Origin of the sequence: Mesorhizobium sp. M0761, assembly GCF_040320205.1 — a bacterium.
Taxonomy (GTDB): Bacteria; Pseudomonadota; Alphaproteobacteria; order Rhizobiales; family Rhizobiaceae; genus Mesorhizobium.
On record NZ_JAMYPF010000005.1, the window covers coordinates 228620 to 343962 of the forward strand.

Here is a 115343-nt window from a genome sequence, read left to right on the forward strand (position 1 = left end):
GCGTAGAGGGAGCACAAGCCGCCGTCGAGGCCGGTCGTCCCCTGCTTTTCGGGCCGCCGGCATTAAACCCCGCACCCACATCTGCTAGCGTGCGGGCATGAACATGCACACTTCAGCAGAAACCGACGCCCCCGAGGTGACACCGCCTGCGCCCGTCGGCAGCGTCACGCCGATGATGGAGCAATATATCGAGATCAAGGCGGCGAACCCGGATTCTCTGCTGTTCTACCGCATGGGCGATTTCTACGAGCTGTTCTTCGACGACGCCGAAAAGGCGAGCAAGGCGCTGGGCATCGTCCTGACCAAGCGCGGCAAGCACCAGGGTAACGACATTCCGATGTGCGGCGTGCCGGTGCATGCGGCCGACGAATATCTGCAAAAGCTGATCGGCCAAGGTTTTCGCGTTGCCGTCTGCGAGCAGATCGAGGACCCGGCGGAAGCCAGGAAGCGCGGCGGCAAATCGGTGGTGCGCCGCGACGTCGTGCGGCTGGTGACGCCCGGCACCATCACCGAGGATAAATTGCTGGCGCCGTCGGAATCGAGCTTCCTGATGGCGCTAGGGCGGGTGAAGGGCGGCAACAGCGGTGACGCCTTCGCCATGGCCTGGATCGAGATCTCGACCGGCGTCTTCCGCGTCGCCGAAACCACGGCCGACCGCCTGCTGGCCGATGTCTTCCGCGTCGACCCGCGCGAGCTGATCGTCGCCGAGCCGGTGTTTTACGATCCCGAGCTGAAGCCGGTGTTCGACGTCATCGGCCGCGTCGCCAGCCCGCAGCCGCCGTCGCTTTTCGATTCGGCTTCGGCAGCGGGGCGGATCGCGCGCTTCTTCGAAGTGGCGACGCCTGACAGTTTCGGTGCCTTCTCGCGCGCCGAATTGTCGGCGATCTCGGGCGCCATCGCCTACGTCGAAAAGACGCAGAAGGCCGAGCGGCCGCCTTTGTCGCGTCCCGAACGCGAGGAGCAGGGCTCGACGCTGTTCATCGATCCTGCGACACGCGGCAATCTGGAACTGTTGCGCACGCTGTCGGGCAGCCGCGACGGCTCGCTGTTCAAGGCTATAGACCGCACGGTCACCGGCGGCGGCGCCAGGCTGCTCGCCGACCGGCTGATGGCGCCGCTGACCGATCCGGCGGCGATTGCCGCCCGGCTTGATTCGGTATCGTTCTTCCGCGCCGAGACGCGGCTCTGCCAGGCGGTGCGGTCAAGCCTGAAGAGCGTCGCCGACATGCCGCGAGCGCTGTCGCGGTTGGCGCTCAACCGCGGCGGCCCGCGCGACCTCGGCGCGCTGCGTGCCGGCTTCGAAGCGGCGGCCACCATTGCCGAACTGTTCGGAACGACCGTCCTGCCCGCTGAGCTGACCGCGGCACTTGCCGCGATAAAGGCGCTGCCGCGCGCGCTGGCCGAGCATCTGACCCAGGCTCTTGGCGAGGAACTGCCGCTGCTGAGGCGCGACGGCGGCTTCGTGCGCGGCGGCTACCATGCCGAACTCGACGAAATGCGGGCGCTGCGCGACGAATCGCGCAAGGTGATCGCCGGACTGGAGCGCTCGCTGATCGAGGAGACCGGCATCCGCTCGCTGAAAATCCGGCACAACAATGTGCTGGGCTATTACATCGAGGTGACGGCCAACCACCATTCAATCATGACCGGAAGCGACGGCGCCAAGGCGCGCTTCATCCACCGCCAGACCATGGCCAATGCCATGCGTTTCACCACGACCGAACTTGCCGAACTCGAGACCAAGATCGCCAATGCCGCCGACCGGGCGCTGAGCATCGAGCTTGCCGCTTTCGATACGCTGACGGCTGAGGCGGTCGGCGAGGCGCAGAAGATCCGCGCCGGCGCCGATGCGCTCGCCGTGCTCGACGTGTCGGCGGCGCTCGCGCTGTTGTCGGAGAGCGAAGCCTGGTGCCGGCCGCTGGTCGATTCCAGCCTTGCCTTCGACATTTCGGGCGGGCGCCATCCTGTGGTGGAACAGGCGCTGCGGCGTTCGGGCGAAGGGCCGTTCGTCGCCAATGATTGCGATCTGTCGCCGCAAGACGGGGCCAAGGCCGGCGCGATCTGGCTGCTCACCGGTCCGAATATGGGCGGTAAGTCGACCTTCCTGCGGCAAAACGCACTGATCGCCATCCTCGCCCAAACCGGTTCCTTCGTGCCGGCGACATCGGCCCATATCGGCGTCGTCGACCGGTTGTTCTCGCGCGTCGGCGCCTCGGACGATCTGGCGCGTGGCCGCTCCACCTTTATGGTCGAGATGGTCGAGACGGCGGCGATCCTCAACCAGGCCGGTGAGCGGGCGCTGGTGATCCTCGACGAAATCGGCCGCGGCACCGCCACTTTCGATGGCCTGTCGATCGCCTGGGCGGCGGTCGAGTACCTGCACGAGAAGAACCGCTGCCGGGCGATCTTTGCCACCCATTTCCACGAGATGACGGCGCTGTCCGGCAAACTGCCGCGCCTTTCCAACGTCACCATGCGGGTCAAGGAATGGGAAGGCGACGTCGTCTTCCTGCACGAGGTCGGCAAGGGTGCCGCCGATCGCTCCTATGGCGTTCAGGTCGCTCGCCTTGCCGGTCTGCCGGAAGCGGTGGTCGGCCGCGCCAAAGAGGTGCTGCATCAGCTCGAGGAAGGCGATGTCTCCGGCAAGGCCAACCGACTGGTCGACGATCTGCCGCTGTTTTCGGTGGCAATGAAGCGGGAAGCGGCAAAGCCTGCGAAGAGCGACGCATTGGGCGCAGCGCTGGGTGAGATCAATCCAGACGAGATGACGCCGCGCGAGGCGCTGGAAGCGCTCTACCGGCTGAAGGGGCTGGCGGGGAAAACCTAGCCCGATTTCGGCCTTGACCAATTGTACCGATTGGTACAATGCTCGCCATCGCCTTTGCCGATGGGAGAATGACATGAGCCGTCCGCCGCTGCCGCCCTTCACCGCCGAGACCGCCGCGCAGAAGGCTCGGCTTGCCGAAGACGCCTGGAACAGCCGCGATCCCGAACGGGTTTCGCTCGCCTATACGCAAGACAGCACCTGGCGCAACCGCGCCGAGTTCGTCTCGGGCAGAAATGAGATCGTCTCCTTCCTCACGCGCAAATGGGCTCGCGAGCTCGACTACCGCCTGATCAAGGAGGTCTGGACCTGGAACGACAACCGCATCGCGGTGCGCTTTGCCTATGAATGGCGCGACGACAGTGGCCACTGGTTCCGCTCCTACGGCAATGAGAATTGGGAATTCGACGCGGCCGGGCTGATGCGTAGGCGCGTCGCCAGCATCAACGACCTGCCGATCGCCGAGGGTGAGCGCAAATATCACTGGCCGCTCGGCCGCCGACCGGACGACCATCCCGGCCTGTCCGAACTCGGATTTTAGAATATGATCCCTAGAGCTGTGTCGCGGTTTTCGGCAAAGATCATGCTCAAGCGGAAAAACTAGCGCATGCGCAGGATCGCGCCCGATCGCGCCGATTTGCTCTCCATCATCGGCGAGGTTTTCCGCGAACACGGCTATGAAGGGGCGAGCCTGGCGCGGATCGGTGCGGCGACCGGCCTAGGCAAAGGCAGCCTTTACCACTTCTTCCCCGGCGGCAAGGAAGAGATGGCGGCGGCTGTCATTGCCCATATAAATGGCTGGTTCGAGGAGAATGTCTTCGTGCCGTTGCAGGACAGGGCCTACCCTCGCACGGGTATCGATCGGATGTTCGAAGCGACCGACAGCTATTTCCGCTCGGGACGCCGGGTGTGCCTGATCGGCGCCTTCGCGCTGGACGAATCCCGCGACCTCTTCGCCATTGCGATCAAAAGCTATTTCGGCCGCTGGGTGGCGCATCTTGCCGAAGCGCTGACCCGAAGCGGGCACAGCGCTGCCAGGGCGGACGAACTCGCCGAAGAAACGGTCGGCGCCATCCAGGGCGCGCTCACGCTGGCGCGCGCCTTCGACGACACCGCAGTGTTTTCGCGCGCGTTGCGACGGGCGCGGGCGGCGCTCGGCTAGAGTGCTACAAGGGCTCGAAGCGGAAAGCCGTCTCGGTTCGAAAAACCCGGCCGACGCCGGGCGAATCAAGATGCGCGCCGGCGACGTAGCAGTCGTGTTGGCCGCAAGCGCCAGCATTTGCAACCGGCTTGCCCTCGCCTGCTGCTGGTCTGCGTCGAATTCCCACGTGATCTCGGGTCGATCGAATTGAAGCGACGGCACATGTACGATGTCGCCCCAGATCAACAGTGTTTCGCCTGCGCTCACAACGCGAAAGCAAGTGTGGCCGGCTTCATGGCCAGCGGAGCCGATCGTATCGATGTCAGCGCTGACGCGCTGTCCAGCATCGAGAGGCTGGGCGCGATCGTGGAAGCGTTCCAGCCTCGCCACGTCGCGAAACATGCCGAGCTCAGCGCGCGGGACAAGCAGCCGAGAGAGCTGCGGGAAGCCGTCGCCACCATCGGAAAGGATGAGCCCGTGTATATGGTCGAGATGGGTGTGGGTGAAAGCAACAGTCCGAATCCGCTCGGTGGCGATCTTCGCCTCGCGCAGCGCCTCGGGCAGGTGCCCCATTGTCGGGTGCCAGGCGTTCGAAGCCCCTGTGTCGATCAGCGTGATGTCGTCGCCGTCATCGATGGCGAAGGCGTTGACCGACAGCCTGAGCGCACCGTCGACGAGCGGTACATGCGAGGGCAGGTTGTCACCGAATGTCCGGTCTCCGGGCTGGCGCAGCCGCCTGATTGGCATGTCGACGTAACCGTCGCGCAGCGACGTGACCGTCATGGCTCCGACTCTATACGCCGTATGATGATACCCGGTCGAAACCCGTTCCAATCTAGATCATCTCCAGGCCGCGTTTGCGCGTCGGCGGTGGAAAGGCGCGGTCGAGTTCGGCGAGGTCTTCGGCCGTCAGCCTGATATCGTGCGCGGCGACATTCTGGCGGACGTGCTCCTGGCTGCTCGCCTTCGGGATGGCGATGACACCGGGCTGCGCCATCACCCAGGCCAGGGCGATCTGTGCCGGCGTTGCGTTGTGGCGGGCGGCGATGGTTTCCAGCCTGGAATTGCGCGCCAGCGCGCCCTGCTCGACCGGCGAATAGGCCATCAGCGGGATGCCGCGCTGCCGGCTCCATGGCGCGAGATCGAATTCGGGGCCGCGCCGCGACAGATTGTAGAGTACCTGGTTGGTCTGGACATGATCTCCAGACGACAGGCCGGTCAGCTCCTCCATTTCGTCGGTGTCGAAATTGCTGACGCCCCAGTGACGGATCTTGCCGGCCTTCTTCAACGCCTCGAAAGCCTCGACCGTTTCGCCTAGAGGCACACTGCCCGGCCAATGCAGGAGATAGAGATCGATGCGGTCGGTGCGCAGGCGCTTCAAGCTGTTTTCGCAGGCCCGCGCCACGCCGGTGCGCGAGGCATTGGACGGCAATACCTTGGAGACGAGAAAGAGTTCGTCGCGGCGCCCGGCAATGGCTTCCGCCACCACCTCCTCGGCGCCGCCGCTGGCATACATTTCAGCGGTGTCGATCAACGTGATGCCGAGGTCCAGCCCGAGCTTCAGGGCATTGACCTCCCCGGCGCGGCGGCGGGAATCCTCGCCCATCTTCCATGTGCCCTGTCCCAGCACCTGGACGGCCTCGCCCGAAGGCAACGTGGTGGTTCTTATGGTCGTGGGCATGGAGGCTCCTCGTATGGCGGTCAATGCGCATGGCATCACAAGCACAGGGAGAAATCCAGAATAGATCCCGCATTCTTCTCCGCAGTCGTTGCTGCGCTATTTGACCGGATGGGCGGCGAGCCAGGCCTGCATCTTGGTGATCTCCGCTTCCTGCGCGGCGATGACATCTTCGGCCAGCTTGCGGATTTCGGGATCCTTGCCGTTGGCGAGTTCCACCTTGGCCATGTCGATCGCGCCCCGATGATGCGGGATCATGCCGCGCACGAAGTCGACATCGGCATTGCCGGAATATTCGATCATCATGTCGGTGTGCATCTTGTCCATCGCCGCCTTGTAGCCGTCGGTCGAAGGACCTTGCGCGCCCATCGCGCCCATGTCGTGTTTCATCTCTTCGGATTGCGCCGGGACGCTTTCGAGGAAAACGGCAAGCAGCATTCCCGCCGCCATCATCAAAAGCACGATCTTCTTAGCCAAGGTCATCCATGATCTCCTGTTGATTGATATTCGTATCTGGGGGCTTTGCTCAGAGTTTCAACGTCCGCAGCCGCAATGCGTTGGCGATGACCGAAACCGAAGACAGGCTCATGGCCGCCGCCGCCAGCATCGGCGACAAAAGCGTGCCGGTGAGCGGATAGAGCACGCCGGCGGCAACCGGCACGCCAAGCACATTGTAGAGGAAGGCGAAAAACAGATTCTGGCGGATGTTGCGGATCGTCCCCTGGGCGAGCGTTCGGGCCCTGACGATGCCGTTGAGATCGCCCTTGACCAGCGTAATGCCGGCGCTCTCGACAGCGACATCGGCGCCGGTGCCCATGGCGATGCCGACATCGGCGCTGGCCAGGGCCGGCGCATCGTTGACGCCGTCGCCGGCCATGGCTACGCCGGCACCTTTCGCACGCAACTCCTCGACAAGGGCTGCCTTTTGTTCCGGCAGCAGGCCGGCGCGCACCTCGTCGATGCCAAGGCTTTTGGCGATGGCGCGCGCCGTGCATTCATTGTCGCCGGTCGCCATGATGATCCGCAAGCCTCTGTCGTGCAGCGCCCTGATCGCCTCGGCTGTCGTTGCCTTGACCGGATCGGCGACCGCGACAATGCCGGCCAGTCTTTTGTCCACCGCAACGAACATCGCCGTCTTGCCCTCGGCCTGCAGCGCCTCAGCTTTCGCCGAAAGGGAAGCGGTGTCCATGCCCACGTCGGCCATCATGGCGGCGTTGCCGAGAGAAACCTTCCTGCCAGACACCGTGCCGGATACGCCCTTGCCGGTGACGGCGTCGAAGCCGCTGGCCTCGATGAGCGTCAGCCCGCGTTCGCCGGCGCCGCCGACAATGGCCTCGGCCAGCGGATGCTCCGAGCCTTTTTCCAGCCCGGCGGCGAGCGCCAGCAACTCATTCTCGGACAGGCCTTCGGCAGCGACGACATCGGTCAAGCGAGGCTTGCCTTCGGTCAAGGTGCCGGTCTTGTCGACGATCAACGTGTCGACCGAAGCGAAGCGCTCGAGCGCGGCCGCGTCCTTGATCAGCACGCCCGCGTGCGCCCCGCGCCCGGTGGCGGTCATGATCGACATCGGCGTCGCCAGGCCGAGCGCGCAGGGGCAGGCGATGATCAGCACCGAGACCGCCGAGACGATGGCAAAGATCAAGCTGGGTTCGGGACCGAAGATCGCCCAGGCGGCAAAGGCCATGAGCGCGACCAGCACGACGGCCGGCACGAAGTAGAAGGAGACGCGATCGGCCAGACCTTGAATCGGCGCGCGCGAACGCTGCGCCTTTGCGACCAGCTCGACGATGCGCGAAAGCGTCGTTTCGGAGCCGACCTTTTCGGCGCGCATGATCAGCGAACCGTTCTTGTTGAGCGTGCCGCCGGTCAAGGCATCGCCTTTCGTTTTTTCGACCGGCAGCGGCTCGCCCGAGATCATCGATTCGTCGATGGAGGAACGGCCTTCCGTTACGATGCCGTCGACCGGCACGGCGTCGCCTGGACGGAGGCGCAGGTGGTCGCCGGTCTTGACCGCATCGAGCGGCACGTCGGTGTCGGAGCCGTCCTCCCCGATCAGCCGTGCCGTCTTCGGCGCCAGGTCGAGCAGCGCACGGATGGCCGAGCCGGTCTTTTCGCGCGCCCGCAATTCGAGCACCTGACCGAGGAATACCAGCGCGACGATGACGGAAGCTGCCTCGAAATAGACCGGGACGGTGCCGCCATGGCCACGGAACTGATGCGGAAAGATGTCCGGAAACAGTGCGGCGACGACGCTGTAGAGGTAGGCCGCACCCACACCCAGCGAAATCAGCGTCCACATGTTGGGGCTGCGGTTGACCAGCGACTCCCAGCCGCGGTGGAAGAAGGGGAAGGCCGCCCACAGCACCACCGGGCTGGCCAGCGCCAATTCCAGCCAGACCATCGTGCGCTCGTCGACAAACGCCTGGAACGTCAGGCCGAGCATCGGCGCCATGGCAACGATCAGCAGCGGCACGGACAGCACCGCACTGACCCAGAACCGTCTGGTGAAGTCTACCAGTTCGGGGTTCGGGCCCTCATCGCCAGTGGGAACGCCCATCGGCTCAAGCGCCATGCCGCAGATCGGGCAGGAGCCGGGCTTGTCTCTTATCACTTCGGGGTGCATCGGGCAGGTGTATTGAGTGCCTTTCGGCACTGGCGACGGCGTCGGCCTATCGCCGAGATAGTTTTGCGGCTCGGCCTCGAACTTCGCCCGGCAGCCGGCCGAGCAGAAATAGAAACCCTGGCCTTCGTGGCGGAAAAAATGCCTGGCGGTAGCGCGGTCGACACTCATGCCACAGACGGGGTCGGTGGCGGTCAGGTATTTTTCGGGCCCGGCGACGAATTTCGTACGGCAACCCTCGCTGCAGAAGTGAAAGAGACGGCCGCCATGCTCGGCCGTCGGCTTGCCCGCGGCCGGATCGACGCTCATGCCGCACACCGGATCGCGCACCACGGCTTCGGCGGCCGGCTCAGCAGCCTTTGCCGCACAACAGCTGCCATCGGCCGCGTGGTGGTGATGCTCGGAATGCGCCATCGAAAAATGCCTTATATCTGTCTGGGTGAGGAGGTAGTGCTTCCAGTAACTGGAAGGTCAAGGGGCGATTTCGACTTTTCGATCATGGCCGTCATCGCGCACATCAAAGGGAAAATCGCTTACGCGACTTTGTTCCCATGCTATGGACGCGCGTCCCACTGCATCGATCCCACCCAAATGAAATGCCTGATTATCAATCTCGATCGGTCCCGCGATCGCCTCGCCCATGTAACGGCGGAGTTCGCGCGCATCGGCACCGCCTTCGAGCGGGTCGCCGCCATCGATGCGCGAGATCGGCCGGATCTGGCCGAAATGCCGCAGGGCAAGAAGCATTTGCGTCTGGCCGACGCCGAGATTGCATGCCTGCTCAGCCACCAACAGTGTTGGTCGATGATCGCTGCAGGTGAGGATGCTTACGCGGCGATTTTCGAGGACGATGTCGTTTTCCCGGACAAAGCCGGTGCTTTGCTTGCCGATGCGGGCTGGATTCCCGCCGATGCGGACATCGTCAAGCTTGAAACGTTCTTCAACCGGACCGTCATTTCACGCAGGCAAGTCGCCTGCGGCCACGGTTTTTCTGCGAGCAGACTGCACGGGCTCCATATCGGTACGGCCGGATACATCCTGTCCAGACAGGCCGCGCGGGACCTTCTTGCGGCAACGAATGAGATCAGCATTCCCGTCGATCACCTCATCTTCAATCCGCGTTTTGCGACCTCGTCCGACAAGGTCATTTACCAACTCGTCCCAGCATTGTGCCTGCAGGCACAATTCCTCGGCGACAGTCCGGTGAGATTGCCAAGCCTGCTCAAGCAGGAGCGAACAGAGGAATGGGTGGCAAGCGGGATAGGTAAACGGCGCCCCAGGCCAATCACCGCCAAGGTAAGGATCGAGACCAGGCGGTTGACGCGGCAGATCGCCGATCTCTTCCGGCTCCGGCGCGAGATGATCATCCCTTTCTGGTATCGCGGCCGACGCGTCCGTCCGCCCCATACACAGCGCCGTGAAAACGCGCTATAGACGCCGCGCAAAGGCGAGGCCCACCGGCAATCCATGGCAAAAATCTCCCTCAAGCTCGACGCGCTGATCGACAGCGAGGCTTTGCGCCGCGACATGACGGCGCTGATCTCGGCGGCCAGCGGCATCGAGCCCGGCGCGCGCGTCGGTGCGCTCCGGCTGCTGAAGGATCGGCTGACCGAGGGCCGCAAGGTTGCCGAGCGCATGCTGATGGACGATGGCAGCGGCACGGCCTGCGCCGCCCGGCTGTCGCATCTGATGGACGAGATCATCCGCGCCCTCTACGAGTTCGCCGCGACCCACGTCTACCGGGTGAAAAGCCCCTCGACCGCAGAGCGCATGGCGGTCGTTGCCGTCGGCGGCTATGGCCGCGGCACGCTGGCGCCGGGCTCCGACATCGACCTGTTGTTCCTGCTGCCCTACAAGCAGACGCCGTGGGGCGAACAGATCGTCGAATATATGCTCTATATGCTGTGGGACCTCGGGTTGAAGGTTGGCCACGCCACCCGCAACATCGACGAGTGTCTCAGGCTGTCGCGCAGCGATATCACCATCCGCACCACGATCCTGGAAGCGCGGTTCCTGTGGGGCGAACAGAAGCTCTTCGACGAATTGCTCACCCGCTTCGACCATGAAGTGGTGCGCACCACCGGACCGGAATATGTGCAGGCCAAGCTCGCCGAACGCGACGATCGCCATGCCAAGGCCGGCGAAAGCCGCTATCTGGTCGAGCCCAACGTCAAGGACGGCAAGGGCGGCCTGCGCGATTTGCAGACGCTGTTCTGGATCGCCAAGTATTTTTATCGCGTGCGCACCGGCGAGGAATTGGTCGAGAAAGGTGTCTTCACCGAGGCCGAGTACCGCGAATTCCAGAAGGCCGAAGACTTCCTGTGGGCGGTGCGCTGCCACATGCATTTCCTCACCGGCAAGCCAGAGGAACGGCTGCATTTCGATATCCAGCGCGAGATTGCCGAACGTCTCGGCTACACCACGCATCCCGGTCTGTCGGCGGTCGAGCGCTTCATGAAGCACTACTTCCTCGTCGCCAAGGATGTCGGCGACCTCACCCGCATCTTCTGCGCCGCGCTCGAGGAAGAGCAGGCCAAGCATGTGCCCGGCTTCAACCGCATCTTCCTCACCTTCCAGCGCCGCAAGCGCAAGCTGGCAGGCACGTCGGACTTCATTGTCGACAATCACCGCATCAACGTCGCCGACGACAGCGTGTTCGAGCGCGACCCGGTCAATCTGCTCAGGCTGTTCTGGTTCGCCGACAAGCACGGGCTGGAGTTCCATCCCGATGCGCTGAAGCTGCTCACCCGCTCGCTCGGTCTGGTCAACAAGTCGCTGCGGCGCGACGAGGAGGCCAACCGGCTGTTCCTCGACATCCTGACCTCGGACCGCAATGCCGAGCTTAATTTGCGGCGCATGAACGAGGCCGGCCTGCTCGGCAGGCTGATCCCCGATTTCGGCAGAATAGTCGCCATGATGCAGTTCTCGATGTACCACCACTATACGGTGGACGAGCACCTGATCCGCTGCATCGGCGTCTTGGCCGAGATCGAGCGCGGCGACGGCGAAAAGGTGCATCCGCTCTCGCACACGCTGATGCCGGGGCTAGAGAAGAGCCGCGAGGCGCTCTATGTCGCGGTGCTGCTGCACGACATCGCCAAGGGCCGGCCGGAGGATCACTCAGAGGCCGGCGCCCGGATCGCGCGCCGCATCTGCCCGCATATGGGGCTGTCGGCGGCCGACACCGAGACAGTCGCCTGGCTGGTCGAGAACCATCTGGTGATGTCGATGACGGCGCAGACGCGCGACCTCAACGACCGCAAGACGATCGAGGATTTCGCCTCGATCGTGCAATCGGTTGAGCGGCTAAAAATGCTATTGATCCTGACCGTCTGCGACATCAGGGGTGTCGGGCCGGGCGTGTGGAACGGCTGGAAGGGCCAGCTCCTGCGCACGCTCTACTACGAGACCGAACTGCTTTTGACCGGCGGCTTCTCGGAAGTGTCGCGCGCCAAGCGGACGGCGGCGGCGCGCGAGCGGCTGGCCGAGGCGCTGGCCGATTGGCCGGACAAGGCCCGCAAGCGCTATGTCGGCCTGCATTACGAGAACTATCTGCTGACGGTCGACCTCCCCGATCAGCTGCGCCATGCCGAATTCATTCGCGAAGCCGACGCGGCAGGCAAGAAGCTCGCCACCGTGGTCAGGACTCACCAATTCGAGGCGGTGACCGAGATCACCGTGCTGGCGCAGGACCATCCGCGCCTGCTTTCGGTTATTGCCGGCGCCTGTGCCGGCGCCGGCGGCAACATCGTCGACGCGCAGATCTTCACCACGTCCGACGGCCGCGCGCTGGACATCATCCTGATCTCACGGGAATTCGACCGCGATGAGGATGAGCGCCGTCGCGCCGAGCGCGTCGGCCGGCTGATCGAGGACGTGCTGTCGGGCAAGAGCTGGCTGCCGGAGATGATCGAGAAGCGCACCCGGCCGCGGCGCGGCGCCAAGGTGTTCAAGATTCCGCCGCGCGCCGAAATCCGCAACACGCTGTCGAACCGGTTTTCGGTGATCGAGGTCGAGGGACTGGACCGGCCTGGGCTGTTGTCGGAAATCACCAGTGCGTTGTCCGATCTCTCGCTCGACATCGCCTCGGCTCACATCACCACCTTCGGCGAGAAGGTGATCGACACTTTCTATGTCACCGACCTTACGGGGCAGAAGATCGACAACCCGGCACGCACCGCCACCATCCACGCCAGGCTGATCGCGGCGCTTGAAGGCGTTGTCCCAGAGCGCGGCGGCAAGGCCAAGGCGGCGGCCGAGTGACCATCACTTTGTCCCAATCACCCCCTTTGTCCCAATCATCCAGGCAATCTCCCCGCGCATGAGCCTCGTCAAGAAATTCGCCACGGTTGCGTCCGGCACGCTGATGAGCCGCGCCCTTGGCTTTGGCCGCGAAATGCTGATGGCGGCCGCACTCGGCACCGGGCCGGTGGCGGACGCCTTCAACGCCGCCTTTCAGTTTCCCAACACGTTTCGCCGGCTGTTTGCCGAAGGCGCCTTCAACGCCGCTTTCGTGCCGCTGTTTGCCAAGGAGATCGAGACTCACGGCACCGACGGCGCCAAGCGCTTTTCGGAGGAAGTGTTCGGCGTCCTGTTCACCGCACTTCTGGCGCTGACCATCGTCATGGAATTGGCGATGCCGCTGATCGTGCGCTATCTCGTGGCGCCGGGCTTTGCCGACACGCCGGGCAAATTCGAGACGACCGTCCTGCTGGCGACGATCATGTTCCCGTATCTCATCTGCATGTCGCTCGCAGCCATGATGGCCGGCATGCTGAATTCGCTGCGCCGCTATTTCGCGGCTGCCGTGGCGCCCGCATTCCTCAACATCATCCTGATTAGCGTGCTCGGCTACGCCTGGTACCACGGCATGGATGCCCGTGAGGTTGGTTTCAGCCTGTCCTGGGGCGTGCTGGCGGCGGGGCTGGTACAGCTCGCCATTGTCTGGGTGGCTGTGCGCAATGCCGGCATCGCCATCGGTTTTCGCCGGCCGAAGATGACGCCCAACGTCAAGCGCCTGCTGATCCTGGCGCTGCCGGCGGCGATCACCGGCGGCATCACCCAGATCAACCAGCTGATCGGCACGGCGATCGCGTCGGCGCAGGACAGCGCCGTGTCGTCGCTTGCTTACGCCGACCGCATCTACCAGCTGCCGCTCGGCGTCGTCGGCGTCGCGGTGGCCATCGTGCTGTTGCCGGAGCTGTCGCGGGCGCTGAAATCGGGCAATCTGGTCGAGGCAGCCAATCTGCAGAACCGCTCGGTCGAGTTCACCCTGTTCATGACCTTGCCGGCGGCGGCGGCCCTTTGGGTAATGGCGGAGCCGATCGTGCGGCTGGTCTATGAGCGCGGCGCCTTCGCCGCCAACGGCTCGACGCCGACCGTGGCCGCGATCCTGGCGATTTTCGGCCTCGGCCTGCCGGCCTTCGTGCTGATCAAGGCCTTCACTCCCGGCTATTTCGCCCGCGAGGACACGCGCACGCCGATGATGTTCGCCGCCATCTCGGTCGGCGTGAACGTGATCACCGCGCTGACGCTGTTCCCGAAAATGGGCGCGCCCGGCATTGCGGTGGCCTCGGCCGTCGCCGGCTGGGTCAACGCGGTGATGCTGCTTGCGGTGCTGATCCGACGTGGCCATTGGGGCCGCGACGTGCCATTGCTGAAGCGCATTCCGCGCCTGGTGCTGTCGGCTGCGGTGATGGCGGTGGCGCTCTATTTCGCCGAGCACTGGCTGGCCGTCAGGCTCGGCCCCGGCTCGCCACTGGTGATCAAGGCAACGACGCTGCTGGCGCTGGTAGCCGGCGGCGCTCTGCTCTACTTCATCACGGCCTTTGCCACCGGCGGCGCCGATTTCGGCATGATCCGGCGCAATGTGAAACGCGGCTCGGGCAAGGCAGCGGCGCCAGCGCCAAACGCCGATCTGGACGAATAGTCCGGGCGAGCTAACAGCAACACCGGTCTTGATCCTCTCCGCCCCTTCGTCCATAAGCGCGCCGTCGCAAGACTTTCGCCGCGCGTGGTTTCCAGCCGCGTGATTGGCTCCGAAAAGTCTGCAACTTTTCGGAATCACGCTTATACGGCCCTCCACAAGCCATGAGGACATCATGACCGCCTTCAAACAGCTCGTCTTTTCCGGGGTACAGCCGACCGGCAATCTGCATCTCGGCAACTATCTCGGCGCCATCAAGAAATTCGTCGCCCTGCAGGACACGTCAGACTGCATCTATTGCGTCGTCGACCTGCATTCGCTGACGGCACAGCTCGTCCATGACGACCTCGCCGACCAGACCCGCTCGATCACCGCGGCCTTCCTTGCCTCCGGCATCGACCCGAAGAAGCACATCGTCTTCAACCAGTCGCGGGTGATGCAGCATGCCGAGCTTGCCTGGATCTTCAACTGCGTGGCGCGCATCGGCTGGATGAACAAGATGACGCAGTTCAAGGACAAGGCCGGCAAGGACCGCGAAAATGCCTCGCTGGGCCTGCTAGCCTATCCCTCACTGATGGCGGCCGACATCCTGCTCTACCGCGCCACCCATGTGCCGGTGGGCGAGGATCAAAAGCAACATCTGGAGCTGACCCGCGACATCGCGCAAAAGTTCAACAATGACTTTTCGAGCCGCATCGCCAGCCTTGGCGTCGGCGTCGAGATGCAGGTCGGCGAGGAGACGGTAAACGGGTTCTTCCCGATAACCGAACCGGTGATCGGCGGGCCGGCGGCGCGCATCATGAGCCTGCGCGACGGTTCGAAGAAAATGTCGAAGTCGGACCCGTCCGACCTGTCGCGTATCAATTTGACCGACGATGCCGACACCATCTCGAAGAAGATCCGCAAGGCCAAGACCGACCCGGAAGCGTTGCCAAGCGAAGTCGACGGCCTGGAAAGCCGCCCGGAAGCGGAAAACCTGGTCGGCATCTATGCCGGGCTGGCCGAGATGTCGAAGGCGGACGTGCTGAAGGAGTTCGGCGGCCAGCAGTTTTCCGTGTTCAAGCCGGCGCTTGCCGACCTTGCCGTGGAAAAACTGGCGCCGATCGCCGGCGAGATGCGCCGCATCGAAGGCGACCGCGCCCATGTCGACGCGGTGCTGAGAGACGGCGGCGAACGCGCCGGCGCGCTGGCTGAGACCACGATGAAGACGGTACGCGACATTATAGGCCTGTTGCAGGGCTGATCCTACCGTCAGTGCACCGCACCATTCTGGCCCAAGGCCGGCGGCTTGCCGCCGGTCTGTCGCGGTGGCAGATTGCGGCCGAAAACATCGAGTAGATAGACATGGTCTCCAAACGCCTCAGTCGCGAAGCCGGCCATCGCAGGAAATTCCTGACGATCATCGACGACACGCCGGAGTGCGAGCGCGCCGTCGCGTACGCCTCCAAGCGGGCGCAGAGCACCAGCGGCACGCTGGTGCTGCTCTACATCATCACACCGGACGACTTTCAGCACTGGCTGGGCGTCGAGAAGATCATGCGCGAGGAAGCCAACGCCACGGCGCGCGCGGCACTCGACGGCTACGCCAACAAGGTGCGCCAGAAGCTCGGCATCGAGCCCGAGATGGTGGTGCGCGAAGGCAAGCCGACCGAGGAGATCCACAAGCTGATCGAGGAAGACCAGGACATCGCCATCCTGGTGCTGGCGGCAGGTGCCGGCAAGGAAGGACCCGGGCCGCTGGTCGGGGCTGTTGCCGGCAAGGGCGCCGCCTTCCCTATTCCCGTCACAGTGGTGCCGCAGAACCTTTCCGACGAGGAGATCGACAGCCTGGCATAGAGAGTGATGCCGGAAAGTGTGAAGCGGTTCGGATAACATCACGATCCTGGATTTATAGCCCGCGCGGGATTCATCCCCAGCCAGTAAAAACATTCCGCCAGCCAGCCATTTTGAGCGATGCGTTTCGCTTGAATGTCCAGCAGATTGAGCCTATTTAGAACTATTCCAAACTAGCTGCCCGACTGGGGCACGGAGACGGCCATGTTCATCCAGACCGAATCGACGCCGAACCCGGCAACGCTGAAGTTCCTGCCCGGCAAGGAAGTGCTTGTCGAAGGCACCGCCGATTTCCGCGACGCCGACAGTGCAGCCAGCGCCTCGCCGCTGGCCGGCCGCCTGTTCGAGATCCCCGGCGTGACCGGCGTCTTCTTCGGCTATGACTTCATCACCGTGACCAAGGACGGCCCGGACTGGCAGCACCTGAAGCCGGCCATCCTCGGCGCCATCATGGAGCATTTCATGTCGGGCGCGCCCGTCATGGTCAACGCCGGCCCCGCTGCCGAGACCAGCCAGACCGGCGAATTCTACGACAAGGCCGATGAGCAACTGGTCATCACCATCAAGGAATTGCTCGACACCAGGGTGCGCCCGGCGGTTGCCCAGGATGGCGGCGACATCACCTTCCGCGGCTTCGAGAACGGCACCGTGTTCCTGCACATGAAGGGCGCCTGCGCCGGCTGCCCGTCCTCGACGGCGACGCTGAAGCACGGCATCCAGAACCTGCTCCGCCACTTCGTGCCGGAAGTACAGCAGGTCGAGCAGGTCTCCTAAGACCCCTTCACGCATTCGAGCGAGCAACAAAAAACCGGGCCAGATTGCCCGGTTTTCTGTTTTGGACGTCCGTTGTTGCCTAGACGGTCCGCGTACGAAGGGTAACGCCTATCTTGACCTTGATCTTCCCGAAAACCGGTTCCACTTTTCGCTTTCGTGGACCTCGGTTCCGGATCAAGGTCCTACATCACGATGACCTTGGCACCGACCGAAGTGCGGTCGTAGAGGTCGATGATGTCCTGGTTCATCAGCCGGATGCAACCTGACGACATCGCTTTGCCGATCGAATTCCATTCCGGACTGCCGTGCAGGCGGTAGCCCATGTCGCCGCCCTTGTTGAACAGATACATGGCGCGCGCGCCGAGCGGGTTCTTCAAGCCCGGCTCCATGCCGCTCGCGAACTTCGCTAGCTCCGGCTGGCGCTGGATCATCTGCCGCGGCGGCGTCCAGGTCGGCCATTCGCGCTTCAGCGCGATATGGGCGGTGCCGTGCCATTCAAAGCCTTCGCGGCCGACGCCGATGCCGTAGCGGATCGCCCGGCCGTCGCCTTCGACGAAGTAGAGAAACTTGTTCTGGGTATCGACGACGATGGTGCCCGGCTTTTCCGAGGTGTCGTAGTTCACCTCTTGCCGGTGGTACTTCAGCGGCACCCTCTCGATCGGGATGCGCGGCAGTTGGTAGCCTGCATCGTTCACCGAACCGTAGTTGTTGGTGAACAGTTGCGAGCCGATCGTGCTGCAACCCGAGATCGCGGCCGACAACGCAAGTGCGGCGACGATTGCAAATGACTTCATGCGCATGAAATGGTCCGATGCCCCGCCAAGATGTCGCGACACGTTACGGCCGCTTTTCCTGAAATCATTCATGCTGGCATTTGCTTTGCTTGCCAAGCGCGCGATGCCTATATGCAGGAGCTTACGTGCCGGTAAGCCGTCAACTATGGCATTTCGGCAACAGGACTCACGGGATTGTGAAGGAAAAACAATGGGCGGCCCTGTCGGATAGCCTAGAAACAGGGAACCACATCGAGGAATCACAATGAATGTAGGCGATGCCGCGGCGCGGTCCGGCCTGCCGGCCAAGACCATCCGCTACTATGAAGAGATCGGCCTGATCGCGCCGGCGCGCGCCGGCAATGGCTATCGCGATTATTCCAGCGACGACATCCATCGGCTGGCCTTCCTGCGCCGTGCCCGCAACCTCGGCTTTTCAATCGACGATTGCCGCCAGCTGATGGCGCTCTACCGGGACCGCAGCCGCGCCAGCCACGATGTGCGCGAGATCGCCGCCGCCCATGTCAGCGCCATCGAGGAAAAGGTGCGCGAGCTGCAGTCGATGCGCACGACCTTGCAGACGCTGATCCAGGCCTGCCATGGTGACGACCGGCCGGATTGCCCGATTTTGGATGACATTGCGGGATCGGCGCTCGCTGGAGACAGGCGGGCCACGGTTTGAAGCACGGGCGCCGGGATAGACTGGGCGCCGGACGCGCAAGAAAATCCTCCAAAGGTCTATATCTCATTTGGCTAAAATTACGGAACGTCCAATGGACAAGAACGGAACCAAAGCGGTTACATCAGACCTTTGTCCTCACGGCGCAAGACTTTAGTCCTGCCGACTTATAGCTAAGAACGGAAGTTGATTAGCACGACATAGGGCCGCTACGGATCAGTACCCAGACTGCACCCAGACGAATATGGTGCGATCGCGGAAGGCGCTCGGATCTACCGCCGCCCTTGGGTTGTCAACGATAGAATCGCCTTCCAAGATGAGATTGTCTGGTTGGCGAACTTCAAACCCGAGAGACCGCTAAGGGCGTCCAATGAGCGAGAATGTCGGCCTCATTATTATCCGGTACCCAGCCTAGTCGCGACCCTGCTTAACCGGGAGCGAACAAAGGGCAGTCCTTTGACAGAGGAAGAAGTGATCCAAATCCGCGACACCTGCCCGGCGATCGCGATGCCTCCCGACGTTGCTCGACAGGTGGATGAGTCACGAGGCTATCTCGATATTGATCCAGAAAATTGCTGGGAAGAATGGCAACGAGTTCGGAAGGAGCTGGCCGAAAGTTAAGGCATTATGGAGCATAACTCACCAAATATGATGATGTTTGCCACCGTTGGCGGCGGATTCATTGTGCTGGATCCGCGCCGTCACTGATTAACGTTGAAGGCGCTCTGCTGATTATCTCGCCTTCAAGCGCCTGATAAAACGGGAATTTGATATCAATGTATGGCGTCGGAACTCCATTCTTGCCCGCATATTGGACCAGTCTTCCCGTGCCACGGCTCTTCCGCGCTGAACGCCCGAAAAGGTCACTATATCGGCGCGGCGTCACTCCGAAGAAATGTTCAAATATGACAGAGGGGTAGTCTCGATATTTGCCACGATCGCCGCCCTCCACCAGAAGCGCATCAGCATGTAGATCAAAAGCTAGGCTCTTTGGGTACGGCTCCAAAAACACAACCCGCTCTATCCCGCTTGCTATGATGTGCTTTGCGCACATATGGCATGGGAAAGTAGTGCAATGGAGTGTGCCGCCTTTAACGGCAACACCAAGCCGAGCAGCGTCAGAAATTGCAGACATTTCAGCGTGGACGATACGACCGTATTCGAGTGCATCCATGAACTGACTGTCTTCAATTTTGGGATCAGAAAGCAGAGCATCGATGTCTGCGTCGGGCTGGATTACGCGGATTATCTCACTCAGAATTTCACGTTTCCTTTGGTCATTTGAGTCCACTCCACGCACGTACTCACGGTCATCGAATGCCTCGTCGCACCAATATGTTCCCCCTGTGGCCTTGGGAACTTCGTTGGACCCGAGCGACACGACCTCACCTGTTTTGGAAAATATTGCGGCTCCAACTTGCCTGGAGAGGTCCAAAGTTCGAAGCGCAGCCGCCTTGGCTAAAAACATGCCGTATTCCATATGTGTCGGTGAGATAATGTTTGAGCCAAAGATAAGCTCACACATTCTCTCCACCTGGTCCTTGACCGTCTGCGGCGAATCCAAATTGATAATCAGGTCGGCGTCATGAAATATCTTGGCTACCCTCTGTCCATGCGCTTGCCCGACCTCGTTTTCATCATCTTGTATTATTTTTTCGGCGAGGTCACGGTAGCGATAAGGTCCAGATTCGTTCTTACTGTGAGCAAAATCCCTTGAAAGAAAATCTACCCGTGATCCCCTGCGAGAATATATAGAGACTTGAAAGAATAATCGTCCATATGCAGATCGGAGGAGGTCAATTTCCTCTTTTCGTTTAAATTGATGCAGAAGGTATACAGTTCGAGAGAACTTGTCGTCTTTTTGAATGCGAATGCGCTGGCGAACTATCCTAGCTATTGCTGAAACCGCCAGAACGTCATCGGTAAATTCTGCCCTAAGTTGATTTCCGTACGCAATGTATGAGCGGAAGCGTTTGAACCTATCTCTTCGTTCTAGTTCGATGCCAGGAGTTATGTAATTCTGCATTATATCAAATATATCGGTGACTTTGATTTCAACAACACGATAGTTTCGCTGCTCGAAATAGGTCCTAAACTCCTTTACAGCGGGTATATGGTCAGCGCCAATTGGCGCGACAAATCCGAAGAACATTTCCGGGAATTCGATTCGTGAAATAGCAGTGGATGTACTCATTTTGTTCTCCCCTCCCACGCTTTTTTATGGTATGGTATAGATCAACGCTAGATTGATGGTGATTCGTTATGAAGCGACCGACGCGACATTCACGGCACGATCTCGCAATCTCTAGCCAGGCGCTTTTGATTCGCCATCAGGCTCATCTTGATGGTTGGCGCAACGAAAGATCACTTTCGCGCGCCGAGGAATATCATATCTCTGATGACGAAACTGCGCCTGCCCCCGGCGCAACGACTCGTGTATTATGCGAGCCTCCGTCAGAATAGTCGAGCTACGCCTCCAGACTGACTTGCCGGACGCCGATCACATCCATGCACATCATAAAGAACGCGGCGGTGAAGCTGCCACGGTTTATCTTGTTTGCCAAGTTGCGGTCGCTGTCATGCGCGCCGCGATCCTTCAGCTTTTCCGCCAGAACGGCATACGTTTACAATCCATTTCCAAAAACAGGTTCAAACCGTGAACAAAATCTGGCATGGTGCCGGCCATGCCGATCATTTCCCCGATTCCCCTCAATCCCCTGATCGACGGCCGCCAGTCTGACCGCGCCATGCTGGTGCGGCGGGGCGTGCAGCGGCTGCTTATGCAAATGGGCATGCATGTGCTGCCCGAACTGTCGCTGGCCACCGGGCGGCGCGCCGACCTTGTGGCGCTGACCAGGCAGGGCGACATCTGGATCATCGAGGTCAAATCCTCGATCGAGGATTTCCGCGTCGACCGCAAATGGCCTGACTACCGGCTGCACTCCGACCGCTTCTTCTTCGCCACCCATCCGGGCGTGCCATCGGAGATCTTCCCCGACGAATGCGGCTTCATCCTCTCCGACGGCTACGGCGCCGAGATTCTGCGCGATGCGCCCGAGCACCGGATGGCGGCGGCAACGCGCAAGGCGCTGATGCTGCGCATCGCACGGGCGGGTGCGGCGCGGCTGCTGGCGGCGGAACTGGCGGGTGTGGCGGTGCCGGCGCTGGCGGGAGAGAGCGAGTAGACGAAGCTCAAGTTCCTCGCCCCGCTTTGCGGGGGCGAGGAACCCAAGAACACCTACTCCACCACCTCCTCCACCCCTGCCGCCGGCGCCATCAGCAACACGGCGGCACCCAGCAGCGCTGCAACGAAGGACCCCGCCAGGATGCCGACCTTGACGGCGTCCTGCAGCGCCATGTCGTTGGCGAAGGCAAGCAGGCCGATGAACAGGCTCATGGTGAAGCCGATGCCGCAGAGCAGCGAAATGCCGACCATGTGCAGCCAGCCGGCATTGACCGGCAGGTCGGCGAAACCGAGCCGGATCGCCAGCGCCGAGGAGCCGAAGACGCCGGCCAGCTTGCCCAGCACCAGGCCGGCGGCAACGCCGAGCGTCAGCGGCTCGACCAGGGCAGAGGCGCTGAGGCCGGCCAGCGACACGCCGGCATTGGCAAAGCCGAAAATCGGGATGACGAAGAAGGGCACGATCTTGTGCAGGCCGTGTTCGAGCCGGTGCAACGGCGAATGGTCGAGATCGTGGCCGCTACCGTCAGAGATTTTCAGCGGAATGGTGAGCGCCAGCGCGACGCCGGCCAGCGTGGCATGCACGCCCGATTTCAGCACCAGCACCCACAGCACGGCGCCGAGCACTAGGTAGGGCGTCAGCCTCATCACCCGCATGCGGTTGAGCACGATGAGCACCGCGATGACGGCGAAGGCCGCACCGAGATAGGCCAGCGACAGGCCGCTGGTGTAGAAGATGGCGATGATGATGACGGCGCCGAGATCGTCGATGATGGCGAGCGCGGTGAGAAAGATCTTGAGCGACGCCGGCACGCGGTTGCCGAGCAGCGACAGTACGCCGAGCGCAAAGGCGATGTCGGTGGCGGTCGGGATCGCCCAGCCGGAGAGCGCGGCGGCGTTGTTGCGGTTGATGGCGACATAGACCAGCGCGGGAACCAGCATGCCGCCGGCGGCGGCGACGCCCGGCAGCACGCGGCGCGGCCAGGTCGAGAGCTGACCGTCGAGCATCTCGCGCTTGATCTCGAGGCCGACCAGCAGGAAGAACACCGCCATCAGCCCATCGTTGATCCAGTGCGACACGCTGAGCGGGCCGAGATAGGCGTGGAGAGCGGCGAAATAGGTTTCGGCCAATGGTGAATTGGCGACGATCAGCGCAAGGGCTGCCGCAACCATCAGGATGATGCCGCCCGCCGCCTCGCCGTCGAGGAATTCGCGAAGGATGGATTTCGGCTGCTTGTCGCGCATCTGTGCTCCGTTGCCGGGTTTTCCGGCGGCGTTATTGCCGATGATGGGCAAAGGTCGATGGCACGGCAAGCACAACTGTTTCCAGCGTTGGCGCCGCCCCTCATTGTCCTGCCGGACGTTCGTCATTCGAAAAGCCAAGCAGTTGGCTTTTCGTCCGCTTCGCGGACCATTCCTCAACTCCCCGCATAGCGACGGGGAGAAAGAGGCAGCTTCAGCCTCGCCGTCGTCTCCTGCAACGCCGGCGATTGGCGAAACCGGCGATGAGAGCGCCCCTCTCACGGTCTCTATACGGGGAGAGGATGCCGGCAGGCAGGCGAGGGGCAGCGCTGAGGTTAGGCAATTGGCGGCCGGCGCCGCCGGCGCGTGAACCTCAGCGTGGTGCGCGCTTGGCCAGTATGCGCTGCAGCGTGCGCCGGTGCATGTTCAGCCGGCGCGCGGTTTCCGACACGTTGCGGTCGCACATTTCGTAGACGCGCTGGATGTGTTCCCAGCGCACCCGGTCGGCCGACATCGGGTTTTCCGGCGGTGCGGCGCGTTCGCCGGCGGTGCGGGTGAGCGCTGCAAACACGTCGTCGGCGTCAGCCGGCTTCGACAGATAGTCGATGGCGCCGAGCTTCACCGCGGTCACCGCGGTGGCGATGTTGCCGTAGCCGGTGAGGATGACGGTGCGGGCATCGTCGCGCTTCTCGCGGATGGCGGCGACGACGTCGAGGCCGTTGCCGTCGCCAAGCCGCATGTCGACCACTGCATAGGCCGGCGGGTGGGCGCGCGCCTTGGCCACTGCCTCCTCGACGCTCTCGGCCGTCTCTACCACGAAACCCCTGGTTTCCATGGCGCGGGCCAGCCGCGTCAGGAACGGCTTGTCGTCGTCGACGATGAGCAGCGAGGTGTCCTCGCCTTCGACCATTGCGCCAATTGCTTCTTCGCCAGTCATTATCTTAAAAAATCCTGCTGCCTTAATTTTACGCAGATATAGTTCCTGAACGCCATTGTCCAATTTTGCCGCCTCCGCCAAGGCTTTTACGCGGTGTCGAACATCGAGATCCCCACCGATTCCGGGTTGAGGAAGACCGTGCGCGGCCACGATATCTGCACGATCGCGCCTTCGCCCAGTCCGCTCGAATTGCGGAAATCGAGCGTGGCGCCGGAGCGTTCGAGCAAGGTCTTGGCGATGAACAGCCCGAGACCCAGGCCACCGCCAGCTTCGTTGCCCTGGCGCGTCGACATATAGGGCTCGCCGATGCGGTCTATGATTTCGGGCGGAAAGCCCGGCCCGTCGTCGATGATCGAGAAGGTGACGTCGAGCTCGTCCCAGCTCCAGCGCACGGTGACGGTCTTGCGGGCGAAGTCGACGGCGTTCTCGACGAGATTGCCGAGGCCGTAGATGACGCCGGGGTTGCGTCGTCCCACCGGTTCGGGGCCGACGCGCTCGCCCGGCCGAAGCTTGATCGAGATGCCGAAATCGCGGTGCGGCGCGGTCACCTCCTCGACCAGCGAGGTCAGCGGCAGACGCGACAGATGCGCCTCGCCCTCGGAGGACAGGCTGGTCAGCCGCTTCAGGATCTCGCGGCAGCGCTCGCTCTGCGACCGCAGAAGTTTGACGTCCTCACCGTATTTTGGATCGTTACCCAGCGCCTTCTCCATTTCCTTGGAGACAAGGGCGATGGTGGCGAGCGGCGTGCCGAGTTCGTGCGCGGCGGCGGCGGCGAGGCCATCGAGCGCCGACAGATGCTGCTCGCGCTGCAACACCAGTTCGGTGGCGGCAAGCGCATTGGCGAGCAGGCGGGCTTCCTCGGCGACGCGGAAGGCATAGATGGCGGTGAAGGCGATCGAGGAAAACACCGCCATCCATATGCCGGCGACATAGATGAATGGCATGGGCAGCGGCGCGCCCTCATACCATGGCAGCGGCTGGTGGAAGAAGACCAGCAACGTGGCCGCCGCCATGACCAGCGCGCCGAGCACCGCAGTTAGCCGCAGCGGCAGCGACGCCGCCGAGATGACGACGGGCACGGTCATCAGCACCGAGAACGGGTTGGTGAGGCCGCCAGTCAGAAAGAGCAGGCCGGCAAGCTGCAGGCTGTCGAAGGTCAGGATGAAAAAGGCTGAGAACGGGGTCAGCCGGTGCGCTGCCGGATAGCGGAAGGTCAGCACCAGGTTAAGCCAGGCCGAGCAGGCGACCAGCGCGAAGCAGAGGCTGACCGGCAGCGGGAATTTGAGCCCATAGGCGACGACCAGCACCGCCAGGCTCTGGCCCACGATGGCCAGCCAGCGCAGCCGGATCAGCGTGTTGAGGCGCAGCCGCTGGCTTTGCTGGAAGTCTGGCGCGTGCACGATGTTGATCATCGCCAAGGATTATAGCCGGGAAAGGACGAGCGCTAGGTCCCTCGCGGTTTGGCGCGGGCGGTGGCCGCAGCGAGCAGCGGATTTTCCGGCCAGACATGGCGGGGATAGCGGCCGCGCATATCGGTGCGCACATCGGCCCAGGAGCCGCGCCAGAAGCCGGGCAGGTCGCGCGTCGTCTGGATCGGCCGGTGCGCCGGCGACAACAGCTCGAGCGTCAGCGGCACGGTGCCGTTGGCGATTGCTGGATGGCGGTCAAGGCCGAACAGCTCCTGCACGCGGATCGCCAGCACCGGCCATTCGCCGTCATAGCGGATCGGCACATGGCTGCCGGACGGCGCGTCGAAATGGGTCGGCGCCAGTGTGCCGATCTTGCGCTGCAAATCATGCGGCACCAGCGCCATCAGGCCCGACGACAGCGTGCCGGGATCGATGGCGGCGAAGGACGCCTTGCCCGACAGGAACGGCAGCAGCCAGTCGTCGAGGCGTTCGAGCAGGGCGGCTTCCGAAACATCGGGCCAAGGCGCGCCTAGGCCGCGATGCAGCCAGCCAAGCCGTTGGCGCAGCGTCTCGCCGTCCTTGCTCCATTCCAGCAGCGACAGGCCGTGCTCGCGCAAGGCATCCAGGATGGCGCGGTCGGCGTCTGTTCCAGTTGGTGCGGGCAGCATGCGCTCCGACAAAGTGATGGCGCCGAGCCTGGCGGTCTCGCGCACGCGCACCGCGCGCCGCTCGCGGTCGAAGCTTGTCTCGCGGCGCGTCTCGATCCTGTCGGCGAGAGCGGCACGGATGTCGGTCTCGTGGACCGCGGCCGCGGCGGTTATACGGGCGTTTTGCGCCTTGCCTTGCAGATCGGCGATGACCAGCCAGGTCTCGCCGGCCAGCGGATCGGCGGCATCGAGCATGGCGCCGGAGCCGTTGGCGAGCACGAAACGCCCGCGCTCGCCGCGCGCTCTGGCGACACGGTCCGGCCAGGCGTGGATGAGGAGAAGACCGGCAGAAGCGGTTTCGCTGCTCTTGGCGCCGCCCGCCTGCTTCGCCAATCGCCCGGCAAGCTGCCTTGCCGCAACGGCGCGCGGTGACTTTTCCGTGCGGAAGCGCATCAGGCGCCGTTCGAGGTCGGCGCCGTCGCCGCCAAGGCCACGCTCGGTGAGCAGGACGGCTAGCATCGCAGCTTCGAGCGCGTGGCCGCCGCCAGCGGCTTCAGCGACCATGTGTGCGAGCCGCACGGGCAGCGCCAGCTTGCGCATCGCGCCGCCTGCCTCCGTCAGCCGTCCGGCCGCGTCGATGGCGTGCAGCGCCGTGAGCAGCGCCCGCGCCTCGTTAAGCGCGGGAATGGGCGGCGGATCGAGGAAGGAGAGACTTGCGGGATCGGCGACGCCGAAGGCGGCGCAATCGAGCAGCAGGCCGGACAGGTCGGCTTCCAGAATCTCGGGCGGGGTGAACGCGGGAAGGGCCGCCGTCTGCTCGGCCCGCCAGAGGCGGATGGTGACGCCTGGCTGCGTGCGCCCGGCGCGGCCGGCGCGCTGGTCGGCGGACGCCCTGGAAACGCGCACCGTCTCCAGCCGGGTCAGGCCGCTCGCCGGTTCGTAGCGCGGCAGCCGCGACAGGCCGGAATCGATGACGACGCGCACGCCGTCGATGGTGATCGAGGTCTCGGCGATCGACGTCGCCAGCACCACCTTGCGGCGGCCGGGCGGCGCCGGTTTGATGGCGGCATCCTGCGCCCTGTTGTCGAGCTGGCCGTAGAGCGGCACGATGTCGGTGTCGGCGCCGAGCCGGCCCTGCAGCCGCTCGGCGGTGCGCTCGATCTCGCGCTGTCCCGGCAGGAAGGCGAGCACGCTGCCGCTCTCGCCGGCAAGAGCGGAGCGGATCGCCTTGGCCATGGCGTCTTCGATGGGAACGCCGGCTGGCCGCTCGTCGTATCTGACATCTACGGGGAACGCACGGCCTTGGCTTTCGATCACCGGGGCGCCGGACAGGAGTTTCGCGACGCGCGCGCCATCGAGCGTTGCCGACATCACCAGCAGCCGCAAATCCGGCCGCAGCGCGCCCTGCACGTCGAGCGCCAGCGCCAGGCCGAAATCGCCGTCGAGCGAGCGCTCGTGGAATTCGTCGAAAATCACCGCCGAGACGCCGGGCAGCTCGGGATCGTCTAGGATCATGCGCGCCAGGACGCCTTCGGTGACGACGAGGATTTTTGTCCGGGCCGATGTGCGGTTTTCCATGCGCATGGCATAGCCGACAGTGGCGCCGGGCTCTTCATCAAGCAATTCGGCCATGCGGCGGGCGGCGGCGCGGGCGGCGAGCCGGCGCGGTTCGAGCAGGACGATCTTGCCGGCGACCAGCCAGGGCGCATCGAGCAGCGCCAGCGGCACCAGCGTCGTCTTGCCGGCGCCAGGCGGCGCCACCAGGACGGCGCTGTTGCCGGAGCCGAGCGCCTCGCTCAGGGCCGGCAGCACGGCGGATACCGGAAGCTCCGGCAAGGATCTCGTCGTCATTGCGTCCGCATATCAGCGGTCACTATGGCCATGCAACCGGATCAAAGCCTCGTGCGCGCAAACGGGTTCCAGCGCACCGTGCCCAGCCGCACCTCCTCGCGCACCATGGTGAGCAGGCCGGACGCGCCAACGACGGCCAAGCCGACCAGCGATATCCAGTCCGGATACTCCTGGAAGAACAACGCACCGAGGATCACCGCCCAGACGATCTGCGAATAATGCGTCGGCGCGATGCGGTTGGCCGGTGCGTGTTTGGCGGCCAGCAGCTGCAGCAATTGGCCGCCGGCGGTAAAGGCGCCGCCCAGCACCAGCCACAGCAGCTGCATGGCGTTGGGGAGGGTGAACGATGTGGCGATGGTGCCGGCCCCGTTGAACAGCAGCCCCTAACCGATGAGCACGCCGAGCATGGTGGTGCGCTTTTCCTGCTGGGCGAGCGACCGCATCAGGATGACGCTCGCCGCGGCAAGGAAGGCCACCGTGAAGGCGGCAAGGTGTCCGAGATGCAACTCGCGAAAACCTGGCCGCACCACCAGCATGACACCTGCAAAGCCGGCAACCACCGCCAGCCAGCGCCATGGACCGACCTTTTCTTTCAGGATGACGGTCGAGAGAATGGTAACGCAAAGCGGCGCCAGGAAGATCAGTGCATAGGTCTCGGCCAGCGGAATGGTGGTGAAGGCGTAGACGCTGAGCACGCCCGAGGCGATGCCGGCCCAGGCGCGGGCCTGCACCGCCCATGGCCGCCCGGTGCGCCAGAAGTCGCGCCAGCGCTCATCGACTGGGCGGCTGAAAAACAGGAAGCAGCCGGCAAACAGCGTGATGAAGAAGCCGATCTCGAAGACGGTGAACTGTCCGCCAAGGCTCTTGATAACGGCATCGCTGCACGAATAGCTTGCATAGGCGATGAGGGCGAGCAGGATTCCGTTCGTCACGTTTTTCCATTTCCGGGGAGAGTGCAGTGAAGGTATTGGCGCTCGGCGCGCATCCCGACGACATCGAGATATTCATGTTCGGTACGCTGGCTGCCTATGCCACGCAAGGCGCAGAACTGACTTTTGCCGTGGCCACGGATGGCGCCAGGGGCGGCATGGGCGACCCGAGCGTTTTGGCTCGTGTCCGCCGCGACGAGGCGGCGGCCGCTGCGGCGCTGCTCGGCGCAACCCTTCGCTTTCTCGACTTTCCCGACGGCGAACTGGTGGCTGATGCGGCACTGATCGCTTCGCTGAAAGCGCTGATACGCGAGACCGCGGCGGATCTGGTTATCACGCATGCCCCCAACGACTATCACGCCGACCATCGTGCTTTGTCGGACGGCGTGCGCATCGCGGCCTCGTTCGGCGTCCCCGTGCTGCATGCCGACACGATGGGCGGCACCGGCTTTGCGCCGACGCATTACGTCGACATTTCCGCCTACGGCGATATCAAGACGCAGGCGATCCGAGCGCACCAGTCGCAGTGGCCGGAGCAATATGTCGACAGAGCGCGCGTCCAGAATGAGTTTCGCGCCGGGCAATGCAACAGCGTTCCCGGCTCCCTGGCCGAGGCCTTCCGATTCGAGCCGACATTTCCCTTCGCCGACATCCGCGCGCTGCTGCCGCCCGCGCCCCCTGTTCGGCCGGTGACGCCGCAGACGAAAATTATAGGCGACCCCGGCTAAGCAACTTCCGGGCGAGCCGTCCGGCAATCATTTCCCAACGATTTCAATCGCCGTTTCGCCATGTTGCGGCGCAGCGACGAATTCGCTTGCCTTGTTTAGTAAAAATTGCATCACTAAACAAATTACTAAACATCTGCGACGCACCGCGCCGCCCTGGCGACGCATAGCGCGCCGTGTTTAGCCCCTCGGAGGAGCGAGGGTTGAGGGGTTCTTGAAACGGCCATCCGGGCGCGTTTCGCAAATGGGAGGAAGGCATGAAATCGAGCTTGAAACTGGCGTTGGGACTGACCTCGGCGATTACCGCGTCGACAGCCGTCTCGAACGTTGCGCACGCTGAAGACCTGACGCTTTGCTGGGCCGCCTGGGATCCGGCAAACGCGCTGGTCGAACTGTCCAAGGATTTTACCAAGGAAACCGGCATCGGCATGAAATTCGAATTCGTGCCGTGGACCAACTATGCCGACCGCTTCCTCAACGAGCTCAACTCGCACGGCAAACTGTGCGACCTGATCATCGGCGACAGCCAGTGGATCGGCGGCTCGGCCGAGAACGGCCACTACGTCAAGCTGAACGACTTCTTCGACAAGGAGAAGATCAGCATGGACGACTTTGTGCCGGCAACAGTCGTCGGCTATTCCGAATGGCCGAAGAACACGCCGAATTACTGGGCGCTGCCGGCCATGGGCGACGTCGTCGGCTGGACCTACCGCAAGGATTGGTTCTCCAAGCCGGAGCTGCAAAAGGAATTCAAGGAAAAATATGGCTGGGATCTCGGCCCGCCGACCACCTTCGACCAACTGAAGCAGGTCGCCGAGTTCTTCCAGAAGCGCGAGATCGACGGCAAGACCGTCTATGGCGCTTCGATCTACACCGAGCGTGGCTCGGAAGGCATCACCATGGGCGCCATGGACGTGCTCTACAGCTACGGCTTCCAGTATGAAAACCCCAAGAAGCCCTACGAGATGGAAGGCTTCGTCAATTCGCCAGACGCGGTCAAAGGCCTGGAGTTCTACAAGTCGCTCTACGATTGCTGCACGCCTCCGGGTGCCTCGAACAGCTATATGGGCGAAGGCGTCGACGCCTTCAAATCCGGTCAGGTGGCCATGCACATGAACTTCGCCTTCACCTGGCCCGGCCTGCAGAAGGACGAGAATGTCGGCGGCGACAAGATCGGCTACTTCGTCAATCCGAAGGGTCCCGGTGGCGCCCAGTTTGCGCAGCTTGGCGGCCAGGGCATTTCGGTGGTGTCCTATTCAGACAAGCAGGAATCGGCGCTGAAATACATCAAGTGGTTCGCCGACAAGGATGTGCAGGCCAAATGGTGGTCGCTCGGCGGCTATTCCTGCCTGAACGCGGTGGTCAAGGACCCGGCCTTCCCGTCCAGCCAGCCTTATGCGCAGACCTTCCTCGACTCGATGGCGATCGTGAAGGACTTCTGGGCCGAGCCGAGCTACGCACCGCTGCTGCAGGCGTCGCAGAAGCGCTTCCACGACTATGTCGTTGCCGGCCAGGGTTCGGCCAAGGACGCGCTTGACGGCCTGGTCAAGGACTGGACGCAAGTGTTCCAGGACGACGGCAAGATGTAACCGGACCAACGGCTCCTCCCGAGCCTGACCCCAGAGGCGGATGATTTTCAGGCCGAATCGACCAGAAATCATCCGCCTCGGGCTAAAAAGAGAGAGAGCATGATGTCGTCCGAAAACCGCTTCACACTTTTCGGCTTCATGCTCTTGGTCCCGTGCCGCCCTTGGCACGGGACGCAGTTCAGATAAATTCCAGTGTCGAGACTTGACGTGACCGAAGCAGGGCTCACCATGCTCAATCGGACTGCGGAGAACGTTGCCCGGGCGACCCCGGAGCCGTTGGCCCGCAAGGTCCGTGGCATCAGCGACAAGGGCCTCGCCTGGCTGTTCATCTCGCCGACGATCCTGTTGCTCTTGGCCATCAACATCTTCCCGCTGTTCTGGGCGATCTACCTGTCCTTCACCAACTTCCGCGCGAACCGCCCGAACGAGGTGGTGAAAAACCTCGGCTTCGCCAACTACCAGCGCATCCTCGGCGACCAGGACATCTGGATCGCCATGCAGACGACGGCGCATTTCGTGTTCTGGACGATCTTGCTGCAGACGCTGATCGGTTTCACGCTGGCATGGCTGATCGACAGGAAGTTTCGCGGCCACGCCTTCTGGACGACCATCATCCTGGTGCCGATGATGCTGTCGCCGGCGGTGGTCGGCAATTTCTGGCGTTTCCTCTACGAGCCGCAGATCGGCCTGTTCGCCTACGCCATCTCGTTCGTCACCCGGATACCACCGACCGACATCCAGATGCTGTCCAACGTGTCGCTGGCGCCGTGGTCGATCATCATCGTCGACACCTGGATGTGGACGCCCTATGTCATGCTGATCTGTCTCGCCGGCCTGCGCTCGATCCCCGAATACATCTATGAGGCGGCCGAGGTCGACCGCGCATCCAACTGGCGGCAGTTCTGGTCGATCACGCTGCCGATGGCGCTGCCCTTCATCATGCTGGCGGTGCTGTTTCGCGGCATCGAGAACTTCAAGATGTTCGACATGGTCAACCTGCTGACCGGTGGCGGGCCGGGCTCGACCACCGAGGTCGCTTCCATCACGCTGAAACGGCAAGCGTTCGAGAGCTGGCGCACCGGATATTCCTCGGCCTTCGCCATCATCCTGTTCGTCGCGGTGTTTGGGCTGGCCAACATCTACGTCAAGGCGCTGAACAAGGTGAAGCAGAGATGAGCCTGACCACCGCCCACTCCGTCGTCGCCCCCTCGGCCAATTCGAAGCGGATCGCCGGCACGATCATCGTGCTCTACGCGCTGATCTCGATCGTGCCGCTGCTGTGGATCTTCGCCACCAGCTTCAAGACGCCGCCGGATTCGATCGCCTATCCGCCCAAGATTCTGTTCCAGCCGAGCATCGAGGGCTATTGCAACCTGTTCACGACGCGCACCAGGCAAACGCCCGAGTACATCAACTCGCTCGGACCCGCGACCGGTTTCTGCGACGAGACCTCGCGCAAGCGCAACATGGTGATTGCCGGCCCGTCCAATTTCCTGCCGCGCTTCGTCAATTCGCTGATAATCGCCTTCGGCTCGACCTTCTGCGCGGTCTTCCTCGGCACGCTGTCTGCCTATGGTTTCTCGCGCTTCAAGGTGCCGCTGGCCGATGACCTTCTGTTCTTCATCCTGTCGACGCGCTTCATGCCGCCGATCGCGGTCGCGATTCCCATCTACCTGATGTACCGCGAGCTCGGCCTGTCCGACACCGCGCTGGGCATGATCCTGCTCTACACGGCGGTAAACGTGTCGCTGGCGGTGTGGCTGCTGAAAGGCTTCATCGACGAGATCCCGCGCGAGTATGAGGAAGCGGCGATGATCGACGGCTACACCAGGCTGCAGGCCTTCTGGCGCACCGTGCTGCCGCAAGCCACCACCGGCATCGCCGCGACCGCCATCTTCTGCCTGATCTTCGCCTGGAACGAATATGCCTTCGCGGCACTGCTCACCTCCGGCACGGCGCAAACCGCACCGCCCTTCATCCCGACTATCATCGGCGAAGGCGGCCAGGACTGGCCGGCGGTGGCGGCGGGCACGACGATCTTCCTGGTGCCGATCCTGGTCTTCACCATCCTGCTACGCAAGCAGTTGCTGCGCGGCATCACTTTCGGCGCGGTTCGCAAATGAGTGGTGTGCCAGGTCGCCCCCCACTCCGTCGCGCTTCGCCCGACACCTCTCCCCCCATCGACGGGGTAGAGGAAGGACGCGCACTTCATTCAGGCAGGCTGCCTTCCTCTCCCTCCGGAGGGGGGAGAGGTGACGCTGCGAAGCAGCGACGGAGTGGGGGAACCACCTGGCAACCGTCTCGCCCCGTTGCCGGGCAGAAGGAAGGCAGCTACGCATGACGCGCCCAGCCATCTCCAAAAAGTCATCCTGGCCTCGCTGGGCCCGGCGCGGCCTCATGGAAAACATTGCGACGGCGCTCATCGCCGTCGGCTTCCTGATGCTGTTCCAGCCTTTCGCGCTCGCGCTCTACACCTACTCCTTCATCACCATGCTCGCCGGCACAGTGATGTTCATCATCGTCTCGAAATTCCCGGAATAATCATGGCCGAAATCCGCGTCCAACATTTGAGAAAGGCCTTCGGCGATTTCGTCGCCGTGCAGGATTCCAGCTTCATCGTCGAGGATGGCGAGTTCTTCGTCATGCTTGGCCCGTCGGGCTGCGGCAAGACGACGACGCTGCGCATGATCGCCGGGCTGGAACTGCCGACGGGCGGCCAGATCCTGCTCGGCGGCGAGGATGTCACCATGCGCCGGGCGCGCGAACGCGACATCGCCTTCGTCTTCCAGCTTTTCGCGCTCTATCCGCATATGAATGTGCGCAAGAACATCGGCTTCCCGCTTCTCGCGCAAGGCATGCCGTCGGCCGAGATTCGAAGCCGTGTCGAGGAAACGGCGAAGCTGCTGCGCATCGACCACCTGCTCAACAAATCGGTCTCAGGGCTTGCCGGCGGCGACCGCCAGCGGGTCGCGCTCGGCCGCGCCATCGTGCGACGGCCAAAGTGTTTTCTGATGGACGAGCCGCTCGGCACGCTCGACACCGAATTCCGCGATCTGATGGTGCATGAGCTGCGCGAGCTGCACAACCGCATCCACGCCACCACCGTCTATGTCACGCACGACCAGATGGAAGCGATGTCGATGGCCGACAAGATCGCCGTCATGAACCATGGCGTCATCGAACAGTTCGGCAGCCCGCGCGAAATCTACGACCGCCCGGCAACCATGTTCGTCGCCGACTTCATCGGCTCGCCGCCGATGAATTTCCTGGGCTTCGGTGGCGGGCTGGCGAAGGGGGCGAAGGAAATCGTCGTCCAGGGCGCCAAGGTGGCGGTGCCGGAAGTGCGCGAGGAAATTGCGCCCGCCGACATGGCGCTCGGCATCCGTCCCGAGCACATCCGTTTCGACGATGCGTCGAAACTGCGCGGCGCCATCTACGGCACCGAATATCTCGGCACGACGCAGATCGTGGCGGTGGAGACGGCGGACGGCATCATCAAGGCGCGGGTGCCGGCCGAAATCCGGCTCGCTGCCGGCGATCATGTCGGGCTGACGTTGAACAGCGCGCGGCTGTCGCTGTTCGACAAGGGCTCGGGTCGGGCGGTGCGCACCGCGATCCACGATACCGCCTCTCAAGGGAGAGCGCAGCATGGCTGACGTGCACATCAAGGGCGTGACCAAAAGCTTCGGCGATCATGTCGCCGTCAATGGCCTCGACCTCAACATCGCCGATGGCGAATTCGTCGTGCTGCTCGGCCCGACCGGCGCCGGCAAGACGACGACGCTGAGATTGATCGCCGGACTGGAGCGGCCGGATGGCGGCAGGATCGATATTGGCGGCCACGATGCGACGACGCTGTCGCCGGCCGAGCGCGACACCGCTTTCGTCTTCCAGCAATATTCGCTCTACCCGCATCTGTCAGTCTACGACAACCTCGCCTTCCCGCTGCGCTCGCCGGCGCGGAAAGTACCGGAGGACCAGATTCGCCGCCGCGTCGAAGAGGTGGCAAAGATGGTGCGCATCCACCACAAGCTCGCCAACCGCTCGACCAAGCTGTCGGGCGGCGAGATGCAGCGCGTCGCCATCGGCCGAGCGTTGGTGCGCAAACCGTCGATCTATCTGATGGACGAACCGCTGTCGTCGCTGGATGCCAAATTGCGCGCCGATCTCAGGCTCGAACTCAAGCGCATCCAGGCCGAACTCGGCGCCACCATGCTCTATGTCACGCACGACCAGATCGAGGCGATGACCATGGCCGATCGCATCGGCATCCTCAATGACGGCGTGCTGGTGCAGATCGGCACGCCGCGCACAATCTATTCGGAGCCGGCCAACCTTCATGTCGCGGCCCGCCTCGGCCAGCCGGCGATCAACCTGCTGCCGGCCGGGCTGCTGCCTGATGGTGGGGCGCCGACCGGAACCAAGACCATCGGCGCGCGCACCGAGCATCTGTCGATCGAGAAGACCGCAAGCGGCCATGCCGACGGCGTCGTCGACTGGGTCGAACATCTCGGGGACCAGAACCATCTGCATGTTACGGTCGGCCCGAAGAAACTGGTGACGCTCACCGACCCCGATACGGATCTGGCCGAGGGCGACAAAGTGGTGATCCGCTACCGCTCGCCACTTTATTTCGGCGCCGACGGACAAAGACTGATGTGAGGTTTTCGGTGTCTCGCCAAGGGCACGGCACCGGCTTCTGATTGACGAATACAGGACGAATTCGATGAAGCACTTTTTCAACCGCAGGGAAACGATCGTCACCGAGGCGCTGGACGGGCTGTTGCGGACTATCGGTTCCGGCGATCTCGCCCGCCTCGACGGCTATCCCGAGATCAAGGTCGTGCTGCGCGCCGACTGGGACAAGGCAAAGGTTGCCGTCGTCTCCGGCGGCGGTGCCGGGCACGAGCCGTCGCATGCCGGGTTTGTCGGCAAGGGCATGCTGACGGCGGCGGTCTCGGGCGAGATATTTGCCTCGCCCAGCGTCGAGGCGGTCCTGGCGGCCATTCGCGCGGTGACCGGCCCGGCTGGCTGCCTGCTGATCGTCAAGAACTACACCGGCGACCGCCTCAATTTCGGCCTCGCGGCCGAGAAGGCGCGCGCCGAGGGGTTTTGCGTCGAGATGGCGATCGTCGCCGACGACATTGCCTTGCCCGATATCAACCAGCCGCGCGGCGTCGCCGGCACCTTGTTCGTGCACAAGATATCAGGCCATTTGTCGGAGAGGGGAAGCGGTCTGACAGCGATCGCGACAGCGGCTCGCGCGGCGGCGAAGGACATCATCTCGCTCGGCATGTCGCTGTCGTCCTGCTCGATCCCCGGCCAGCCACATGAAGAGCGGTTCGGCGAAAATGACGGCGAACTCGGCCTCGGCATCCATGGCGAGCCGGGCGTCGAGCGCATCGCCGTGCAGAGCGCCGACAGACTTGTGGCGATCATGGCGGAGCGGCTGGCCGCGCGGCTCGACCCGAACGCCAGCCACGCGTTGCTCATCAACAATCTCGGCTCGGTGCCGCCGCTCGAAATGTCGCTGGTCGCCAATGCCGTGCTGGCCTCGCCGCTGGCCAAGACCGTGAAGCTTGCGATCGGCCCCGGACCGCTGATGACGGCGCTCAACATGAACGGTTTTTCGCTGTCGCTGATCAAGCTCGATGCGGCGCGCGAGGCAGGCTTGCTGGCGCCTGTCGGCCCACATGCCTGGATGCCGGCCAAAACCGTCGTCGCGCCGGCTATCGTGCCTATGGCGAAAGCGGCTGGAAACAGCGCAGCCCAAAGGGCCAGCCAGGATTCCGGCACCAGGCGTTTGATCATCACGGTCTGCGAACGGCTGATCGCGCTCGAAGAGACACTGAACGGGCTCGACGCCAAGGCGGGCGATGGCGATACCGGTTCGACGGTTGCGACCGGCGCGCGCAGCGTGCTGGAACGGCTCGATGCGCTGCCGCTGGCCGACCCTGCCGCCACACTTGCGGCTATAGGCGATAGTCTGGGCGTCGCAATGGGCGGCTCCTCAGGCGTCTTGCTGTCGATCTTCTTCACGGCGGCGGCTCAGGCTTCGAACGGCGGAGCAACCCTGTCCAAGGCGCTGCTTGCCGGGCTTGACCGGATGACCTTCTATGGCGGCGCCAGGGTCGGCGACCGCACCATGGTCGATGCCTTGGAGCCGGGGCTGAAGGCGCTCGATGCCAAGGGGCTGGATGCCGCGGCTACAGCGGCACGGCACGGCGCCGAGGCGACCGCGGCCATGGAGAAGGCGAAGGCCGGGCGCTCCGCCTATGTCGGCACCAAATTGCAGGGCGTAGTCGACCCTGGCGCCCATGCCGTGGCCGAAGTGTTCGCGGCCGCCGCCGCGCTGCATGCAACGGCCTGACGGCATGCTTAGATTGTCGAATGAAAACTCTTGCGATACTGCCGGCAGGATCGAAACCGGGAATCTGGACATGGCAGCGTTCGACCTTGCCAGGCTGATCACCGCCGCCGCGGACACGATCGCCGCTCACTCGGAAGAGTTGACCGCGCTCGACCAGGCGATCGGCGACGGTGACCATGGGCTGAACATGAAGCGCGGCTTCGAGGCTGTGCGCGCCGATGCAGGGGCGTTCGCTGCAAAGCCGCTGCCCGAGGCGCTGAAGGCGATCGGCACCAAGCTGGTGATGACGGTCGGCGGCGCGTCCGGGCCGCTGTTCGGCACATTGTTCCTGGCGCTGGGCAAGGAGATTTCAGGAGAGCCGGATCGCCCCAAGCTGACGGCTGCTTTCGGCGAGGCAATCGAGGCGGTGGCCGCCAGAGGCAAATCGCAGGTCGGCCAGAAGACGATGCTCGATGTGCTGTATCCGGTGCATGACGCGCTCGCGAATGGAAAGACAGGCTCGGAAATCGCTGATATTGCCGACGCGGCTGCCGAAGCGACCGTGCCGATGAAGGCAACACGCGGTCGCGCCTCATTCCTCGGCGACCGCTCAATCGGTCATATGGATGCCGGCGGACGCTCTGTGGCGCTGCTGGTGCGGACCGTCGCCGAAACCGTCGAGGGCCAAGCATGAGCAATGTCGGCATCGTCATCGTCTCGCATTCGCCGCTGGTTGCCGAAGGCACGGCCGACATGGTGCGGCAGATGGTGGGCGACGAAGTGCCGCTTGCATGGTGCGGCGGAAACGGCCATGGCGGGCTCGGCACCAGCGTCGAAGCGATCATGGGCGCCATCGACAAGGCGTGGTCGGAGGCGGGCGTCGCCATACTGGTCGATCTCGGCGGCGCCGAGACCAATTCGGAAATGGCGGTGGAAATGATCGGCGAGCCGCGGGCGCAGAAGATCGTCGTCTGCAACGCGCCGATCGTCGAAGGCGCGGTGATGGCTGCGACGGAGGCGTCCGGCGGGGCCTCGCTGAAGGAAGTGGTGGCGACGGCGCATGAATTGTCGCCGTCGTGAGCGAACGGGAATTTTGACCTGATGTCCGCATTTGCCGAGGCCACCGTCCTGATCACCCACGAGGTAGGTCTGCACGCGCGCCCTTCGGTGAAGTTCACCAAGCTTGCCAAGAGCTTTGCCGCCGAGGTGGAGATTGCGCTTGCCGCCAACGGCCCATGGTTCGACGCCAAGAGCATCGTCAAGGTGATGGCGGCCAGGGCGCCGAAAGGCACCATGCTGCACATCCGGGCCACAGGCGACGGCGCCGACGATGCCGTGAGAGCGCTGGCCGAGTTGGTGCGACGCGGTTTCGACGAGGATGCGGGCCATGCCCGAACCGCTTAGGCTGCAAGGCATTTCGGCGTCGGCCGGCTATGCCGAGGGGCCGTTGTTCAACCTCGACAACGGCACCGCGCACTACACGGGCAAGGCAAGCGCCGCGGACGAGAAAGCCGCGCTGGAAGCAGCAATCGGCAACGCGGTGGAGCGGCTCGCGACCCTGATCGAAACCGCCGATGAGGAGGCGGTCGGTATCCTCGAGTTTCAGATCGCCATGCTGGAGGACGATGCACTGACCGGGCCGGCATTTGCGGCGCTCGCGTCCGGCATGCCGGCCGACATGGCCTGGCGGCAGGCGCTGGACGCCGAGATCGCCGGCTATGAGACATCAGACCAGGACTATTTCCGGGCGCGCGCCGCCGATATCAGCGACATCAGGGACCGGGTGTTGCGGGCGCTGGCCGAGGAACAGGAGAGCGCGGCACCGGCCGGCGCCATCCTCTACGGCGAGGACATCGCGCCGACGCGCTTTCTCGAGACCGACTGGAGCGCCGGCGGCGGCATCGCGCTGAAGGCCGGCAGCACCGCCAGCCACGTCGCCATGCTGGCGCGCTCGCGCGGCATACCGATGATCGTGGGGCTCGGTTCTTCGCCGGATGATCCCAGTGGCGCGGCGCTGCTGGATGCCGAGCATGGCGGCATCGTGCTTTCGCCAACGAAGGCCGAAATCGAGGCGTTCCATCGATCGTCGTCGTCCTTCGAGGCGCGCCGCGACAGGGCCGAAGCCTATCTGGCGAAGCCGGCTGTGACCAAGGCCGGCACGACAATTCGGGTGCAGGTCAACATCGCCGATCCGTCCGAGGTCGACGGCATCGACATTTCGACCTGCGACGGGGTCGGGCTGATGCGCACCGAATTCCTGTTCGGCAAGGCGCCGCCGGACGAGGAGACGCAATACCAGGCCTATCGCAAGGTGCTGGAATGGGCAGGCGACAAGCCGGTAACCATCCGTACCGTCGACGCCGGCGGCGACAAGCCGGTGCCGGGCTTCACCGTCGAGGAGAGCAACCCGTTCCTCGGGCTGCGTGGCATCAGGCTGTCGCTGGCAAGGCCGGAGGTGTTTCGCGTACAGATCCGGGCGCTGCTGCGCGCGGCGGTGCACGGCAATCTGAAGGTGATGTTTCCGATGATCGCCGTCGCGGAGGAATACCAACGCGCCGCCGCTCTGTTCGTGGAGGAGCAGGCCGGGCTTGCCGCGCGCGGCATCGCGCAAAAAATGCCGCCGCTCGGCATCATGGTCGAGGTGCCTTCGGTGGCGATCGCGCCGGAGGCGTTTGCCGATGTCGCCTTCTTCTCGATCGGTTCGAACGATCTGACCCAATATGTAATGGCGGCTGCCCGCGATAACGCAGCCGTGGCGCATCTTAATTCTGTCCGCCATCCCGCCGTGTTGCGGCTGATCGGCTCGGTTGCCGCTTTTGGCCTGCGCGCGAAAATCCCAGTCAGCCTGTGCGGCGATGCCGGCGGCGATCCGGCATCGATCCCGGCACTGCTCGAGGCCGGCCTGCGGGATCTCTCGGTGGCTCCCGCCCAACTCGCCATGGCCAAGGCGGCCATCTCGGATGCATCGGTCTAGGATGACTGAGATGGCCGACAAGACACCAGAAGCCGGCTCCGAAGAGGCGATCCGCGCCTACAAGACGATCCTGTCGCAGGTCATCGACCAGCGACCGTCGGGTATGCGACAACGCCTTGCCGACGCGCTTGGCAAGCACCGCAGCTTCGTCACCCAGATTTCCAGCGCGGCCTATTCGACCCCGATCCCGTCAAAACATCTGCCGGCTATTTTTTCGGTCTGCCATTTCAGTCCGGCCGAGCGCGATCAGTTTCTGGCTGCCTATCATCTGGCGCATCCCGGCAAGATGTCGGTTGCGGCAGGCATGCGCAAGACCCGGCATGTCTCGCTGATCGTGCCCGATTTCGGCGACGACAAGCAGAATGCAGCGCTCGACAAGGCGATCAACGAATTCATCCAGAAGATCACCAGCATCACCGGCAGGAGTGGCGGCTGATCGTGTTGTGTCGGGAGGACACATGAAGAAGTTTATGAATTCCGTCGACACGGTGCTGACCGAAAGCCTCAACGGCTTCGTTGCAGCTCATGCCGACATCCTGGTGCTGGGCGAGGAGCACAAATTCATTCGCCGCAAGGTGATGAAGCCGGGGAAGGTGGCGCTGATCTCGGGCGGCGGTTCCGGCCACGAGCCGTTGCATGCCGGCTTTGTCGGTCACGGCATGCTGGACGCCGCCTGCCCCGGCCAGGTCTTCACCTCGCCAACGCCGGACCAGATACTGGCGGCGGCCGCCGCCGTCGATACCGGCGCCGGCTGCCTGTTCATCGTCAAGAACTATGAAGGCGACGTGATGAATTTCGACATGGCCGGCGAAATGGCCGACGGCGTCCTGCAGGTGGTGATCAATGATGACGTCGCCGTCGAGAATTCGTCCTTTACGACCGGCCGGCGCGGCGTCGCCGGCACGCTGGTGGTGGAGAAGATCGTCGGCGCCGCCGCCGAGCAAGGCATGGCGCTGGCGGATCTCAAGGCGCTCGGCGGTCGCATCAACAGCGCGACGCGTTCGATGGGCGTGGCGCTGACCAGTTGCACGGTGCCGGCGGCCGGCAGGCCGACCTTCGAGATTGGTGATGGCGAGATGGAATTCGGCGTCGGCATTCATGGCGAGCCCGGCCGGCGTCGCGACACGTTGAAAAGCGCCGATGCGATCGCCGAAGAGATTTGCGCCGCGATCCTGGGCGATCTCGGCGACAGGGCGAAAGGCCCGGCACTGTTGTTCATCAACGGCTTTGGCGGCACGCCGCTGATGGAGCTCTATCTGATGTACAACAGCGCCCGAAGCATCTTCGAAAAACAGGGCGTGACGGTGACCCGCTCGCTGGTCGGGTCCTACGTGACATCGCTCGACATGGCCGGCTGCTCGATCACGCTGACCATGCTGGATGACGAGGTAACGTCAATGTGGGACGCGCCGGTGCACACAGCCGCGCTGCGCTGGGGACTGTAACGGAGGGGCCTTGCCCATATCCCGAACAGGCGGCTTATGAACTTGCCTTAGCCTGCGGGACCGGACGGACCGTTACCCGCAGTCACGCCGACAGATTGCCCGCCTGCAGCGCGGCTTGCCTTGCGGCCGACCGCTCCGGCTTCATCCAAACCGAAGCCGTAGAAGTCTTATCGCGGTATCGGCAGCGACGGCCCGGCCACCACGCTGGACAACTTTCCTGCCTTGCGCAGCACGGGCGCTTCATACTTTTTCTTGGCCATTCCAAACACCCTTTTCAGTCAAGTGCAAAAGAATGGACCGAAACCGTGGAAAGTCAATTCATGAGCTGGTTCTGCCACCACACGCTGGCTTCATGCATGCTTTTCTGCAACATACGCTCCTCTGAGTTGGTTGTTTGACGCAATTCCGGACGGGAATTGCTGATGTGGGCGAACGCAATCCGGGTTTGATGCTGCCATCTCTTGCGCCTGCCGATGAAAAACTGCTGCTGACCTTCGCCGACCCGGAGGCGACGGTTGCCATTGGCCGTGACGTTGCTGCCGAAAGCTTGCTGGCACTGCTCGCCAATGCCGAGTTCCACGGCGTGCTGCCGATCATGCTGCGCAAGCTCAGCGAGATCGGCGACGCCCAACTGCCTGCGGACGCAGCCTTGCGGCAAAAGCTGTCGGAACTGCGTGATCGCTCGACGCTGGCGACCGGCCAATCGATGCTGCTGCAATATCATGGCGACCGCATCATGAAGGCATTGGCGGCGAAAAATGTTCCGGCCCGCATCGTCAAGGGTCCGGTCTTCGCACGCAAACTTTACCGCCACGCCGCTGACCGGCCGTTCACCGACATCGACATTCTGGTCGAGCCGGCCAGCATCATTGAAGCCAACACGGTGATTGCCGGATGCGGCTTCGAGCTCTGGAGCGGCGAGGCGCAGTCGCAGGATCTGCAGGAGTTCAAGTGGCTGGAGAAGGAGAATACCAGCCTGCTGATCGAACTGCACGGCAACCTGGTGCATGATTCCGGCATGCGGCGGCGGCTGTCGCTGGGCTTTCGCGAATTGCAGATCATCGACGGCAGCGAGGCCGACACGCCGGCCGCGCTGCTGACCATCGCCATTGTCCACGCCGCCGGCGGGCACAAGTTCCACCGGCTGCAGCTTTGCGTCGATGTGCTGCAGGGCGTGCGCGCGCTGCGGTCGCCCGCGGATGAAGACCGGCTTTTCGAGGCGGCGCGCATCAGCGGCATCGAGCTCGAACTGGCGACGGTTCTCAATGTGACGGGGCGGCTGTTTGATGCACCGCGCGCGATCGAACTGGCCGACCGCATCAAGCCCGACCTCTCGATATTTTTGGCCAAATGGCTGATCACCGGCGATACGCTGCTCGGCGTCAATTCCAGGGACAAGATGCATTCGCGCCTGCGCCGCGACGCCTTCCGCTGGATCCAGCGCCTCGCCAGGCCAAAGCCGCATTCTGCCTGAAGTGTGCTTTAGTCCCGCGCCGCCAGCGCCGAGCGGATCAGCGGGGCCGCCTCGGCCGGGTTCGCGCCAACTTCCAGGGTAAAGGTCGGGACGGCTTTGACCAGCGTTGCGATGGTTGCCATGCGGCGCCTCTGCGCCGGCAAAAGGCCGGTCATGCCGGTCCTGACATTGTCGGTGGCAAGCGCCACCATGGCGTCTGTCCTGGTCATGAGGACGAGCCGGGTTTGCGCGTCCGCCGAGCGGGCGAGATGAACCAGTGCCGCAACCGGTCTGCCGACAGTCTCCTCGATGCGGATGATCTCGGCGAGACGTTCCAGCGAGACGGCCTGCTCGCCATTGGCGTCCCATTTGTCGCCAAGGCAAGGCGCCACGAAGGGCAGCATTGCCGCCGTGTGGCGGTGGACCTTCACCTTGCGCGGCAAGCCCCAGGCCGTGATGCCGCCACCGGCCAAAACCTTGAGGATCATGGCGTCATCCGAGCACAGGCCGAAGCCTTGCGACGCCAGCGCCAGCGACGTCGTCGACTTGCCGGTGCCGCTCGGCGCATGGATCAGCACCAGCGCCTCTTGGCCAGGCAATGTCAGGCCGGCGGTGTGCAGCATGTGCTGGTCGCCGGCATCAAGTGCTGCATCCAGCACCATCATCAGCATCGTCCATTTGACCTTGGCATCGGGATGGACTCGTATCTCGGCCCAGCCTCCATCGGCATTGATCGAGACGGTCTGCAGGCCGGGAAAGACCAGGTGAACGGTGCCGCCACCGTCGATCAGCCGGCAATGGCCGTCCTCCGGTACCTCGCCGTCGAAAGCGAGTTTTCCGGCAGGCAACTCCTGTAACTCTCGCGTCTCGACGATGTCGACGCGGAAATCGGGCTCGACCGGCCCGCTCACGCGCAACGTGCCGAGTAAGAGGTCGAAGCTCGGCCAGAGATCGGCCCGCGAGGCCGATATGCTGATGACCTGGCCCTGGAGATCGTAGCAGAAGGTGGTCGCCGGACCGGTCAAGCAGCGTGCGCCTTTCCGGCATCGGCGTGATGACGATAGATCTGCACCATGCCGGGGAGGCTGTCCGAGACCACCGGGCGGCCATCGAGACAGACCCAGCAATGGGCAGACATACGCGGCGCCTGCATCGACTTCGGATCGACGCCGAAGCGCAGATCCGGATCGAAGCCGGCAAAGCGCAGGAAGCGGTGGGCGAGCAGGCCCTCGCGCAGGCATCTGCGGTCGCGCATCAGCCAGGGGTGCCGGACGGTCCGGTTGACGGCAGCGACGATGTAGGCTGACGACAGGCCGCGATAAGGGGTGGGTGCGCTGAGCGGCGCCCATTTCAGCACCGATTCGAAGCTGCGGCGGCCGATCAGGGTCGGCATCAGCCGCGCGCTTGCCCATAAATGGACACGAAACAAAGCGCGCAGGAGAACGCCGTCCACCATCAGGGAGCCGGGTCGGCGAGAATGCCTTCGCTCACCAGTTCGGCGGCCAGCGCCGCCATGTCCTGGTCGAGCGTGCCCTTGTCGACCTCGAACTCGTCAGACAACAGGACGACGATCTGGTCAAGGCTGCGGGCGCCGTCCACCTTGTCGAGAAAGGCTTCGGTGGTGCCGTTGCAGGTGTAAAGCTGGCCGCTGCGTGCCAAGAGCACGACGGCGCCATCGCCGACATGCTGGACCGAGGCGTCGTCCGCCAGCCGCAGAACCATTTCAGAACCGATTTGGGCCATGGAGCCCCTCCACCATTTTCCTGGAGAGCAGATAGCGCGGCGATGCGGGTCTGTCCATTGCGCGGACGAGAGGGAGAACAGGCCGGCCTGACCGTTCTGTGGCAATCCGGCAACGCCACCATCCTCACGACACAGGCAACCGAAGCCTAATGGAGACATCCAATTTCAGATTGTGGTAACTTCCACATCATTCAGAGCCTGAGAACAGGGAAGCACCCCAGAAATAGTCGGTGATTGCAGCTGGGAATCACCGCCGCAAACGGTCAAGCCAGCTATCTCGCAGGGTCAAGGTCTTGCTTTTCTTACCTAAAGTAAGCTATGGAGTCGCGGGGTTTTGGGAGAGCATTGGGTATGCGTTACAACTGGGAGCGGGCTCCGACCGCGTTCGAACGTCATCGAAAAGCATTGGCAGCCGCCATATTGATCGCGGGTGGCGTCGGGCTGATGCTGGCGGCCTTGCCGCTTTAAGACCTGATATCCGACACGAACGCCCTGCTTTCTCCGGGCGCATGAGCTTTTTCTGCCTGCCACAAGACGGGCCGCGGCTTAGCGTGCATGGCCGGTTACGGCGATGAAGCGGCGGTCGCGTCCTTCGAAGCCCTGGCTGAAGCGCTGCACCAGCACCGCCACTACCGCCGGCCTGCCGGGCGGGGTGTATTCGTAGGATTCCGACAGGCTGTAGGAAGTCGGGCAGTTGCGCGAGCCCGGCACGGCCTTGTCCTCGTGCAGCACCTTGAACGGCTTGCCGTCCTGCCCCTGCAGCGACAGGCGGAAGCCGCGCGCCTTGCCCGTCTTGGCGCCTTGAAGTTTCTTTTCGCCCTGAAGTGTCTTGTCGCTCGGAAGAGCCTGGTCGCTTGGCTTGGCGTCATCAAAGCTTGCCGAGCAGTCCGTCTTGCTGTCGGCCAAAATCTCATCGAGCTGGATGGTCGAAATCTGTGTTTCGCCATAGAACGGCGACAGCCATTTCTGCGCGGCCTGCTCGAGGCGGGAAATGTCGTTGTACTCGACCGTGTCATCCGGGAAGGTGAACCTGTCGGAGGCCGTGCGCGTGCCGCGCTCGGCGATGCCGTATTTGGCCAGGATTGGCGCGGCCTGCTTTGCGGCCTGCGCCCGTGCCTGCTCCACCGTCGTGGTCGCCTCTTCCGATTCGTCGAGGACAAGGATCGGCTTGCCGCCGACGAACTCGTCTGTGCTTGTTTCGATGATGTCGATCTGCGACCAGCCGGAAACGGCAGCGTCGAGCTCGCCATATTGCTCGAAGGCGAAATATTTGCCGTCGGGGGAAAAGCCGATGATGCGCCGCGCGGCGGCATCGCCGGCCTGGGCGGCGGAAACGATCGTCAACAGCAGCGCTGCTCCAACGGCAGATCCAACCCCGTATCGTACCGTCATTGCGCGCCCTGCCCCGATTTCAAACCCGGCCATGGTGCCTGCAATTTATGGCCAAGGCGAGATCGGCCAAGCCCCAAATTTCGGGAAAGACATGGCATTTGGGGAAAGACGTGGCCGGGAAAACCCGCATAGGCTATTGCAAGATAGAGAGTTTTCCCGAGGAGGGATGAATGGCGTCACGCTACCACGAGGTCTATGACGGCTGGAAACGCGACCCGGAACAATTCTGGGCCGCTGCCGCCGAGGCGATCGACTGGTATTCGCCGTGGACCAGCGTCTTCGATGCCAAGGCGGGCGTTTACGGGCGCTGGTTCAACGGCGCCAGCTGCAACACCTGCTTCAACGCTCTCGATCGCCATGTCGCAAGCGGCCGCGCCGACCAGATCGCACTTATCTACGACAGCGCGATCACCGGCACGGTCAAGAAATTCACCTATGCCGAATTGAAGCGCGAAGTGGTAGCGCTGACTTCGGTGCTCAAGAACCGCGGCATTCACAAAGGCGACCGCGTCATCATCTACATGCCGATGGTGGCCGAAGCGGCGGTCGCGATGCTTGCCTGTGCCCGCATCGGCGCGGTGCATTCGGTGGTGTTCGGCGGCTTTGCCTCGCACGAGCTCGCCATCCGCATCGACGACGCCAAGCCGAAGCTGGTCATCTCCGCGTCCTGCGGCCTGGAGCCTGGACGTGTCGTGGCCTACAAGCCGCTGCTCGACAAGGCGATCGAAATGTCCCGCCACAAGCCGGACGCCTGCCTGATCCTGCAGCGCGACCAGCTGCGCTGCGATCTGAGGGAGCATTACGATATCGATTTTGCCGACGCCGTTGCCCGCGAGCGCGCCGCGGGCGCCAACGTCGATTGCGTTCCGGTGCTCGCCACCGACCCGCTCTACATCATCTACACCTCCGGCACGACCGGCCAGCCTAAGGGCATCGTGCGCGACAATGGCGGCCACATGGTCGCGCTCAAATGGACGATGGAAAACGAGTTCGGCGTCAGACCGGGCGAAGTATTCTGGGCGGCCTCCGATGTCGGCTGGGTGGTCGGCCATTCCTACATCGTTTACGGACCGCTGCTGCATGGTGCGACAAGCGTGCTGTTCGAGGGCAAGCCGATCGGCACACCCGACGCCGGCACCTATTGGCGGGTGATCGCAGAACACGGCGTGGTCGCGCTGTTCACCGCGCCGACGGCCTTCCGCGCCATCAAGGGGCAGGACCCCAAGGGCGAATTCGTGCCGAAATACGATCTGTCGAAATTCCGCACTCTGTTCCTGGCCGGCGAACGCGCAGACCCGGAAACCATCAAATGGGCGGAGCAGAAACTCAACGTGCCGGTGGTCGATCATTGGTGGCAGACCGAGACCGGCTCGCCGATGACCATCAACCCGGCGGGCCTCGGCCTGCTGCCGGTGAAATACGGCTCGCCCGGCGTGCCGATGCCGGGCTACGACATTCGCGTGCTCGACGATGCCGGCCATGAAGTGCCGCGCGGCACGCTTGGCAATGTGGTGGTGAAACTGCCGCTGCCGGCCGGCTGCCTGCCGACGCTGTGGAATGCCGACGAGCGTTTCCGGCGAGCCTATCTCGAGGAATTTCCCGGCTTCTACAAGACGGCCGATGCCGGCATGATCGACGAGGACGGCTACCTCTATGTCATGGCGCGCACAGACGACATCATCAATGTCGCCGGACACCGGCTGTCGACCGGGGCCATGGAGGAGGTGCTTTCAGCGCATCCCGATGTCGCCGAATGCGCCGTCATCGGCATCGCCGATCAGATGAAGGGCCAGATACCGCTCGGCTTCGTCGTGCTTAACGCCGGCGTCGCCCGCGATATCGATGCCATCGAAGCCGAGGTCGTGGGGCTGGTGCGCGAACGGATCGGCCCGGTCGCCGCCTTCAAGACCGTGGTGACGATCAAGCGCCTGCCCAAGACGCGCTCCGGCAAGATCCTGCGCGGCACCATCCAGAAGATCGCCGACAAGGAAGAATGGACGATGCCGGCGACCATCGACGATCCCGCCATTCTTGACGAGATCACCGCGGCGCTCAAAGCCCGCGGCATCGGGGTCTGACGGCCCCAGTGGCGTTGTTTCAGCGGTCCAGACCTCCCCGGCCGGCGCCGCGCGAGCGCCTGGAAATGGATATGGACGACACCGTCGTCTACGCGATCGGCGACGTGCATGGCTGCTACAAGGAATTGCTGTCGCTGGAGCAGAAGATCCAGCTCGACGCGCTGCAATTTCGCGGCCGCAAGATTATCGTCATGCTCGGCGACTATATCGATCGCGGGCCGCAATCGGCGCGCGTGCTCGACCATGTCTTGGCGCTACCGCCAACAGGGTTCCTGCGCGTCTGCCTGGCGGGAAACCACGAAGTGGCGATGCTGAACTATCTCGACGGATATCTGTCGCGGGACCGCTGGCTGGCGGTCGGCGGCCGCGAGACGCTGTTTTCCTATGGGGTCGATCCGGCGCGGCTTGCCAGCCTCTATGCCTCGAGCGACGAGGTCGACCGGCGCGTGAAGGAAGTCATTCCGGCCAGCCATATCGACTTTCTGCGCAGCCTGCCGGTGCTGCTCTGTTCGGATAAATTCGTTTTCGTCCATGCCGGCATCAGGCCGGGTATCGACCTGGTCGCACAGGATGAGCAGGACCTGCTCAACATCCGCGACGAGTTCTTCAACGCCGCCCATCTGCTCGACCGCTTTGTGGTGCATGGGCACACGCCGGTCGATATCCCCAAGCTTGACGGGCGAAGGCTCGGCATCGACACCGGCGCCTTTCAAAGCGGCCGGCTGACAGCGCTCAGGATCGCGGGTAAATTCGGCAAGCTGATCTTTTCCTGACCTGCCGTGCTTCTTCGTTTGAGCGTGATCCTTTCCGAAAACCGGATCCGCTTTTCCGGATCACGCTCCTTTTCAGGATCGCGCTCCGTTCAGGCGGCGGTCTTGGCCCGCACGTCCGATTTCTCCAGATAGTAGGTCGAATAGCGGTCGAAGAACTTTTCCGAGCCGCCGAGCGAGCCGTATTTCGGCAGCTTCTTCAGATCGACCTTGTTGAGCACGGCGCCGACGACCTTGCTTGCGACGTAGGGTTCCTGCTCCAGCAGCGAGCGCACCATGGCGCGCGGCGTGCGGCCCCATTCGGCAACCAGCACGAAGCCGTCGACCAGCGGCGCAAACGCCTTGGCGTCGACCACGGGGCCGAGCGGCGGCAGGTCGACGATGATGTACTCGAACGTCTCCTTGGCGTTGTCGATGAAGCGCCGCATGCCGGCCGATGACAGCAGCTCGCTCGTATGCGAGAACTGGCCACGCAGCACGGCCGGGATGATCGCCAGCTTGGTCTGGCGGTCGACCTTGCCGACCGACTGCCAGGTCTGGCCGTTGACCACGGCTTCCATCAATCCCTGCTCGGCCTCCATGCCGAGGTTGCGGCTGAGGCCAGGATTGCGCAGATCTGCATCGATCAAAAGCGTCTTCGAGCCGTTGGCGGCCAGCAATCCGGCGAGATTGGCGGCGACCGTAGACTTGCCCTCGCCGGGCAGGACCGAGACCACGCCTATGACCCGGCTGCCTTGCCCTTCCATGACGACGTCGAAGGCGATCTTGGCGTTGCGCAGCGTTTCGGAGAACATCGATGCCGGCGCATCGACGCTGACCCGCATGCGCGCCCGTTTCTCGGTCGCCGACAATGTGTTGGCGCCTTTGGCATCCGCCGCACCGCCGTCGGCGTCCTTGCCGAGCCTGCCGCCGATCATCGGCAAATAGCCGAGGAATTTGAGGCCGACGCGATCGCGAATGTCCTCGCCGGTCCTGAAGAAGCGCTCGTTGAACTCATTCAGGCCACCGAAGCCGGCGCCAAGCAGCACGCCAAGCACCAGCGACAGCGCCAGCACCCTGGAGGTGCGCGGGCTTGAGGCGGAAAGCGGCGTTGAGGCATCCGAGATGATGCGGACCTTGCCGACCGGGAAGGATTGCTGCTGCGAGGCCTCCTCGTAGCGGCTAAGGAAGGTCTGGTAGAGCGTGGTCAGCGCCTGCGCCTGCTGGTCTAGTTCGCGCAGTTTGACCTGGCTCTGGTTGTCGATGGAGCTCTTGCCGGCCGCGTCGGCGATCTTCTGCCTCAGTGAGGTCTCGCGTGAAAGCGCGACTTCATATTCATTGCGATAGCTTTCGGTCAGTTGCTTCAACTCGCCGAAAATCTGGGTCGACAGATCGGCCTTTTCCTTGGCCAGCGCCACCGCCTGCGGATGGTCGGCGCCGAAATTGGCCGTCACATCCTGCAGCCGCTTGGCCACTGTGAGATAGCGGGTCTTGAGCGTTGCAATGACCGAGCTTGCCGGCTGATCGCTTGAGATGGCGGAATCGTTGAAGGCATTGTCCGAGCCGCTTTCGACGATGGTCTTGTATTGCTGGTAGCGGGCGCTGGCGCGCGCCGTATCGGCCTGCGCGACGATCAGTTGCGCGGTGAGATCGGCAATCTGCTTGTCGCTGATCAGCTGGCCGTCGCTGTTGGCGGCCAGACCATGCTCGGCCCTGAATTTCTCGACCGCCATAGCGGCCGCCTGTGAGTTCTGACGAAGCTCGGTCAGCCGGCCCTGCAGCCAGACCGCAGCGCGCTCGGTAGCGTCGAAGCTGGCATTGAGCTGGTCGGCGAGATAGGCGTCGGCATAGGCCTTGGTGATGGCGGTGGCGAGCGCCGGATTGGTCGACTGGTAACCGATGGCGAGCACATAGGAGCGGCCGTTGCGCTGCGCCAGCACCTCGCTCTGCAGCTTCAGCACGGCATAGTCGTGGCGCGCCGTCTGCATCATGGCCTGGCGTGTCGCCTCATCGACGTTTTCCATGCCGGGAATCTGCTCGGCGGAACTTGAGCGGAAATAGCCGATCACGCCGCGCACGAAGCCGATGCCCTTGACCAGCGCCGATTGCGGCGGGTTCATGAACTCTGCGTTCTGGTCGAGTTTCAGCTTGTCGACCACCACCGAGGCCAGCCGCGCCGAGGTGATGATTTCGATCTGGCTGAGCAGGGCGGCGTCGGTCTGCATGGTGACGGATGCAGCCGAGATGTCGTCGATGACCTTGTTCAGGCCTTCGTCGATCAGCACGCTGGCGACCGACATGTATTGCTTGGGCGTGGTCTGCAGATAGAGCAACCCCAGGAACAGGCCAATGATGGCGCAGACCGCCACCACCTTGACCTGACGCGCCGCCATGCCAAGCAGGCGCTCGACGTCGATGAAGTCTTCACCCTTTTCCTGATCGGGGTTGGGCAATGGCATCCTCTTGTCGAGAGGAAAGCTGGCATAATTCATCTTCGATCCAATTCTAGGTTACAGGCGCCGGAGCGAGACGGGTCAGGTCCCACCTCGTCCGAAGCTGCGGAGATCGGGGGCAAGATATGCAACGCAAGCTTCATGCCATCCGGCGCCGGGCCTGAGCGGCCAGGCGTGCAGGCATGAGCCGCGCCATCGTCCAAACGCATATGCCCTCGAAAGATGGGCATTATGCGGCCACTTCCTGACGCTCATGCGACCGCACGAACGCCTGCAGCATTTCCAGCACAGGTCCCTTCATGTCGTCGCGCGCCAGCGCGAAGGCGATGGTCGCCTCTATGAAGCCTTCCTTGGAGCCGCAGTCGAACATGCGGCCATTGAAAGGCTGGGCAAAGAAAGACTGGCTTTTCGCCAGCCGCACCATGGCATCGGTAAGCTGGATTTCGTTGCCGGCGCCGCGCTGCTGGTTGCCCAGCAGCGAGAAGATCTCGGGCTGCAGGATGTAGCGGCCGTTGATGTAGTAGTTCGACGGCGCATTGGCCGGCGCCGGCTTTTCGACCATGGCCGTCACCTCGAAGCCGCTGCCTGTCTCGGCGCCGCGCCCGACAATGCCGTATTTGCTGGTCTCACTGGGATCACAGCGCTCGACGGCGATCACATTGCCGCCGGTCTGCTGATAGAGATCGACTGTTTCAGCCAGGCAACCTCGGCGGCCGAACGACACCATATCGGGGAGCAGCAGCGCGAAGGGCTCGTCGCCGATGACTTCGCGTGCGCACCACACCGCATGGCCGAGACCATGTGGCGACTGCTGGCGGATGAAGCTGGTGGCGCCGGCCACGGGCAGCATGCTTTCGAGCGCCTCCAGCTGGGTCTTCTTGCCGGTTTGTTCGAGCGTTCCAATCAGTTCGGGGTGCAGGTCGAAGTAGTCCTCGATGACAGCCTTGTTGCGGCCGGTGACGAACACGATGTGCTCGATGCCGGCTTCGAAGGCCTCGTCCACCGCATATTGGACGACCGGCCGGTCGACCACGGGCAGCATCTCCTTCGGAATCGACTTGGTTGCCGGCAGGAACCGTGTTCCAAGCCCCGCCACAGGGATGACTGCCTTCCTGATTTTCTTCATCGCAAATTCCTTCTGAGCAGATCGATTTCAGCCTGTTGCAGGCCACGAACAAACGTCTTCATGTACTCGCCCTCCTTACCTCTCCGCGCCGACGGCAAACTGCGCCGCCACCCTTTTGAGGCGGACGGCGATCGGCATCGACATGTGCCTGACAGCCGCCGGATCACTTAGCGCGGTGCGTATCGCTTTCAACGGCGAACGCGCCTTGATGTGCTGGACCAGCGACAGGAACGATGCCGCCTTGCGCAGGCTGCGGGCGCGTTTGGCGAAGGCGGCCGCAGCAGCAGCGTCCATGGAATTGGTCTCGGCGAAGACCGCGTCGGCCTTGCGCATCGCCTCGATATGGTGAAGCTCGAGCACGCGCGAGATCGAGCCCGTGCGGATGTGGTAGATATAGCCGGTCGTCGGCTCGACGACGCATTTTCCGCTCTTGGCCAGCGCGTTGGCGAGCAGGATGTAATCCTCGCCTATGCTCAGACTTTCATCATAGCGAAGCCCGTTTTCGATCAGGAAACGGCGCTGGAAGATCGGCTTGAGATAGCCAAGGTTGAACGTGGATTCGAAAACGATGTTGCCAGCGATGTAGTCGGCGAGCGTGATTTCACGCAGGCCCTCCAGATATTTGGCGGGAAACATCGTCGCTTCGGCAATGCCGTCCTCGCGCACCACCTGGAGGTTGTCGACGGCGATTACAGCGCCCGCACTTTCGGCTCGCGCGATCATGGCGGCGAGCCGCCCGGGCAGGACGGCATCGTCGGAATCGAGCACCGCGACCCAGCGGCCTGTGGCGAGGTCGAGGCCGGCATTCCTGGCGCCGCCAGGGCCACGATTTGCCGGCAGCGCAACCACTTTGACGACATCTTTTGGATAGGCTCTTGCGACGTCGAGCGTGTTGTCGCGCGACTGGTCATCGGCGACGATGATTTCGACGCTGACATCGCGCTGGGCCATGGCGCTTGCGATCGCCCGGTCGAGCGTGGCCGCGGCATTGTGGGCTGCGATGACAAAGGAGACGTCAGGCTGCACGCTTGGCTCCTTGCTGCGGGGAAGACAGTCCGTATTGGCGAATTTCGCTGATACCGACCAGGCCGCTGACGACGCCGACATGCATGATGCCGCGCAGCACGCTGCGGTTGCGGCGGACCGGGCTAATCGCAGTCAACGCCGCCATGCCGAAGCAATAGGCGGCCTTGGCCGAGGCGAGGCCGACCTCCTTCGCCCGACGGACTGCGCCCGCATTGTGGCCAACAAGGTGGCCATGCGTCTGACCGAAGCGGAAGCGGCGGCGGCGCAGCCAGTCGAAAGCGGCTCGCGAACGCGGCACGACTTCCTCGACCAACGCCTCCGGCGCAAAGGCGATTCGACCGCCTGCCTTGACCATGCGGTCGAAGAATTCGGTGTCTTCGCCGCCGCTCTGGCCGCGCGCCAGGCTGAAACGACGGTCGCGCAAGCTGTCGGCGCTCATCCTCAAAAGGACGTTGCAGGTGTAGCCGGTGCGGATTTCGCCCTGCACCCAGACCGGCAAGGTCGAATGGAAATCGCCCTTGCGCATCCAGTCCGGCGCATCCGGGCGGTAGAGCGCCCGCACCGGACCGAGCACGGCCTCGGCGCCGCTTGTCTCCGCGATAGCAATCAGTTCGGCCAGCCATTGCCGGGAAGCGGTTTCATCGTCGTCGATGAAGGCGAGAAAATCGGCCGTGCTGGCATCAAGACAGGCGTTGCGGGCGACCGAGATGTTGCGCGCCGGGGCGTGCCGGTAGTGGACCAGGAGCTTCAATTCGCTCGCCAGCGCGGTCACCAGCGGCTCGGCGGTCGGCTCGTCGTCATTGTCGGCGACGATGACGCCGATGCCGAAACCGGCAGGCATATCCATGGCAGCGAGCGACCGCAGCGTGTCGGCCAGTTCCGGCCGCCGGAACGTGCAGACGCAGATGTCGATTCGGCGGCTGTCGGCGACCATCATGCCACCCCGCGCTGCGATCGCGAGCCGAGCAGTTGCAGCCAAAACCCGAGCGACCAGCCGAAATGCATGACCATCGCCGAAATGCCCGCCAGCACATTGTTGGGATTGCGCTGGCTGATGGCGGTCACAGCGCCGTAGCCCAGACAGACCGAAGCCCAGACCAGCAGCGGCACCGCCGCCAGCCAGTGGATAAAGGAAAATACCGCGAGAAGGACGACCGGCGCCACCAGCAGCGGGATCATCTGCCGAACTTTCGGGATCATGCGGTGCTTGAGCACATTCTTGGCGCGGCCGCGGCCATAGCCGAGATATTGGAAATACAGGCCCTTCAGCGACGAACGCGGATAGTAGACCATCTGCGTCTTGCCGCTCATCCAGATGCGGTAGCCAGCCTGGCGCAGGCGGTAGTCGAGTTCGGCATCCTCATTGTGGCTGAAGGTCTCGTCATAGCCGCCGACCGCGGTGAAGGCCGAGATCCGGATCAGCGCGTGATGGCCATGGTCCACCCATTCGCCGGCCGAGAAGTGCCGATGCTTGGAGCCGCCGGTGCCGAGCTTGGAATTCTGCGCCGCCGCGACCGCTTTCTGCACCGCGCCGCTGCCGCTGGTCAGCATCGAGACGACGACCGAATCGGCTGAAGTGGCGAGCGCCTCCTCGACCAGCCGGTCGCAATAATCGGCGGGATAGCCGCCATGGGCATCGATGCGGATCAGGTATTCGGCGCCGTCACCGAGGCTGGCGACGGCGAGATTGATCGCCGCGCTCTGGATACGTTTTGGGTTGTGCAGGAGGACGACCTGAGGGTCCTTGGCCGCAACCTCTTCGACAATGGCCAAAGTACCATCGGTGCTGCCGCCATCGGCAACGACGATGCGGGCGCCGAGCCTTAGCGCTGCCGGCCTGAGCTGCTCGAGCAACGCGCCGATATGGGCTGCCTCATTCAGGCACGGAATGACGATCAGGCTTGGCGGCAGCGCTTCGGTTTGCGTCATCGGCGCCTTTCCATGAACTGCACTTTTGTCATTGGTCATCCTTCAGGCCAGTGCCTCGGTGGCGAACGAACCAGGGGCAACCGCAAGGCCGCGCAGCCTGTCGACAAAGGCGCGGCAGTCGCTGCGGTCGTAACTCCAGGTTCGTGGGTTGCGGGCCAGCACACGCGCCTTGGCCTTGCCGAAGTGCTCCTGGTCCATGCGGCCGAGCGCGGTTTCCAGGATTTCGGGCGTGGCATCGGAAAGCAGGATGCCAATGTCCTGCTGGTTGAGAAAGCGCCCCGTCTCGGTAGTGCCCATCGAGATCGGTACGGCGCCGAAGCGGCAGCCCTCATAGAGGCGGTTAGGCAGCAACCATTCCGAATTCTGCCCTTCCTCGAAGAAATCGATCGCCCAGGAAAAATGCACTTCGCCGTAGATCGCGGCCATGTCTTCCGGGTTGCGGTAGGGGCCACGAAAGGAGAGATAGGGTTCGGCCTCGACAAAAGCATGGAAATCCGGGAATTCCGAGAGTGCCGGACGGCCCCGGAGGACGACCTCGAAGCGCCCGCCCTGACGGCGCGTGAAGTCGGCCAGCAGCTCCAGCGAGCGGCGGCAGCGCAGCGCGCCGAACCAGCCGATGCGCCACGGGGGTGCTGCAGGGTTTTCGGCCTTTGACCTGTCATCCAAGGCGATCGGCGCGGTTTCGAAGTATTTGTTTTCGACCAGTTCCACCGGTGCGGCGACCTGCCCGAACGGCTTGAAATAATTGGCGATGAAGGCCGGTGAGCTTGTCACCAGAAGCTTCACGTCGCGGGCGAGATAACGCTCCGCTGTGCGCAGTGCTTTGCCCAGCATGTCATTGCGCAGCACCAGGCGATGGATGTCGAGGCATTCGTAGACGATCGGCACGCCGCCGCGAAAGGCGGCCTTGGCGCGCCTGGCCAGCGCCAGCATTTCCAGATTGCGCGCGATGATGAGGTCGGGCTTCGGCATCGCCGCAAGCTTCGAGCCTATCGACAGCGCCGCCTTGGCGACCGCCGCCAGACGCTGGCCGAATCGGCCGTCACGCGTCGCGCCGAGGTCGACCGGCTGCAGCCCCTCGACGTCGGGAACAGCATTTGTGGTCCGACGGAAGCCGGCCAACGTGACCCGCGCGCCGCCTGCCTTGAGCATTATGATCCGCCGGCGCACCGCCGGGTCGGAAACATCGTGCACAAGGTACAAGACATGCAGCATGAAAACTCGACCGCTGTTGGCCCACCCACGGGAATGCTAACCCAGCTTTTGCTGCATCGCAACATTTTTGGTGCGCCGTAGCATAAGTGCACGTTTTTTGTTGCACTGCAAAATTGATGCGTTACCCTCCGTCGGGCTTGAGCGCCGCTCTGGCTGGTCACCCAGCCCGATGCAGCGATGGATTGTGACGCGAGCCGCATCGGGATCGTCCTGGCGTGGGTATTTTCGGTCACCATGCCCGTCCTAGGCACCGCAGGCCACGCCGCGGAATCTGCTGACGAAATGAGGTATCCCATGAAGATCGTCGTTGAAAACACAGTCTGCCTGAATACCGGGGATGCGGCGATTCTGCTGGCGATCCGCCACATTCTCAAGACGATCGTGCAAGGCGACGTGCGGTTTGCCGTCTTCGACAGCCAGCCCGAGGTTGCGGAACGACTCTATCCGAAGACGGATTATCCCGACCTCGAATTTCATAAGCTGCTGTCGGAATCCCTGTTCCGATACAAGAATGGCAGCGGGCTGAGGGACCGGTTCAAGCCGATCTACAATCGGCTCGTTCTCCAGGCCCTGCGCTGGTTTGGCAGCAGCGCGCTAGGCAATTTTTTCAGCCATCGCGACCGGCGCGGTCTCGATATCTACGCCGACGCGGACATGGTGGTCACCACAGGGGGAACCTATCTCGTCGAGAACTACAATCTCGAACGACGCCTCAATCAGTTCAGGCTCGATGCCGTATTTGGCAAAGATCCGGTCTTCTTCACGCAATCCCTCGGTCCGTTCGACAAAAGTTACAACCGCCAGGAGCTCGGCCCGATCTTTGACCGCAGTCCGCTCATCCTGTTGCGCGACGAACGGTCGCGGACCCATATCCGGGACTTGGTGAAGGATCTCGGAAAGTGCCACGTGGTGGCCGATGCCGTATTCGCCTTGGCCGATACCGACAGGATCCGCAAGCGTCTCGCTTCCAGCCAGCCGCCGGCGTCGACGGGCCGCGTCGCTATTTCGGTCCGCCACTGGAACTACGTCAGCGACGGTGAGGGCGGCATGCGCCGCTATCTGGATTCGGTCCGCGAGATCGCCACAATTCTTGTCAGGGACCTTGGCAAGGAGGTGACCTTCGTCTCCACGTGTCAGGGCGTGCCGGAATATGCCCATGACGATTCCAAGACCGCACAGGCCATCGTTGCCGAGCTCGATCCTGAGATCGCCAGCCACGTGACAGTGGACGCTTCGTTCCACACGCCGGACCAGTTGATGGCGCTGGTGAAGGGCTTCGACTTCGTCGTCGCGACGCGCATGCATATGATGATCATGTCGCTTTGCGTCGGCACGCCGGTGCTGCCGATCGCCTACGAGTTCAAAACCAAGGAAGTGGCCAAGCGAATCGGTGTCGACGATGTGCTGCTCGACATCGACACCGTGACGCCCGAAGAGGCGCGCGAAAAGCTCGGCCGATTTGCGGGAAATCTCGACCGCTATCGCAAGACAAGCCTTCAGGCCGTGCTCGAAGAACATGCTTCGGCAATGTCGGCCACAAACCTGCTGGCGCCGCTGATCGCCGGCCGCTCAGCGGATATTGCGCGCGGCGTTGGACAGGGTGGTGAACAAAGCGCGTCGCGACTGCGGGACGGCAAGCATGAAAACGAGACCGATGCCGTAGTTGAGGGCAAGCGCCAAAAAGACCGCGAGCAGGTCTGACTGGCCCGTTAGAGACGCCGGCAACCACAGGTACAGGAACCAGGCAAGCAGGGACGAGGCGATGAAAAGCCCCTGCATGAGCAGGAAGTCGGCGGCGGTCACCGGACCGACGCGATGGACCAGTAGCGCCAGCACGGGAACGCGCAGCACGTAACCGCTGATGGCATAGGCCGCGGCAACGCCGACGGCGCCCCAGTGCAGGCCGACGACGAAGGCAGCGACGGTCGTCAGCGACGAATAGATGCCCCAATGGAACATGGTCTTCGTCTTGCCCTGACAGATGAATATCCATCCCGTCGTGCTTGAAACGGACTGGACCAGGCTGGCGATGCCCAGCCAGGCAAAGATCGGTGCGACCGGTGCCCAGCCCGCGCCGAAGAGAAGTCCGACGATCTGATTAGAGGTCAGCGTCAGCGCCGCGATGCCCGGCATGGTAACGGCCGCCAGCATCCAGTTGGTGCGCACATAGATATCGCGAAAGCGGGCCTTGTCATCGTGAATGCGGCTGAGCAGCGGCACCATGACCCGTGTCAGCGGCTGGTTGATGTTCTGCAGCGGGAACAACAGGAGCTTGTAGGCGCGGTCGTAATAGCCGAGTTCGATCGCACCGGAATATTTTCCGATGAGAATGTTGTCGAGATTGCGCGAGAAGAAGTTGGCGAGGTTGAAGCCGGTCAGGTTGGCGCCGAACGACAATATATCGGCATCGACCTTCAGGTCCGGCCGCAAAGGCGTCCAACGCGCCACCAGCCAGGCGGCAGCCAGGGCGATAGCTGCCGAAACCGCCGGGCCGATGACCAGCGACCAGTAGCCCAACCCCGCATAGGCCGCGATCGCGGCGGCCAGCAGTCCGGCGGCGGCGCTTATCACATCGTTCAGTGCGAGCTGGCCGAACTGCAGGTGCCGGTTCATCAACGCCAGCGGCACTGCGGCCAGACTGCCGAGAAGCAGCGGCAGGGCAGAGCCAAGGGTGATGCCGGACATACGTTGATCGCCATAGAACGCGGCGATGGCAGGCGCCAGGCCGGCCACTACCACGGCACTACCCAGCCCGACGAGCGCGCTGATCCAGAACACCTGGTTGAGCTGCTGGTTGCTGATGTCCTTGCGCTGAACCACAGCCTGCTGCAGGCCCAGATTCTGAAGCAGCCCGACGAAGGCGACGATCGGCCCGACGGAAGCCACCAGACCGAAATCCTCGGGGACGAGCAGACGGGCCAGCACGATGACGGAGAGAAACTGGATCGCCATCTTGAAGCCCTGGGCGCCGATGGTTACCAGCCCGCCGCGCAGGGCGACACGACCGAACTGGGGGGGCGGATTGGCGTTCATGCAAGCGACCTCGTTTCGCCAAGCCGCATGGCGATTTCCACGAAATGTTGGTTCAGCAGATCGGAGTTGAACTCGGCCTCGATCTTCTTGCGCGCCGCGAGAGCGATCTCTTCACACGGCTTCGGATTCTCGGCGATCCAGGCAAGCTTTCCGGTCAGCGCCGCAACGTCCCGCTCAGCCACGAGAAAACCCGTCTTGTGATCGTCGATCAGTTCAGGGATCCCGGAATGATATGTGCTGACCACCGTCAGGCCGGCGGCCATCGCTTCCATCAGCGAAACCGGAATGCCTTCCAGATCGCCATCGCGGGCGCCGACGCTGGGCAGCAGGAATACATGCGCATCGCGCAGACGCTGTTTGACTTCGCTGTGCGGCCGGGGCCCAAGAAAATTCACCCTGTCGGCAATGCCGAGCTCTGCGGCGATCCCCTTCAGCTGCTCGAGAAGTTCTCCGCCGCCGATCACCGAGTAGATCCAGTCTCGCCGCGGCAGGCCAGCAAGCGCGCGAAGCGCATATTCGATGCCCTTCTTTTCAGTCAGGCGGCAGACCGAGATGAAAGAGAGCGTAGCCTGCTCCCATGAACGCCACCGATAGTCGATGTCACTCGGCCGCACCCCCATATGGTGAACCACAACCTGCTCCGGCGATGCACCGACCTCAATCAAGGCATCGCGGAAAAACGCATTCACCGGCAGTTGAAGAACGCCCTTTTCGAACACAATCTTGTAGCGCGCGAGCGTATTGTCATGCAGCGGTTCGCCGACATCACGGCCGTGAAATATCGTCACCAGGGGAGCGGAAATCCTCCCGCGCTTGATGGCGCGGGCCACGCGCATGCCGTTGTTGCCGAAATGGGCAACGATGACGTCGGCGCCCTGCAGTTTTCGGGCATGAGCAATGTCGATGGCGGTCGAGAGCTTGTCCCAGAACCTGCCGGACCACTTCCTGAGCAGCGGGCGATAGCGACCCAGGCCACCCCACCAGCATATGACCTTTCCTGGCAGCGCCTGCCAGCGCGGATCATCGATGTTGCTGTCCCTGCCGAAGGACGTCTCGTTGCAGACGACGCCGACTTCCATGCCGCGCTCAAGGCATCCGGCTATCTGGTCGAGAACAAAGGTTTCGGACAATGAGGGGAACTTGTCGACTACGAAGCAAATCTTCATCGGCAGGATGCGCTCGTGCGGAGAGCCGGTGTGCCCTTGACAAAAGCCGGGCCGAAAACAGGGTGCCGGAGGCACAAGACATGCAGCATGGAACTCTACCGCTGTTGGCCCACCCGCAGGGACGTTAGTATAGGTCTTGCTGCACTGCAACATTTTTGGTGCACTGTAGCAAGATTTCCCTCGGCTTGGCGTGTCTGCCGATCAAACGCAGAGCAGCAGTGTCAGCCGGCAGAGGAAGGATCCGCCAGGCCCTCGGAAACCCCGACATGACCGGCAGGTTCATGCGCAGGGCTCGATGTGGCCAGTTGGGTAACGATCTGCGCAAAACGTTCATTCAGAACATCTGCGTTGAAGTCGTCCTCGACTTTGCGGCGTGCGGCAAGCGCGATACGCTCGCATTCGGTCGGGTGCTCCCCGGCCCAGGCAAGCTTGCCGGCAAGCGCTGAAATATCTCGCTCGGGCGTAAGCAACCCCGTCTCCCCATCCTTGATGAGCTCCGGGATTCCCGAATGATACGTGCTGACCGCAATCAATCCGGCGGCCATGGCCTCCATGAGCGCGACCGGAATGCCTTCCATATCCCCGTCGCTGGCAGTGATACTTGGCAGCAAAAAGAGATGCGCCATGCGAAGCCGTCTTTTCACCTCTGCGTGAGGGAGGCTGCCGAGGAATGTTACGCGACCAGCCAAGCCCAGCTCTACGGCCAGCCTCTCCAGATTCATCCGCAGAGGACCGTCGCCAACAATGTCGTAACGCCAGTCTAGCTGCGGCTGGGAGGCCTTGAGGGAGGCCAGGGCTCGCAAGGCGAACTCGACGCCTTTCTTTTCGACCAGGCGGCAAACCGTCGTCACGACCAGTTGGGTGCCTTCCCACGATTCCCAGCGATAGCCGATTTCGCGGGTGTCAATTCCCATATGGTGGACCGTCGTGCTCGCCTGGGACAGGCCGGCTTCCAGCAGCATCGTGCGGAAGTAATCGTTGACGGGCAGGTTCAGGGTCCCATGCTTGGTCAGCCCGGCATATTGTGTCGCGAGCACTGCCTGCCGCGCCGGGATCGCCACGTCCGCGCCGTGAAAGATGGTTATGATCGGTGGTTTGAGCACCTTCCATTTCTTCAGTGCGGCTGCTCTCTCGCCGTTCTGTCCGAAGTGGGCGACAATCACGTCGCAGCGGTTCAGGCGGCGTGCAAAGGCGATGTCGAGAACGGTCGAGGCCTTGTATCGCAGACGCGGCGGCAGACGCTGTACAAATTTGCTGATTACAGCGGCCCATCGCCACCAATGTCGGGTTCTGGCGAGCAGCGTCGCCATCGGCTCGCTTTGCCGGTCAATTCGGTGGTCACCTTGCATCTTTTCGCAGACCACTTCGACCTGAAAGCCCCGCGCCAGCAGCCCAGCCATCTGGTCCACGACGAAGGTTTCCGAAAGCAGAGGGAATTCGCCGACGACAAAGCCCACGCGCATGACCCGCCCATAAGGTTGGGGCTTGCTCGGACCAAGCGGTCCATATCGCACAAGCCCTAATGTAGACAGGCAGAATACACGTTGATTGCTGCAGTGCCACAAGATATTGCACTGCAGCAATTAAAAGTGATCCGGACGGGCGCACGACGCCTGGACTTGGCTAACGGGAACTTTGCGCGACCACGGTCGTGCAGCGTCTCAGCTGAACTGCAACACGACGCGTTTAGGCTGCGCGCTCCAAACCGACACGTCTTGCGCGGTCGAGAACGCCCATGAACGTTGCGAACTGGCTGTCGGGGTTCATTTGCCGCCGCTCCGAAAACTGACGTGCTGTCGCTGATAGCCGCTTGTACTCGGCCTCGTCGCTCCACAGCCGCCTGACCGTTGCGACCCAGTCGGCGAGCGGGGCGTCGTAGTCCAGTACCACGCCGCCGGCGCCGATCGCTTCCGGCAGACCGCCGCGCCGCGAGCCGACCACGGGAATGCCACTACAATGCGCTTCCGAGGCCACCCGGCCCCAGGCTTCTTCCCATTTGCTGGGCGCAAGCAGGATTTTCGTGCGGCCGTAGACCGTCTTCATGTCGCTGGTGCGGCTTTCCAGCTTGACGTTCTGGAGGGGAGAGATTGTTGCTTCGATCCGGGCTCGATGATCGTCGTCGAGCTTCCAGCTTTCGACGAACAGGAACGGGATCTCGGGACAGGCGGCGGCAATGCGCACCGCAAGATCGAAGCCTTTTTCCTCATATGGATTGATGAGCGTGACAAATTCACCGGTCGTCGGTGTGCAGTAGAACGCGGGATTGATGGTCGGCGGAATAACCGTCGAATCGATATCGAATTTTGCCTTATAGGCGCGCGCGGTGAACTCGGAGTTGGCGATATAGACCGCCGAATGGAGCTCACGCAGATCGCCGGCCAATTCGTCGAATTCGACATTCCTCAGATAGACGGTCAGCGGCACGCCAAGCCTCTGCAACTCTCTGCCGATCGGCACCGAATTGTGGCACTGCACGACCGCGACATCCGGCCTCAACTTTTTGACGGCGAAGTCGGCCGCTTCCCAGGGGAACCACGCCCGTACAACCGGATAGCCCGGGAAATTGTCGATGACCGCGCGCTGACGAAGGAGCTTCATCTTGGCGCGCGCCCTGAAGCCGAACATGCCGTCGCCGAACAGGGCTGCCAGAACGGATGCCTCGTGACCGTTTTCGCGCAATTGCTCGACCAGGTGGTGGGTGCTCGACTGGACGCCCCCGCTGAATTGCGGCGTGTAGCCGGTGCCGCCTGCAAACAGAACTTTCATGAACCTGGCTCCGCGTTGTGCCGCCCTGCCTTCACGCCGCCATCCTGCCGATCGAGAAATACTCGATGCCGTGACGGGCGATGACCTTGGGATCATAGAGGTTGCGGCCATCGAAGATGACCGGCGTGGTCAGGGCATCCTTCACCGCGTCGAAGGACGGGGCGCGGAAACTCTTCCACTCGGTGGCGATCAGCAACGCGTCGGCGCCGCGCAACGCCGCCTCCTTGGTGCCGCACAACAAAAGGTCGTCGCGCAGGCCGTAGATGGCCTGGCATTCCTGCATCGCCTCGGGGTCGTAGGCCTGCACATTGGCGCCGGCCTGCCACAGCGCCTCCATCAGGACGCGCGCCGGCGCCTCGCGCATGTCGTCGGTGTTGGGCTTGAAGGCGAGGCCCCAGAGCGCGAAGGTCTTGCCCTTGAGACTGCCCTTGAAATAACGGTGCACCTTGTCGAACAGCACCGACTTCTGGGCATTGTTGCGCTCCTCCACGGCGCGCAGCAGCTTGGCGTCGAACTTGACGCCTTCGGCTGTCTTGATCAGCGCGCGGACATCCTTGGGAAAGCACGAACCGCCATAGCCGAGGCCGGGATAGATGAAGTGATAGCCGATGCGCGGATCCGAGCCGATGCCCTTGCGCACCTCCTCGATGTCGGCGCCGAGTTGCTCGGCCAGATTGGCCATCTCGTTCATGAAGGAGATCTTGGTCGCCAGCATGCAGTTGGCGGCGTATTTCGTGAATTCGGCGCTGCGCACGTCCATCACGATCATCTTCTCGTGGTTGCGGTTGAACGGCGCGTAGAGCTCGCGCATCACCGCCTCGGTGTCCTCGCTGTTGGTGCCGACGATAATGCGGTCGGGCTTCATGCAGTCGGCGACGGCGGAACCTTCCTTGAGGAACTCAGGATTGGAAGCGACGTCGAAAGCCAGGTCCTGGCGCCCGCGCGCCTTCAGCGTCTCGGCGATTTTGGCCTTCACCTTTTCGCAGGTGCCGACCGGCACGGTCGACTTGCCGACGACGATCTTGGGACTGTCCATCTCGCGGCCGATGGTCTCGGCCACCGCCAGCACATATTTGAGGTCGGCCGAACCGTCCTCGCCGGGTGGCGTGCCGACCGCAATCATCTGGATCTCGCCATGCTTGACGCCGGCGGCGGCATCGGTGGTGAACTTGATCCGGCCGGCTGCGTGGTTCTCCTTGACCAGGGCCTCCAGTCCCGGTTCGAAAATCGGCACCAGGCCCTGGTTGAGCCGCTCGACCTTCTTTTCATCGACATCGACGCACACCACCTGGTGCCCGACCTCAGCCAGCACCGCAGCCTGCACGAGACCGACATAGCCAATTCCAAAGACCGTCAAATTCATTCGGGTTAATTCCTGTTCACGCCCTTTGGCCTTATATGGCCGGGCCGGTTCAGATTACTTTATGCTGCTTACACTGCATGCCAGCGATTCCGGAAACTGGCACGGCTGGCCGAGCGCGGTGAAGGCCACGCGCTGCACCTGCATCGTCACCTGGCGGCCGGGGTCCGAAAAGGCGCCCATCCAGTTTTTCAGCGTGTCGCTGCCCCAGAGGCTGAAGAATATCTTCTGCGAGTGGGTCGGCAATTGCTCGGGATTGGTCACTTCCTGGACCAGCTTGCCGTTGACGTACCAGCGCAGCCGGTCCTTTTCCCAGATAAAGGCATAGTCGTTGAAGCCCTTGTCGGCGCCGCCTTCGACCTCGGCCAGCTTCTCGTTCTTGGGCTTGCCGGCGATGTAGCTGTTGACCTGCACCTTGGATGTATCCTTGGTCAGCACCTCGAAGTCGATCTCATACCAGGGCTGTTTGTCGGCAGGGCCGATATAGGTGAAGAAAGCGGCGTTGAGACCGGATCCGGTGTCGGTCTTCATCCGTGCTTCATAGGTCCCATATCCGAAGCGCTGCTTGGTCTGGATCTCGGCGCAGGCGAACTCGCGGTCCTTCAGTTTGCGCTTTTCGAAGCCGAGCGTCAGCATGTTGTCGGAAAATTTTACCAGGCTTTTCGACCAGGTGCAGTTCTGGTGATTGCCGTTCGACCAACCGTCGGAGACATACCAGCGCGAACGATCGAAACTCTTGAAATCGTCGACGAAGGACGGTGCGCTTTGCATCTCCGGGGAGGCGTCCTGGGCGCGGGAGGGGTGGGCGGCGCCGAGCAGAGCTGCGGCTGCCGCCAACAGAAGCGCACCAACGGATAGAAGACGCGTTGGGTTTACAAGACGCATTGGCCGATTTGGCCGCGTTGAAATCATGGCATCGATTGCCGCCATGGGCGTCGTCTTCGGATCTGCGTTCATATCAATTCACCTTTGTGCTGTTCCGCCCCAACCCAAAGTCACCGATTGGCCCACATTGCTAACGGGCCGATCCCGATCCTCCGTCCCCGAACTTTCTCTTCTGTGTCTCGTGTGACCGTGTTCAGCCGAAGCGACCTGCGGGTTTGACATATTCCCCGTGCGAATCAGAACTCTGGCCATCCTCGCCGACGATCGCGTCGAGTGAATGACGCAGTTCCTTCATCCGGCTCGTCTGGCGCACCAGCTCGGCGATGCGCTGTTCGCAGTTCAGGATGGACTTCGTCAGCTCGCCGACTTCCGACAGCTTGCTTGCCGACGCCGAGCCGTTCTCCATCGACTCGACCAGGAAGGCCGCGTTGGTGGACTTCGACCGGTAGCGGGCCTCCAACCCGGTCTTCTCGGCCGCAATCTCGGCCGTGATCTGATCCAACAGCTTTGCCAGACGGTCGAAACGCGCCAGATCGGTCTGCTTGTCGCGCGCTGGGTCCCTGGACCTGAAGCCGAAAATTGAAGCCATCCGGTTGGCCTTCCAAAATTGCTGCACCGCAACATACAGTGCCATCGTCGGGGCGTGTAGGCAACCTCCGAGTTTCAGAAAGGCAATTTTTTCAGCCTTGCGGCCGCCGTCCCGGACCTGGCGGAGCCTACTTTTGCGCCGCCGTGCTGGTACCGGCCATGAGGAAGCGCAAGGGCGGCACCGGCTGCTGCCGCGGGGGCAGACCGGCGTGGCGAAACAACGCATCGAGCTTGTCGGCGGCCACGCCGACAACGATGGGAATGAGATTCGACTGGCTGGCCAGCGCGTAGGCGGCGGCAGACGCCATGCCGCGCTCGGCCTTCACATCGAGAAAATTGCGCAGCCGGTATTTGTCACGCACATGCCGCTCGTGCTTGCGCAGCAGGGCCTTGGAGCCTTCCGGCAGGCTGTCGATCTTGAGCAGTGCCAGATCCGCATCGGCGAGGCGCTTCAGATCCTGTGTCTTGTGGCGCCCGCTCAGCGAATCGGCGCGCACGATCGCGCCATAGCCGCAGGAACGGATGACCTTGAAGCGTGCGCCAAGGGCAAAGGCGCGGGCGTACAGTTCATAATCTTCGCCGAGACGCAGGTTCTCGTCGTAACGCAGCCCATGCCTGTCGAGGAAAGCTCTTGATATCACCGGCTTGAGAAAGCCGAGTTCGCCGCGCTGGACACGCCGTCTGGAGATGTTGCCCTCGATGAACCGCTCGAAGTCGAGGAATTCCGGGTCCGCCGAAAAGGACGGGGCGACGATCTTAGAGACGTCGGTCGCCGTATCGTCACGGATCAGCATGATGTTGTCGGCGGCGAAATCCCAGTCGCTGCCGGCAAACAGCTGGCGAAACCGTCCCTGAAGGAAGAAATCGTCGGCGTCGAGAATGCTGATGAAAGGCGATTTCGACCCGGCAATGGCGGCATTGCGAGCGAAGGACGGGCCGCGATTGACGTCGAGCCGGATGACCGAAAGCCGACCGCTGCCATCGTCGGCAGCGCTGGCCACCTTTGCGGTGTCGTCGGTGGAGGCGTCGTCGACGACAACGACTTCCGCCACCTCCGGCTCGCGCAGCGCCGAGGCGATGGCTGCGGGAATGGTCCGGGCCGCGTTGCGCGCCGCGATGATCACGCAGACCCGGGATTCTGTCATGGACATAGGGTGGCCTTTCGATTGCATAAAGTGTCGCGAGGCCCCTCGCCCTCCCGGCGCGCGGCGCCGGACCCCGATCCATCCCCCGATCCATCCCCAGCGGATCGGGACGGAACGTTATCTGCCTGCTGCATGACGACCCTGATCGTCACCGGCTTTCCCGCTCGAAAATCCGCCGGCTGAGGTCGGCTGACGCGGCCCAGCCGGCCTCGGTCAGGTAGCGGACAGGTTCGCGGCCGCACAATTCCCACAAAACGGTGCGCCGTTGCGGCCATCTGAGCGACGACAGCCACGGCGCGATGACCATGTGGAACAGGTCTTCATTGCCGATGCGTGACAGGATCCTGGTGGCCCGATCCGACAGCAGCGTGCCGGCGCCACCAAGCAGCACATCGGCGGCGCGCAGGCCCAGCAGCAGGGTGTCGGCCAGCCCCTGCTCGGCCGCGTAGTCGAGCACAGTCTGCTGCTCGGCCTCGCTCAGCCGACTGGCAGCGGCCCGGATATCGCAGACATAGCCCGCGCATGGCTCGCGGTTGAACAGCGCCTTTGCGACACTGATGCAGGACAGAAGCAAAGTGTCGGAGGCCGAGATGAACGGCACGCTGGAGCCGGCGATCGCAAGCGCGCGCTTGCGGCGCAGGAACCCTTCCGTATCGCGCGGGCTCGGCGATCCCGGCTGCTGGAGCCGGTAGTGGAGATCGACGGTGGACAATTTCCGACCCTGGCTGCGAACCATGTGCTGCTCGCCCAGAAAGCGCACCCACCAGACGGAGCGGGACTTGCCGGCGACCTCGTAGCCGATCGAGCGCAGCGCATCACGAGCTCTAAAGAAGCCGGCCGGCGACACCAATATGTCGACATCTCCGGACGGCTTCATGAAATGGTCGCCATAGAGCAGTTGCTGCTGGAGGGGGCCCTTCAGGAAGACGAAATCGATGCTACTGCCGCGCAGCGCCTTGTCGATGGCCATCGAATCCATGATGCCGGACGAGTTCATCGCAATCGTGCGCCGGCGATAAGTGTCGAGCCACTCGAGCAATCCCGGCGGCGTCTCGCCCGCCGGTGGCCGCGACAGCGCCCTCAGCATGAAGGTGGCGACCTTGTTCAGCCTGGCGATGTCGCAAACATCGGCAACGGAGATGGCCGGTGCAGGCGCGGTGCTGGGGCTCGTCCCGGAGGCGAAGAACAGCCGCAGGCACGCCTGCACATAGGCCACTTCGTCGGCGCAGCCAGCGGCGCGCAACCTTTCGAAGGTCCCTTCCTGCAAGGCCATATGCTGCAGCATCTCCGCAAAAATTCGCCAGGCGCGTTATATTGCAAGTGCGAAGCAAAGCATCGCCAAATTCATGCGCCGCGTCCAGTTTTTTCCTTGGAGACAATTTTCCTGCAACCTGGACGTCTAACGACACAGTCGTACAACGTGATGCAAGTCGTCGCCTGATCGGAGCCTCTGCCCGACACGTCAGCAACAATCTTGTGGTAACGCGCTGGCGCCCAAATGACGAGCATTCGACTAGAAAATTTAATCTAATAGAATCAGTTGCTTAGTTAAGCACCACGGACACTGCGCTGAAATCGCCTAGGCTGTGAAAATGCAAGCGGTTTTGATCACCATTGAAGGCAACCGCAACCCAGAATTGATTAACGGCGGGTAAATCAGGCTTGACTCATAAATGCTGCCATGCAGCTATTGCGGTGCAGCAATAGCTCGCTGCCGGCAATCGACAGGCCGCTTCCAGTCCACAAGTGGAGAGTAAAATGGAACAGAATGTTGAAAAGCATGAGTACGAAACCCCTAGCCTGACGGTCCACGGCTCGATCGAGACCATCACGCAAGGCGGTAGCGGTACTACGGCACTCGACGCCTCGTTTCCGGCACATACGCCGGTCGGCGAACTCACCTTCTCCTGAGTCTTCTCTCGTTGGGGTGACAAAGTCCGGACTCTGCAAACAGAGCGCACTAAGGAGAGTCGGGGGTCAAACCCCGGCTCTCGCGTCTTTGTCCGGAATTGCCGAAGCGTTGGTGTTGTGAGTGAGGTTTAGGAATGGACTGGAATCCCTCGGACCACGATCGGATGAGCGCGAGCAAGGATGCCGTGGCCTGCGAATTTGGCAACGGCCTGGCGCTGCTCGATATGAGGTCCAACATCTATTACAGCCTGAACAGCGTCGGCGCCTATATCTGGGAGCTGATCCAGGAGCCGCGGCCGATTTCCGAAATCCGCAGCGCCGTGCTGGACCGCTACAATGTCGATCCGGAACGCTGCAAGGCCGATGTCGATGGATTGTTGAAGGGCTTGGCGGACGCCGGGCTTGCGAGGCTCCATGATGAGGAACTTGTCTAGAGCTTTCTCGCTGAGCGGGCCGGAGATGCTCTTTCTCGCCCACTGCCTTGCGGTGGTCGTGGTGGTGCGGCTGGGGCTGACGCTGCTTTCCTATAACAGGATTCGCGGCATGGTGACCCGGTTCGACGCGCGCGAACCGGCCGACATCGGCGATCTCAGGCGTGTCGCCTGGGGCGTGGCTGCGGCTGCCCGCCTGGTGCCTGGCGCAAGCTGTCTGACCCAAGCGCTTTCCGGCCAGTATTTGCTTGCCCGCCAGGGCAACGCCTCAAAAATCCGCATCGGCATCGAGCGCGATACCGGCACCGAGTTGAAGGCGCATGCCTGGCTGGTCAGCGGCGACCACATCGTGCTCGGCGGCTCGCTTGGCGGGTTTAACCATCTCGTCGACCACGGCCAGTGAGCGATGAGCGGCGTCGCCGGAATTCTGCTGAGGCAGGAAGGCAAGCCGGCCGCCGCGGCCGACGTCCAGCGCATGCTTACCCGCATGCAACATCGCGCGCCTGACGGCAGTTCGTGGTGGATGGACGAGGGCGTCGTTCTTGGCCACGCCTGGCTCAACACCACCGATGAAGCCGGCCCCGGCCCGCTGACCATGGCCGGCGGCAAGCTCGCGATCACCGCGGACTGCCGGCTGGACAATCGCGACGAATTGCTGGCCAGGCTCGGCATCCGGGACAATTCGGTTGCCGACGCCGTGCTGTTGATGCGCGCCTATCTGCGCTGGGGCGAAGCCTGCCCCGAGCATCTGCAAGGCGACTTCGCCTTTGCCATCTGGGATGGCGAGCGCCGGCAGCTGTTTTGCGTGCGCGACCATTTCGGCGTCAAACCGTTCTACTATCATTCGAGCGACCGGCGCTTCGTCTTTGCCTCGGAGATCGGGCCGATCCTCGATGCCGGCGGCGTCGACATGCGCATCAGCGAACACCAGATTTCGGGATTCCTGGCCGGGCTGCCCGATAATCCGCAGTCGACAAGCTATGCCGATATCTTCCGCCTGCCGGCGCGCCACAGTCTGACCGTGACCGGCAAACAGGTGGTGCTGCGTCGCTACTGGCAGATCGAACCCTCGCCAAGGCAGATGCGATCGGATACGGTCGAGGAATTCCGGCATTTGTTTTCGCAATCGGTCCGCAACCGTATGCGCGGCACGCCTGCGGTCGGCGCAATGCTGAGCGGAGGGCTCGATTCCTCCTCGATCGCCTGCGTGGCGGGCCTGCAGAATGCCGCGCAGAGAAAGCCGAGGCTGCCGACCTTCTCGCTGGTGTTCGAAAAGGGTTCGCCGATGGACGAGCGGCCTTTCATCGAGGCAGTGCTTGGACAGGAGAAGGTCGACGGCACTTTGATTTCCGTCGGCAACTACGCGCCCTTCTCCGAGTTCGAACGCATTCTGGAAGAGCAGGAGGAAACGTTCCTGGCCCCCGGCCTGTCGCTGACCCGCGACATCTACAGGACCGCCGGCGCCAAGGGCATGAAGGTGCTGCTGGACGGCCATGGCGGCGACGAGGTGGTTTCGCAGGGCCACGGCCATCTGCACGAACTCGCCTATGCCGGCAAATGGATGGAGCTGTGGCGCGAGCTGCGCAGCGCCTCCAACACCTATGGCGATGGCATGCTCGGCCTCTACTACAAGTTCCTTACCCTTTACGGGCCGGCCTGGCGCATCGCGAGAATCAAGCGGTTCGCGAACCGCGTGCTTGGCAAATTGCGGCGCCATCCCACTGGGCGGCCGGCGACGAGCTGGCGCGCCCTGATCAATCCGGACCTGGCGATGCGTACCGACCTCGTCGAGCGGTTCCGCAGGGCCGGCTATATGGCGCCCGCGGTCAGCGCCAGCGAGACCTTGACCCATCGCTGGCTGCTGTCGAACGGCATGGTGCCGCACGCCTTCGAGGTACTCGACAAGGCGGCGGCGAATTTCGGCGTCGAGCCGCGCTACCCCTTCTGGGACAAGCCGCTGGTCGAGTTCTGCCTGGCGCTGCCCGGCGCGGAAAAGCTGAACCAGGGCTTTGGCCGCTCGGTGTTGCGCCGCGCCATGGAAGGAATCCTGCCGCCGGCGGTGCAGTGGCGGCGCGACAAGATCGATTTCACCTCGAACCTGGTCAAAGGCATGCTCGGCAATCACCGTGATCTCCTCGACAAGGTGCTGGTAGCGGATGCGGCGCTGATCGCGCCCTATGTCAATTTGCCCGAAGTGACAGCCGCCTATGGCCGCATCGCGCGGCAACCGGACGAAGCCACCCTGCCCGATGTCCAGTATGTCTGGCGTTCGATCGCGTTGTCGCTGTGGCTAAGGCAGGTGCAACAGCGCGGGAGCCAAGCATGACACTGGCCAACATGCCACTCACCGCCGATGCGATCCGCGATGCCGGCCATCCCAAGGCTCGCGCGCAACGCTTCTACAGGGCTTATGGCCTGACGATCGGTTCGCAGGTCGAATTGCCCGAGCTGGAGCCGAGCGCGCCGGCGGCGGTCGATGTGGTGATTACGGTCGGCCCGATCGACTTGCCAAAACTCTCGCCCGAGACCGGAACTGCTTTCCGCTTCGAGGCGCGGCAGCAATATCTGGCATGGCAGACGGTCGGCGCGTTCCTGATTACCGATGCCTGCCGCATCGAGGTGGAGCCGGCGCCTGATGTCGACGATGCACTGCTGGCGTTTCCGCTGCTCGGTCCGGTCATGGCACTGCTCCTGCACCAGCGCGGCCTGCTCATCCTGCACGCCAGCGCCATTGCCGTCGGCGGCAAGAGCGCTGTTTTCATGGGCGACAAAGGCGCCGGGAAATCCACGACGGCGAGCGCGATGATCCGCGCCGGCCATCGCTTGCTGACCGACGATGTCGTGGCGCTCGATCTCACGGACCGGCCGATGATCGTTCCGGGTTTTCCGCAGCTGAAACTCGCCGCCGATGCGGCCGCCGCGTTTCCCATCCGCCAGGCAGAAATACGCCCGCAGGTGCATGCGGCGATCGACAAGATGCAGCATCGCCTGCACGCCGGATTTGCGGCAGACGCGGTGCCGGCGACCCGGATCTATATCCTCGAGCGCAGCGACAAAGCAGCGATCACGGCGCTGCCAGGCATCGGCGCCCTGCCGGCAATCATCAAATTTTCCTATGTGACGCGTTTCGGCCGTCCAGCCCTGGTCGGCGATTTTGCCACGACACATCTTCGCCAATGCGCCGCCCTGGCCAGCCAGATCGGCGTCTGTCGCCTCGAAGTGCCCACCGGGCTCGACCGTATCGGCGAAGCTGTCGCCCTGATCGAAAACGATCTGGCGGCCGACAAAGGGCCGCGGTGACTGACATGTCCGCATCGCAGATCCTGCGCTTTTCGTTTTACCGCGATGTCGCCGGCTTCGGCGCCGCCATGGCCCGGATCGGCGGGCGCAGGACCTTCACGGCATTGCTGTTCCTGATCCTGGGAAGCCTGACCGAAGGCATCTCGATCCTGCTTCTGGTGCCGCTGCTGCATCTGGTCGGGCGACCCGAGCAGAATTTCGCGGTCAGGTTGCCTGACCGCGACTGGGTGCGCTGGCTGGCTCCGGACGGAACGCTGCAATTGACCACGGTGCTTTGCCTGCTGGTCGGGCTTGTCGCGCTGCAGGCAGCGTTCAACCGCTATAAATCCGTCTACATGGCGCGGCTGCTGCTCGACTTCATCAATCGCCTGCGCATGAACCTGTTCGAGAGCATCGGCAAAGCGCGGTGGGGGATATTCGCGCGCATGCGCAGCTCGGATCTCGACCATGCGCTGACCGGCGATATCGACCGCGTGCAGTCGGCGGCGTTCTCGCTGCTGATGCTGGTGCAGATCGCCGTGCTTCTGGCGGGTTATCTCGTTGTCTCGCTGTTCATTTCGCCAGTGATGACGGCGTTTGCCATTGTCGTCGGCATCGTCACCTTCCTGGCGCTGCAGCCGTTTCGGGCACGAGCCAGCGCCTTCGGCCGGGTTTTGACCAGCAATCGCCAGGAGCAGTACCGAACGGTCTCGGAGTTCCTCGGCGGCATCAAGGTGGCCAAGAGTCTGAATGTCGAGGCGACCTATTACGCGCAGCTTCGCGCGACGCTGGAGAAGATGAAGGCCGACAACATCAACTATGTCCGCAACAGCACCATCGGCACCGCTCTGTTCCAGGTCGCCAGCGTCATTGGTCTGAGCCTGTTCATCTATGTCGCTTTGGTCCGCTTCAACCTCTCGCTGGCCGAGATCGTTGTCCTGCTTCTGGTGTTCATGCGCATCGCGCCGCGTTTCATGGACATGCAAATGCAGGCGCAGCAGGTGCTGATCAACCTGCCGGCCTATGCCTCGATGCGCGACATGCAGGCGCGTTTCGATGCCGAACGCGAGCCGGCAAACCTCGAATCGGATGCCAAGCTGTCGCTCGATGTCGGGCTCAACATCCGCAACGTCTCCTTTGCCTATGAGGCCGGCGGCAAGCCGGTGGTGAGCGATGTGACCTTTGGCCTTCCCGCCGGCAAGGTAACGGCGCTGATCGGTCCGTCAGGATCGGGCAAGAGCACGCTTGCCGACATGCTGCTTGGCCTGCTCGAACCGAGCGAGGGCAAGATCCTGGCCGATGGCGTCGAGATCGGCGCCGCCAATCGCCGGCGCTGGCGCGACCAGGTGGCGTATGTGCCGCAAGACGTGTTCCTGCTGCACGATACGATCGCCGCCAATCTGCGCCTTGCCGCGCCGCAAGCCACTGACGCGGAGCTGTGGACTGCACTGCGCGCTGCGCATGGCGCCGACTTCGTCGAGCGGCTGGAGTTGCGGCTCGACACGGTGGTCGGCGACCGCGGCGTCCGGCTCTCGGGCGGCGAACGCCAGCGCATCGCGCTGGCGCGCGCGCTGCTGCGCAAACCTTCGCTGCTCATTCTCGACGAGGCGACCAGCGCGCTCGACTGGCAGAACCAGTCTCTGATCGCCAAATCGATCGACGGCTTGCGCGGATCGATGACGATCCTGACCATTGCGCACAGGCCATCGATGATCGCCTTCGCCGACTGGGTGGTTGCAGTCGAAAACGGACGAATCGTCGAAGTCGGGCAATATCAGAGGTTGAAAGCGAAGGCCGGCAGCCGCCTGTCGAAAATGCTTTCAGGCGAGCAATCGGAACCCGAGCCGGCCGAAGCAGGCTGAGTCCGGCTGCAAGATGATCCGAGGCCGACCTTGTGCCTTCAGACTGTTCAATGCACGCTGCGCCTCGCCGAGAGCTTCTCGCCTTCAACCGCCTTGTCGGCGCCGAGGCTTCTTTCGGCGTCACGAGCCCTGTCGGCCGATGTCGGCGCGCTCCTGGCGATCATCACATACACCAGCAGGAAATAACCGATTTGGATGAGGACAGCGCAGCCGATGACGCGAAGCACCGTTGTGGTGACCGTCGCACCGTCGACATAGGACCACGCGACCACGATCGCGAGGGCGAAAACCATTCCAATGACGAATTTTGGTAATGACATGTTCGGCGGCCCGTCAACCGGCCCGAGCATGCAAAAGCGATGACTTACCCACCCGAGTATCTCCCCATTCGCCATGCGAGCTTATTTAGCTGCTCTTTTTCGGCCGGTTGCTTCCGGCCTTCCCAACCCATCCAGACTCTAACAGGAATAATTTGCGACTCTATTAAGGCGCGAAACTGACGGCAAGGGCAACCAGCAATAATTTTCGGCTTGGCGGCGGCTTGGACTCCGCCATGCTGCGATGCACACGCAGGGGTGGTGACCTAACTCGTCATGCGCTTTATACTACAGTAGAATCTACAATGTTGATTAGTATTTTACTTGATTAATTTAGCAAAGCCAGTGATTCGAAAATCAGTTAAAGCCGTTCCCTCTGCGGCAAAGGACGATTTGCCCAAAACCCGCCGAAAAAAGGCATTACATTTCCTACGGTTGCTGATTATTCGTCACAAAACGGCCATAGTGGGCAAAATTTTGGCAAGAAGCGTTTATTATTTAGTCAAATCCTGACGTGATTATTTCAGCCATATGGGAAATTGTGTGTTGCGCTGCAGCATTTTTTTGGTATCGTGGCATAAACCATCCGTTCAACGTATGGAGCTTTTGCATGAGGGACGTTGCCAAGTCGGCCAATGCGGCATTTTCGCATGTCGGCGTAGATTTTCCGCCACCCATCGGCGGGCTGCTGAAGCGCAGTTTCGATATTTTCGGTTCACTTGTCGGCCTGGTGGCGCTTAGCCCGCTGTTCCTGATGGTGGCCCTTCTGGTCAAGCTTTCCGACGGCGGCTCGATCTTCTACGGCCACAAGCGCATCGGACGCGGTGGGCGGATTTTCCCCTGCCTCAAGTTCCGCACCATGGTCGAAGACGGCGAACGTGTGCTGGCCGCCTATCTCGCGGCCAATCCGGAAGCCAACGCCGAATGGATCGCGACCCGCAAGCTGAAGAACGATCCGCGCGTCACCCGCGTCGGCGCCGTTCTGCGCAAGCTCAGCCTCGACGAGCTGCCGCAGATCATCAACATCCTGCAGGGCGACATGAGCCTTGTCGGGCCTCGCCCGGTGGTGCGTGACGAGCTTGAGATCTACGGCAGCGCCGCGGTCTATTATTTGAAGTCGCGGCCGGGCCTGACCGGGCTCTGGCAGGTCAGCGGACGCAACGATGTCTCCTATGACAGTCGCGTCGCGTTCGACCGTCACTATGTCGAGAACTGGTCGCTGTTCGAAGACGTTCGCATCATCCTCAAGACCGTGCCTGCGGTGTGGATGTCTCGCGGTTCCTACTGACCGACCGCAACTGGTCAGCAATCGGGCCGGCACGGCCCGAAGCCAATCCGGTCCAAAGCTATTCGGCGATGGGCCGGTCTCGCATTGCAGCCATAGTATTCTGCCAGGTTCCGAAGGAGGCACTCGGCAGCAGGCCTATCGGGCGGATGGGGCCAAAACGGATCGGAAACGTCAGTTGAAAACAGACATATCAGCGTATTTTCGCCTTGCCGGCCCGATGCGGCCGGCACGGCTCGTCGCCACGTGCCTCGCACTGTCGCTCGCGGTTCCAGCCATGGCCGAGGAGTACCGGCTTGGCTCGCAGGACAAGCTCAACATCCGCGTCGCCGAGTGGCAGACGGTGGAAGGCACGTTTCGTGACTGGTCGGCGGTAAACGGCGAATATTCGGTCGGCCCCGCCGGCAATTTGTCGGTGCCGTTCGTCGGCGAACTGCCGGCCGCCGGCAAGACCACGTCGGAGGTTGCGGCCGCGATCAGCGTCGCCCTGCAGCGCAAGCTTGCCTTGTCGGACAAGCCGGAAGCCTCGGTGGAAATGGTGCAGTTCCGGCCGTTCTACATCTCGGGCGAGATCCAGACCCCTGGCCAGTTTCCCTATGTGCCGGAGCTGACCGTGCTCAAGGCGATCAGCATCGCCGGCGGCATCCGGCGCAACGCCGATTTCGGCACCCAGCTCGGCAAGGATCTGATCACCGCCAAGGGCAATTTCGACATTTATGACGACCAGCGCGTGCGGTTGATCGTCAAGCGTGCCCGCATCGATGCCGATCTCGCCGGCAAGGAGAGTTTCGAGGCGCCTAAGGAAGTCGAGGGCGACCCGCGCCTGGCGACAATCGTCGCCGACGAAATGCAGATCCTGATCTCCGACCAGAAAGCGTTGAAGCTGAAGCTGCAGGCGCTTGACGATCTGAAAGGGGTCCTGCAGTCCGAAATCGAGGCGCTGCAGAAAAAGATCGTCAACCAGCAAAAGCAGGTCGACCTGGCGCAGCAGCAGGCGGACAGTATCGGTCCGCTGGCGCAAAAGGGCTTGGTCGCCAACGCACGCCTGCTTTCCTCGCAACAGTCGGTCACCGATCTGCAGGGCAAGATCCTGGACTATGAGACGGCGATCCTCACCGCCAAGCAGTCGGTCAGCAAGGCGACGCAGGATGCCATCGATGCCCAGAACACGTTGAACTCGAGACTTGCCGCCGACCGGCAGCAGGTCGAAGCAGACCTCAACGAAGCCGCACTCAGGGTCAACATGCAACAGGGCCTGATGGCCCAGGCATCGGACCCGGCCACGACCGCCGCCATCACAAACCACAATGAAGAGCCGGCGCTCATCTATTCGCTGGTGCGCGTGACGGACGGCAAGACCAGCGAGATCGACGCCAAGGAAGATACGCCGGTGCTGCCGGGCGACGTCATCAAGGTGAAGCTGGCGCCGACGGCCAGCCAGTAACCTGTTTGTTTGGAGCAATTCCGGACGGAAAACCGTTTCCCACTTTTCCCGGAATTGCTCTAGCGCTCGGGCTCGCTCGGCGAGGCCCGCGCGATAGAGGCGGGAGGAACCAGTTCGGCTCGTTCGCGCCAGGGTGCGGGCGGGAACTTCCGTTTTTTGACCGCTTGAAGGCATTCCATGCAGCCCGCCGCACCGCGCCACGTCTACCTCAATCTCGATGCCATCCGCGGCGTCGCGGCGATCAGCGTCATGCTCTACCACTTCTCGCCGTTCCTGGCCGCCGGCAAGGTGCTGCCGTCGAGCTATTTGGCCGTCGACCTGTTCTTCCTGCTCAGCGGCTTCGTCATCGCGCATGCCTATGACCGCAAGATCGAAAACGGCATGGGCTTCGGCACGTTCCTGGCGATCCGCCTGATACGCCTCTACCCGCTCTACCTCGCCGGCACGCTGCTCGGTTTCTTCTATCTCATCGTCAAGAACCGGCTGATTCCGGCGGAATACATGCCGATCTCCGAGATCGGCACCATGCTGACGACCGGCATGTTCTTCATCCCGCTGGTCAGCGATGCCCATCACACGATCTTTCCGCTCAACCCCGCGTCGTGGTCGCTGTTCTTCGAGCTGATCGTCAACATCGCCTATGTCGCCGTCTTCTTCCTGCTGACGAAACGCGTGCTGAGCACGCTCATCGCCGTCAGTCTGGTGTTGCTGGTGGTCGTCTCTATCATTGCCGGCACCCTCGACTTCGGCATGACCGGATCGACTATCATCAGCGGCCTGCCACGCGTCTGTTTCTCGTTCTTCCTGGGCGTGCTGCTTTGCCGGTCCATGACACGCTATCAAAGCGGGCTCGGCTTTCTGCGGCGCGGCTGGTGGATAGAGGCCGCGATCGCACTGACGCTCGTTGTCTTTGCCATCGCGCCGGTCGGCGGCGCGCGCGTCGCCTACGATCTCGCCTGCGTCGTCTTTGTTTTCCCGGCGCTGGTGGTGGTCGGCACTATTGCGCCGACGGCGCCGCGCCTGTCAGGCCTCTATGGCTGGCTGGGGCGGATTTCCTACCCGATCTACATCATCCACACGCCGCTGCTGATGATCATCGCCGGGGCGGGCAAGGCCGCAGCGATCGACCCGTTCGCGCATCATCCCTGGTTCGGCATCGTCATGGCGGTTTCGGTCATCGTCATCGCCGACATCGCCACGCGCGTCTATGACGAGCCGTTGCGCCGCTTCCTGCAGCGGCTGATGCTGCGCAAGCGCGCCGTCGCCTGAGATAAGCAAGTCAGACGCGCGCCGGCATGCGGCCGTTGGCGGTGTTCTCGTCCGGCACCGGAACATAGGCCCGCCTTGCCCTGGCGAGCGGCACCGGGCGCAGCTTGAACAGGCCGTAATAGACGATGAACGAGGCCATGAAATAGGGGCCGAGGATCTCGACCTCGAAGAAGGAGCGGATCAGCATCATGCCGACCGCGCCGGCGAGCACCACCGAATCGGCGCTCCAGTCACCGAACACCACCTTCGAAACATGGCCCCAGAAGGAGCGCAGGATGATCAGCGCCAGCATCGTCACGCCGATGAAGCCGAGCTCGACCAGCGTCTCGATATAGGTGTTGTGGAAATGGAAGCCGGTGCGGGTGGAGATGTAGAACTCGGCCCAGAGCCGTTCCGGATCGGCAAAACCCTGGATCCAGTAGGCGGCATAGCCATAACCGAGCACCGGACGCTGCTGCGCGGCGGCCCAGCCCTGTTCCCAGAGATAGGTGCGGCCGGTCAGCGTCGAATCCTTGCCGAAGATGCCGAGCACGACATCGAGCAGGCCAAGGTTCAGCGCAGCCATCACACCGCTCACCAGCGCCGTAGCGCCGATGACGAACAGCACGCGGCGGTACCGGCGTGACAGAACCTTGCTCATGGCAAGCAAGGCAACGACACCGATCACCGCCGGAAGCGAAGCGACCGACGTCGCCGAGTGGGCGATCGCCAGCATATAGACCGACAGCAGGATGATCGGCGCGGTCCAGACGAAGCTCATCCAGTTGCGCCGGTAGAAGGCCAGAAAAGCGAAGCAGAAGAAGATGCCGAGCGAGGCGAAGAAGCCGATCTGGTTCTTGGACCCGAAGGCGCCGACGAAATTGGTGGTGCCGTCGATAGTGTCGAGCGCATAGGCGCCAACCTTCAGCGAATACAGCAGCACGATGAAGATGCCGATCAGCGAGCCCAGCACCAGCGTGCGCGTGCTGATGGTGCGCGCCGCGATGTAGGCGCACAGCATGTGGGAGAAATATTGCAGCCCCGCCCGCGCGCTGGTGCCGGCCGCTTGCGACCAGAACAGCGACAGGCAGACATAGGCCGCAAACAGCAGCGGCAGCCAGGCGCTGGAGAGATCGCGGGCGAAACGCCGGTAATCGACGAACAGCAGCGGCAGCCATACCAGATAGTAGGCGAGGATCAGGATCTGGCCGAAATTGGTGGAGTAGGCGAAGGCAAAGACCGACACCGCAACGGCGAAGGCGGCATAGGCCTTGTTGTTGTCCGGATCGATCAGAATGGATTTCGGGATCTTCATATCCGTACCGGATTTCTCATGCTGCCGCCTTTCGGCTGGGCTGAAGCGCCCATGGTCGGCTTTTCTGCGTCATGCGCGACCGCCGGAACCCGCCCTTGCCGGACCCCGATCAGCGGGCATCCATTGTGCAGTGCACAATATAACCTCTATCGCCTGTCACTCAATGGTAAATTTGCCGCGAGGGGTAAAGTTGCCGCAGGCAGGGCCAAAACGACCATGCAACCGACAAATGGCGTTAATGCGGCTCGCTCGTTCGAAAATTCAAACTGTGGCCGCTACCACAGCGCTCCGCCGGTGACCTGGATGTTTTCCATGGTGATGCCCTTGGCCAGATCCGAGCACAGGAACACGGCTAGAGCCGCGATTTCCTGCGGCTGCAGCATGCGCTGCTGGGGATTGCCCTTGGCGATCTCGGCCATCGCTTCCTCGGCGGTTCTGCCCTTGCCCTCACGCTCGACGACCTGCGCCACGTTGCGGCGCATCAGTTCGGTCTCGACCCAGGTCGGGCTGATCATGACGCAAGTGACACCGTGCGCGGCGCCTTCCAGCGCCACGCAGCGGGTAAGGCCGAGCAGCCCGGCCTTCGAGGCGCAGTAGGCCGGGTTGTCCTTCCAGCCGACGGAAGCCGCCGTCGAGCCGATGTTGACGATACGGCCCCAGCCGCGCTCGATCATGCCGGGCAGCACGGCTCGGGTGACGCGGAACGCTCCGCTGAGATTGGTGTCGACGATCTTGTCCCACAGCGCGTCGGAATGGCCGCAGACCGGCTGTTCGGCGGTGGTGCCCGCGGCATTGACCAGTATGTCGGCCGGGCCGATGGCGGCCTGCACGTCGGCTGCAAACCGGTTGGTCACCTCGCTGTCGCGGACATCGAGATGGGCGGCACAAACCCTGGTGCCGTGTGCCGACAGGGCCAACCGCACGCCCTCGAGTTCATCGGCGCCGGGATAGTAGGCGGCGTCGGATCTGTCGGCGCCGGCGGGCGCGATGTAGGAGCCGACGGCGACATTGGCGCCGGCTTGCGCCAGGGCCGTAGCAATGGCGAAACCCATGCCGGAAAACCCGCCGGTGACGATGGCGCTGCGGCCGGAAAGGTCTGTCATGGGGCAGTCTCCGATGCGACGTACGATGCGTTTATTCATAGTCCGTCGCCGGCTAGGAGCGCTACCTTGCCGGCGACGCGACCGTAACATCGAGTTTCGCTAAAGCGGTTTGCCCAGCCACTCGCGGTAGAAGCCTTCGAGATCTGGCTCGAAATCATGGACGATCGGGTAGCCCGGCGCCGCCGCTTCCACTTCGTGCATGGTGCCGCATTGTGGACAGATGAATTCGCGAATTTCCATCCATTGCGGATCGGGAATATCGCTGTTGGGATAGATCTCGCGCAGCGCTTCCTCGGTGTTTCGCACGTTGATCGCGGCCTTGAGCTTCCAGTTCTTGCGGTAGTCGCCGAAGGAGTGGCCGCATTCGCAGCGGGTGATCCGTTCATCGCCGCTTTGGCAGATGAAGAGGTGATCCGAGACCGGCAGCAGGATCGGGTCCTTCCATGCGACACGGTCCTGATAGACGGCGAGCATCTTGAAGAAGCGGTCGTCGTCCTTGTAGGCGCTCATGATGCGCTTTGTCTGCGGCCAGGGCAGCTTGCCGGCTGAGAGATCGCCGAGGACTTCCTTGCTGTACGAGGTCATGGCTTTGCTCCCGGCATGAAGATCGATCTGGCGTCGACGGTCCAGAAATCACTGAAATCCCTGGTGAAGCGCGACGATAGCTTGATCGCGCTGGCATACATTTTCTTCACCTCGGGCGCGAAGTCGGCCTTCTCGACACGGCCGCGTTCGGCAGCGATCCAGTCCGAAACCGGGATCGCCTTGGCCAGACGCTCTCTGCGCATGGCGGCACGACGTTCGACGGTGGCGTCGATATCGGCAACCGGATAACCCTCGGCGTCGTCCTTCAGCACGATGCCGAAAATCTGGATCGCCGCCTGGCGGGTGAGAAAACCGTTCTCGACATCCCAGGCGGTCTTGACCGGATCGCGCTCCAGCACCTCGCCGTAGCCGCCGCCACCATTGTAGGAATGGCTGAAGATGTCCCCCGACTTGTGCGGCGAGGTGATGTAGGGGCCTTCGACCACGGCATGGTCGCCGCCGATGTTCTTCTCGTAGTCGGAGACATGCGGATCGATACCTGGGGCATGCGCGAGCGGTTCGCCTTTTGCCGCCAGTTCGTGGATGTTGGAGTTGCGCACCGCGCGATGCTTCTGGCAGGTCGGCGCGGGATAACCGCCGCACATGCCGCCATTGTCGAATACCCGCGAGGAGTGTTCCGAAGTGTGCAGTCGCAGGTGCGAGGTCTTGTTGATCAGCCAGGTCGAGACGAAGGAACAGCCGCCGCGATATTTGCCGGCGCCGCCCGAATTGGGGACGATCGAGCGGCCGATATAGACCATCGGCATCGATTGTTCCCAGACCTCGATGTTGCCCATGTCGGATTCCGGATTCCAGCCGACATAGGCGGTGTCGAGGCCATCGGCGATGGCCAGCGCGCCGGAGCCGGCGGCGGCGCATTCGAAATGCGCCATGCCGAACGGCGTACCGTACTGGCTTTCGCCGCCCATCTCGATCATCGGGCTGTTGACCTGGCCGACGAAGGCTTCCTCGACGAAGCCGCGCGCGACGAAGCCGCGCGACAAAAGGCGTTGGAACACGCCATAGGCCGGCAGCAGCAGCGCCCAGGATGTGGCGGTCGCCACCATCTCATTGTCGGGGTTGGTCCAGGTGCCGTGCGGCAGCTTCAGCTCGGTCGCCATCCAGGCGCCGTCATTGACCAGGCCTTCGAAGTTCATGTGCTGGGTCAAGGTGACGAACATGCCTCCATCCATGCCGGCCGGCGTGCAGTTCATCGAATGGTAGCCCCAGGGCTGCGTGCCCTCGAAGTCCATGGTGATCTTGCCGTCGGTGGTGATCTCCATCTCGATCGGGATGTTGTAGAGCCAGTCGGGATCGCCAAGCAGCTGGAAGCCGGGCTTGCCCGCCGTGACATGGCCGTAGAAGGTGTGGCCGCGATAGATGCCGGGCACGGTGAGCTGGCAGGTGCGGGCGAGCTGGGCGCGACGGCCCTCCTCGATGAACTCCTTCGACACCTTCATCCAGTAGTCGAGGCCGATCTCGGAGATCAGCTGCTTGACGCTTTCGCGCATGTCGATGAAGGAGGCGACCTTGGCCTTCTCGTCGAGCACCCAGTAGATCGGCATGCGCAGATTGCGCTCGCAGCGGATGACGTAGTCGCGGCGGATCTCGTCATTCTCGCCGATCTTTTCGGCGCAGACGAACAGGCCTTCGGTGAAGCGCTCCTGCGCCAGGCAGACGTCGCCGCCGGGCGTGATGCCGCCGGCTTCGAGCTCGTGGCAGACCGCACCGGCCCAGCCGACCAGCGTGCCTTCATGGAAGATCGGCACCACGTCCATGACGTCGGGCACCTGCACGGTGCCGATGAAGGCATCGTTGTTGGCGAAGATGTCGCCTTCGCGGATCTTCGGGTTTTCCTCGTAATTGTTCTTGATCATCCATTTGATGAAGCGGCTCATCGTGTGGACGTGGACCATGATGCCGTTGGACAGCGCGATCGCATCGCCCTCGGGCGTATAGATCGCCACCACCATTTCGCCGACTTCGCGCACGCCGGGCGAGGCCGAGATGCGGCGGGCCATTTCGCGGGCCGAGACGCAATAGGCGCGCAGCTTGGTGTGCAGCGTCTCGAATTTCAGCGGGTCCTGGTTGCGTAGCGTGAGCTCGGTGATGCCGTCATAGCAGCCGGTCTGTTCCATCAGCCGTTCTGAATCGAGCAGCCGTTCGCGAAGGCGCAGAGCCGAGGCAGGTTTGTCCAACATGGCGGTGCCCTTTCAAGAATGGGTGTAATGCAGCAGCGTCCACTCATCGACGTGGACACGGTCCTGCGGGTGAACAACGAGCGTGGTGGCGGGATGTTCGATGATGGCCGGACCGATCACCTCATGGCCGGGCTGCAGTAGGTCCATCTCGTAGAGATTGGCCTTGTGCCAGCGTCCCCCGATATAGGCCTCGCGCGCGCCCTTGTGCGCTGCTGCCGGGGCCGACTTGCCGAGCCGGCGCTTCAAGAGCACCGGCTTGACCTTGTCGGCGGTGGCGATCAATCCGAGCTCGGTGATGGTGAAGCCGGCTTCGCCATAGCGCGAAACGCGATGGTTGACCTTGGCGTAGACCGCCTCGAACTCGTCGATGACCCTACGCATGTCGTCAGCCGAATTGACCTCGGCAAGCGGTGCCATGACCTCGACATCCTCGAGCTGGCCGGTGTAGCGCATCATCAGGAACGGCACGGTCTTGATCTTGTCTCTGATATGGCCGTCGCTGATCATCTCGTCGACCGCCGCCTTGGTGAGATCATTCCAGACGTCGGTGACCTTCTTGCCGAAAGCGAGCAGCTCGTCATCGCTTGCGCGGGCGCCGATGTCGTGCTGCGTCGAGACCGAATGCCGACGCATGAAATCGGCGGTGGTGCAGCCGAAGGCCGAGAAGGCGGCGGCAAACTGGAAGGTGATGATGTCCTTGAAGCCGATGCCCCTGGAGCAGCCGGCCAGATGCAGCGGACCCGAGCCGCCATAGGACAGCAGCGTGAATTCCGAGGGATGGATGCCCTGGCCGGAGATGACCCGGCGCAGCGCGTTGTTGGCATCGTCTTCCAGCATGTCGATCATGCCTTCGGCAGCCTCCTCGACACCGACGCCAAGGATGCTGGAGCATTTTTCCTCAAACGCTTTGCGCGCCTTCTCGACCTGCAAGACGACCTTGCCGCCGAGGAAATAATACGGGTTGAGGCGGCCTAGTATGGCGTCGCAATCGGCGATGGTGGGTTCAGTGCCGCCCTTGGCGAAGCAGATGGGGCCGGGGTCGGAGCCGGCGCTTTCCGGCCCGAGCGAGACTTTCTTGGTCAGCGGGTCGACCTTGAGGATCATGCCGGCGCCGGCGCCGATCGTGTCGAGATGCAGCGTCGGCACGTTGAGCTTGAAACGGTCCATCAGCGGCTCGTTCTCGATCCGCGTCTGGCCGCGCGAGATGACGCCCATGTCGAAGGAGGTGCCGCCCATGTCCGAGCAGATCAGGGAGTCGTTGCCGATGAGCTTGCCGACATAGGCCGCGCCGAGAATACCGCCGATCGGGCCGGAAATCATGGTTTCGTGCAGGCGCGGATGGTTGATTGAGGTCAGGCCGCCAAAGGACAGCAGCGTCTGCACGCCGTATTTGAAGCCGTATTTTTTCGAAACGTCCTCGATACCCCTAAGCTGCTTGCGGCCGCGCGACGTCGCGTAGGCTTCGATCAGCACCGAGTTCAGCCGCGACTGTTCGCGGATGACCGGGCGGACCTCGTGGCTGGTGTAGATGAGGATGTCGGCGCCGGCTTTCAGCACCTCCTCGCGGCATATCTCGGCGATGCGCTTTTCGTGCACCGGATTGACGTGCGAGAAGATGGTCATGATGCAGATCGCCTCGACCTTGTCGGCAATCAGCTTCCTGGCCGCAATCGCGACTTCATGCTCGTAGAGCGGCAGCACGATGTCGCCGAACTGGTCGATGCGCTCGGTGACGCCATGGGTGCGACGACGCGGCACCAGCGGATCGGGATGATGGTGGGTCACCGCATGCAGCCGGTCGGCATAGGAATAGTCGGCCCAGGCCTGCAGGCCGCGACCCATCAGGATCATGTCTTCCAGACCCTTGGTGGTGATCAGGCCAAGCCGGCGCCCGGTGCGCGACAACAGTGTGTTGAGCATGCCGGTGCCGGAATAGAGCACGACGTTGACGCCGGAGAACAGCTGCTCCAGCGAGATGCCCCAGGCGTCGGCCGCGTCTTCGGCCGATGCGAGGAAGCCTTCGGCCTCGTTCTTCGGCGTGGTTGCCGACTTGCCGATCTTGAAGTGGCCGTCCTGGTCGACAAGGATCGTGTCGGTCATGGTGCCGCCGGCGTCGATGCCGATGACGATTGGATTGCCGACGATGGGGCTGGTGAGGTTGGGTTGGGTCACGGTCGCCTCAGGATTGCTGTAGGATGGCTCAAGCTAGATTCCTTGGGCGGCCTTGCGCCATATGCCAAAAGACACAATGTCCGCCGGACCGGGATCGCCGAGAAAAGGGCATGCGCATGGGCAATATCTGGGGGCCGCTCGCCAGGGCGATTGCCGCCACCGGTACGGACAGGCATGTCGACTGCCTGATTGACCTGATCGGCGCCGACATCGAGCACGATCTCGTCACCGTGACCCGATATTCGGCGACGCAGACGCCGGAATTCATCAAGCACCGGCGCTTCTCCGACGAGATGGTCCGGCGCTATCTCGACAATTACTACGTCTTCGACCCGTTCTATGCTTCGTGGCGGCGTGAGCAGAGGCTGGGCATCCTGCCGCTGAAGCGGCTTGCCGATGACGAGGCCAAGCGCGGCCAGTACATAGCCGGCTTCCTGGCGCAGTCGGAAATCTGCGATGAGGTCGGCATCATGCTGGCCGATGGCGGCGACTGGTGCCTCGGCATCTTCCTCGACCGCTCGACCTCCACCTTCAAGGAGAGCGAGATCGCCCTGCTGGACGAGCGGCTGCCGGTGTTCGAGGCCTTGCATGCGCTCGACATCAAGGCGCGCGGCACCGAGTTCTCCCGCACATCGGCGCCGACCGGCCCCGGCGCCTCGCCCCGGCAGGAGCCGACCATCCCGGCGAGCCTGTGGCCGGAGCTGTCGCTGCGCGAGCGGGAATTGGTGCAGTTGATCCTGGCGGGACATCCGACCGCCAACATCGCGGAACGGCTCGGCATCGCCGTCGGCACGGTGAAGAACCACCGCCGCCGCATCTACGAGAAGCTCGACATAACCACCGAACGGGAGCTGTTTTTGCAGTTCTTCCAGCATCGGGCAGACGGTTAGTCCGCCATCGATATTGCGTCAGTCGTGCAGTTGCCTGGAAATCGGCGGGCCGACAGTAAAGCCGGAGAATGTTACCTCAAACCCTTCGCGCTGCGGCGAGCAGCACATCATGCCGACATCGACGGATTTGGAGATCGGGAAATAAGCCAGCCGCACCGGCTTCCACTTGCCATCGGTGGTATCAAGATATTGGATGCGGATCGCCTCGGCATGGCGGGTCAGCCGGATGCGCACGCCGTCGGGGCCGGTGGGAATGCTGAGCAGCGACCAGTCCGAGGTGTCGTTGGTGACCACCACCGAAATGTAAGCCAGCCCGTCGGTGTATTCGATGCCGGCCTTGATCCAGTGCGTTTCACTCAGCCGCAGCATCAGCCCGGCCTGGTCGTAGAGCACCTTGTAGTCGCCCTTGACCGTGACTTCGGCGCTGAAGTCACCCTCGACCGGCCGATACAGGAAATGGCCATTGTCACGCCAGAAACCGTAGAAGGTTTCGCGCCAGAAGTCGGTTTCCCCGGCGGTGCGCACATGCACGATGCCATCGCCGAAGGCATGGTGCGGCGGCGGGTTGAGCCAGGTCAGGTCCTCTTTCGCCGCTGCCATCGGGTCACCCGTCGATCAGCCGGCGAATGTATAGGCTGTCTTCACCGTGGTGTAGAACTCCGCGGCATAGCGGCCCTGCTCGCGCGGGCCGTAGCTCGATCCCTTTCGGCCACCGAACGGGACGTGGAAATCGACGCCGGCGGTCGGCAGATTGACCATCACCATGCCGGCCTCGGAATTGCGCCGGAAATGCGTGGCATGCTTGAGGCTAGAGGTGCATATCCCGGAGGTCAGGCCGAATGGCGTGTCGTTGGCAACCGCAAGCGCCTCGTCATAGTCCTTGACGCGAATGACGTTGGCTACCGGGCCGAAGATTTCTTCCCGCGAAATGCGCATGGCGTTGGTGCTCTCGGTGAACAGCGCCGGCCGGAGGTAGAAGCCGGGCGTTTCGCGATCGAGCCGCTCGCCGCCGAAGGCAAGGTTGGCGCCTTCCTGGCTGCCGATAGCGATGTAATCCTCGTCCTGCTTCAGCTGGCTCGCATCGACGACGGGCCCGATCTGGGTCTTGGCATCGAGCGCATCGCCGATGATGAGTTTTTCCAGACGCTCCTTGAGCGCGGCAACGAAGCGGTCGTGAATACCTTCGGTCACCACCAGGCGCGACGAGGCCGTGCAGCGCTGGCCGGTCGAGAAATAGGCGCCGTTGATGGCGCACTCGACCGCCGTGGCGAGGTCGGCGTCGTCGAGCACGACCATCGGATTCTTGCCGCCCATTTCGAGCTGGAACTTGCGCATGTGCTCGACGCTTGCCGCGGCCACGCGTTTGCCGGTGCCGACCGAGCCGGTGAAGGTGATGGCGTTGAGGTCGGGGCTGTCGAGCATGGCCTGGCCGACCACCGAGCCCTTGCCCATGACCAAATTGAGCACGCCTTTCGGCAGGCCGGCGCGGTGCAAGATGTCGACGATGGTCCAGGCGCTCTCCGGCACCAATTCGGCCGGCTTGAAGACGATGGTGTTGCCGTGGGCGAGCGCCGGCGCGATCTTCCAGGTGGGAATGGCGACGGGGAAATTCCACGGTGTGATGATGCCGACGACACCGACAGCTTCGCGGGTGATCTCGACGCCGACGCCCGGGCGCACGCTGGGCACCAATTCACCCGACAGGCGCAGCGTCTCGCCGGCGAAGAAGTCGAAGATCTGGGCGGCGCGGATGGTCTCGCCAATCCCCTCGGCCAGCGTCTTGCCCTCTTCGCGCGACAGCGCGCGGCCGATCTCGTCCTTGCGCGCCATGATCTCGTCCGAGGCCTTTTTCAGCACGGCGTGGCGCACCAGCGGCGCCGAGCGCGACCAGGCCGGGAAGGCGGCTTTGGCCGCCGCGATGGCCTGCTTTGCCTGCTCGGCGCCGGCCGAGGCATATTCGCCAACGACATCGCCCGTGTTCGAGGGATTGATGTTGCGCGAGCCGGCCTCGCCCACCCACTCGCCATCGATCAGATTTTTACGAAACAGGCTCATGTCGCGGTTTCCTTGTATTGGTTCGCTGGGGGTGCCGTATGCCTGAAGCATTTATCAGACAAATGACGACACTGTGAGGGCTGAAATCTGGCTGCGGACTGGATAGCCGATGGCGCGCGGCTATGAAAGCCGCGGCCTCAAGATGGACAATATGAAGCGGCCCTGTCAGGTCGGAAAAGTCCAGAACAGGCAAGCCAGCGTCGCCGCGGCGAAGATGACGAAGAACAGGCTTCTGAGCAGGATGTTGCGACGCAGCTCGTTCATGGTGAAATGGCAGCCGACGATGGCCGCGGCGAACAGGAAGCGCCAGTTCAGCAGCGCCCACAGCACGCTGCTCTGGCCAAAAGCCCAGCGCGCGACGAGACAGCCGACAATTGTGGCGAACAGGGCAATCACCGCCCAGAACAGCGCATCCGCCGCATGGGTCAAGACGATGCCGGCGGCCCGGATCGGCAGGATCATCATCAGCATAGCGCCGAAGAAGTAGACGGCGGCGAGCGGCAGGAACGAGCCGGCATCGGCAATACCGTCCAGCCGCCGCACGCCGATCGCGCCATAGGGATAGCCGTGCCTGGCCACCGCCAGGCTGAGCGCCATGAGCAATGCGGTGAGCACCGCGACCAATGCGAATGTAATGAGGGCCTTGCTCATGCCGTTCCTTGCTTTGAGGCCCTGTCAGAGCCGAATCACGAGGAATGATTTTAGCGCACGGTCCGCGATTGCGCGTCAGCTTTGCTGAGCGTTGCGCTCTTCACCGATCGCTGTTTTCGAAGGCGCCCATGCCTTGCGCGATCAGATTGGTTGCCATGACAAGCGAAACGATGGCCGCCGAGTTGAAGATCACCACCCACCATTTGCCGCCGGTCAGGAAGCCGTAGCCGTCGGCGACCGCCAGTCCCCAATCGGCTGAGGGAGGCTGGATGCCGAGGCCGAGGAAGCTCAGCGTGGCGATCGAAAAGAAGGCGTAGCCAAGCCTTGTGACCAGCTCGATGAGGATGGTTTCCCTGACATTGGGCAGGATCTCGAGGAACATGATGGCAAGAGCGCTCTCGCCGCCGAGGCGGGCGGCGCTGACATAGTCGCGGTCGCGCTGTTCGCGCACGGCGGCACGCACCGTCCGTGCCACCAGCGGGGCATAGGCGATGCCGATCACCAGGATGACGGTGAGGTTGGACGGCCCGAGCGCGACAAGCGTCATGGTGACGAGAACGATGAAGGGAAAGGCCATCAGCGTGTCGAGCAGCCTGGCACCGATGGCGTCGACCAGCCCGTCGAAATAGCCGAGCACGAGCCCAAGCACGCTGCCGGCGGCAACGCCGAGCAGGGTTGCCGCCGGCGCGACCAGCAGGATGTCGCGCGAGCCGACGACGATGCGCGACAGCACGTCGCGGCCGAGCTGGTCGGTGCCGAACCAGTGCGCGGCGTCGGGCGGTGCCAGCATGACCAGGAAATCCTCGGCATAGGGGTCGTAAGGCACAAACAGGCTGCCGAACACGGCGCAGCCGACCCAGAACAACAGCAGCAACGACCCGACGATGACCGAGGGCGGCAGCTGCGAAACAGTCTCGCGGATGCGACTTGCTGCCCGCCAGCCCAGCGTACGGCGCTCCGGCAATTCCATCAGTTCCATCATGGCGAGACACGGCGGCGCTGCCGCGGATCGAGCAAGGCATTCACGAGATCGCCTGCCGCGGCCGACAGCACGAAGATGGTCGCCATGACCAGCACGCCGGCTTCGAGCATCGGGAAGTCACGCGACTTGGCGGCGTTGAGCACCAGATTGCCGAGACCCTGTATGCCGAACAGCGCTTCGATGACCACCAGCCCGCCAAGCATGTAACCGGTCTGCGTCGCGAGCACGGCGATGGTCGGCGTCAGCGCATTGCGCAGCACGTGCCGGATGAGGATTTCGCGATGCTCGAGGCCTTTCAGGACGGCGGTGCGCGTATAGTCGGCGGCCAGCGCCTCGATCACGCCGGCCCGCGTCATGCGGGTGATGTAGCCGGCAAGGTTCAGCACCAGCGGCAGCGCCGGCAGGATCAGATAATAGCCACTGACCCACAGCCCGGCGCCATCGGGAGCAGCGCCGGTGATCGGGAACCAGTTCAGCCACAGGCCGAAGACGATGAGCAACAGCAGGCCGGAGACGAAGTCCGGGACGATGCCGAAGGACACGCCGGCGAGTACGATCAGGCGGTCGATAAAGCGGCCCTGGTTGAGACCGGCGACGATGCCGGCGCCGATGCCCAGCGGCAGCAGAAAGACGAGGATAATTCCGGCAAGGGCCGCCGAGCGCTTGAGGCTTTCCAGAACGAAGGGCGCCACCGGCAGACGCAGCGACAGGGAGGTGCCGAAATCGCCTGACAGCACGCTGCTGAACCAGTGCCAGTATTGCACGAGCACCGGCTGGTCGGCGCCGAGCTGCCTGTTCAGCGCCGCGACGGCCTCGGCATCGGCGAACGGCCCGAGCATGAGGCGACCGACATCGCCGGGCAGAACCTGCCCGGCGAAGAATACCAGCATGCTGACCAGCCACAGCGTGAGCAGAAGCGAGGCTGCCCGCGCCGACACAGTGCGGCCGGTCAGCATCGGATTTTAGTGCCCGGAGTGGCTGGACGTCTCGCAATCATGCCTGGGCGAACGTCACGCGGTCGAGCAGCAGATGCGAGATCGCCGTGAAGCGGACGCCCTCGACCTTCGACGAGACGATGCGGCTGTATTGCGAGAAGTAGCTGATGATCAGCGGCGTCTCGTCCAGCAGCAAGGTCTGGATCTTGCCCGCGGCAAGGCGTTGCGCCTGAAGGTCGCGGGCCTTGCCGTATTCGAGCAGCAGCCCGTCATAGGCCGGGTTGTTGAAATGCGCGGCGTTCCAGGCGCCCGAACTCTTCAGCGTCGCGTTGAGGAAGATGTCGGGCGTGCCGCGATGTCCGAAATCGGTGATGCCGAGATTGGAATCGAGCCATGGCGACGAGCCGAACTTCGCCGAGCCATAATAGGCGTCCTGCGGCAGCACGTTGAGCTTGATGTCGATGCCGGCCTTCTTGGCGAAGTTCTGGATCAGCACCGCATAATCGGGAATGTCATAGGCGCGCTCGGTGGTCAGCGTCACCGGGAAGCCGTTCGGCACGCCGGCCTCGCCAAGCAGGCGCTTGGCCTCGGCGATGTCCTGCTTGCGCTGCGGTACCGACGGATCGGCCGAGGGGAAGATCGGCGCGAACGGGGTGTCGTTGCCGATGATGGCGCGGCCCTTGAGCAAGCCCTTGACCACCGCCTCGCGGTCGATGGTGAGCGCCAAGGCGCGGCGGATGCGCTTGTCGGTGAACGGCGCCTGGTCGGTCCTCAGATGCACCTCGTCATGCGAACTTGCCTGCACGCTGAGCAGCTTGAAGTTGGGATTGCCCTCGATCGCCAATTCCAGCCGGGTCGTGCTCGGGATGACGTCGAGCTGGCCGGCCTGCAGCGCCAGCACCTGCGCCTGCTCGTCGTCGAAGAACTTGATTTCGACGCGGTCGGGCAGCGCCTTGTCGCCCCAATAGTCAGGGTTGCGCACGAAGCTGGCGCCCTGCTTGGGGCGGAAGGATTCGAGCTTGAACGGGCCGGTGCCGTTGAAATTCTTCTCGAAATCGCCGGCATAGTCGGCCGGCAGGATGACGGCATTGTAGACGTCGGACGAGACATAGAAGGGGAAGTTGCTGTTGGGCCCGTCGAGATCGAAGGCGACTGTCTGGTCGTCGACGACCTTGGCGCCGCCCTTGGACAGGATGCCCTTATAGGCCGACAAAGCGGACGAACCGCTGGCCGGATCGACCAGCCGCTCGAAGCTCGCCACCACATCCTTGGCGGTGACGGTGCGGCCGTCGTGGAATTTTACGCCCGGCCGCAATTTGAAGGTCCAGCGGCTGGCGGTCTCGTCGGCCTCCCACGACAGAGCGAGCTTGGGCTGCAGACCGTCCTTGGGATCGTCGAGGATGAGATATTCGCCGACCTGGCTGATGACGCCGATGCTGGCCGGATCGGTGATGGAGACGGGATCGATCGCCTTGGTCGGCTGTCCGAGCCCAACGCGGACCGTGCCGCCGGCGCCGGCAGCGCGCGCCGTGCCGAAACCAGCAAGTCCCTGCGAGGCGGCAAAGCCGGTGAGGCCGATCAAGGCTGCGTATTTCAGCAGATCGCGGCGCTTGAGGAAGCCGGCCTGGTGCTCATCGACGGCGACGTTCCAGATGTCGCCGGACAGATTGCGAAGCGTATCGATGTCGTTGCGTTTGGTCATTTTGAAACCCCTGTCTGAAATGACTGTTGAATGGCTTAAGCGACTGGTTCGCCGTCGAGATGGATGCGGTCGACGGCTTGCGGGTAAAAGGCGATGAGGCCCCTGATCTTGGGCATTTCGGCAATGGGATCGCGGTAGCTCCAGGCGACATCGGGGCTTACCGAGCCGTCGGCGCGCCGGCCCGACCAGTAGGAGGCGATGCCCTTGTAGGGACAGCGCGTCGTGCTGTCCGAAGCGGTCAGCCGGTCGAGCCTGACATCGTCCGGGTGCAAATAGAAACGCGTCGGCAGATGCGTTTCGAACAGAAGCACCGGGCGATGGCTGTCGGCGATCAGTTCGCCGTCGAACCAGATCTGGACGTGGCTTGAACTCTGCAGCACATCGATGCGTGCGTATGGATCGCGGGCGTGGACGAAGACTTCTTCCTCCTCCTCGAACCATTGGTCGACCGCTTTCCAGGTGAAGGCGATGCGGCCGGCCAGTGGCGACAGGCTTTCATCCGGCGGCGCGACAAGCGACCAGGCCGCATTGGGAGAAGCTTTCGATCCCGTCTCCAGGTCCCAATAGGTGGTTTCGCCGCCGACTGGATGCGGCTGGCGATGCTCGGACGGCTCCAAGAGCGAGCGGTCCACCGAGGAGGCCGGGAAGAAATAGATCGGCAGAAAATGGTTGGAGCGCAGCACCAGGACGTTGCGGCTGTCGGCGATGGTGCGGCCGGCGAATTTGACCCGAATGCGCTTGGGGCTGTGCAGAACATTGATGAGCTGCGGAGCCGTGGCTTCGCGGGGCTGAAGTTTTGGCGCTGCGGTCATATCAGTTGCCCCAAGTCAGGATACGGCGCGCACATTGTCGCGCTGTTCGGCGAAGCGGTTGGCCGGCCGAGCCAGGCCGAAACGGTCACGCAGCGTCCCCGGCGCATATTCGGTGGGGAATACGCCGCGGCGCTGCAGTTCCGGCACGACCTGCTCGGCAAAATTCACCCAATCCTCCGGGAGCAGCGGGAACATCAGGTTGAAGCCGTCGGCGGCACCTGCCTCGAACCAGTCCTGCAGCTGATCGGCGATCTGGTTGGGCGTGCCGACGACGGTCGGCACCGAACCGCTGTTGGCGAGCTTGCGAGCGATCTCGCGCAGAGTGAGGTTCTGCTTCGACCATTCCTTGACGCGATTGAGCGAGGTGCGGCCGCCATTGAAGGTGCTCTCGTCCGGCAGCGGCGGCAGCGGGCCGTCCGGCGGATATACGGAGAGATCGACGCCGCTCCAGCTCGAGAGAAGGTCGATGCCGACCCGATCGGGAAGCAAGCTCTGCAGATACTCCTGCCGCTCGCGTCCCTCCGCTTCGGAAGCTGCGACGATCGGCAGGATGCCCGGCAGAATCTTGAAGCTCTCGGGCTTGCGGCCATAACGGGCGAGGCGCTCGTCGATGTCCTGCCTATATTTGGTGCCGTCTTCCTTGGTGCTGTAGATGGCAAAGTGCGCATCGGCGTGCGCGGTAGCGAAATTCTTGCCGTCTTCGGACGAGCCGGCCTGGACGATCAGCGGATGGCCCTGCGGCGGGCGCGAGACATTGAGCGGTCCGCGCACCTTGAAGTGCGGGCCCTTGTGGTTGATCGCATGGACCTTGTCGGGATCGGCGAAATAGCCCGATGCCTTGTCGATAAGCAGAGCTTCGTCTTCCCAGCTGTCCCACAGTGCCTTGACGATATCGAGGAATTCGGTGGCGCGCTCATAGCGAAAGGCGTGCTCGATATTGCCGTCGCGGCCGAAATTGCGGGCCTCCTCGTCCATGGCCGACGTCACCACATTCCAAGACGCCCTGCCCTTGCTGATATGGTCGAGCGAGGCAAACATGCGGGCGACATTGTAGGGCTCGCTGTAGGAGCTTGAGGCGGTGGTGATGAGGCCGATATGCCTGGTCACGCCGGCAAGCGCCGACAACAGCGTCAGCGGTTCCAAGCGGGCATTGGCGTAATGGGCTACGCCGCTCTGTACGGAATCCCAGATCGCGACATGGTCGGCGACGAAGATCGTATCGATCCTGGCGCGCTCGGCAGACTGGACGAGATCGCGGTAGAAGTCGAAGTCGAGCACTTCGCGGCCCGGCGCGCGCGGATGGCGCCACGACATGCGATGATCGCCCTGCGGATTGAAGAAAAACGCGCTGAGGATCATGTGGTCGCGTGCCATGCCGGTCTCCTTGCAGAACTGCTTCAGGCGACCGTCGCGATGCCTCGACCGGCTGCGACAATCTCTCCTGAGCGGTGAAAGGTAGATTGCGCTCCAGCTTAATTCGAGTAATTTTATAGAGATTGTGCGGCGCGAAAGCGGAAGCGATTGCCCTCGAAGACCGCGCCGAAAGAAAGTGGTTTCAGCAAGACATGTCGTCATCGGTTCTGAACGTCGAGCAGCTCACCGTCGCCTATGATGAACGCCGGGGATCGCATCCGGCCGTCAACGGCGTGTCGCTCACCATCGGCGAAGGCGAAGCGCTCGGCCTTGTCGGCGAGTCCGGCTCGGGCAAAAGCTCGGTGGCACTCGCTATTCTGCGCTATCTGCCGAATAACGCCCGGATCGCCGCGTCGGCGCTCGAGTTCCAGGGCCGCGAGATCCGCAATCTCTCCGGCGAACAGCTGCGCCGGCTAAGGGGCGATCGCATCGCGGCCGTCTACCAGCATCCGGGTGCGGCGCTCAATCCGGCCATGACGATTGGCCGGCAGATCACCGAGACGATCATGCGGCATCGCCCGGTTCGGCAGGACGAAGCACGCACCCGCGCCGCCGAGCTGCTCGGCCGCGTCAGGGTGAGCAATCCGGAGCGGGTGCTCGATCTCTATCCGCACGAATTGTCGGGCGGCATGCAGCAGCGCGCCAACATCGCGATTGCCATTGCGCTCGACCCGTCGCTGCTGGTGCTGGACGAGCCGACGACGGCGCTTGACGCCAGCGTCCAGTCCGAGATCGTCGCCATCCTGCAGGACTTGCGCCGCGATCACCAAACCAGCGTTCTGCTGATCAGCCATGACATCAACATGGTCCGCCGGGCCTGCGATCGGGTGGCCGTGATGCAGTCGGGGACGGTGGTCGAAAGCGGCATCGCCAACGATGTCTTCGAGAACCCTGTTCACGCGTACACCAAGGCGCTGATCGCCTCGATCCCGGCGCTCAACTTCACCAAGCGCGACGGCAGGCTGGCCGAGATGCACACAACCGGCCCGTCGAAGCCTGTCCGCAGCGATCAACCGGAAGCCGCACGTCCGATCGCCGTCGCCTGCAAAGGCATCAGCCACGCCTTCGGCTCCCAGGCCGTCCTGCACGATATCGACCTGGAGATAGCCCAGGGCGAGACGTTCGGGCTGATCGGCGAATCCGGCTCCGGCAAGTCGACATTGGCAAGGATCGTGACTGGCCTCCAGACGCCGGACGCTGGGTCGGTCGAGCTGTTCGGCAGCACTGTCGCGCCGCGCGTCGAGAAAAGAAGCCTGAGCGAACGGCGCGACGTGCAGATGGTGTTCCAGTCACCCGACCGCACGCTCAATCCGCGCCAGCGGATCGGCAGGATCCTCGGCCGTCCGCTGCGGCGGCTCGCCGGCTTTAGCCGCAGCGAGGTGAAGCAGCGTGTCGGCGATCTCCTGGCCTCGGTTCGTCTTGCCGCTACGACCGTCGACCAGAAGCCGAGATCGCTGTCTGGTGGCCAGCGCCAACGGGCGGCGATTGCGCGCGCCTTTGCCGGCGTGCCGAAGCTCGTGGTGTTGGACGAGCCGACCTCTGCGCTCGACGTTTCCGTGCAGGCGACCGTGCTCAATTTGCTCAACGACCTGCAGCGCGACAAGGACACCACCTATCTGTTCATCAGCCACGACCTCAGGGTGGTGCGCTATATGGCCGACAGGATCGGCGTGCTCTATCGCGGCCGGCTGGTCGAGACGGGATCATCCGAGCAGATTTTCCGTGGCCCCAACCACCCCTACACGAAGCTGCTTCTGGCCGCGTCCTCGGATGAGACGGCGCCGAGGGCTCCGGCTCAGCTCCACGCCGCGGCACACGATGCCGAGACCTCCGGATGCTCCTTTGCCGCCCGCTGTCCTGTCGCGCTGCCCGATTGCCGAAAGGCGCAACCACCCGTCAGGCAGGCCGGCGACGGTCATCTGATCGCCTGCTGGAGAGACGCAAGCAGTCTCTGATTGCGAAGCGGGCAACTGACAAGCCTTCCTTCGAGGAGATGTCCCCCGGCCGATGCGGCCGGAGGACAGGCTTGGGAGGCGCCTGACGTCGGCTGGAAATTTCCGGCGATGGTTTTGACCAGCGTCGATTTGCCGGCACCATTGTCGCCCGTCAGGCCGAGAACCTGGCCCTCATTGATGTCGAGCGAGACGTTGTCCAGCGCGCGAACGGCACCGAAATCCTTCACGATGTGTTCGAGACGCGCTAGAACCGGCATCGCATCCTCCCATGCAAATTTGTAAGTTTCTGATACAAATCATCGTTTGAAACTTGGGTCAATGGGCTTGGGATGCTGAATATTTGTTGCAATGCACCCAACCTTGGGTCTTTCAAACCGCCTAGAAATTCTATTAGTATGTCAATCAAACAAATTGTGGAGAACGACGTGCTGGTGTCGACCGATCTTCGGCCGAACGAAACGCGGGCACTTGCGGCGCTGTTTCGTGCCGGCGCGTCGAGCCGAGCGGCGCTCGCACGCGATCTCGGCCTGACCCGGTCGACCACCGGCGCCCTGGTGCTGGGGCTGACGGAAGCCGGTCTGGCGCGCGAGCGGTCGGATGGAGCGGATGACGAGCAGGATAGCGAGGGTCGGGTCGGCCGTCCCGGTATCCTGGTCGTGATCGACGGCAATGGCGGCTTCTTCCTTGGCGCTTATATCGGCGTCAACTGGATCGCAGTCGTAACTGTCGACCTTGCCGGCGCGCGGCGTGCGAGCGCCTCTAGGGCATTTGCCGGCCCCGGTAGCACGCCCGAAGCCGCGGTCGACATCATCGGGGAACTCGTCGCCGAGATCCGCTCACAATTGCCTGCGGGCACGCGCCCCTACGGGCTCAATGTCGCCGTGCCCGGCTTCCCCGCCGCCGACGGGATTTCATACCATGCCACCATCCTTGGCTGGCACGGGGTCAATCTGGCGGAGCTTTTGCGCACTGCCTTTGGCGCGGACTTTCCAATCCTCCTGGAAAACGATGCCAATGCCGTGGCAGTGGCCGAGACATACCGGTCGCGGCCAGGAAAGGACGACGAGGATGCTCTGGTCATCCTGATCGAGAACGGCGTTGGCGGCGGCATCATCAATGCCGGCAGGCTGCATCGCGGCCGGCTCGGCGGCGCCGGCGAAATCGGTCATCTTCGCATTGGCGACGAAGGTTTTGTCTTCGACGCGAAGCGCCCGGGGCGGCTGGAATCCTATGTCGGCAAGGATGCGTTGCTGGCTCGCTATTTGCACATAAGCGGACTGCGCGCCGGCCTGCATGAGTTTGTGGCGGCATTGGCCGATGGCGATCCGGCAGCCGTTGCCACCGCGCGCGACTGGGCGCTCTGGTTCGGTCGCGGGCTGGCGACACTTGCCTGCACCTTGCAGCCGGAGCGCATCATCCTCTCCGGCTCGGTCAATGCTGTCTATCCCTTTGTCGCCAAACAGGTGGAAGCTTTCCTCTCGGACTTCCTGGCTGAAGGTTATCCGGTTCCCACAGTCGAACTGTCGCGCGTCGGCGCCGACGGTCCGGCATTGGGCGCTGCCTGTCTGCTGCATCAGGCAGCTTTGTCGGGCGATCCGCAATTTCAACTTCGCGGCCTCGCCGCGCGCTAATCAGGAGAGATTCCATGCCTCGCAAAGACGAAAAGCGGCTGCGTGTCGGCGTGCTCGGCTGCGGTCCGATTGCCCAGGCGGCGCATTTCGAATCTTGCACCAAGGCACGCAATGCCGATCTCTATGCCATCTGCGATGTCGCCGACGATCTGCGCAACAGGATGGCCGCGACCTACGCGCCTGAAAAATCCTATGCCGACTACGGCCTGATGCTGGCCGATCCCGATCTCGATGCCGTCATCATCGCGACATCGGACATTTTTCACGTCAAGGCCGCGGAACTGGCGCTCGATGCCGGCAAGCATGTGCTTTGCGAAAAGCCGCTGGGCGTTTCGGTCGAGGAGGTCGAAGGCTTGCGGGCCACGCTCGACAAGAGCGGCAAGGTGCTTCAGGTCGGCCATATGAAGCGCTTCGATCCCGGCATCCAGGCGGCCAAGGCTTTCGTCGACGACGAAATGGGCGAGCGGCTGGCGTTCAAGGGCTGGTACTGCGACAGCACCCACCGCTACCCGATGACCGATGCGGTGCAACCGCTGATCATCACCAGCGCCAAGGCGCGCAAGCCTGCCGTCAATCCCAAGGCGGATCTGCGCCAATACTACATGCTGGCGCATGGCAGCCATCTCCTTGATACGGCGCGCCATCTGCACAGGCCGATCGAGGCGGTGGAGGCCCGGCTCACCGAGCGCTATGGCGCCTATTGCTGGTTCATCACCACCATCTTCGCCGACGGCACGATCGGCCATCTCGACCTGACGGTCGCCGTGCGCATGGACTGGCACGAAGGGTTCCAGATCTACGGCGAGAATGGCAGCGTTCTCGCGAAGACCTATAACCCCTGGTACTACAAGAGCAGCGAGGTCGACATTTTCCGCGAGGCCGATGGCAGTTGGCACCGGACGCTTGGCGCGGATGGCCACTTCTATCGCCGGCAGCTCGAAGGCTTTGCCGATGTCGTACTGAATGGCGCGCCGATGATCGGCGCCGGCATCGAGGACGGCATCGCCTCGGTCAGGGGCATGGCGGCCATCGCCCGCTCGGCCGCTGCCGGCGGCCGCGCCGTCCGTCTGGCCGATGTCGACGGGGTCGTGTGATGCAGCTTGGGATTTTCGCCAAGACCTTCGCCACCACCGGCGCCTTGCCGGTGCTGCGCGCGGTCGCGGACGGCGGCTACACGGCGGCGCAGTTCAACATGGCGTGCCTTGGACTGCCGTCGATGCCGGACAGCATTGAGCTCGGCGCGGCCCGGTCCGTCGCTGAGGCGAGCGGCGAGGCCGGCGTTTCGATCGCGGCGGTTTCGGGAACCTACAACATGATCCACCCGGATCGCACGGTTCGCATCCAGGGACTCGCCCGGCTTGAGGTCCTGGCCGCGTCATGCGCCGATATGGGCACCCGTCTGATTACGCTGTGCACCGGCACAAGGGATGCGCAGGATCAGTGGCGCTGGCATCCCGACAATGCAAGCGAGGCGGCATGGAGCGATCTGCGGACGGAGATGGAAGCGGCGATCGCGATTGCCGAGCGCTTCGACATCGAGCTTGGCATCGAACCGGAACTGGCCAATGTCCTCTCCAGCGCCCGGGCCGCACGCCGCCTGCTGGACGAAATGAACAGCACGCGGCTGCGCATCGTGCTCGACCCGGCCAATCTGTTCGAAGTGGCCGACAGCGCGGAGCGTCATCGCCTCATCGGCGAAGCCATCGATCTGCTGGCCGCCGAGATCGGCATGGCCCATGCCAAGGACCGCCATGCCGATGGCAGTTTTGCCGCAGCCGGAAAGGGCGTGGTCGACTTCCCACATTTCATCGGCCGCCTGAAGGCTGCCGGGTTCGACGGCCCCTTGATCACACATGGCCTGACAGAGGCCGAGGCGCCAGGTGTCGGCGCCTTTCTGCGCACCGTACTGGAAGAGAGCGAGCTCGCGTGAAAGAGACCTTCAGCCGCGATGGCGTCGATCTTGCCTACCGGGACGTCGGCGCCGGGCTTCCCGTCATCTTTCAGCACGGCCTAGGCGGCGACGACGCGCAGGTCGCCGACGTGTTTCCCGATCTGCCGGTGACCCGGCGGGTGACGCTCGAATGCCGGGGCCATGGCGGATCCAGCTACGGGCCGGTCGAGCGGCTTTCGGTTGCGACGTTTGCCGAAGACGTCGAAGCGCTGGCCGACGCTCTCGGCATCGGCTCGGCCGTCGTCGGCGGCATCTCGATGGGTGCCGCACTGGCGCTGCGCCTGGCGGTGCACAAGCCGGCTCGTGTGCGGGCGCTGGTGCTCGCCCGACCAGCCTGGGTGTCAGAGCCTGCACCCGCCAATATGAGGCCCTATGCCGTGGTCGGCGATCTCCTGATGCGCCATTCGCCTGACGCCAGGCGTCTGTTCGATGACAGCGCAGTTGCCGCAGAGCTAGCGAGGCTGGCGCCGGACAATCTCGCCAGCCTGCAAGGCTTCTTCAATCGCCCGGACCCGGTTCTGTTCGGTAGGTTGCTGGTGGCGATCGCGGGCGATGGTCCGGGCGTGAGCGAGGCGGACATCCGCGCTATCGCGGTGCCGACTCTTGTCATCGGCCATGACCATGACCTCGTCCATCGACTGGACGACGCACAGACGCTGGCCGGGCTCATCCCGTCGGCCCGGCTTTGCACCATCACAGCCAAATCGCAGGATCGCGCCGCCTACCGGCGGGAATTCCGCGCCTGTCTTTCGGAGTTCCTGGAAGCGCTGGCATGACGCATCAAACGATGGACGACACGATCGCCGTGGTCGAGATCGGCGGCACGTCGGTCAAGGTTGGCTTTGCCGACCACGGCATCCCGGTGGATTTTGCCCGCACCTACCCGACCGCGCAACTGCGCCAGGGCGCGCCTGTGGCGGGGTTGGCCGATGCGGTCACCGCAGCCTGCCGCGATGTCGGGCTCAAACCTGCACGGGTCGTTGCGACGGTGCCTGGGTTCATCGACCGCGACTTCGACACGGTGCTGCACACGGCCAACATTCCCGAGCTGAACGGCATCCGGCTGGGTACGGAACTGGCATCGCGGCTCCGCGTTCCCGTGCGGCTCGAACGCGACGTCGTGCTGCAATTGCTGGGTGAAAGCGTCGCCGGCGCAGTGAAGCGGCAAAAGGAGGTGCTGGCGGTCTATCTCGGCACCGGCATCGGTGCGGCCTATCTCGGCAAGGACGGCATTTTCAGGGGTGGCGGCTGGGCGCTCGAGATCGGCCACATGCCGATCTACCGGCCCGACGAAAGCGGTCCGCCAAACCGGGTCGAGACCTATGCCTCAGGGGCAACGCTCGTCGAACTCGCGACAGACTACGATATCCCGGTGGCCGATCTGTTTTCGGCGGCCGGGCAGCCGCCATCGCTGCGCGAATGGCTCGACGAAATCGTCTGGCAGCAGGCGGTGGCCGTCGCAACCGCAGCCGCCCTGTTTTCCCCGCAGACGATCCTGATCGGCGGCGGTATCGTCGACATGAAGTCCTATCCCCGCCAGACGCTCAAGCAGCGCATCGCGGACAGCCTGCCGCATTCGCTTGTTGTAGAGCCTCTGGACATACGCTGGGCGGCCCTGGGCTGGCAGGCGGCGATCCATGGCGCGGTGCTGCTCGGCGCGGTGTGATCGCCGTGATTGCTGTCGGCGAAGGATTACTTGATCGTCTTGCCGTCCGCCCCAAACCGGTATGTCTTACCCGGCTCGGGCGTTGCATACAGCGTCGCACCGGGCTCGGCGTCGTAGACACCGAAAATGCGCACCGTGATCAGCCCGGCCTTTTCGCAGTCGAGATAGAGGTTGGTGTCGGCGCCGAGATGTTCGGCGTGCACTACCGTTCCCTTCCAGGCACCGGACCTTGGATCCACGGTCAGATGCTCCGGCCGCACGCCGATCGTCTTGGCCGTCTCGCCCAATCTGGCGCCGTCGATGAAATTCATCTTCGGCGAGCCGATAAAGCCGGCGACGAACTCGTTTGCCGGCGAATTGTAAAGCTCCATCGGGCCGCCGATCTGCTCGATCTGGCCGGCGTTGAGCACGACGATCTTGTCGGCCAGCGTCATTGCCTCGACCTGATCATGGGTGACGTAGATCATCGTTGCCTTCAGCCGGCGATGCAGCTGCGCGATCTCCAGTCGCGTGTTGACGCGAAGCGCAGCGTCGAGGTTCGAAAGCGGCTCGTCGAAGAGAAACAGTTTCGGCTCACGCACCACGGCGCGGCCGATGGCGACGCGCTGGCGCTGGCCGCCCGACAGTTCCGCCGGCCGCCGCTCGAGATACGGTTCCAGCGACAGCATCGACGAGGCGACGCCGATGCGGCGTTCGATCTCCGGGGCGGGCGTGCCGGCCTGCTTGAGGCCGAGGCCCATATTGTTCTTCACCGTCAGATGCGGGTAGAGCGCGTACGTCTGGAACACCATGGCAATGCCGCGTTTTGCCGGGGGCGTGGCCGAGACATCGGCGCCGTCGATCACCACGCTGCCGGAGGTCGAATCCTCCAGCCCGGCTATGACCCTGAGCAAGGTTGACTTGCCGCAGCCAGATGGGCCGACGAAGACGACGAATTCGCCGTCGGTCACTTCGAGGTTGATGCCTTTCAGCACCTCGACCGGCCCGAAGGCCTTCTTCACATTCTCGATTACCAGCGAGCCCACGGCTTCGTCCTTGTTCTAGAGTTTGCCCTACTAGAGCTTAACTGGGGCGCCGCTGCGCACGCTCTCATCGGCGGCAAGGCAGACGGCGAGCGATTTCACCGCGTCGTCCATGTGGCGGGTCAGGTCGATGTCTTCCCGGATCGCCTTCAGCACGAAGGCCTGTTCGAGGTCGCAGAGATCCTGGTGGCCGGGTTCGCCGTCCATCGACAGCATCTCATCCGGCCTAGCAAACTTGCCGTCCGCGCCGGTCGCTGCACTATGCAGGCGAATGGTCGAGGTCTTGGTGTGGGTGTCGATGTCGTCGGACTTCACACCCTCTTTCATGACGATCGACACGCAGCCATTGGGCGACATCACGTCCTTCACGAAGAACGCCGTTTCCGAAATCATCGGTCCCCAGGCAGCTTCGTACCAGCCGACCGAACCGTCATCGAACAGCACCTGCAGATGGCCGTAATTGTACATGGTCGGCGCGATTTCCTCGGTCAGCCGCAGCCCCATGCCGCGCACCTCGACCGGCTTGGCGTCGGTGATCTGCAGCATGACGTCGAGATAGTGCACGCCGCAATCGACGATCGGCGACGTCGTCTGCATCAACTGCTTGTGCGTCTGCCAGGTCGGGCCTGACGATTGCTGGTTGAGGTTCATGCGGAACACGTAAGGGCCACCGAGCTTGCGCGCCTCGGCGATCAGCCGGACCCAGGACGGGTGATGGCGCAGGATATAGCCAATCACCAGCTTTCTGCCATTGGCCTTGGCCGCGGCGACGACGCGCTTGGCGTCGGCGACCGTCGTTGCCAGCGGCTTTTCGACAAAGACATGGCAGCCGGCCTCGAATGCCTTCACCGCATAGTCGGCATGGCTGTCGGAATAGGTGGCGATGCAGACGACATCGGGTTTCTCGTCGCGCAACGCCTCGTCGAAGGAGCGCCTGATGCCATAGCCCGACAGCCCGTCCGGTAACGGCACGTCGGAGCGGTTGATCAGGGTCGCGATCTCGAAGCCCGGATTGTTATGATAGGCCAGCGCATGGCTGCGGCCCATATTGCCGAGACCGGCGACGACGACACGAAGGGGCGATTTAGAGGTCACCTAACTACTCCAGATGTTCCAGTTGTTCCTTCTGAGAGGGTGTCACCCCACCCGGCGCTTCGCGCCGACCTCCCCATCGAGGGGAGGTAGGACGTTGGCGCGAACACCTCGCTGCCAAAGAAGCTTCTCCGAAAGTCGCCCCTTGGCGGTTGTGAATGAAGCCACGACCTTTTACCTCCCCTTGATGGGGAGGTCGGCGCGCAGCGCCGGGTGGGGTGAAGGCTCCAGCAGAGATTTGTAGGGCTCCGCTCACTTGACGGCTCCGGATGTGATGCCGCGGATCAGCTGCCGCGAGAAGATGACGTAGAGGGTCAGCACCGGCATGATCGCCAGCGAGAGTGCGGCCAGGATGGCGTTCCAGTTGGTGACGAACTGGCCGAGGAACAACTGCGCGCCGAGCGTCACCGTCTTGGTCTCTTCCGACGGCGCCAGGATCAGCGGGAACCACAGATCGTTCCAGATCGGGATCATGGTGAAGACGGCGACCGTCGCCATCGACGGCCGCACCAGCGGCAGCACCAGCCGAAAGAAGATCGTGTATTCCGACAGCCCGTCGATACGGCCGGCATTCTTCAGATCGTCCGACACCTGCTTCATGAATTCCGACAGGATGAAGACGGCCAGCGGCAGCCCTTGCGCGGTGTAGACCAGGATCAGCGCCGTCAGCGTGTTGACCAGCCCGCTCGCCACCATCAATTGCAGGATGGCGACGGTGCCGAGCCGGATCGGGATCATGATGCCGAGCGCGAGGTAAAGCCCCATCAGCGTGTTGCCGCGGAAGCGGTATTCCGAGAGCGCGAACGCCGCCATCGCGCCGAACAGAAGCACGAAGAACAGCGAGGCGACGGTGACGACGAGGCTGTTCTGAAAATAGTGGATGAAGTCGCCCTGCCCGATCACGGTGGTATAGCCGATCAGGTCGAAGGTCTTTGGCGTCGGCGGCGTCAGCGGTTCGCTGAAGATGCCGGCGCGGGACTTGAACGAATTCATGATGACCAGGATCACCGGAAACAGCGCGATCGCCGTGTAGGTCAGCAGGATCGCGTGGGCGCCGATGGTGCGGGGCAGCGAACGAGTGGCGGTGCTCATTGGAAGGTCTCCTGACGAGCGATGACTGTTGAGGTCGGCACCAAGGCACCCCCCTCTGTCCTGCCGGACATCTCCCCCTCAAGGGGGAAGATTGGCAGCTTGAGGCTCGGCGCCTCTTCTCCAACGCTGGAGATTTGCGAAGCCAATGGTGCCATCCAATCTCCCCCCTTGAGGGGGAGATGGCCGGCAGGCCAGAGGGGGGTGTTTAGCCGTAACATGTCTGCCCTCTAAAACTGGTAGCGACGCAGGCGCGTCTGGACGAGGAACAGGTAGACGCAGACGCCGCCGAGGATGATCAGGAACATCATCGTGGCGATCGCCGCACCCATATTGGGATCGCCGGTCTGCAGCTGGAAGCCGAAGAAGGCGCGGTAGAGGAAAGTGCCCAGAATATCGGTCGAATAGTTCGGGCCGGCCAGCGCCCCTTGCGCGGTGTAGATCAGGTCGAAGGCGTTGAAATTGCCAACGAAGGTCAGGATCGAGATGATGCCGATCGAGGGCAGGATCAGCGGCAGCTTGATCTTCCAGAACTGCGACATGCCGGTGATGCCGTCACACTCGGCCGCCTCGATCACCTCTTCGGGGATCGACAGCAGCGCCGCATAGATCAGCATCATCGGAATGCCGACGAACTGCCAGACCGAGATCAGGCTGAGCGCGGTCAGGGCATATTGTTCTTTGCCGAGCCACGGCGTGAACAGGCTTTTCAGGCCGACCAGATCCATCAGATGCGGCGCCACGCCCCACAACGGCGACAGGATCAGTTTCCAGGCGAAACCGACGATGACGAAGGAGAGGATGGTCGGCACGAAGATCGCGGTGCGATAGAAGGCGGCGAATCTCAGCCTCGGGCTGGACAGCAATGCCGCCAGCATGACACCGATCGGGTTCTGCACCACCATGTGGATGATGAAGAACCAGGTATTGTTCCGCAGCGCGTTCCAGAAGCCGACCGACCAGTTGGGGTCGCCGAACAACGTACGGAAATTAGTGAAACCGACGAACACCTGATGCTGATCGACATTGCGGAACAGCGACAGCTGCAGCGTGCCGGCCAGCGGCAGGATCATGATCGCCGTATAGACCAGCAGCGCCGGCGCCAGAAAGACGCCGATATGCCAGCGGAACGGTCGTTTCGGTCGTGTTTGTGCGGCCATGAGTGCGGTCCCCGCCGATCAGGTTTAGCAATGCCTTCGACGGCAGCGCTGCCCCCTCACCCTTACCCTCTCCCCGTGAAGGACGGGGAGAGGGGGCGCCTGCGTTTCGGCTAATCCTTCTCCCGTCACTATACGGGGAGAAGGTGCCGGCAGGCGGATGAGGGGCGGCGCCGTCGTTCGCAGTCGATGATGCTGTCGAAAAACGCAGGGCCGTCCACTTGGGGCCCTGTCTGTTGTCTGAGCTCTTATTTGCCCGGCTTGTACCAGCTGTCGAGGCCGTCCTGCAGCTTCTTGGCGGCAGCTTCCGGCGTGTCGGTGCCATTGATCACGTTGGCCGATTCAACCCAGGTTTCGTTCTCGAGGTTCGGCGTGCCGCGCGACAGGATCTGGTAGGTCGAGCGGATCGTCGACTTGCACTTGTCGCGCCAGGAGACGAATTCCTGCGCCAGCGGGTCTTCCATCTTCACCGGGGTGGAATTTAGGCTGAAGAAGCCCGGCAGTGCGTTGGCGTAGATGGTGGCGAAGTCCGGCGAGGCGACCCAGGACAGGAAGGTCTTGGCCGCGTCGGCATTCTTCGACGCCGCATTCAGGCCCATGCCGATATCGGTATGGTCGGAGATGTAGCAGGTGTCGCCGGCCTTCTCGACCGGCGGCGGGAAGGCGCCCATCTTGAACTGCGCCTGGGTGTTGAACAGACCGATCTCCCACGATCCCGCCGGGTAGATGGCGGCGCGGCCAAGCGTGAACAGGTTCTGGCTGTCCGGATAGGTCTGGGCCTCGAAGCCGTCGCCGAGATAAGGCTTCCACTTGGCCAGTTCCTCATAGGGAGCAACCCAGTCCTTGTCGGTCAGCTTCTGGTCGCCCTTGATCAACGCTGCGCGGCCCTCTTCGCCCTTCCAGTAGTTCGGACCGATGTTCTGATAGCCCATGGTCGCGGCTTCCCAGAGGTCCTTGGTGCCCATGGCCATCGGGATGTAGGTGCCGTCGGCCTTGATCTTGTCGAGCGCGGCGAAGAACTCGTCACGCGTCGTCGGCACCTTGAGGCCGAGCTTGTCGAAGGCGTCCTTGTTGTAGATGAAGCCGTGAATGACCGAGGCCATCGGCACGCAGAAGCTCGCCTTGCCGTCGTCGGTCTGCCAGGCGGCCTTGGCAACGGGCGAAAAGTTTTCCATGCCGGGCAGCGCCGACAGGTCGGCAAGGTTGCCCTTCTTGAACAGTTCGAGCGACTTGTCGAACGGGCGGCAGGTGATCAGGTCGCCAGCCGAGCCGGCGGCGAGCTTGGCGCCGAGTGCGGCGTCATACTCGGTCGGCGCCGACGGTGCGAACACCACTTTGATGCCCGGGTTCTTGGCCTCAAAAGCCGGGATCAGCTTGTCCTTCCAGATGGCAAGGTCGTCGCCGCGCCAGCTTTCGATATTGAGCGTTACGTCATCGGCGTGAGCCAACCCGGCGGTGCCGAGAATGCTGGTGCCGAGAAGCAGTGCCGTCAGTAATTTCGTTGTCATGCTAGTCTCCCTGTTGACCTTTTTCAGGTTCGGTTTTGAGAACAGGGGCCTTCGCGCCCTTGTTCCCCTCGATCGCGGAAAGGGCTGGCCGCAGCTTCTGGCCGGTCCCTTCCAGTATCTTCTCGGCCGCAACGGCGTTGGCAGCGCCGGCGGCGAGCAGAATGGCTGTCTTGACGACGCCGCCGCTCGCTTCGAGCAGCCGCACGGCGTCTTGCCGGTCGCGGCCGCTGATAGCGGCGACGATGCGAGCCGCGCGGTCGCGCAGCTTGATGTTGTCGGCGGTGAGATTGACCATGTAGCCGTCATGGACATGGCCGAGATGAATGGCGGTAAGCGTCGACAGCATGTTGAGCGCGATCTTCTGGGCAGTGCCGGCGCCCATGCGCGTCGAGCCGGCAATCACCTCCGGTGGCGTCTCGAGCAGGATGGCGACGTCGGCCAGCCTGAGCAGGGGCGTGTCCTTGTTGTTGGCAATGGCGATGGTTGCCGCGCCCCGGCTGCGCGCATCCTTCAGCGCCTGCACCGCATAGGGCGTCGAGCCGCTGGCCGAAATCGTGATCAGGCAGTCGCCCTTGCCGATGCCGGCGCCGGCAATTGCCGTCGAGGCTTCGTCGGTGTCGTCTTCCGGTCCGCCGGCCAGGGTCTTGAAAGCGTCGTCGCCACCGGCGATGAGGATGGCGATGCGTTCGCGCTTGATGCCGAAGGTGCCGGGCAACTCCAGCGCGTCGGCCAGCGCCATCAGGCCGGAGCTGCCGGCCGCAGCATAGGCGAGCTTGCCGCCGCCGTTCAGCCGCCCGGCGATGATTTCGGCTGCGGCGGCGATGGCGGGAATGGCGTCGCGCACAGCCTTGGCGGCCTCGATCTGCGCATTGACCAAAGAAGAAAGGATGGCGTCCGGGGCCTGGATGTCCAGTCCCTCGGCATTGCTGTGAAGCGCTTCGGTGCGCGGTTCGGCCATCCCTGTCCCTCCGATGGAAGAACAATACCAAAAAAATACCACTTGTCCACACGCATTAACGAAATTGCGAACTGGAAAGCCTTGATCCGGCAAAATTCCCGGGTTTTTCAACCTGATACGCCTTAATCTTTTTGAAACGGAAATTAATCCCTTGGCTATTGGTATTTTATTGGTATTATCCGCCCGGAGGAGACATCGCGTGAAATTCGTGCTCGGTATCGACGGCGGCGGCACCAGCTGCAGGGCAGCCCTTGCGACAGGCGATGGCGTTGTCATTGGCCGTGCCAAAAGCGGCGCCGCCAACATCCGCACCGATCTCACCGGCGCTCGCACCCACATCGTCGAGGCTGCTCGTCAGGCCTTCATCGCCGCCGGGCAAGATCCGGACCTGATCCCGCAGACACCAGCCATTCTCGGCCTTGCCGGCGCCAATGTCGGCACCTACCGCCAGCAGCTTGAAGCAATCCTGCCGTTCAGCATCAGCCGCGTCGAGACGGACGCCGAGATCGCGCTCGAAGGGGCAGTCGGCTCTGGTGACGGCGCCATGGCCATCCTCGGCACCGGCACCGCCTATATGGCGCGCAAGGGCGGCAGGTCGCGCGCCATCGGCGGCTGGGGCTTTCAGGTCGGTGATCAAGGCAGCGGCGCCCGGATCGGCCGCGACCTGCTGGAGCAGACGCTGCTCGCCCATGACGGCGTCCGGCCGCGCTCAGCCCTGACCGACAGCATGATGGCCATTTTCCGCAACAATCCCGAAGACGTGGTCGAGTTCACCACCAATGCCAAGCCCGGCGATTTCGGCGGCTTCGCGCCCAAGGTTTTCGAGCATGCCGAGAAGGGCGACAGCGTCGCCAACTGGATCGTGGACAAGTCGGTTGCCGATGTCGAGGCGTCGCTCCACGCGCTCGACCTCTCTGATGACGCCCCGCTCTGCCTGCTCGGCGGGCTGGCGCCGCTCTATGGGCCGCGCCTTTCCCAGCGCTACCAGGCGCTGCTGAAATCGCCGCTCGACGATGCCCTGGGCGGCGCCGTGCAGATGGCGGCCCGCATCTTCGTCAAAGCGGAGGCGACGCGATGAGCGATGCCGCCGACCAGATCTTCGCCACGCTGAGGCAGTCGTCGCAGAGCGGCGCCCCGCTCTACCTGCAGCTCAGGAAAAGCATCGAGGACGCCGTCAATCGCGGCCTGATCGGGCCGGGCGATGCGCTGCCTTCCGAGCGCGACATCGCCACCAAGGCCGACATTTCGCGCGTCACCGTCCGCAAGGCGGTGCAGGACCTAGTCAAGGGCGGCATCCTCGTGCAGCGCCACGGCTCCGGCACCTTCGTGGCGCCGCGCATGGAGCGCGTCGAGCAGTCGCTGTCCAGGCTCACTTCATTCACCGAGGACATGGCAAGGCGCGGCATGGCGGTGCGTTCAGCCTGGCTCGACCGCGACCTCTACCCGCCCTCGCCCGACGAGATGATGGTGCTCGGCCTGTCCTCGAACGAGCTGGTGGCGCGCGTGGCGCGCCTGCGCATCGCAAACGACACGCCGCTGGCCATCGAGCGCGCCTCGTTGTCGGCCAGCGTGCTGCCGGATCCGGCCGGGATAGGCTCGTCACTCTATGCGGCGCTGCAACTGACCGGCAACCGGCCGGTGCGGGCGGTGCAGCGCATTTCCGCCGCCAATCTCGGCGACGCCGATGCGCGTCTGCTCGAAGTGCCATCCGGCATTGCCGGCCTGCACATCGAACGCATTTCCTATCTCGCGAGCGGCAAGGTGATCGAGTTCACCCGCTCCATCTACCGCGGCGACGCCTATGATTTCGTCGCCGAACTGCGCCTGACAGGGCCGAGCGAAGAGGGCCGACCATGATCCCCAAGACCACCCATATGCGGCGCGAGATCGACGAAATTCCGCAAGCCGTCGCGCGTCTGCTCGATGGCTCGGCGGCGGTGCTGACCGAGGCCGGACGCGGCATTCGCGAGCGCGATCCGAGCTTCGTCGTTACCGTCGCGCGCGGTTCGTCCGACCATGCCGCCACCTTCATGAAATATGCCGTCGAACTGACCGCCGGCCTGGCCGTGGCATCGGTCGGTCCGTCGATCGCCTCGATCTACGGCGCCAAGCTCAAGCTCGCCGGTTCCGCTTGCCTCGCCATCTCGCAATCCGGCAAGAGCCCTGACATCGTCACCATGGCCGAGACGGCACGGGCCGGCGGTGCGCTCACCGTCGCCATCACCAACACCGCCGATTCGCCGCTGGCGCGGGCTTCGGATTTTGCCATCGACATTCTGGCCGGCCCCGAGCGCAGCGTCGCGGCGACCAAGACATTCGTCAATTCGGCGGTCGCCGGCCTGGCGCTGATGGCGCATTGCACCGGCGACGACAGACTGCTGGCCGCCCTTGCCCGCCTGCCCGAGCATTTCAGCAAGGCGATCGCCTGCGACTGGATGGCGCTGGCCGGCGCATTGGAGACGCCGCAATCGCTGTTCATCCTCGGCCGTGGCCCGTCGGCAGCGATGGCCGACGAGGCGGCGCTGAAATTCAAGGAGACCTGCGGCATGCATGCCGAGGCCTACAGTGCAGCCGAAGTCATGCACGGCCCGCTGGCGCTGGTCGGGCCAGGCTTCCCGGTGCTGGCGCTCGCCGCCCGCGATGCCTCCGAGCCGTCCGTGGCAGAGGCTGCCGACAACCTTGCCGGCAAGGGTGCAGCAGTTTTTGTAACCTCGGACAAAGCCAAGAGCGCGGCGCGGCTGCCGCATGTCGCCACCGGTCATCCCTTGACCGATCCGCTGACGCTGATCGTCTCCTTCTACGGCTTCGTCGAAGCCTTCGCCCGCCATCGCGGCCTCGATCCGGACGTACCGCGCAATCTGCGCAAGGTGACGGAAACCGTATGAGCGACCGTTTTGCCCTGACTGGCGCCCGAATTTTCGATGGCGACGACTGGCATGATAAGGCCGCCCTTGTCGTGCACGGCGATGTGGTCGAAGGCATTCATCCCGTCGGCGCCATTCCGTCGGGCGTTGCCCGCATCGACGCCGGGGGCGGCATGCTGGTGCCGGGTTTTGTCGACCTGCAGGTCAATGGCGGCGGCGGCGTCATGCTCAACGACCATCCCGATGTCGCCTCGCTGGCAACAATCTGCCGGGCGCATGCGCCGTTCGGCACGACCGCACTGCTGCCGACGCTAATCACAGATACGCCTGACATCACCGCCGCGGCCATTGCCGCCGGCACCGAGGCGGCACGGCAAAAACTGCCGGGGTTTCTCGGCCTGCATCTCGAGGGACCGCATCTCTCCGTCGCCCGCAAGGGCGCGCATGAACCGGCGCTGATCCGGCCGATGACGGATGCGGATGAAGCGGCGCTGGTCGCGGCACGCAAAAACCTGCCGGTGCTGCTGACGACGATCGCGCCCGAATCCGTCGAGCCCGCCCGTGTTGCGGCTTTGGCCAAGGCCGGCATCGTCGTCAGCCTCGGCCATTCCGATACCGGCTATGCCACGGCCAGAGCCTTTGCCGACGCGGGCGCCAGCGTGGTCACACATCTGTTCAACGCCATGAGCCAGATCGGCAACCGTGAGCCGGGGCTGGCGGGTGCGGCCATCGACATAGGCAGTCTGTCGGCCGGGATCATTGCCGACGGCATCCATGTCGATCCCGCCACCATGGCAATCGCGCTGCGCGCCAAGCAGGGGCCGGGCAGGATCGTGCTGGTCACCGACGCCATGGCGACGATCGGCACCGACATGACGTCGTTCACCCTCAACGGCCGCATCATCTATCGCAAGGATGGCAGTCTGCGGCTGGCCGACGGCACGCTGGCCGGCGCCGATCTCGATATGATCTCGGCCGTCCGCTACATGCACAGGATCGTCGGGCTGGACCTGTCGGAAGCGTTGCGCATGGCCTCGCTCTATCCGGCGCAGGCGGTCGGCCAGGCCCACCGGCTCGGCCGCTTCGCCAGTGGCACGGCTGCCGATATCGTCGCTCTGTCGGACAACCTCGACGTCAACGGCGTCTGGATCGGCGGCGACAAGGTTTTTGCAGGCGCGGACAGTCCGCGCTAAAGTCCACTTATGCATGATGTCGACTGCGTTGTCGCCGGAGCCGGTGTTGTCGGCCTCGCCATTGCCCGCGCGCTGGCGCTGTCGAGCCGCGAGGTGCTGGTGGTCGAGAAGGCCGCAGCCATCGGCACCGGCACCAGTTCGCGCAATTCGGAAGTCATCCATGCCGGGCTTCATTATACGCCGGGCAGCCTGAAGGCCCGTCTCTGCGTCAACGGCCGCGAGCGTCTCTATGCCTATTGCCGCGAGCACGACGTCGCCCATCATCGCACCGGCAAACTGATCGTTGCCGTCGAACCCGACCAGTTGGACAAACTGCAGGCGATCCAGATCAACGCGGCGCAATGCGGAGTCGGTGACCTCAAGCTTTTGACGCGCGCAGAGGCCGAAAGCCTGGAACCGGCGCTGAGCTGCGCCGGCGCGCTGCTGTCGCCGTCAACCGGCATCGTCGACAGCCAGGCGCTGATGCTGTCATTGCGTGGAGACGCGGAAGCGGCCGGCGCATCTTTCGCCTTGCTCACCGTTGTCTCAGGCGCGAGCATCGAAGCCGACGGCATCCGGATCGACACGCGCGACGCCGATGGCGAGGGTTTCACCTTGAAGACCGGCGCCTTCATCAACGCCGCCGGCCTCGACGCGCAGGCGCTCGCCGGCCGCATCGAAGGCCTCCCGCAAGACCGTGTTCCGCCGCTGTGGCTGGCGCGCGGCAATTATTTCGCGCTTTCCGGCCGCTCGCCCTTTTCGCGGCTGATCTATCCGGTGCCGGTCCATGGCGGCCTCGGCGTGCATCTGACCCTCGACATGTCGGGGAGCGCGCGCTTTGGCCCGGATGTCGAATGGATCGATCGCGTCGACTATACCGTCGATCCCGCACGAGGCGCTGCCTTCTACGACGAAATCAGGCGCTACTGGTCCGGCCTGGCGGACGGCGCCCTGCAACCGGCCTATGCCGGCGTCAGGCCGAAACTGTCCGGTCCGGGCCAGCCGGCCGCCGACTTCGTCATCCAGGGACCGGCTGACCACGGGGGCGGTCA

General features: G+C 63.3%; 98 protein-coding genes and 4 pseudogenes (1 of these 102 cut by a window edge). 50 read left to right on the forward strand and 52 right to left on the reverse strand.

Annotation, left to right across the window (positions count from 1 at the left end; all coding sequences use genetic code 11):
• The first annotated feature begins 97 nt into the window (after positions 1-97).
• From mutS to NKI32_RS10835, 3 genes are all read left to right on the forward strand, one after another.
• Positions 98-2827 (forward strand): DNA mismatch repair protein MutS, encoded by a 2730-nt coding sequence (mutS, locus tag NKI32_RS10825; RefSeq protein ID WP_023708202.1) that lies wholly within the window; start codon positions 98-100, stop codon positions 2825-2827.
• A gap of 73 nt (positions 2828-2900) precedes the next feature.
• A complete protein-coding gene (locus tag NKI32_RS10830) occupies positions 2901-3365 on the forward strand; it encodes a nuclear transport factor 2 family protein (RefSeq protein WP_023685130.1) in 465 nt (154 codons plus the stop codon).
• A gap of 66 nt (positions 3366-3431) precedes the next feature.
• On the forward strand, positions 3432-3986 hold the full coding sequence (locus NKI32_RS10835) for a TetR/AcrR family transcriptional regulator (protein ID WP_023755661.1): 555 nt from the start codon (positions 3432-3434) through the stop codon (positions 3984-3986).
• A gap of 162 nt (positions 3987-4148) precedes the next feature.
• Here NKI32_RS10835 and NKI32_RS10840 read toward each other — a convergent pair.
• The 4 genes and pseudogenes from NKI32_RS10840 to NKI32_RS10855 form a co-directional block, all read right to left on the reverse strand.
• A pseudogene (locus NKI32_RS10840) lies at positions 4149-4748 on the reverse strand (MBL fold metallo-hydrolase); the annotation flags it as partial.
• A 52-nt stretch (positions 4749-4800) separates the two neighbouring features.
• Entirely contained in the window at positions 4801-5646 is an 846-nt protein-coding gene (locus NKI32_RS10845) for an aldo/keto reductase (RefSeq protein WP_353002598.1), read from the reverse strand.
• A 96-nt stretch (positions 5647-5742) separates the two neighbouring features.
• A complete protein-coding gene (copM, locus tag NKI32_RS10850) occupies positions 5743-6126 on the reverse strand; it encodes a CopM family metallochaperone (RefSeq protein ID WP_023823806.1) in 384 nt (127 codons plus the stop codon).
• A 43-nt stretch (positions 6127-6169) separates the two neighbouring features.
• On the reverse strand, positions 6170-8677 hold the full coding sequence (locus tag NKI32_RS10855) for a heavy metal translocating P-type ATPase (RefSeq protein ID WP_353002599.1): 2508 nt from the start codon (positions 8675-8677) through the stop codon (positions 6170-6172).
• Positions 8678-8761: 84 nt separating this feature from the next.
• Here NKI32_RS10855 and NKI32_RS10860 point away from each other — a divergent pair, with 84 nt between their 5' ends.
• The 6 genes from NKI32_RS10860 (at position 8762) to NKI32_RS10885 (ending at position 16796) form a co-directional block, all read left to right on the forward strand.
• Complete coding sequence (locus NKI32_RS10860) at positions 8762-9697, forward strand: glycosyltransferase family 25 protein (protein ID WP_353002660.1); 936 nt, start codon at positions 8762-8764, stop codon at positions 9695-9697.
• A 33-nt stretch (positions 9698-9730) separates the two neighbouring features.
• Complete coding sequence (locus NKI32_RS10865) at positions 9731-12526, forward strand: [protein-PII] uridylyltransferase (RefSeq protein WP_023690023.1); 2796 nt, start codon at positions 9731-9733, stop codon at positions 12524-12526.
• Between the two features lie 58 nt (positions 12527-12584).
• On the forward strand, positions 12585-14192 hold the full coding sequence (gene murJ, locus NKI32_RS10870) for a murein biosynthesis integral membrane protein MurJ (protein ID WP_023698942.1): 1608 nt from the start codon (positions 12585-12587) through the stop codon (positions 14190-14192).
• Between the two features lie 172 nt (positions 14193-14364).
• Complete coding sequence (trpS, locus tag NKI32_RS10875; RefSeq protein ID WP_023725837.1) at positions 14365-15432, forward strand: tryptophan--tRNA ligase; 1068 nt, start codon at positions 14365-14367, stop codon at positions 15430-15432.
• A 101-nt stretch (positions 15433-15533) separates the two neighbouring features.
• Positions 15534-16025: a universal stress protein gene (locus NKI32_RS10880; protein WP_023672856.1), complete on the forward strand. Its 492-nt coding sequence runs from the start codon at positions 15534-15536 to the stop codon at positions 16023-16025.
• A gap of 201 nt (positions 16026-16226) precedes the next feature.
• On the forward strand, positions 16227-16796 hold the full coding sequence (locus NKI32_RS10885) for a NifU family protein (RefSeq protein WP_023685140.1): 570 nt from the start codon (positions 16227-16229) through the stop codon (positions 16794-16796).
• A 182-nt stretch (positions 16797-16978) separates the two neighbouring features.
• Here the strand turns inward: NKI32_RS10885 and NKI32_RS10890 are convergent, their stop codons facing one another.
• Positions 16979-17596: a L,D-transpeptidase gene (locus tag NKI32_RS10890; RefSeq protein WP_023692663.1), complete on the reverse strand. Its 618-nt coding sequence runs from the start codon at positions 17594-17596 to the stop codon at positions 16979-16981.
• 238 nt (positions 17597-17834) lie between these two features.
• Between NKI32_RS10890 and cueR the strand changes: the two genes are divergently transcribed.
• Entirely contained in the window at positions 17835-18251 is a 417-nt protein-coding gene (cueR, locus tag NKI32_RS10895) for a Cu(I)-responsive transcriptional regulator (RefSeq protein ID WP_353002600.1), read from the forward strand.
• Between the two features lie 676 nt (positions 18252-18927).
• Here the strand turns inward: cueR and NKI32_RS10900 are convergent.
• Together NKI32_RS10900 and NKI32_RS10905 are read right to left on the reverse strand one after the other, a co-directional pair.
• Positions 18928-20442 (reverse strand): anti-phage dCTP deaminase, encoded by a 1515-nt coding sequence (locus NKI32_RS10900; protein ID WP_023725839.1) that lies wholly within the window; start codon positions 20440-20442, stop codon positions 18928-18930.
• A 274-nt stretch (positions 20443-20716) separates the two neighbouring features.
• Positions 20717-20812, reverse strand: a complete 96-nt coding sequence (locus NKI32_RS10905; protein WP_352670799.1) for a DUF6471 domain-containing protein — start codon at positions 20810-20812, stop codon at positions 20717-20719.
• A 120-nt stretch (positions 20813-20932) separates the two neighbouring features.
• Between NKI32_RS10905 and NKI32_RS10910 the strand changes: the two genes are divergently transcribed.
• Positions 20933-21433, forward strand: a complete 501-nt coding sequence (locus tag NKI32_RS10910; protein WP_353002601.1) for an MmcB family DNA repair protein — start codon at positions 20933-20935, stop codon at positions 21431-21433.
• A gap of 53 nt (positions 21434-21486) precedes the next feature.
• Here the strand turns inward: NKI32_RS10910 and nhaA are convergent, their stop codons facing one another.
• The 5 genes and pseudogenes from nhaA to NKI32_RS10935 all read right to left on the reverse strand — a co-directional run bounded on the left by nhaA (position 21487) and on the right by NKI32_RS10935 (position 28447).
• Positions 21487-22674 carry a Na+/H+ antiporter NhaA gene (gene nhaA, locus NKI32_RS10915; RefSeq protein WP_353002602.1) on the reverse strand — a complete coding sequence of 396 codons (1188 nt, stop codon included), beginning with the start codon at positions 22672-22674 and terminating at the stop codon, positions 21487-21489.
• A gap of 370 nt (positions 22675-23044) precedes the next feature.
• On the reverse strand, positions 23045-23608 hold the full coding sequence (locus tag NKI32_RS10920; RefSeq protein ID WP_023672848.1) for an ActR/PrrA/RegA family redox response regulator transcription factor: 564 nt from the start codon (positions 23606-23608) through the stop codon (positions 23045-23047).
• 86 nt (positions 23609-23694) lie between these two features.
• On the reverse strand, positions 23695-25020 hold the full coding sequence (locus NKI32_RS10925) for an ActS/PrrB/RegB family redox-sensitive histidine kinase (RefSeq protein ID WP_353002661.1): 1326 nt from the start codon (positions 25018-25020) through the stop codon (positions 23695-23697).
• Between the two features lie 32 nt (positions 25021-25052).
• Positions 25053-27515, reverse strand: a complete 2463-nt coding sequence (gene hrpB / locus NKI32_RS10930; RefSeq protein ID WP_286440726.1) for an ATP-dependent helicase HrpB — start codon at positions 27513-27515, stop codon at positions 25053-25055.
• Positions 27516-27556: 41 nt separating this feature from the next.
• A pseudogene (locus NKI32_RS10935) lies at positions 27557-28447 on the reverse strand (DMT family transporter).
• A gap of 26 nt (positions 28448-28473) precedes the next feature.
• Here NKI32_RS10935 and NKI32_RS10940 point away from each other — a divergent pair.
• The 15 genes from NKI32_RS10940 (at position 28474) to NKI32_RS11010 (ending at position 43000) form a co-directional block, all read left to right on the forward strand.
• Complete coding sequence (locus NKI32_RS10940; RefSeq protein WP_023715560.1) at positions 28474-29172, forward strand: PIG-L deacetylase family protein; 699 nt, start codon at positions 28474-28476, stop codon at positions 29170-29172.
• Positions 29173-29426: 254 nt separating this feature from the next.
• A complete protein-coding gene (locus NKI32_RS10945; protein WP_023826502.1) occupies positions 29427-30758 on the forward strand; it encodes an ABC transporter substrate-binding protein in 1332 nt (443 codons plus the stop codon).
• Positions 30759-30986: 228 nt separating this feature from the next.
• Entirely contained in the window at positions 30987-31934 is a 948-nt protein-coding gene (locus tag NKI32_RS10950; protein ID WP_031198535.1) for a carbohydrate ABC transporter permease, read from the forward strand.
• Positions 31931-32881 (forward strand): carbohydrate ABC transporter permease, encoded by a 951-nt coding sequence (locus NKI32_RS10955; RefSeq protein ID WP_023711245.1) that lies wholly within the window; start codon positions 31931-31933, stop codon positions 32879-32881. Before NKI32_RS10950 ends, NKI32_RS10955 begins: the two co-directional genes overlap by 4 nt.
• A gap of 214 nt (positions 32882-33095) precedes the next feature.
• A complete protein-coding gene (locus NKI32_RS10960; RefSeq protein WP_023694181.1) occupies positions 33096-33299 on the forward strand; it encodes a hypothetical protein in 204 nt (67 codons plus the stop codon).
• A 2-nt stretch (positions 33300-33301) separates the two neighbouring features.
• On the forward strand, positions 33302-34414 hold the full coding sequence (locus tag NKI32_RS10965) for an ABC transporter ATP-binding protein (RefSeq protein WP_023816343.1): 1113 nt from the start codon (positions 33302-33304) through the stop codon (positions 34412-34414).
• Complete coding sequence (locus NKI32_RS10970) at positions 34407-35420, forward strand: ABC transporter ATP-binding protein (RefSeq protein ID WP_023816344.1); 1014 nt, start codon at positions 34407-34409, stop codon at positions 35418-35420. Before NKI32_RS10965 ends, NKI32_RS10970 begins: the two co-directional genes overlap by 8 nt.
• A 64-nt stretch (positions 35421-35484) precedes the next feature.
• Entirely contained in the window at positions 35485-37128 is a 1644-nt protein-coding gene (locus tag NKI32_RS10975) for a dihydroxyacetone kinase subunit DhaK (RefSeq protein ID WP_353002604.1), read from the forward strand.
• A gap of 70 nt (positions 37129-37198) precedes the next feature.
• A complete protein-coding gene (dhaL, locus tag NKI32_RS10980) occupies positions 37199-37801 on the forward strand; it encodes a dihydroxyacetone kinase subunit DhaL (RefSeq protein WP_353002606.1) in 603 nt (200 codons plus the stop codon).
• Positions 37798-38187, forward strand: a complete 390-nt coding sequence (gene dhaM / locus NKI32_RS10985) for a dihydroxyacetone kinase phosphoryl donor subunit DhaM (protein ID WP_023690004.1) — start codon at positions 37798-37800, stop codon at positions 38185-38187. Before dhaL ends, dhaM begins: the two co-directional genes overlap by 4 nt.
• A gap of 21 nt (positions 38188-38208) precedes the next feature.
• Entirely contained in the window at positions 38209-38511 is a 303-nt protein-coding gene (locus NKI32_RS10990) for an HPr family phosphocarrier protein (RefSeq protein WP_023684207.1), read from the forward strand.
• Positions 38495-40081: a phosphoenolpyruvate--protein phosphotransferase gene (gene ptsP / locus NKI32_RS10995; protein ID WP_353002607.1), complete on the forward strand. Its 1587-nt coding sequence runs from the start codon at positions 38495-38497 to the stop codon at positions 40079-40081. Before NKI32_RS10990 ends, ptsP begins: the two co-directional genes overlap by 17 nt.
• A gap of 10 nt (positions 40082-40091) precedes the next feature.
• Positions 40092-40517 (forward strand): hypothetical protein, encoded by a 426-nt coding sequence (locus NKI32_RS11000; protein WP_023668784.1) that lies wholly within the window; start codon positions 40092-40094, stop codon positions 40515-40517.
• A gap of 22 nt (positions 40518-40539) precedes the next feature.
• On the forward strand, positions 40540-41526 hold the full coding sequence (dhaK, locus tag NKI32_RS11005) for a dihydroxyacetone kinase subunit DhaK (protein WP_353002608.1): 987 nt from the start codon (positions 40540-40542) through the stop codon (positions 41524-41526).
• A 448-nt stretch (positions 41527-41974) separates the two neighbouring features.
• Entirely contained in the window at positions 41975-43000 is a 1026-nt protein-coding gene (locus tag NKI32_RS11010; RefSeq protein ID WP_023668787.1) for a nucleotidyltransferase family protein, read from the forward strand.
• Between the two features lie 8 nt (positions 43001-43008).
• Here NKI32_RS11010 and NKI32_RS11015 read toward each other — a convergent pair whose 3' ends face one another.
• The 4 genes from NKI32_RS11015 to NKI32_RS11030 form a co-directional block, all read right to left on the reverse strand.
• The gene (locus NKI32_RS11015) at positions 43009-44004 is read right to left on the reverse strand and encodes a serine kinase (RefSeq protein ID WP_353002610.1); all 996 of its coding nucleotides are present in this window, start codon (positions 44002-44004) and stop codon (positions 43009-43011) included.
• Complete coding sequence (locus NKI32_RS11020) at positions 44001-44435, reverse strand: lasso peptide biosynthesis B2 protein (RefSeq protein ID WP_023668789.1); 435 nt, start codon at positions 44433-44435, stop codon at positions 44001-44003. The genes NKI32_RS11015 and NKI32_RS11020 overlap by 4 nt, the downstream gene beginning before the upstream one ends.
• On the reverse strand, positions 44435-44722 hold the full coding sequence (locus tag NKI32_RS11025) for a PqqD family protein (protein WP_023684213.1): 288 nt from the start codon (positions 44720-44722) through the stop codon (positions 44435-44437). The genes NKI32_RS11020 and NKI32_RS11025 overlap by 1 nt, the downstream gene beginning before the upstream one ends.
• Positions 44723-45268: 546 nt before the next feature.
• Positions 45269-46066: a DUF2259 domain-containing protein gene (locus NKI32_RS11030; RefSeq protein WP_245261372.1), complete on the reverse strand. Its 798-nt coding sequence runs from the start codon at positions 46064-46066 to the stop codon at positions 45269-45271.
• Positions 46067-46284: 218 nt separating this feature from the next.
• On the opposite strand from NKI32_RS11030, the gene NKI32_RS11035 reads away from it, so the two are divergent.
• Both NKI32_RS11035 and NKI32_RS11040 read left to right on the forward strand, forming a co-directional pair.
• Positions 46285-48192 carry a propionyl-CoA synthetase gene (locus NKI32_RS11035; protein ID WP_353002612.1) on the forward strand — a complete coding sequence of 636 codons (1908 nt, stop codon included), beginning with the start codon at positions 46285-46287 and terminating at the stop codon, positions 48190-48192.
• Positions 48193-48263: 71 nt separating this feature from the next.
• A complete protein-coding gene (locus tag NKI32_RS11040) occupies positions 48264-48965 on the forward strand; it encodes a metallophosphoesterase family protein (RefSeq protein ID WP_245260639.1) in 702 nt (233 codons plus the stop codon).
• 89 nt (positions 48966-49054) lie between these two features.
• On the opposite strand, the gene NKI32_RS11045 is transcribed toward NKI32_RS11040, so the two are convergent.
• From NKI32_RS11045 to NKI32_RS11070, 6 genes are all read right to left on the reverse strand, one after another.
• Positions 49055-51433 carry a polysaccharide biosynthesis tyrosine autokinase gene (locus tag NKI32_RS11045; RefSeq protein WP_353002613.1) on the reverse strand — a complete coding sequence of 793 codons (2379 nt, stop codon included), beginning with the start codon at positions 51431-51433 and terminating at the stop codon, positions 49055-49057.
• A gap of 190 nt (positions 51434-51623) precedes the next feature.
• Positions 51624-52520, reverse strand: coding sequence for a UTP--glucose-1-phosphate uridylyltransferase GalU (galU, locus tag NKI32_RS11050; protein WP_023668795.1), 897 nt, complete (start codon positions 52518-52520; stop codon positions 51624-51626).
• 75 nt (positions 52521-52595) lie between these two features.
• Entirely contained in the window at positions 52596-53546 is a 951-nt protein-coding gene (locus tag NKI32_RS11055; RefSeq protein WP_023668796.1) for a glycosyltransferase family 2 protein, read from the reverse strand.
• A complete protein-coding gene (locus NKI32_RS11060; RefSeq protein ID WP_352738832.1) occupies positions 53536-54483 on the reverse strand; it encodes a glycosyltransferase family 2 protein in 948 nt (315 codons plus the stop codon). The genes NKI32_RS11055 and NKI32_RS11060 overlap by 11 nt, the downstream gene beginning before the upstream one ends.
• Positions 54480-55475: a glycosyltransferase family 2 protein gene (locus NKI32_RS11065; protein WP_352738834.1), complete on the reverse strand. Its 996-nt coding sequence runs from the start codon at positions 55473-55475 to the stop codon at positions 54480-54482. Before NKI32_RS11065 ends, NKI32_RS11060 begins: the two co-directional genes overlap by 4 nt.
• A gap of 42 nt (positions 55476-55517) precedes the next feature.
• On the reverse strand, positions 55518-56690 hold the full coding sequence (locus tag NKI32_RS11070) for a glycosyltransferase (protein ID WP_023729637.1): 1173 nt from the start codon (positions 56688-56690) through the stop codon (positions 55518-55520).
• Between the two features lie 294 nt (positions 56691-56984).
• Between NKI32_RS11070 and NKI32_RS11075 the strand changes: the two are divergent.
• Positions 56985-58034: pseudogene (locus NKI32_RS11075) on the forward strand (polysaccharide pyruvyl transferase family protein); the annotation flags it as partial.
• Positions 58035-58259: 225 nt separating this feature from the next.
• On the opposite strand, the gene NKI32_RS11080 reads toward NKI32_RS11075, so the two are convergent.
• From NKI32_RS11080 to NKI32_RS11120, 9 genes are all read right to left on the reverse strand, one after another.
• Entirely contained in the window at positions 58260-59723 is a 1464-nt protein-coding gene (locus tag NKI32_RS11080) for a lipopolysaccharide biosynthesis protein (RefSeq protein WP_023684224.1), read from the reverse strand.
• Positions 59720-60889, reverse strand: a complete 1170-nt coding sequence (locus tag NKI32_RS11085) for a glycosyltransferase (RefSeq protein WP_023694198.1) — start codon at positions 60887-60889, stop codon at positions 59720-59722. The genes NKI32_RS11080 and NKI32_RS11085 overlap by 4 nt, the downstream gene beginning before the upstream one ends.
• A 221-nt stretch (positions 60890-61110) precedes the next feature.
• Positions 61111-62352, reverse strand: coding sequence for a glycosyltransferase (locus NKI32_RS11090; protein WP_023696969.1), 1242 nt, complete (start codon positions 62350-62352; stop codon positions 61111-61113).
• A 223-nt stretch (positions 62353-62575) separates the two neighbouring features.
• Positions 62576-63655, reverse strand: coding sequence for a glycosyltransferase (locus NKI32_RS11095; protein WP_023696968.1), 1080 nt, complete (start codon positions 63653-63655; stop codon positions 62576-62578).
• Positions 63656-63686: 31 nt separating this feature from the next.
• A complete protein-coding gene (locus NKI32_RS11100; RefSeq protein ID WP_023755600.1) occupies positions 63687-65018 on the reverse strand; it encodes a UDP-glucose dehydrogenase family protein in 1332 nt (443 codons plus the stop codon).
• Positions 65019-65072: 54 nt separating this feature from the next.
• Complete coding sequence (exoK, locus tag NKI32_RS11105) at positions 65073-65972, reverse strand: endo-1,3-1,4-beta-glycanase ExoK (protein ID WP_023668806.1); 900 nt, start codon at positions 65970-65972, stop codon at positions 65073-65075.
• Positions 65973-66093: 121 nt separating this feature from the next.
• Positions 66094-66489: a cytochrome P450 family protein gene (locus tag NKI32_RS11110; RefSeq protein WP_023696966.1), complete on the reverse strand. Its 396-nt coding sequence runs from the start codon at positions 66487-66489 to the stop codon at positions 66094-66096.
• A 127-nt stretch (positions 66490-66616) separates the two neighbouring features.
• Positions 66617-67639 carry a glycosyltransferase family 2 protein gene (locus NKI32_RS11115; protein WP_353002615.1) on the reverse strand — a complete coding sequence of 341 codons (1023 nt, stop codon included), beginning with the start codon at positions 67637-67639 and terminating at the stop codon, positions 66617-66619.
• Positions 67640-67781: 142 nt separating this feature from the next.
• Positions 67782-68906 (reverse strand): nucleotidyltransferase family protein, encoded by a 1125-nt coding sequence (locus tag NKI32_RS11120; RefSeq protein WP_353002617.1) that lies wholly within the window; start codon positions 68904-68906, stop codon positions 67782-67784.
• Positions 68907-69391: 485 nt separating this feature from the next.
• Here NKI32_RS11120 and NKI32_RS11125 point away from each other — a divergent pair, with 485 nt between their 5' ends.
• From NKI32_RS11125 to NKI32_RS11150, 6 genes are all read left to right on the forward strand, one after another.
• Positions 69392-69544 carry a lasso RiPP family leader peptide-containing protein gene (locus NKI32_RS11125; protein ID WP_023684233.1) on the forward strand — a complete coding sequence of 51 codons (153 nt, stop codon included), beginning with the start codon at positions 69392-69394 and terminating at the stop codon, positions 69542-69544.
• Positions 69545-69708: 164 nt separating this feature from the next.
• Positions 69709-69978, forward strand: a complete 270-nt coding sequence (locus NKI32_RS11130) for a PqqD family protein (protein WP_245259933.1) — start codon at positions 69709-69711, stop codon at positions 69976-69978.
• Entirely contained in the window at positions 69971-70378 is a 408-nt protein-coding gene (locus NKI32_RS11135) for a lasso peptide biosynthesis B2 protein (RefSeq protein ID WP_353002618.1), read from the forward strand. Before NKI32_RS11130 ends, NKI32_RS11135 begins: the two co-directional genes overlap by 8 nt.
• 3 nt (positions 70379-70381) lie before the next feature.
• A complete protein-coding gene (locus NKI32_RS11140; protein ID WP_353002619.1) occupies positions 70382-72301 on the forward strand; it encodes a lasso peptide isopeptide bond-forming cyclase in 1920 nt (639 codons plus the stop codon).
• A gap of 11 nt (positions 72302-72312) precedes the next feature.
• Entirely contained in the window at positions 72313-73275 is a 963-nt protein-coding gene (locus NKI32_RS11145) for a phosphoenolpyruvate carboxykinase (ATP) (protein WP_502897939.1), read from the forward strand.
• Between the two features lie 5 nt (positions 73276-73280).
• Entirely contained in the window at positions 73281-75116 is a 1836-nt protein-coding gene (locus tag NKI32_RS11150) for an ABC transporter ATP-binding protein (protein WP_353002621.1), read from the forward strand.
• A gap of 47 nt (positions 75117-75163) precedes the next feature.
• On the opposite strand, the gene NKI32_RS11155 is transcribed toward NKI32_RS11150, so the two are convergent.
• Positions 75164-75436 (reverse strand): exopolysaccharide production repressor protein, encoded by a 273-nt coding sequence (locus tag NKI32_RS11155; protein ID WP_023668815.1) that lies wholly within the window; start codon positions 75434-75436, stop codon positions 75164-75166.
• A gap of 607 nt (positions 75437-76043) precedes the next feature.
• Here NKI32_RS11155 and NKI32_RS11160 point away from each other — a divergent pair.
• The 3 genes from NKI32_RS11160 (at position 76044) to NKI32_RS11170 (ending at position 79431) form a co-directional block, all read left to right on the forward strand.
• A complete protein-coding gene (locus NKI32_RS11160) occupies positions 76044-76721 on the forward strand; it encodes a sugar transferase (protein ID WP_023668816.1) in 678 nt (225 codons plus the stop codon).
• 217 nt (positions 76722-76938) lie between these two features.
• On the forward strand, positions 76939-78162 hold the full coding sequence (locus NKI32_RS11165) for a polysaccharide biosynthesis/export family protein (protein ID WP_353002662.1): 1224 nt from the start codon (positions 76939-76941) through the stop codon (positions 78160-78162).
• Between the two features lie 177 nt (positions 78163-78339).
• Entirely contained in the window at positions 78340-79431 is a 1092-nt protein-coding gene (locus tag NKI32_RS11170) for an acyltransferase family protein (RefSeq protein WP_353002622.1), read from the forward strand.
• 10 nt (positions 79432-79441) lie between these two features.
• On the opposite strand, the gene NKI32_RS11175 is transcribed toward NKI32_RS11170, so the two are convergent.
• The 5 genes from NKI32_RS11175 to NKI32_RS11195 all read right to left on the reverse strand — a co-directional run bounded on the left by NKI32_RS11175 (position 79442) and on the right by NKI32_RS11195 (position 86786).
• Entirely contained in the window at positions 79442-80725 is a 1284-nt protein-coding gene (locus tag NKI32_RS11175) for an O-antigen ligase family protein (protein WP_353002624.1), read from the reverse strand.
• Positions 80726-81000: 275 nt separating this feature from the next.
• A complete protein-coding gene (locus NKI32_RS11180) occupies positions 81001-81828 on the reverse strand; it encodes an SDR family NAD(P)-dependent oxidoreductase (protein WP_023668820.1) in 828 nt (275 codons plus the stop codon).
• Between the two features lie 99 nt (positions 81829-81927).
• Positions 81928-82413: an acetone carboxylase subunit gamma gene (locus NKI32_RS11185; protein ID WP_023668821.1), complete on the reverse strand. Its 486-nt coding sequence runs from the start codon at positions 82411-82413 to the stop codon at positions 81928-81930.
• Positions 82410-84614, reverse strand: coding sequence for a hydantoinase B/oxoprolinase family protein (locus tag NKI32_RS11190; RefSeq protein WP_353002625.1), 2205 nt, complete (start codon positions 84612-84614; stop codon positions 82410-82412). The genes NKI32_RS11185 and NKI32_RS11190 overlap by 4 nt, the downstream gene beginning before the upstream one ends.
• Before the next feature lie 12 nt (positions 84615-84626).
• Positions 84627-86786, reverse strand: coding sequence for a hydantoinase/oxoprolinase family protein (locus tag NKI32_RS11195; RefSeq protein ID WP_023816358.1), 2160 nt, complete (start codon positions 86784-86786; stop codon positions 84627-84629).
• A 110-nt stretch (positions 86787-86896) separates the two neighbouring features.
• Here NKI32_RS11195 and NKI32_RS11200 point away from each other — a divergent pair, with 110 nt between their 5' ends.
• On the forward strand, positions 86897-87676 hold the full coding sequence (locus NKI32_RS11200; protein ID WP_023684245.1) for a helix-turn-helix transcriptional regulator: 780 nt from the start codon (positions 86897-86899) through the stop codon (positions 87674-87676).
• An 18-nt stretch (positions 87677-87694) separates the two neighbouring features.
• Here the strand turns inward: NKI32_RS11200 and NKI32_RS11205 are convergent, their stop codons facing one another.
• From NKI32_RS11205 to NKI32_RS11240, 8 genes are all read right to left on the reverse strand, one after another.
• Positions 87695-88276, reverse strand: a complete 582-nt coding sequence (locus NKI32_RS11205) for a DUF1349 domain-containing protein (protein WP_352597314.1) — start codon at positions 88274-88276, stop codon at positions 87695-87697.
• A 15-nt stretch (positions 88277-88291) separates the two neighbouring features.
• A complete protein-coding gene (locus NKI32_RS11210) occupies positions 88292-89731 on the reverse strand; it encodes an aldehyde dehydrogenase family protein (protein ID WP_352445197.1) in 1440 nt (479 codons plus the stop codon).
• A 165-nt stretch (positions 89732-89896) separates the two neighbouring features.
• Positions 89897-90382: a hypothetical protein gene (locus tag NKI32_RS11215; RefSeq protein WP_023823836.1), complete on the reverse strand. Its 486-nt coding sequence runs from the start codon at positions 90380-90382 to the stop codon at positions 89897-89899.
• Between the two features lie 100 nt (positions 90383-90482).
• Positions 90483-91364, reverse strand: coding sequence for an ABC transporter permease (locus NKI32_RS11220; RefSeq protein WP_023738078.1), 882 nt, complete (start codon positions 91362-91364; stop codon positions 90483-90485).
• Entirely contained in the window at positions 91361-92320 is a 960-nt protein-coding gene (locus NKI32_RS11225) for an ABC transporter permease (RefSeq protein WP_352459281.1), read from the reverse strand. Before NKI32_RS11225 ends, NKI32_RS11220 begins: the two co-directional genes overlap by 4 nt.
• 37 nt (positions 92321-92357) lie before the next feature.
• Positions 92358-94001, reverse strand: coding sequence for an ABC transporter substrate-binding protein (locus NKI32_RS11230; protein ID WP_023703589.1), 1644 nt, complete (start codon positions 93999-94001; stop codon positions 92358-92360).
• A 35-nt stretch (positions 94002-94036) separates the two neighbouring features.
• Positions 94037-94813: a DUF427 domain-containing protein gene (locus NKI32_RS11235; protein WP_023703590.1), complete on the reverse strand. Its 777-nt coding sequence runs from the start codon at positions 94811-94813 to the stop codon at positions 94037-94039.
• Between the two features lie 15 nt (positions 94814-94828).
• Positions 94829-96187: an LLM class flavin-dependent oxidoreductase gene (locus NKI32_RS11240; RefSeq protein ID WP_023703591.1), complete on the reverse strand. Its 1359-nt coding sequence runs from the start codon at positions 96185-96187 to the stop codon at positions 94829-94831.
• A 191-nt stretch (positions 96188-96378) separates the two neighbouring features.
• Here NKI32_RS11240 and NKI32_RS11245 point away from each other — a divergent pair, with 191 nt between their 5' ends.
• On the forward strand, positions 96379-98181 hold the full coding sequence (locus tag NKI32_RS11245; protein WP_353002626.1) for a dipeptide ABC transporter ATP-binding protein: 1803 nt from the start codon (positions 96379-96381) through the stop codon (positions 98179-98181).
• Positions 98182-98258: 77 nt separating this feature from the next.
• Here the strand turns inward: NKI32_RS11245 and NKI32_RS11250 are convergent.
• A pseudogene (locus NKI32_RS11250) lies at positions 98259-98438 on the reverse strand (ATP-binding cassette domain-containing protein); the annotation flags it as partial.
• A gap of 138 nt (positions 98439-98576) precedes the next feature.
• Between NKI32_RS11250 and NKI32_RS11255 the strand changes: the two are divergent.
• From NKI32_RS11255 to NKI32_RS11275, 5 genes are read left to right on the forward strand one after another with little or no spacing between them, the layout of a single operon-like run.
• Positions 98577-99812 carry an ROK family transcriptional regulator gene (locus NKI32_RS11255; RefSeq protein ID WP_353002628.1) on the forward strand — a complete coding sequence of 412 codons (1236 nt, stop codon included), beginning with the start codon at positions 98577-98579 and terminating at the stop codon, positions 99810-99812.
• 14 nt (positions 99813-99826) lie between these two features.
• On the forward strand, positions 99827-100906 hold the full coding sequence (locus tag NKI32_RS11260; RefSeq protein WP_353002630.1) for a Gfo/Idh/MocA family protein: 1080 nt from the start codon (positions 99827-99829) through the stop codon (positions 100904-100906).
• Complete coding sequence (locus tag NKI32_RS11265) at positions 100906-101742, forward strand: sugar phosphate isomerase/epimerase family protein (protein ID WP_023725883.1); 837 nt, start codon at positions 100906-100908, stop codon at positions 101740-101742. Before NKI32_RS11260 ends, NKI32_RS11265 begins: the two co-directional genes overlap by 1 nt.
• On the forward strand, positions 101739-102539 hold the full coding sequence (locus tag NKI32_RS11270) for an alpha/beta fold hydrolase (RefSeq protein ID WP_353002631.1): 801 nt from the start codon (positions 101739-101741) through the stop codon (positions 102537-102539). Before NKI32_RS11265 ends, NKI32_RS11270 begins: the two co-directional genes overlap by 4 nt.
• Entirely contained in the window at positions 102536-103429 is an 894-nt protein-coding gene (locus tag NKI32_RS11275) for an ROK family protein (RefSeq protein WP_352461833.1), read from the forward strand. Before NKI32_RS11270 ends, NKI32_RS11275 begins: the two co-directional genes overlap by 4 nt.
• A 26-nt stretch (positions 103430-103455) precedes the next feature.
• On the opposite strand, the gene NKI32_RS11280 is transcribed toward NKI32_RS11275, so the two are convergent.
• The 6 genes from NKI32_RS11280 to NKI32_RS11305 form a co-directional block, all read right to left on the reverse strand.
• The gene (locus NKI32_RS11280) at positions 103456-104454 is read right to left on the reverse strand and encodes an ABC transporter ATP-binding protein (protein ID WP_353002632.1); all 999 of its coding nucleotides are present in this window, start codon (positions 104452-104454) and stop codon (positions 103456-103458) included.
• Between the two features lie 30 nt (positions 104455-104484).
• Positions 104485-105546, reverse strand: a complete 1062-nt coding sequence (locus NKI32_RS11285; protein WP_353002633.1) for a Gfo/Idh/MocA family protein — start codon at positions 105544-105546, stop codon at positions 104485-104487.
• Positions 105547-105795: 249 nt separating this feature from the next.
• Positions 105796-106635, reverse strand: a complete 840-nt coding sequence (locus tag NKI32_RS11290) for a carbohydrate ABC transporter permease (RefSeq protein WP_023668842.1) — start codon at positions 106633-106635, stop codon at positions 105796-105798.
• Positions 106636-106862: 227 nt separating this feature from the next.
• Positions 106863-107792 (reverse strand): carbohydrate ABC transporter permease, encoded by a 930-nt coding sequence (locus tag NKI32_RS11295; RefSeq protein WP_023696936.1) that lies wholly within the window; start codon positions 107790-107792, stop codon positions 106863-106865.
• A gap of 245 nt (positions 107793-108037) precedes the next feature.
• Positions 108038-109297 carry an ABC transporter substrate-binding protein gene (locus NKI32_RS11300; protein WP_023668844.1) on the reverse strand — a complete coding sequence of 420 codons (1260 nt, stop codon included), beginning with the start codon at positions 109295-109297 and terminating at the stop codon, positions 108038-108040.
• Between the two features lies 1 nt (position 109298).
• Positions 109299-110255 carry an N-acetylmuramic acid 6-phosphate etherase gene (locus NKI32_RS11305; RefSeq protein ID WP_023694233.1) on the reverse strand — a complete coding sequence of 319 codons (957 nt, stop codon included), beginning with the start codon at positions 110253-110255 and terminating at the stop codon, positions 109299-109301.
• A 199-nt stretch (positions 110256-110454) separates the two neighbouring features.
• On the opposite strand from NKI32_RS11305, the gene NKI32_RS11310 reads away from it, so the two are divergent.
• The 5 genes in view from NKI32_RS11310 to NKI32_RS11330 are tightly spaced (at most 9 nt apart) and all read left to right on the forward strand, a layout consistent with a single transcriptional unit that may run on beyond the window.
• A complete protein-coding gene (locus tag NKI32_RS11310; RefSeq protein WP_353002635.1) occupies positions 110455-111333 on the forward strand; it encodes a glucosamine kinase nucleotide-binding domain-containing protein in 879 nt (292 codons plus the stop codon).
• Positions 111330-112112, forward strand: coding sequence for a GntR family transcriptional regulator (locus NKI32_RS11315; protein ID WP_023668847.1), 783 nt, complete (start codon positions 111330-111332; stop codon positions 112110-112112). The genes NKI32_RS11310 and NKI32_RS11315 overlap by 4 nt, the downstream gene beginning before the upstream one ends.
• Positions 112109-113140 (forward strand): SIS domain-containing protein, encoded by a 1032-nt coding sequence (locus tag NKI32_RS11320; protein ID WP_023694234.1) that lies wholly within the window; start codon positions 112109-112111, stop codon positions 113138-113140. The genes NKI32_RS11315 and NKI32_RS11320 overlap by 4 nt, the downstream gene beginning before the upstream one ends.
• Positions 113137-114312, forward strand: a complete 1176-nt coding sequence (nagA, locus tag NKI32_RS11325) for an N-acetylglucosamine-6-phosphate deacetylase (RefSeq protein ID WP_353002636.1) — start codon at positions 113137-113139, stop codon at positions 114310-114312. The genes NKI32_RS11320 and nagA overlap by 4 nt, the downstream gene beginning before the upstream one ends.
• Before the next feature lie 9 nt (positions 114313-114321).
• Positions 114322-115343, forward strand: the 5' portion of a protein-coding gene (locus NKI32_RS11330) for an NAD(P)/FAD-dependent oxidoreductase (protein WP_352447207.1). Its footprint extends 91 nt past the window's final position; 1022 of the gene's 1113 nt are visible here — the first part of the coding sequence; its start codon is at positions 114322-114324; its stop codon lies beyond the right edge, outside the window.

Coding starts and splice junctions, on each gene's coding strand:
- mutS (WP_023708202.1), top strand. CDS start 98: ATGAACATGCACACTTCAGCAGAAACCGACGCCCCCGAGGTGACACCG.
- NKI32_RS10830 (WP_023685130.1), top strand. CDS start 2,901: ATGAGCCGTCCGCCGCTGCCGCCCTTCACCGCCGAGACCGCCGCGCAG.
- NKI32_RS10835 (WP_023755661.1), top strand. CDS start 3,432: ATGCGCAGGATCGCGCCCGATCGCGCCGATTTGCTCTCCATCATCGGC.
- NKI32_RS10845 (WP_353002598.1), bottom strand. CDS start 5,646: ATGCCCACGACCATAAGAACCACCACGTTGCCTTCGGGCGAGGCCGTC.
- copM (WP_023823806.1), bottom strand. CDS start 6,126: ATGACCTTGGCTAAGAAGATCGTGCTTTTGATGATGGCGGCGGGAATG.
- NKI32_RS10855 (WP_353002599.1), bottom strand. CDS start 8,677: ATGGCGCATTCCGAGCATCACCACCACGCGGCCGATGGCAGCTGTTGT.
- NKI32_RS10860 (WP_353002660.1), top strand. CDS start 8,762: ATGGCCGTCATCGCGCACATCAAAGGGAAAATCGCTTACGCGACTTTG.
- NKI32_RS10865 (WP_023690023.1), top strand. CDS start 9,731: ATGGCAAAAATCTCCCTCAAGCTCGACGCGCTGATCGACAGCGAGGCT.
- murJ (WP_023698942.1), top strand. CDS start 12,585: ATGAGCCTCGTCAAGAAATTCGCCACGGTTGCGTCCGGCACGCTGATG.
- trpS (WP_023725837.1), top strand. CDS start 14,365: ATGACCGCCTTCAAACAGCTCGTCTTTTCCGGGGTACAGCCGACCGGC.
- NKI32_RS10880 (WP_023672856.1), top strand. CDS start 15,534: ATGGTCTCCAAACGCCTCAGTCGCGAAGCCGGCCATCGCAGGAAATTC.
- NKI32_RS10885 (WP_023685140.1), top strand. CDS start 16,227: ATGTTCATCCAGACCGAATCGACGCCGAACCCGGCAACGCTGAAGTTC.
- NKI32_RS10890 (WP_023692663.1), bottom strand. CDS start 17,596: ATGCGCATGAAGTCATTTGCAATCGTCGCCGCACTTGCGTTGTCGGCC.
- cueR (WP_353002600.1), top strand. CDS start 17,835: ATGAATGTAGGCGATGCCGCGGCGCGGTCCGGCCTGCCGGCCAAGACC.
- NKI32_RS10900 (WP_023725839.1), bottom strand. CDS start 20,442: ATGAGTACATCCACTGCTATTTCACGAATCGAATTCCCGGAAATGTTC.
- NKI32_RS10910 (WP_353002601.1), top strand. CDS start 20,933: ATGCCGATCATTTCCCCGATTCCCCTCAATCCCCTGATCGACGGCCGC.
- nhaA (WP_353002602.1), bottom strand. CDS start 22,674: ATGCGCGACAAGCAGCCGAAATCCATCCTTCGCGAATTCCTCGACGGC.
- NKI32_RS10920 (WP_023672848.1), bottom strand. CDS start 23,608: ATGACTGGCGAAGAAGCAATTGGCGCAATGGTCGAAGGCGAGGACACC.
- NKI32_RS10925 (WP_353002661.1), bottom strand. CDS start 25,020: ATGATCAACATCGTGCACGCGCCAGACTTCCAGCAAAGCCAGCGGCTG.
- hrpB (WP_286440726.1), bottom strand. CDS start 27,515: ATGACGACGAGATCCTTGCCGGAGCTTCCGGTATCCGCCGTGCTGCCG.
- NKI32_RS10945 (WP_023826502.1), top strand. CDS start 29,427: ATGAAATCGAGCTTGAAACTGGCGTTGGGACTGACCTCGGCGATTACC.
- NKI32_RS10950 (WP_031198535.1), top strand. CDS start 30,987: ATGCTCAATCGGACTGCGGAGAACGTTGCCCGGGCGACCCCGGAGCCG.
- NKI32_RS10955 (WP_023711245.1), top strand. CDS start 31,931: ATGAGCCTGACCACCGCCCACTCCGTCGTCGCCCCCTCGGCCAATTCG.
- NKI32_RS10960 (WP_023694181.1), top strand. CDS start 33,096: ATGACGCGCCCAGCCATCTCCAAAAAGTCATCCTGGCCTCGCTGGGCC.
- NKI32_RS10965 (WP_023816343.1), top strand. CDS start 33,302: ATGGCCGAAATCCGCGTCCAACATTTGAGAAAGGCCTTCGGCGATTTC.
- NKI32_RS10970 (WP_023816344.1), top strand. CDS start 34,407: ATGGCTGACGTGCACATCAAGGGCGTGACCAAAAGCTTCGGCGATCAT.
- NKI32_RS10975 (WP_353002604.1), top strand. CDS start 35,485: ATGAAGCACTTTTTCAACCGCAGGGAAACGATCGTCACCGAGGCGCTG.
- dhaL (WP_353002606.1), top strand. CDS start 37,199: ATGGCAGCGTTCGACCTTGCCAGGCTGATCACCGCCGCCGCGGACACG.
- dhaM (WP_023690004.1), top strand. CDS start 37,798: ATGAGCAATGTCGGCATCGTCATCGTCTCGCATTCGCCGCTGGTTGCC.
- NKI32_RS10990 (WP_023684207.1), top strand. CDS start 38,209: ATGTCCGCATTTGCCGAGGCCACCGTCCTGATCACCCACGAGGTAGGT.
- ptsP (WP_353002607.1), top strand. CDS start 38,495: ATGCCCGAACCGCTTAGGCTGCAAGGCATTTCGGCGTCGGCCGGCTAT.
- NKI32_RS11000 (WP_023668784.1), top strand. CDS start 40,092: ATGGCCGACAAGACACCAGAAGCCGGCTCCGAAGAGGCGATCCGCGCC.
- dhaK (WP_353002608.1), top strand. CDS start 40,540: ATGAAGAAGTTTATGAATTCCGTCGACACGGTGCTGACCGAAAGCCTC.
- NKI32_RS11010 (WP_023668787.1), top strand. CDS start 41,975: ATGCTGCCATCTCTTGCGCCTGCCGATGAAAAACTGCTGCTGACCTTC.
- NKI32_RS11020 (WP_023668789.1), bottom strand. CDS start 44,435: ATGGTGGACGGCGTTCTCCTGCGCGCTTTGTTTCGTGTCCATTTATGG.
- NKI32_RS11025 (WP_023684213.1), bottom strand. CDS start 44,722: ATGGCCCAAATCGGTTCTGAAATGGTTCTGCGGCTGGCGGACGACGCC.
- NKI32_RS11035 (WP_353002612.1), top strand. CDS start 46,285: ATGGCGTCACGCTACCACGAGGTCTATGACGGCTGGAAACGCGACCCG.
- NKI32_RS11040 (WP_245260639.1), top strand. CDS start 48,264: ATGGACGACACCGTCGTCTACGCGATCGGCGACGTGCATGGCTGCTAC.
- NKI32_RS11045 (WP_353002613.1), bottom strand. CDS start 51,433: ATGAATTATGCCAGCTTTCCTCTCGACAAGAGGATGCCATTGCCCAAC.
- galU (WP_023668795.1), bottom strand. CDS start 52,520: ATGAAGAAAATCAGGAAGGCAGTCATCCCTGTGGCGGGGCTTGGAACA.
- NKI32_RS11060 (WP_352738832.1), bottom strand. CDS start 54,483: ATGATGGTCGCCGACAGCCGCCGAATCGACATCTGCGTCTGCACGTTC.
- NKI32_RS11065 (WP_352738834.1), bottom strand. CDS start 55,475: ATGACGCAAACCGAAGCGCTGCCGCCAAGCCTGATCGTCATTCCGTGC.
- NKI32_RS11070 (WP_023729637.1), bottom strand. CDS start 56,690: ATGCTGCATGTCTTGTACCTTGTGCACGATGTTTCCGACCCGGCGGTG.
- NKI32_RS11080 (WP_023684224.1), bottom strand. CDS start 59,723: ATGAACGCCAATCCGCCCCCCCAGTTCGGTCGTGTCGCCCTGCGCGGC.
- NKI32_RS11085 (WP_023694198.1), bottom strand. CDS start 60,889: ATGAAGATTTGCTTCGTAGTCGACAAGTTCCCCTCATTGTCCGAAACC.
- NKI32_RS11090 (WP_023696969.1), bottom strand. CDS start 62,352: ATGCGCGTGGGCTTTGTCGTCGGCGAATTCCCTCTGCTTTCGGAAACC.
- NKI32_RS11095 (WP_023696968.1), bottom strand. CDS start 63,655: ATGAAAGTTCTGTTTGCAGGCGGCACCGGCTACACGCCGCAATTCAGC.
- NKI32_RS11100 (WP_023755600.1), bottom strand. CDS start 65,018: ATGAATTTGACGGTCTTTGGAATTGGCTATGTCGGTCTCGTGCAGGCT.
- exoK (WP_023668806.1), bottom strand. CDS start 65,972: ATGAACGCAGATCCGAAGACGACGCCCATGGCGGCAATCGATGCCATG.
- NKI32_RS11110 (WP_023696966.1), bottom strand. CDS start 66,489: ATGGCTTCAATTTTCGGCTTCAGGTCCAGGGACCCAGCGCGCGACAAG.
- NKI32_RS11115 (WP_353002615.1), bottom strand. CDS start 67,639: ATGTCCATGACAGAATCCCGGGTCTGCGTGATCATCGCGGCGCGCAAC.
- NKI32_RS11120 (WP_353002617.1), bottom strand. CDS start 68,906: ATGGCCTTGCAGGAAGGGACCTTCGAAAGGTTGCGCGCCGCTGGCTGC.
- NKI32_RS11125 (WP_023684233.1), top strand. CDS start 69,392: ATGGAACAGAATGTTGAAAAGCATGAGTACGAAACCCCTAGCCTGACG.
- NKI32_RS11130 (WP_245259933.1), top strand. CDS start 69,709: ATGAGCGCGAGCAAGGATGCCGTGGCCTGCGAATTTGGCAACGGCCTG.
- NKI32_RS11140 (WP_353002619.1), top strand. CDS start 70,382: ATGAGCGGCGTCGCCGGAATTCTGCTGAGGCAGGAAGGCAAGCCGGCC.
- NKI32_RS11145 (WP_502897939.1), top strand. CDS start 72,313: ATGCCACTCACCGCCGATGCGATCCGCGATGCCGGCCATCCCAAGGCT.
- NKI32_RS11150 (WP_353002621.1), top strand. CDS start 73,281: ATGTCCGCATCGCAGATCCTGCGCTTTTCGTTTTACCGCGATGTCGCC.
- NKI32_RS11155 (WP_023668815.1), bottom strand. CDS start 75,436: ATGTCATTACCAAAATTCGTCATTGGAATGGTTTTCGCCCTCGCGATC.
- NKI32_RS11160 (WP_023668816.1), top strand. CDS start 76,044: ATGAGGGACGTTGCCAAGTCGGCCAATGCGGCATTTTCGCATGTCGGC.
- NKI32_RS11165 (WP_353002662.1), top strand. CDS start 76,939: ATGCGGCCGGCACGGCTCGTCGCCACGTGCCTCGCACTGTCGCTCGCG.
- NKI32_RS11170 (WP_353002622.1), top strand. CDS start 78,340: ATGCAGCCCGCCGCACCGCGCCACGTCTACCTCAATCTCGATGCCATC.
- NKI32_RS11175 (WP_353002624.1), bottom strand. CDS start 80,725: ATGAAGATCCCGAAATCCATTCTGATCGATCCGGACAACAACAAGGCC.
- NKI32_RS11180 (WP_023668820.1), bottom strand. CDS start 81,828: ATGACAGACCTTTCCGGCCGCAGCGCCATCGTCACCGGCGGGTTTTCC.
- NKI32_RS11185 (WP_023668821.1), bottom strand. CDS start 82,413: ATGACCTCGTACAGCAAGGAAGTCCTCGGCGATCTCTCAGCCGGCAAG.
- NKI32_RS11190 (WP_353002625.1), bottom strand. CDS start 84,614: ATGTTGGACAAACCTGCCTCGGCTCTGCGCCTTCGCGAACGGCTGCTC.
- NKI32_RS11200 (WP_023684245.1), top strand. CDS start 86,897: ATGCGCATGGGCAATATCTGGGGGCCGCTCGCCAGGGCGATTGCCGCC.
- NKI32_RS11205 (WP_352597314.1), bottom strand. CDS start 88,276: ATGGCAGCGGCGAAAGAGGACCTGACCTGGCTCAACCCGCCGCCGCAC.
- NKI32_RS11210 (WP_352445197.1), bottom strand. CDS start 89,731: ATGAGCCTGTTTCGTAAAAATCTGATCGATGGCGAGTGGGTGGGCGAG.
- NKI32_RS11215 (WP_023823836.1), bottom strand. CDS start 90,382: ATGAGCAAGGCCCTCATTACATTCGCATTGGTCGCGGTGCTCACCGCA.
- NKI32_RS11220 (WP_023738078.1), bottom strand. CDS start 91,364: ATGATGGAACTGATGGAATTGCCGGAGCGCCGTACGCTGGGCTGGCGG.
- NKI32_RS11225 (WP_352459281.1), bottom strand. CDS start 92,320: ATGCTGACCGGCCGCACTGTGTCGGCGCGGGCAGCCTCGCTTCTGCTC.
- NKI32_RS11230 (WP_023703589.1), bottom strand. CDS start 94,001: ATGACCAAACGCAACGACATCGATACGCTTCGCAATCTGTCCGGCGAC.
- NKI32_RS11235 (WP_023703590.1), bottom strand. CDS start 94,813: ATGACCGCAGCGCCAAAACTTCAGCCCCGCGAAGCCACGGCTCCGCAG.
- NKI32_RS11240 (WP_023703591.1), bottom strand. CDS start 96,187: ATGGCACGCGACCACATGATCCTCAGCGCGTTTTTCTTCAATCCGCAG.
- NKI32_RS11245 (WP_353002626.1), top strand. CDS start 96,379: ATGTCGTCATCGGTTCTGAACGTCGAGCAGCTCACCGTCGCCTATGAT.
- NKI32_RS11255 (WP_353002628.1), top strand. CDS start 98,577: ATGTCAATCAAACAAATTGTGGAGAACGACGTGCTGGTGTCGACCGAT.
- NKI32_RS11260 (WP_353002630.1), top strand. CDS start 99,827: ATGCCTCGCAAAGACGAAAAGCGGCTGCGTGTCGGCGTGCTCGGCTGC.
- NKI32_RS11265 (WP_023725883.1), top strand. CDS start 100,906: ATGCAGCTTGGGATTTTCGCCAAGACCTTCGCCACCACCGGCGCCTTG.
- NKI32_RS11275 (WP_352461833.1), top strand. CDS start 102,536: ATGACGCATCAAACGATGGACGACACGATCGCCGTGGTCGAGATCGGC.
- NKI32_RS11290 (WP_023668842.1), bottom strand. CDS start 106,635: ATGAGCACCGCCACTCGTTCGCTGCCCCGCACCATCGGCGCCCACGCG.
- NKI32_RS11295 (WP_023696936.1), bottom strand. CDS start 107,792: ATGGCCGCACAAACACGACCGAAACGACCGTTCCGCTGGCATATCGGC.
- NKI32_RS11300 (WP_023668844.1), bottom strand. CDS start 109,297: ATGACAACGAAATTACTGACGGCACTGCTTCTCGGCACCAGCATTCTC.
- NKI32_RS11305 (WP_023694233.1), bottom strand. CDS start 110,255: ATGGCCGAACCGCGCACCGAAGCGCTTCACAGCAATGCCGAGGGACTG.
- NKI32_RS11315 (WP_023668847.1), top strand. CDS start 111,330: ATGAGCGATGCCGCCGACCAGATCTTCGCCACGCTGAGGCAGTCGTCG.
- NKI32_RS11320 (WP_023694234.1), top strand. CDS start 112,109: ATGATCCCCAAGACCACCCATATGCGGCGCGAGATCGACGAAATTCCG.
- nagA (WP_353002636.1), top strand. CDS start 113,137: ATGAGCGACCGTTTTGCCCTGACTGGCGCCCGAATTTTCGATGGCGAC.